Genomic DNA, 110,295 nt, shown 5'->3' with positions numbered 1-110,295 from the left:
CAGCGTCCCCTCTGTCCGGCAGGACAGAGGGGGCGCCTCGCGCAGACGTTTCACCGGATAGCGCTATGCGCGCCGTTACCAGTCCATCACCACCTTGCCGGAACTGCCGCTGCGCATCGCATCGAAGCCGGCCTGGAAATCGTCGATGCCGATGCGGTGCGTGATGAGCGCCGAGACGTCGAGCGGGCCCTGCACCAGGGCGATCATCTTGTACCAGGTCTCGAACATCTCGCGGCCGTAGATGCCCTTCAAGTGCAGCATCTTGAAGATGACCTTGTTCCAGTCGATCTCGAAACCAGTCGGGGCGATGCCGAGGATGGCGATCTTGCCGCCATTGTTCATGGTGTCGATCATGTCGCGGAAGGCGGGCGCGGCGCCCGACATCTCCAACCCGACATCGAAACCTTCCGTCATGCCGAGTGCCGGCATGACGTCGCGCAGCTTCTCCTGCGAAGCGTCGACGACATGCTGGACGCCGAGTTTTTTGGCCAGCGCCAGGCGCACCGGGTTGATGTCAGTGATGACAACCTTGCGTGCGCCGACGCACTGCGCCACCAGCGCGCCCATGATGCCGATCGGTCCGGCGCCGGTGACCAGCACATCCTCGCCGACCAGATCGAAGGACAACGCCGTGTGGACCGCATTGCCCAGGGGATCGAAGATCGCGGCAATCTCGTCCGGCACGTCGTCGGGGATCGGCACCACATTGTGCTGGGGAATGGCCAGGTACTCGCCGAAGGCGCCGGGACGGTTGACGCCGACGCCGAGCGTGTTACGGCACAGATGCCCCCTGCCCGCGCGGCAGTTGCGGCAATGGCCGCAGACGATGTGTCCCTCGCCCGACACCCGCTGGCCGACCTTGTATTCGGTGACCGCGGCACCAAAGTCGGCGACCGTGCCGACGAATTCGTGGCCGGTAACCATCGGCACAGGAACCGTCTTTTGCGCCCACTGGTCCCAGTTGTAGATGTGGACGTCGGTGCCGCAGATTGCGGTCTTCTTGATCTTGATCAGCACATCGTTCGGGCCGATCTCCGGCACCGGAACCTCTTCCATCCAGATGCCCGGTTCGGCCTTGGCCTTCACCAGTGCCTTCATCATGTTCGACATTCTCTTGTCCCTTGAATCTCTTGATCCGGAATCGCTTTTCGCTACCGGCCCTTCAGGAAATCACGCCCAATTCCCTGCCGACCGCTCCGAACGCTTCCACGGCCCGGTCGATGTCGGCGCTGGAGTGCGCCGCCGACATCTGGGTGCGGATGCGGGCCTGGCCCTTCGGCACCACAGGGAATGAGAATCCAATGACGTAGATACCACGCTTCAGCATGCGCGCCGCCATCTCCTGCGCCAACGTGGCATCGCCCAGCATCACCGGGATAATCGGATGGTCGGCCCCGGCCAGCGTGAAGCCAAGCTTGCCCATCTGGGACCTGAACCGCGCCGCATTGGCATATAGGCGCTCGCGCAATCCGTCGCCATTGCGGATCAGCTCGAACACCTTGATCGAGGCGCCGGCGATCGCCGGCATCAGCGTGTTGGAGAAGAGATAAGGCCGCGAGCGCTGGCGCAGCCAGTCGACCACCTGCTTCTTGCCCGAGGTGTAGCCGCCCGAAGCGCCGCCGAGCGCCTTGCCGAGCGTGCCGGTGATGATGTCAACCCTGCCCTCGACACCGCAATGCTCGGCCGAACCGCGCCCATTTTCGCCGACGAAGCCGACCGCATGGCTGTCATCCACCATGACCATGGCGTCGTATTTCTCGGCCAGATCGCAGACGCCTGAGAGATTGGCGATGATGCCGTCCATGGAAAACACACCGTCGGTGGCGATCAGCCGGAAGCGGCAATCCTTGGCTTCCTTCAATCGCGCCTCGAGATCGGCCATGTCGTTGTTGGCGTAGCGGAAGCGTTTGGCCTTCGACAGCCGGACGCCGTCGATGATCGAGGCGTGGTTCAGCGCATCCGAGATGATTGCGTCTTCCTCGCCAAGCAGCGTCTCGAACAGGCCGCCATTGGCGTCGAAGCAGGAGCCGTAGAGGATGGTGTCTTCCAAACCGAGGAAAGAGGAGATCGTCGTCTCGAGTTGCTTGTGTTCTTCCTGCGTCCCGCAGATGAAGCGTACCGAGGCCATGCCGTAGCCGTAGCGGTCGAGCGCCTGCGTGGCCGCGGCGCGCAGCTCCGCGCTGTCGGCAAGGCCGAGATAGTTGTTGGCGCAGAAGTTCAGCACTTTCTCGCCGCCGACCTCTATCTCAGCCGACTGCATCGAGGAAATCACCCGCTCGGACTTGTAGAGCCCGGCGGATCTCAACCCTGCAAGCTCGCTGTCGATATGGGAGAGAAATGCTGCGGTCATGATCGGGCCCCGTTTGACGTCGGCAGACTGTCGTCCCGCCCGCATAAAAAATCCATCGCAAAAGCGACCGGATCAGGTGGCCGGGCAGCATCAGCTGGGACGTTCCGACATTGCCCAGGTGACCACCCGGAAACGCATGGGCCGACGAATGCTCAAATGCGGGCCGGCCGCGAAAGAACCCGATAACCATTTCGTGATCTTTCCGCCTCTCGTCCGCGCCGGCCGGCCGTCGATTTCCAGTCCTGTTAACATTTGCAGTTCAATGGTGCTCGAATAAATCCGTTGGCGAGAGGACCGCCCCCGAACATGTCTCAGCAGCCGGTGCAAACCGTTTCAGGCAAGCTCATACTGCTGATCAAGGCTGGCTACTGGCTGGCGCTGCTGATCATTGCCGCCATGGTCGCGGCCTCCTTCGTCCTGCTGCAGCAGACGATGGCCACGCAGCAGCACAACAACACCTTGCTCGACATCGTCGGTACGCAGAAGACGCTGTCGCAGCGCATCGTCTTCCTGGCCAACGCAACGGGCGCCGCCTCGCGCGACAAGCAGCCGGCGCTGGTCAGCGCGCTGAAGCAGGCCACGGCGGAGTTCGAGACGAACTACGATCTGCTGCTCAAGCAGACGGGCGCGGATCCGCAATCGCCGGCCAAGCTCGATGCGAAGTCGATCCAGAGCGTGCTTTTCGCCAAGCCCTTTCATCTGGACTATTTCTCGGTTGGCCTGATCGCCAATGGCGACCGGCTGGTCTCCGCACTGGAATCGCAGCTCAATCTTGGCGACAATGGCGGCTACAAGGGCGGCGCCGAACGCGTCAATCTCGATGCCTCGGTCGCCAATGCCACGCTGTCGGGCTATGCCGCGCTCGGCCAGCGCATCAGCGCCGATGCCGACGAGCGCTCCGAAAAGCTGCTCTCCCTCCACCGCACGCTGTTCTACGCCACACTCGGCGTCATCCTGCTGGTGGCGCTGTTCATCTTCAGGCCGATGTCCAACGCGATCCTGCGCAAGACGCGTGAGTTGGTCGACGCGCGCAATTCGATGGCCTTCATCGCGGTGCATGACGGCCTGACCGGCCTGCACAACCGCACCTTCCTCACCGACCATTTCGAGACGCTGATCAAGGGCGCGCATCGCCGGCGCGAGCGCCTGGCCGTAGTCCAGCTCGACCTCGATCGCTTCAAGCAGATCAACGATACGCTGGGCCACGCCGCCGGCGACTATGTCCTGGTCGTGACGGCACAGCGCATGCGCGATTCCTGCCGCGCGTCGGATCTGTGCGCGCGGCTCGGCGGCGACGAATTCGTGATGATCCTCAACGGAGCCGGCAGCACCGAGGACATCAACATGCTCGCACGGCGCATCCTGGTGCATATCAATGAGCCGATCGTGTTCCAGGGCACCACCATTCTCCCGGGCGCCAGCGGCGGCATCGCGGTCTATCCGATCGATGCCGACAACGCGCAGGACCTGCTCGTCCATGCCGATCTGGCGCTCTACTCCGCCAAGAAAATGGGGGGCGGCAACTTCTCGTTCTTCTCGGAGGAACTGCGCCGCGAACTCGACTACCGCAAGCAGCTCGAACATGACATCAAGGTCGCCATTTCCGAAAAGGCGTTCCAGGTCTATTTCCAGCCGCAGGTCTCGCTGACCGACGGCACCATTAGTGGCATCGAAGCGCTCGTGCGCTGGAATCATCCCGAGCGCGGCATGATCTCGCCGGGCGAATTCATCCCGGTGGCCGAGAAATGCGGCTTCATGCCGGAGATCGGCCGCATCGTGATCAGCAAGGCGATCAACGAGGCCGCCGAGTGGAACCGTGCCGGGATTGCCTTCGGCCGGCTTGCGGTCAATGTCTCGGGTACCGAGTTGCGCGAGCATGATTTCGATGCGTTTTTGTTCGATACGCTGGAGAAAGCCGGACTGCCGCCGCAGAAACTGTCGCTGGAAATCGTCGAATCCGTCATTCTGGACGACGAGAAGACTGGCATCGCGGCGAAGCTGCGTCATATCAGGGCGGCCGGCGTGCATCTGGAACTCGATGATTTCGGCACCGGCTATGCTTCGCTCAGCCACGTCAATCCCAACGAGATCGACAGGCTCAAGATCGACCGTCGCTTCGTGCAAAACATCCACGAGAATGGCGACAACTCCAAGATCGTGCGCGCCATCACTGAACTTGCGCGGGGGCTGGGCATCTCCATCGTCGCCGAGGGTGCCGAAACCGAGGCCGAGCTCGATTCGCTGATGGCGATCGGCTGCGACCAGGTGCAGGGCTATTCCATCGCCTTCCCGATGCCGCATGACAAGGCGCTGGAATGGCTGACCGCCCGCATGCCGAAGAAAGCCAGGCTGACGGTATTGCAGGGAAGCCTGGCGTAACCCGGCCAGCCTTGACAAGCAGCCGCGGAAATGGCGGCCTGTCCTGACCGCGAGGGGATAGCGGCTCCATGACATTCTTTCGGCTTGCCCTGGCAGCCATGTTGATGTCGGCGTTGCCTGCCCATGGCGCGGATCGCACCATCTATCTCACCTTCGACGACGGTCCGCTGAACGGTACAAGCAACATCCTCGACGTCTTGGAGGCAGCGCGGTTCCGGCAACGCTGTTCATGGTCGGTATGCATGCCGAGGCCAGTGCGTCCAACAGGCCGGCATTCCTAGCTCTCTACGTTTTTTCGCAACGCCGCAAGCACCTGCGCAAATTCCGCCAGACGCTCGTCTGGCAGCCCTTTGCGAAGCCGCTTGTCGAAGACGAGTGCCGCTTGCCGCAACGTCTCGAACAGCGCTTCTCCCCTCTCCGTCAATTCGACCAGGTGAACCCGGCGATTGACGGGATCGCGCCGCCGTGTCAGCAGGCCCTGCGCTTCCATCGCGTTGAGATGATGGGTCAGCGTCGCGCCCTGGATGCCGATCATGCCGGCGAGTTCGCGCTGATTGGCAAGCTCGCTCGACTTGACAGACAGCAGCGTGAGCCAGACCGGCAATGTGCCGCCTGCTTCAACCAAGGCAGCGTCGAAGGCTTGTGCGACAAGCTTGGCGGTTCGGCCGAGATTCATGCCGACCGGCGGGCGGTCAAATGGTGTCATGATCTGACAGTAGAGCAAGCAGTGGGAATGTGAAACTTGGCTTCGTGATTGACATCTAACCGTTAGATATCTAATTTTGCCTTATTGATGGCATCGCAGCATGGTTGCGGTGCGTAGGCGGTGGGCGAATGAGAGGAATGCGGTCATGCAGTATGTTTATATCGCCGTCATCGGCCTGCACGTCATGGCCGGCGTCTTCTGGGCCGGCACGACCATCGCGGTTGGCCGCGATCCGGACATCCGGGCAGAGCGGTTCTTCCGGCCGCAAATGGGCGCGGCCGGTTTGGCTTTCCTGACCGGTTTGCTGCTCTGGTATTTCTTTCATGAGGGTGCTTTTGGCTCGATGGAAAAGGTACTGGCGCTCGGCATTTTGACGGCGCTGATCGCCGCCGGCGTGCAAGGCGCGCTTGTGGGCTCCGCCAGCAGGCAGCTTGCCGGCGCCGATGCCGCGACCCAAACGGCGCTGCGCGCGAAAATGACCAGGGGCGAACGCATCGCCGGCGGGCTGCTGGTCATCACCGTGCTTTGCATGGCGACCGCCAAGATGTTTTAGAATCGCACGGCCGGTGAAAGCCGATCATGCGCGGCGCGCAACGGACCAGAGCGGCAGGTGGCTCTCCTTGCAAAGGCCGTTGCGCGCCACCTGATCGTGATCAAATCCTGATCCCGAACCTGATCCCATCATAGATGGCGGCGTGGATGTTGCGCGAGGCAACCGCGTCGCCGATGCGCAAGAGCACGAAGCCGCCATCCGCGTTGCGCTTGGGAAAAATGTCGCCGCCGTTGACCAGCCGCTCATAGTCGACCGCACCACCGTTCTTCGACAGCGGTTTCAGCGAAAGGTACAGATCGTCGAGCGGCGCCGTGCCGTGCTCGACCACCACCTGGTCGACCCTGCGCTCTCCGCGCCAGCCATCGGCGAAATCCGAAGCGAGTTCCGCGATCAGTTGATTGCCTTCGCGCCGCACCGAGCGCAGGCGGGTATTGATGGTGACGGTGACGCCCTTTTCCTGGAAGGCCCTGACATAGGGTACGTGGTTCATGCCGCCCATTTCGGGGGCGAAGAAGCGTTCCGGCGAAACCAGTTCCAGCTTCGAGCCGCTGTTGGCAATCAGTTCGGCCGCGCCCATGCCCTGATGGCCGCCATTGTCGTCGTAGAGCAGCACATTTTCGGCCGGCTTGACGCTGCCGGCCATGATGTCCCAGCTCGAGGTGACGAGATTGTCGCCGGAGGCCAGCGGCGGGTTCTGCGGCAGGCCCCCGGTGGCGATCACCACGACGTCGGGCGCCAGCGCCAGAACATCGTCCTGTTCCGCCCAGGTGTCATAGCGGATCTCGACGCCGAGCCGGTCGAGTTCGGCCAGCCGCCAGTCGATGATGCCGATCAATTCCTTGCGGCGCGGGTTCTGGGTCGCCAGACGCACCTGGCCGCCAGCTTGTGATGATGCCTCGAGGATCGTGACTTGATGACCGCGCTCGGCTGCGACGCGCGCCGCCTCCAGCCCACCAGCGCCGGCGCCGACGACCACCACTTTCCGCTTGGGCCCTTCCGTCTTGACAATGACGTGCGGGATATCCGCCTCGCGGCCGGTCGCCGCATTGTGAACGCATAGCGCCTCGCCGCCTTCATAGATGCGGTCGAGACAATAGGTAGCGCCGACACAGGGACGTATCTCGTGCTCGCGGCCCTCCATCACCTTCTTGATGATGTGCGGATCCGCGATATGGGCGCGTGTCATGCCGACCATGTCGAGCTTGCCGGTGGCGATCGCATGGCGCGCGGTGGCGACATCGGAAATGCGCGCCGCGTGGAAGGTCGGGAATTTCGTCGCCGCCCTCACCTCGCCGGCAAAATCGAGATGCGGCGAAGACCGCATGCCGGTCACCGGAATGACCTTGGTGAGCGCCGCGTCGGTCTCGATCGAGCCCCGGATGATGTTGAGGAAATCGAGCTTGCCGGAGCCGGCCAACCGCCTGGCGATCTCGACGCCCTCCTCCTTCGACAGGCCTTTGTCGAAATCCTCGTCGGCGACCATGCGGATGCCGACGACGAATTTCTCGCCGACCGCCGCGCGCACCGCATCGAGCACCATGTTGGTGAAGCGCAGGCGGTTGTCGAGCGAACCGCCATACTCGTCATCGCGATGATTGGTGGCGGGCGACCAGAAGCCGTCCATCAGATGGCCGTAGGATTCGAACTCGATGCCGTCGAGCCCGGCCGCCTGACAGCGCTGGGCGGCCGACGCATAGTCGGCGACGATGCGCTCGATATCCCACTCCTCGATGGTCTTGGGGAAAGCGCGATGCGCCGGCTCGCGCACCGGCGAAGCCGAGAGCACCGGCAGCCAGTCGGCCTTGTTCCAACCCGTGCGGCGGCCAAGATGGGTGATCTGGATCATCACCTTGCAGTCATGCTCGTGGCAGGCATCGGTGAGTTCGGCCAGCCACGGCACGATGCGGTCGTCATAGACGTGCAGATTGCCGAAGGCAGCCGGGCTGTCCCGCGAAACGATCGCCGAGCCGGCGGTCATGGTCAGCGCCATGCCGCCCTTGGCCTTTTCGGCATGGTAGAGCCGGTAGCGCTCCTTCGGCATGCCGTCCTCCGAGTAAGCCGGCTCGTGGCTGGTCGACATCACCCGGTTCTTCAGCGTCAAATGCTTGAGCTGGTAGGGTTGGAGAAGCGGGTCGTTGCTGGTCATCGTCTTCCTGCCGTTTTAATTTGTGCTAATGAGCGGCAAATCCAAGGGAAACCGCATATGATCGATACCAAAAATCTCACCCAGCTCGGCACGCACGTCGAGACGCCACAGAGCCCCGAAGCCGCGGTCCTGGAAACCGTGCCGTTTTCGCGCGGCGACGGGCCGCCGGCGATCGTGCGCTTTACCTGCCCGGAATTCACCTCGCTCTGCCCGGTGACCGGACAGCCGGATTTCGCCCACATCGTCATCGACTACGCACCCGATGCCGCCCTGGTGGAATCGAAGTCGCTCAAGCTGTTCATGACCTCGTTTCGCAACCATGGCGCCTTCCATGAAGACTGCACGGTGATGATCGGACGCCGCATCGTGGCCGCGACCAAGCCGCTCTGGTTGCGCATAGGCGGCTATTGGTATCCGCGCGGCGGCATTCCGATCGATGTGTTCTGGCAGACCGGCGCTCCGCCCGAAGGCGCCTGGCTGCCGGATACCGGCGTCGCCCCCTATCGCGGGCGCGGCTAGTTCGGCCATCATTCGCACTGGTACTGGCTGAGCGCCCATTCGCCGGTCACCGACAAAAGGTCCGCTATCTTCCATTCGCCATCGACCTTCTTGAACTTCCATTCGAGGCGGTGCGGGTTACCGGCGACGACGAAGGCGACGATCACCTTGGCCTGGTCGCCATTGATCGCTTCGAGCGTCTTCAGGCTCTTGTCGATCTCGGCCTTGTCGTAGTCCGCATTGTCGAGCGCCATGTTGGGGTCCAGGCACTCGCCCTGCCCGGATTTGCGCAAGGCATCGCTCTTGTCGAGCACGGCTTTCGCCGGATCGATGAAATGGCCGCGCTGAGCAGGATCGACCTCCAGGCCGACCTGATCGTAGAACGGCCGCACCACCGCTGTCGGCGACCCCGGCTGGATTGGAGCGGCAGGCTCGCTTGGCGGCGATGCGACGGGTGGGGTCGGCGGCTCCGCGGCGCCGCCAGGCGGGGTTGCCGGCGGCGTCACGCTGTCATCGGGCGCGGTCCCGGCCGGAGCTTTTGCCGGCGGCGCGCCCAACAGCCCCTGAGCGGCCGCGCCGTTCAAGTCCGCCGCCAGCAGGCACACGGCCGAGAACAAAAGAAGCGTGCGACCGGCCATCGCATCACTCCGGATCTTGGCCCGCCATGCATTCGAGCTGGCTCAGCGTCCAGTCGCTGGTCTTCGATGCAATGTCCGATATCTTCCACTTGCCGTCGACCTTCTTCAGCGACCAGTGCATTTCGCGCTGCGAATCGTCTCCTTCCGGAAAAAGACTGAAACTCGCCACCACCTGCGCCGTATCGCCCTCCACCGTCTCGGACAGCTTCAGTGTCTTGGAAAGGGCCTTCTGGTCGAAATCCTGCGCGTCGAGGCCGGGGTCGAAGTCGATACAGGCGACCTGGTCCGGATTCTTCTTGGTGGCCTGGTCGTTGAGGTCGAACAGTTTCGTCACCGGCTCGGTGAAGCGATCGCGGTATTGCGCGTCGGCCTCGAACTTGACCTGCGGGACATAGAAGAACTTCACGGCGTCGGACGCCGGGCCGGCCAATGCCGCGGCTGGTGCGGCAATCGACAGGATGGCAGCGAGCAGCAGTTTCATGGATTTCCCCGAATGCATGGATTTCCCCGAATGTTTGACTGCGGAAGGCAATCAATACCACGCATCGTGCATATCGGCTTTTTTTCGGCTCATGAAGCCTCCGGGCGGCGCGTCTGCTTGCATAGATCAAATCCAACGATCCTTAGTCTCCGAAAGTGGCGATCGGCGCGTTGAGTTGGGAGCGCTCAGGCTTGACACCGAGCCCTGGGATCTGCGGGACGCGTATATGCCCGTTCTCGATCACGATCGGGTTTGCGGGATCAGTATGCCCTTCGATGTACTCCTGCGCGATCCAGGCTCCCTCAAAACGTCTCGGCTCGACGGTAGCGGCGAGGTGGACGCATGCCGCGGCGATGACGTCTCCGCCCCAGGCATCGTCGCAGCTGTGCGGAAGAGATCGTATCGCACACAGGTCGCGGACCGTGGCCATCTTGGTCAGACCACCAAGACGGGTGACCTTCAATCCGAATCCGTCGGCGATACCTGACGAAACTGCCCGAAGCACGGCATTCAAATCCTCGGTACTCTCATCGAGATAGATCGGATGCGTAACGCGCCCTTTGAGACCAGCGACTTCCTCCATGGTGTTGCAAGGCTGTTCGAACACGAACGGGATTGCCTGGCAAAGCCGATCGATGTGCAGCGCCGCGGCAGCGGTCAGGCCGCGATTGGCGTCGACGGCTATGCGGGCCCTGAAGCCAACCGCCTCCCATACTTTGTGCACAGTGGCGACGTCTTGTTCGAGATCCCGCCCGCCGATCTTGATCTGAAGCCGTGGATATCCGGCATTGACCTTGTCGGCGGCAATACGCGCGGTCTCGTCCGGAGCACCGACGGTCGTCGAGTAGTATGACGGCACGCGATCGGTGAGCGCACCACCGAGAAGTGTTGAAACAGGGACGCCCAGCCACTGGCCGGCGAGGTCGAGGAGAGCTATGTCCAAGGCCGCCTTGGCATAGTTGTGACCGTTCAGCCGTTCGTCCATTCGTTTGGCGAGGCGGCGCATGGACGCTGTGTTCTCGCCGATAAGTCCCGGCGCTATTTCAGCAATTGCCGCTCTCGCGCCGAGAGCATGCTGGGGTTGATAAACAGGGCCGATCGGGCAAGTCTCACCCCAGCCTGACAGTCCATCCTCGGTGGTGACTTCAACCAGCGTGCTGTCCAAATTCTGCACGGTGTCGCTGGCCATCCGGTAGGCACCGCCTTTAACAGGCAGAAGCATCTGATAGACTTTGATTGACCTGATACGCATTCAGACATTAGCCTCGTTCATGCCTTGCCTGGTCTGGCGCCTTTCGCCATGGTCAAAGACCAAGCGCCACCTTGCGCCCGTCATGAATGGCAAATGCCGCCTGTCTGGAGGCGGTACAATCGCCGATGGAGGTATGCGCAATTCCACGCCTTTCGAGCTCGATGGACAGGCTGTCCTGCGCCATGCCGGTGGTGGCGAAGACCAAAGCGTCGGCCTCGACCTGCTGCTCGGTCCCGTCGAGCAGCGAAGCGATCCTGGCCACCCTGCCGTCCCAATGAACGACGGCGCTCTCGGTCACAAACCGCACCTTCAGCTTGACGAGTGCCCGTCGCAGCGGCGCATCGACGGCCATTCGCTGAAGCTCTTTGCCGACCAGGGCGTCCGGTGTCACAAGCGTTACATTGTGACCATCCTCGGCGAGTTTCCAGGCGGTGCCGCAGCCCTTCCAATTGCCGCCATCGTCCAGCAAGAGAACATTTTTTCCCGGCCTCGCCTCGCGCGCCATCACCGCTTCGGCCGAGAGCACCGGACCGCCGCCCGGAACGCTCTCCCAATGCGGCAAGGCCCGCTGGAAAGCGCCGTCCGGCGGCATCGAGCCGGTCGCGACGATGACGTGATCGGCGCCTTCGCGCTCGACATCGTCGGCTTCGACATACTGCCCGTAGCGGATGTCGACCTGGAGCTGGCCGAGCTGGCGCTCATACCAGTCGATCAGGTCCAGAATCTGGGCACGGCGCGGCTGCAGTCCGGCAAGACGGAACTGCCCCCCAAGGCGGTCGGATGCCTCGGCCAGCGTGACGCGATGGCCGCGCTCGGCCGCGGCGCGCGCCGCTTCGAGACCGGCCGGGCCGCCACCGACGACCAGTACGCGCTTCGGCTGGCCGGCCGGAGCAAAGCGGTCGCCGCCCCACTCCCATTCCCGCCCCGCGGAAGGATTGATGACGCAGCTGATCCAGTAGTCACGGCTGCGCCGGCCCCAGCACATCTGGTTGCAGGACAGGCAGCCGCGAATGTCCTGCGGCCGGCCGGCGGCAGCCTTTGCAGCCAGATGCGGATCGGCGATCTGCCCACGCACGATGGAAACGAGATCGGCACGGCCTTCGCTCAGCACGCTCTCGGCGTTCTCGGGCGTGCGGATATGGCTCTCGGCGGTGATCAACGCGTGACGCACGGTGGATTTGAGCACGGACGCCAGGTCGGCACCGAGCTTCTCCGGGTAAACAAAGGTCGGCATGATCTTGTAGAAATCGAAGTAGGAACCCGTTCCGCAAGTGACATAGTCCATCAAGGCATCGCGGTCGTGGAGGTCGATGATCTCGGCCAGCGCTTCGCGCTTCAGCGCCACTTCGACTTCGGGCTCATCATTGATCGCGAGACCGATGATAAAATCATCGCCGCATTCCCGGCGAATCCTGGTCATCACCTCACGGCTCATGCGGGTGCGGTTTTCGAGGCTGCCGCCCCATCGGTCGTCCCGGCGGTTCGACCAAGGTGTCCAGAACTGGTCCAGCATCGAATGGTACGCCGCCCAGACCTCGACGCCGTCGAAGCCGGCCTGGTGGCAACGGCGCGCGGCCTGGACGAAGCCGTCGATCGTTTCTTCGATCTCGGCTTCGGACATCCGATGCGAGCCGTCGGAATCGTGGTAGCTCGGCAGGCCGGAAGGCGACCAACCGGGGTGAAACGAGTTGTCCGCGTCCGCGTGCTGACCGACATGGTAGAGCTGCTGGATGGCGACGGCGCCGTTGCCGCGGATCGCCTCCGTCACCTTGCGGAAATACGGGATGACGCGGTCATCGGACGGGCTGAAATTGCCACGGGTAAGCACGGCGGCCTGATGCACGGGCATCGGCTCGACCACGATCATGCCGGCCCCGCCGATGGCGCGTTCGGCGTAGTAGCCGACATGGCGTTCGGTCGGCAGCCCGTTCTCGGCCATGTTCGCCGTATGGGCTCCAAACACGATCCTGTTGCGCAATGTTTTGCCACGCAAGGTGGCCGGCTCGAACAAACGTTTGAAGACCCGGCCGGACATGCAAATTCTTCCCCATCGGCGGCATTGCGCCGGCGCAAGGGAGCGCCGGCGCTGTGTGGCAGAACTTCTGGCGTCAGGCGTCCAGCCAGACGTTCTGGAGGTCCATCTCGAAGGTCTGGTGGACGCCGTAGTTCTTCACCTTCTTGTTCGTGTGGCTGTAGAGCTTCTGCCAGAACGGCTGGATGATGACGCCGGAGTCCTGCAGGATCTGCTCGACATCCTTCATCACCTCCTTGCGCTTGGCGACGTCGATCAGCGAGAGCGCCTGCTTGAGCTTGGCGTCGAAATCGGGATTGGAATAGGCCGATTCGTTCCACGCCTCGCCGGTGCGATAACCCAGCGCCAGCACCTGGACACCGAGCGGGCGCATGTACCAGATGGTCATCGAATAGGGATATTTCGTCCAGTCGTTCCAGAAGGTCGAGCCCGGCAGCACCGTGCGCTTGACCTTGATGCCGGCGTCACGCAGCTGGCCGGCGATCGCGTCGCCGGTGTTCTTCTGCCAGTCGTCCTCGATGGTGATCAGCTCGTGCTCGAAGTCGGCCTGCCCGGCGTCCGCCATCAGCTTCTTGGCGCCGGCGGCGTCGCGCTCCTTCTTGGGCAGGGCATAGTATTCGGGATGGATCGGGCTGACATGGTGGTTCTCGCCGACCGTGCCGCGGCCGTTGTAGCCGAGCTGCAGCACCGCGTTGTTGTCGACCGCCATCTGCAGCGCATTGCGAACGCGCTGATCGTCGTATGGCTTGTGCGTGATGTTGGTGCGGGCAACCAGCGTGGTGGCGGTCGCGACCTCCGACTTCTGCAGCCCCATCTTGTCGAGAATGTCGATGAAGTCGGCGGGCGACTCGAAGTTGAGGTCGATTTCACCGGAATCGAACGCGTTCACCGTGGCGTTGAAATCGGTGCCGTAGTCGATGAACTCGATGCCGTCGAGTGGCGCCTCGCCGCCCCACCATTTGCCGTTCTCGCGGCGCTTGACCACCGCCTTCTGGCCGACGTCGTAAGAGACCAGCTCAAACGCTCCCGTGCCGATCGGCTTCTTGATTGGGTCGGCGCCATCGGCGTCGAAATTGCGGTGCACGATGAGCGCCGGATAATCGGTGAAATTGGGAATGAGCGAAATATCGGGCTCGCTGAGCTTCAGCTTGACCGTGTTGTCGTCGACCTTGGTGATGGCGCCGTCCCTGGCCTTGCCGGTCTTGGCATCGATCAGCGCACCGACGCGGGCCGCCATCGAGTTGCCGGCGACGCCCTTCTCGCACCAGCGCGTCACATTGTGCACCACGTCATCGGCGCTGAAGGCATCACCATTGTTCCAGGTGACGCCCTTGCGCACATGCAGCGTGTATTCGGTGGCGTCGTCGTTGATGTCCCAGCTTTCGAGCAGCACCGGCTCGAAGGTGAATTGCCTGGTGTAGCGCACCAGCGGCTCCAGCCAGCAACGTGAGATATTGGCCAGTTCCACCCAATCGTAAGTGCGCGGATCCTTCTGCGCTTTCACCGCCATCGAGACGTGCAGCGTCCCGCCCTTCTTCGGTTCCTCGGCCACAGCTTGCGTCGGCGCGGCGAGGCCGATCATGCCATAGGCAAATGCCGTCGACGCACCAAGCGCGCTAGCCAGCGCCAGGAACTCGCGCCGGTCCATGCGACCCGCCTTCGCTTCCGCCGCCATCGCTTCGATAGCGGGCGGCACACGATCGCCGTTGCTTCTGAAAATCGTCATGTCATTCTCCCCTTGTTGTTCCCGTGAGGTCTTTGCCTGCTTTTTCAACTAACGCTGTCAGGCAGTTTTTCCTCGCGCCGCGCGATCAAATCCTTGAGACCGTCGGCAATGCCCTCGTCGAGTTTCGGCTCCTCATAGTCGGCAAGCATGTTGCGCGCCTTCTCGCGGCCGCGCGTGTCGTGGTCCTTCGCCCCTTCCGCCTTCCATTGTTCGTAGGAGTTGAAGTCCATGATGCTCGGCATGAAGAAAGCCTTCTCGAAATGCTCGAGCGTGTGCTGGGTGCCGAGGAAATGGCCCTGCGGCCCGACCTCGCGGATCGCTGCCATCGCTTCCTTGAAATCGTCGAAAGGCAGGCCGCCGGCATATTTGTACCAGCCGACAAGCTGTTCGCAGTCGGTGGCGAATTTCGAGTAACCGCAAGTGAGACCCGCTTCCAGCCATCCGGCCGAATGCCAGATGTAGTTGGCGCCGGCGAGGATGGCTGCATGCATCAGCATGTTCGCCTCATAGCCAGCCTGGGCATCGTTGAGCTTCGAGCCGACATGAAAGCCCGATGTGCGCCACGGCAGTTTGTATTTCCGCGCCAGCGCACCCATCAGATACATCATCTGGGCGGCCTCCGGCGTGCCGCCCATGGGAGCGCCGGTCTTCATGTCGACCGTGACCATGAACTGGCCGTAGATCTGGGGCGAACCGGGACGGATGAGCTGGGTCAGGGCCACGCCCGCGAGCGCCTCGGCATTGACCTGCGCCACCGCGCCGACGGCCGACGCCGCGGTCGAGGCGCCGCAGAGCGCGAACGGAGCCAGGATCAGCGGCTGATTGTGGCTTGCATAGACCCGCATCGCATCGATCATGGTGGCGTCCCAGACCAGCGGCGAATTGCAGTTGGTGATCGCCACCAGCACCGGGTTTTCGCGGACGAACTCCTCGCCGAAGACGATTGCAGCCATCGCCATCGTGTCCTCGGCGCGCTCCTTGGACGTCACGATGCCCATGAACGGCTTGTCGGAATGTTTCAGCGCCGAATGGATTATGTGCAGATGCCGCTTCGGCACGGCGATTTCCATCGGCTCGCAGATGACCGAACTCGAGGAATGCAGCGCCGGCGCCATGTAAGCGAGCTTGTGGAAATTGTTGAGGTCGGCAAGCGTGCCGTAGCGCCTGTTGTTGTCGAGGTCGCGTATGTAGGGCGCGCCATACATCGGCACGAAGATCGAGTTCTTGCCGCCAACGCGGACCGTGCGCTCGGGATTGCGCGCATGGAGCGTGAATTCGGATGGGATTTTCGAGACGAGCTCCATCAGCAGCGCGCGGTCGATACGCACGCGCGTTTCCCTGACATCGGCCCCAGCCGCCTTCCAGAGCTCGATGGCTCCGTCGTCGCGGAATTCGCAGCCCACTTCTTCGAGTATCTTGAGCGACTCCTCGTGGATCAGTTCCACCGCCTCATCGGGAACGATCTCATAGACCGGGATCTGGCGCACCAGGGTCGGGAACGAGGCAATCGGCGCGCTCCTCATCGCCTTGCGCCCGAGACGGCCACCACCACGGCGATGGGTTTGCTCGGTCAATTCAGTGGCCGGTGCGTTCATGGAGCCTCCATCCCTTCGATCCCGGTCAACTTAGCGAGGTGAAATTCGACTGTGACGCTGGAAAATCCTGATCTCTTGTATAAGCTGAGCTTATGCGAAGCCTTCGCCACCTCCTGCCCTCCGCCGGCAGCCTGATCGTCTTCGAGGCGGCCGGCCGGTTGTCGAGTTTCACTGCCGCCGGGCGCGAGCTCGGCATGACGCAGGCCGCAGTTTCCTATGCCGTGCGTGGGTTGGAGGAACAGCTTGGCGCCACGCTGTTCCAGCGCCGCCACCGCCAGGTCAGCCTGACCGAGGCCGGCGAGCGCTTCCATGCCGACGTCTCGCTCGGTCTTTCCCACATCCGCAAGTCGGCGGAGGACCTGCGTCTGCAGGCGACTGGTGGCCATGTGACGCTCGCCGCCTCGACGGCCTTCGGCTCGTTCTGGATGATGCCGCGCCTGCAGCGGTTCCGCGACGAACTGCCGGGCATCGATCTGCGCATCCAGACCGGCGACCGAGATCTCGACATCATCGCCGAAGGCATTCCGCTTGCCGTGCGCGGAGGCGTGCCACGCGACTGGCCGGACTACCACTCGCTAGCGCTCTCCGACGAAGAGATCTTTCCGGTCGCGGGTCCCAGTTATCTGACGAAATTCGGCCGGCCCGAGACCGTCGAGCAACTGGCGACACACCGCCTCATTCATCTGGAAGAGCCCTATCGCGAGGCCCCGAACTGGGACGAATGGTTCCAATCGGCCGGAGCCAGTCTCCGTAATGCGGAGCGTGGCTTGCGCATCAATGACTATGCGATTGTGATCCAGGCGGTCATGGAGGGGCAAGGCATCGCGCTCGGCTGGCGCCACCTTGTCGAGCGGCTGCTGTCGACCGGGCTGCTGGTGCCGGTGACGGACCACATCATGAAGACGGGCACCGCGTTCTACGTCATCTGGCCGAAGAACCGCGAGCTCAGCGACAATGCGCGCAAGGTCAGGGATTGGCTGCTGGCGCAGGCGTAAAGTGGCCTCGCGCGCGCCCACCGAATCCGTGTAAGATCAGAGCATGCCCATCCGCCAGCTTTCCGAAACGATGATCAACCAGATCGCCGCCGGCGAAGTCATCGAGCGTCCGGCGAGCGTGGTCAAGGAACTGGTCGAGAATGCGCTCGATGCCGGGGCCAGCAAGGTAGAAGTCGTCACATCGGGCGGCGGGCTGAACCTGATCCGCGTCACCGATGACGGCTTCGGCATTCCTGAACGGGAACTGGCGCTGGCCATCGCACGCCACTGCACCTCCAAGCTCACCGAGGATATCAACGACATTCGTTCGCTCGGCTTTCGCGGTGAAGCGCTGCCATCGATCGGCTCGGTGTCAAGGCTGTCGATCCGCTCGCGCACGGCCTCTAGCGACAGCGCCGCAGAGATCGGCATCGAGGGCGGCCGCGTCCTGCCAATCAAGCCGGCGGCGGCCAATCGCGGCACCACGGTCGAGGTGCGCGACCTGTTCTTCGCCACGCCGGCACGGCTGAAATTCATGAAGGGCGAACGCGCCGAAAGCTCGGCCATCAGCGACATCGTCAAGCGCATCGCCATCGCCTTCCCCACGGTGCGTTTCACGCTGGCCGGTTCCGACCGCACGACTCTGGAACTGCCGGCTACCGATGACAGCGCGGACGGCAGCCTGCGCCGGGTCGCGCAGGTGATGGGCGCCGACTTTCCCGACAATTCCATTGCCATCGACGCGATGCGCGAAGGCGTGCACCTGACCGGCCATGTGTCGATCCCCTCCTTCACCCGCGCCAACGCATTGCAGCAATATGCCTATGTCAACGGCCGCCCGGTGCGCGACAAGCTGATCGCCGGAGCGATCCGCGGCGCCTTCGCCGACGTCCTGCCGCGCGACCGCCACGCGGTGACGGTACTGTTTCTTTCGCTCGATCCGGCCATCGTCGACGTCAACGTCCATCCGGCCAAAGCCGATGTCCGCTTCCGCGATCCGGGCCTCGTGCGCGGGCTGATCGTCGGCGCGATCCGGCAGGCATTGGCCGATGCCGGCATCCGCTCGGCCACCACCGGCGCCGCCGGCATGATGGCAGCGTTCCGGCCGGGCAGCCCGTCCTATGCGCATCCCGGCCCGGCCAATGGCCATCGCAGCTACGACGCGGCCTATCGCGCTTCAGGCGCCGCCGGCTTCGATCCCGCGCGCTCGCCGCAGCGGCCGCTCGACATGCAATTCGAAAGCCCGGGCTTTGAACGCACCGGCGCAAGACAGGGCGGATTTGGCGAAAATGAGCAAGCCGCGTTCGATGCCGGCCCGCTTGCCAGCGCCGATGCGCGCGCCGGGCAGAGCGAGGCGGCGGAGACGCTGCTCGGCGCGGTGCTGGGGGCCGCGCGCGCGCAGGTGCATGAGAACTATATCGTCGCCCAGACCAGGGATTCGCTCATCATCGTGGACCAGCACGCGGCCCATGAGCGGCTGGTTTACGAGGCGCTGAAGAACGCGCTGCACGCGCGGCCGGTGCCGTCACAGATGCTGCTTCTGCCCGAGATTATCGACCTGCCGGAGGAGGACGCCGAGCGGCTGGCCGTGCATTCCGAAACGCTCGCCCGCTTCGGCCTCGGCATCGAGCGTTTCGGACCGGGTGCGGTCGCCGTGCGCGAGACGCCGTCGATGCTCGGCGAGACCAACGTCCAGCAATTGGTCCGCGACCTTGCCGACGAGATTGCCGACAACGATACGGTCGAGACGCTCAAGGAACGGCTGGACAAGATCGCCGCCACCATGGCCTGCCATGGCTCGGTGCGCTCCGGGCGGCTGCTCAAGGCCGAGGAGATGAACGCCCTGCTGCGCCAGATGGAGGCGACGCCGGGTTCCGGCACCTGCAACCATGGCCGCCCGACCTATATCGAGCTGAAGCTGGCCGACATCGAGCGGCTGTTCGGACGGCGGTGAAACGGCTGCCCGGCGGCCAGCCCTCACTTCCTCCGCTGATATTTCCTTGTCCGTGAATTGAAGACGTAATCGACCGCGGTTCCGGCGCCACCGCCTCGAAAATTCACGGAAATGACGTCCTTGCCTCGCTCCACCCATTTCTCGACGTTCATATAGATGGTCGTCATCAGCATGCCGGCACTGCACGCATCATCATCGGCGAAGGTAATTTCCTGGACAACCTTGCGGCTGCTCTTTTTGATGATACGCATTTTTTCCATGCAAAGGCCGGCGCTGGTATTCGTGTAAATTCCCGAAAACCTGTCGGTGGCTGTCTGCGCCCAGAAGGAAATCTCGACGGTGCCGTCGATCTTCGCCTCGCCGGTGTCATCCAGGCTCGCTATTTTCTTGAGGGTGACGGGATATCTATCCGTGCCCCTGCTCCAGCTTCCGGTCACAGCGTTTCCATTGAGGTCGAGGGAGAATGGGCAGCTTGTGGTATCCACAGCGGGTCTCGGCCCCTGCACAATTATCCGATAGAATTCCTTGTCGTCTGAAATCTCGCAAAGCACGAACTTGGTGCCGGTGACCGTGCCATACAGCGCAATCGGGCTCTGCTTCGCGTCGTAGAAGTAGCTTCCATCGACCTTTGGCGCGCTGCCTAAGCTATCATATGTCTGTATGGAGAAATGGATGGGAGACGGCCCGAGGAAACCCTCGTAGTTTTCCACGTGGTACCAACCCGCGACGGCTTTCGCGTTAAGCAGCAACAAGCAAACGACCGTTGAGATAAAACGTCTTCCCATCCCGACCTCGCAGCGCCCGCGACGACCATCCGCCAAGACCGAGTGACAGTTGCCTTGCCTTGCGGCAGCCGTCAACTGGCGATGAAATCGGTGGTTCCCGACACGAGTCAGGGAAAGATCGCAAGCTTTTGAATCAGCGTTTCAAATTCACCACGATGACACCGCCGAGCGCCAGCGCGCCGCCGAGGATGCCGAGCAGCGTCGGCACCTCGCCCAGCCAGAAGAAGCCGATCAGGGCCGACATCGGCGAGACCAGATAGAGGAAGTTCGAGGCACGCGCCGCCGGCAGGCGCGACAGCGCGGTTGCCCACGCCGCATAGGCAACCAGGCTCGGCACGATGCCGAGATAGATGACGGCGCCGACGCCGGCAGTGTTGGCGACAGCGGCCTGCTGCAGAGCGGTGGGCAGGAAGGGCGCCAGGCAGAGCGCGCCGAGCACCATGTTGGACGCCGCGATCGTCAGCGGATGATGACGGGCAAACAGCGGCTTCTGGACGATGGTGTTGACGGCCGAGCAGAGGGCCGAGCCAAGTACCAGCAGCGCGCCGGCATTGAAATGAAGGCCATGCCCGTCGGCGACGGCGATGATGCCGATGCCGGCGAAGGAGATGACCGTGCCGATCCAGGCCAGGCCGGAGAAGCGCTCGCCGAGCAGCGCCATTGCCATGATGGCGGTAAAGATGGGACTGACATTGATGATGAAGCCCGCCGCTCCGGCCGAGACCGTCAGTTCGCCAAAATTGAGCATCGCCGTGTAGAGCGCGACGAAAATGGCGCCGCCAAAGGCGAAGCGCCAGAGATCGCCGATCCCGGGCAGAGCCGGACGCTTGACGGCAAGGAAGATCGCCGCCGGCACGGCGGCGATGGCAAAGCGCAGGGCGCCAAGCTCCAGCGGCTGAAAGGCGGCGAGCCCGGCCCGGATCGCCGGGAAGGCGGAGGCCCAGCCGATCACCGTCAGCGCCACGGCAATGGCTGCCGTGGTGTCCATCCGCTGTGTCGAATTCAACGTGCCTGTCGTCGTGCTCATCCCAGTGCCTCGGATTCTTCAGGTCTCGGGAGCAGGAAACGCCTTTCCAGGTCAATTGACAAACGACCGAATCGAGGGTCACCTGTGAGCATGGATCACAGCTCGAACAGTATGCTGCCCTTGGAGACGTTGCGCGCTTTCGACGCGGCGGCGCGCACGGGGAGCTTCTCGGCCGCCGCCGAAAAACTCAACCTCACACATGGCGCGGTCAGCCGGCAGGTCGCCAAACTCGAGGACTGGCTTGGCCTGAAGGTTTTCGAGCGCGGCGCGCGCGGCGTGACGCTGACCAACGAAGGCAATCGCCTGCATCTCAGGACCACCGAAGCCTTCGCGCTGATCTCGGTCAATTCCGACCGGTGGGTGGAGCCGCGCGGCACCGCGGTGGTGCGCCTGGCCTCCATTCCTTCGGTGAGCGGCCTGTGGCTGATGCCGCGCATGGCGGCGCTGGAGAACGATCCCACCCGCCTGCGCATCGTGCTCGATGTCGACAACCGCCAGGCCGATCTCGCCGACGAAGGCATCGATCTGTCGGTGCGCTGCGGTCGCGGCCGCATCCCGGGCCGTGTCTCGGTGCAACTGTTCGAAGAATATCTCTTCCCGATCGCCTCGCCGGGCCTCGCACGGGAGATCGGCAGCGGCGATCCAGCCCGGCTGCTCAAATTCCCGCTGATCAACGATTCCGACGCTTCGGGCTGGCGCGCCTGGTTGGCCGCGCAGGACATGGACTACCGGCCGCGCCCGCAAGACCGTCGTTTCGAGGATTACAATCTGGTGCTCGATGCAGCGGCTCATGGCCTCGGCATCGCGCTGGCGCGGCCGCCGCTCACCGAGCACCAGATACAGTCCGGCCGCCTCGTCGCCGTTGACGATCGCACCGTGCTCAATCCCGTTTCCTACTGGCTGGATCGTCCGGTGGGCCGGCCGCGCGCGGCCGCCGCGGATCTCGCCAGGCGCATTGCCGAACAGGCCGGGCTTGCTTCGGCAAGGCTGGAAGCTTTCCTGCAGGATGACGATTAGGCGCTGACGCATCTCGGAGAATGCGTGACGGCCTCTATCGGAAATCGCGTGACTCGCTTAACGGAACAGCAAAAGCACGATCGTGGTGGTTGCGGCCGAGACGATGGCCGTCACGATCGATATCGTCCACAGCGACGACGGAACTGGCTCGGATCGGGGAGCATGGCCCGCTGGACGGATGGAGGCGCCGCGCGGTTGCGGCGCGTTGGCATTGGCCGCGACCAGCACCGCGGCCGAAGCGACGGCCGGCGAGAATGTGGATAGGGCCGGCGGCGCCGCGAGTTTGGGGGGGCTGTCGTTGGCCGTTATCCGCGGCGGAGCGAAGCCGCGCGAAGCCTGATCGGTGTCCGTCCCTGCCCCACCCGTCGAGGCCCGTGCCAATGCATGGTGGGTGGCGGCGTCAGGTTCCATGACGGCCCGGTAGGCATCCTCGATCTCGGGGGAGGACAGGCGTTGCGAGGTTTGACCGGCCGGCCGCGGTAGCGAGCCTTGCAGCGCCTGGGCAGCGAACTGCGCCGATTGCACCATCGCGGGCGCCGCCGGCTGGACGAGCGCCTTGACCAGAGCCGCGGTCGCGGGATCGGCCCTGGGCGAAGGCACCGGCCCGGGAATGAGCGCTTCTTTCAGCAAAGACGTCATACTGGCATTGGCGATGTCCATGGCGCTTCCTGACAACCATTGTGCCATACCGCAATATTATATGAGCATTGCGCCAAGCTTGACCTTGCCCACGATTTATGGCGATTGAATCCCGATGAACTCAAGTACCGCTGCATGATGAACCGTTTCGAAGGCCCGGGCGGCAAGGAAGCCCGCATCCGCTATCTCGATGGCGATTTCCAGGTCACCAGCCCGGGCTCGTTCGTGCGCTGCGCGGTGACGGGCGAAAACATCCCGTTGGACGAGCTGAAATACTGGAGCGTCGCCAGGCAGGAGCCTTACGTGAACGCCATCGCATCGCTGCGCCGCGAAATCGAGGTGCATCCGGAGTTGCGCAAACGGAGTTAGAGCGGCCCAGCGTTTGATAGAATCTGACCCGCTCTCCTTCATTGTTTTACGCAATTCCGGACTGAAGACCGCCACGCACTTTTTCCTGAAGTAGCTTCATCTCCTCAACTTGCGCTGCCGCCAGGCATCCAGCGTTTCCTCGATGATGCGTTCGGGCACGTGATCAAGCTCGAACACCGTGTCGATTTCCAGCACGTCGAGACGGTCGAGAAAGTCCTGCGGGGCGCCGTGACGCAGCCGGGCGGCGTCCTTGGCGGTGGTGATCAGGCCAAGGCCTTCGGCGCGTGCCGTCGCGGCCAGTTCGGCAAGCTCGTCCTCGGCGTAGAAGTGATGGTCCGGAAAGGGCCTGGACAGGACCACTTCGCCGCCGGCGTCACGCACCGTGTCGAAGAACTTTTCGGGATGACCGATGCCGGCAAAGGCCAGGAACCGCTTTCCGGCAAGCCCGGCCGTGCTGCTCGGCTCCGTGTGGGCCTCGAAGATCGGCCGGCCGGCACGCGCGGCTCGGCGGACCACGGCATCGGCGGCCGTGCCCTCGCCCATCTTCAGCAGCCCGCTGGTGAAGACCAGCTGGTCGACGATCTTGGCCCTGAGTGGACCGCCCGGGATGACGCGGCCATTGCCGATCCCGTAGCGGGCATCGACCACGACCAGCGCATAATCGATGTGGATGCGCGCGCTCTGGAAGCCGTCGTCCATGATCAGGAAATCGCAACCGTGTTTTTCCAGCAGCAGCCGGGCACCGGCGGCACGGTTCGGCGTCACCGCCACCGGGGCATGTTCGGCCAGCAGCAGCGGTTCGTCGCCGACATGCCTGGCGCTGTCGTGGCTGACATCGACGACATGCGGCTCGGCGAAGGAACCGCCGTGGCCGCGCGACAGGAACCCGGGCTTCAGATGCATGCGCTTGGCCTGTTGGGCGAGCGCGATCGCCACCGGCGTCTTGCCGGTGCCGCCGACGGTGAAATTGCCGATACACAGAACCGGCGCCTGGATCTTCTCGCGCCGGGCCCGCCGCATGCCGCGACCGGCAACCAGCGCGTAGACAGCCGACAGCGGCGACAGCGCCAGGACCTTCCAGTCCGGCTCTTCCCACCAGAATGGCGGTGCTTCGGAGGCCATTCTAACGCCCGTTGGCGCCCTTCAGGCGCGCCTTGACCACCAGCGGCTGGATATAGGGTTCGAGCGATTTGAGCGTGCGTGCCAGTGCGCCGCGCATCTCTTCGACAGTCGCGATCCCCGCCGCCATCATCTCGTGGCGCGCCACTTCGTTGGTCAGGAGGAAATTGACGGCGCCGGCCAGCATGTCGCGGTCGCGCACCAGCTTGGCGCCGCCGCTGTCGAGCAGGCGCTGATAGGCCTCGCGAAAATTCTGCACGTTGCGCCCGGCGAGAACGGCGGTGTCGAGCATGGCCGGCTCAAGCGGATTCTGGCCGCCTTCGGAGGTCAGCGAGCGGCCGACGAAAGCGATTTCGGTCAACCGGAGATACAAGCCCATTTCGCCGATCGTATCGCCAAGCAAGATATCGGTATCGGCCCCGATACGGTCGCCCTTGCTGCGCCGCGCGACTTTAAGGCCCATGCCGGAAATCTGCGCGGCAAGGGCTTCGGCCCGATCGGGATGGCGCGGAACGACGATCGTCAAAAGGCCCCGGTGACGCCTGTGCAGCGTCGCGTGAACTTCCGCGGCGACCACTTCCTCGCCATCATGGGTCGAGATCGCCGCCCAGGTCGGGCGATCGCCGATCTGCCGCTGCAATGTGCCAAGCGCTCGCAAGTCGACCGGCGGCGGGTTGGTGTCGACCTTGAGATTGCCCGACACCGTGACCGGCCGGGCGCCGAGCGCCCGAAAACGCTCGCCGTCGACGTCGGACTGGGCAACCACGTGGGCCAGATTCTCGAACAGCGCCTCGGCGATGTTGGCCCGCTTCTTCCAAGACGTGAAGGAGCGATCGGAGAGCCGGCCATTGACCAGCACCTGCGGCACGTGGCGGGCACCAAGTTCGAGGATGGTCATCGGCCATATCTCGGATTCGGCGATGATCGCCAGATCGGGTTTCCAGTGATCGAGGAAGCGGCTGACCGCCGGCTTCAGATCGAGTGGCACATATTGGTGAATGATGCGGTCGCCGAGCCGCTCGTCGACGACCTGGGCCGAGGTGACCGTACCGGTCGTCAGCACGATGTTGACGCCATAATCGAGGATGCTTTCGACAAGCGGCACGACGGCCAAGGTCTCGCCGACGCTCGCGGCATGGATCCAGATCACCGGGCCCTCGGGGCGCGGCCGTCCGGCGACGCCGTAGCGCTCGCGGCGGCGATTGCGGTCTTCCTTGCCGCGCGAGGTGCGCCAGGCGACATAAGGCCCGACCAGCGGGTAGGCGGCCGCGCCGGCAAAACGGTATGCCGACAACATGGTGCGGGCCCAGCGGCCGCTCACCGCGGGCCATCCACGAGGCGGTAGGCCTCGGCGGTCGCGGCATTGAGGGCGGTGGTGATTTCCTGGCGCTTGCGTTCCATTTCGGCGTCATCGGCATCCGCCGCCACGAAGATCGGCGTGCCGATGGTCACGGCGGAGCGGCCGAAGGGCAGGTTGATGGTGGTCTTGTCCCAGCTCTTTTCCAGCACCTTGCGGCGGCTGGTGGCGATGGCGACGGGCAGCAGCGGCCGGCCGGAGAGGCGAGCCAGGAGAACGATACCGAGCCCTGCATCGCGCGGGGTACCGTGGGGAATGTCTGCGATCATGGCGACGTTCTTGCCTGATGTGAGCGACTTTTTGAGGGCGATGAGCGCCTTGGCCCCGCCCTTGTCGAGATGCCTGGCATTGTCGCGCCCGCCCGAACCGCGCACCGCCTCGATGCCGAATTTCTCCAGCATCAGGGCGTTGAGCTCGGCATCGGCGCTACGCGACACCATGGCAACCAGCGGCTTGCGCTTGGGGTAATAGGCCGGCGTCAAAAGATGCTGGCCATGCCACAGAGCAATGATCCCCGGCTCGAACTCGGCATAGGCGCCGCCCGAAAAGCGCGCCGATCCGGCGACCAGGGGGCTGGTCGCGCGAACCAGCCGCACGAACTGCGCGAGCAGGCTGGCAATGGCGTTCTTGACGAATCGCGACTGCGCGAGCGGTTCGCGAATCCTGCGCCAGAAGGCCTTGGTCGTACGGCTGCGGCCCCTGCCCGTGGGCGCGGCCTCGCCGGCTGGCTCTTTCGCCAGATCATGCTCCATCGGAGTCAACCGGTGGCCTTGCTATCGGGATCCAGCAGACGGTGCAGATGAACGACGAAATAACGCATATGAGCATTGTCCACGCTGGCCTGCGCCTTGGCTTTCCACGCCGTGTGCGCGGATTGATAATCCGGATAGACGCCGACGATGTCGAGCGCATCGAGATCGCGGAACTCGGTGCCGCCAAGCTTCTTCAGTTCGCCGCCGAATACCAGATGCAAAAGCTGTTTCTTTCCGTCTTCCGCGGCCATGTCGGTCCTTCACATATCGTGAGTTTGTGACAGGTCTAGACCAAAGCCGCCGACTTTGGAACCTTCGAAAAACGCTTTCAGCCATCCAGCCCGGCTATGACGTCGACCAGCACGGCCAGCAGTTCGCCGCTGCCGGCCGCGAGCGCACCGTGGCGGGTCACCTCGCCGGCATAGGACGGCGCGTGGCCATGCGGGTCGAGCAGTTGGCCACCTGCCTCGCGCAGGATGAGGTCTGCGGCGGCGATGTCCCAGTCATGCGCGTTCGGCTTGACGAAGGTGCCGTCGAGCGTGCCACTGGCGATCATCGCCAGGCGGTAGGCAAGCGAAGGGCTGTAGGGCGCCCGTTGCAGCCGCTCCTGCCAGCCGGCCGGCATCAGGTCGATCAACTGCTTCAGGCCGGAAATCTCGGGCTTGTCGCCTGGCTTGCGCACCGCAATGCGCTTGCCGTTGCGGAATGCGCCCTGGCCTGGCAGCGCGGAATAGGTCTCGTCCATCGCCGGGCATTCGAGCACGCCGGCGAGCGTGCGGCCATTCTCGACGACGGCGACGCTGACGCACCAGGCGCGCTGGCCTTCAAGGAAGCCGCGCGTACCGTCGATCGGGTCGACAACGAAGGTGCGGCGCGCCGAAAGCCGCGCCGGGTCGTCGGCCGTCTCTTCCGACAGCCAGCCATAATCCGGCCGTGCCGCAAGCAACGTCTGGCGCAGATACGCATCGGCGGCATGATCGGCTTCGCTGACCGGCGAGGTGCCGCCCTTCATCCAGACCTGCGGATTATTGCCGAAGTAGCGCATGGCGATGAGACCCGCCTCGCGGGCGGCGTCGCGCAGCAGCGGCAGGTCCAGATCGGCACCGGCGGTGGTCAGCTCATGCTCCGGCAAGGGTCATGCCTTCGATCAGGAGCGTCGGGGCGGCGGTGCCGAAATTGCGATCAAGGTCATTCGCGGGCATCATGTTGAGGAACATCGTCTTCAGGTTCGAGGCGATGGTGACTTCGGCGACCGGATAGGCAAGCGCCCCATTTTCGATCCAGAAGCCCGAAGCGCCGCGGCTGTATTCGCCGGTGAGCATGTCTACACCCTGGCCAAACACTTCGGTGACGTAGAAGCCGCTCTTGAGCGAGCCGATCAGGTCTTCCGGCGACCTTTCGCCTGGCTCGATGGCAAGATTGGTGGAAGACGGTGAGACGGAGGAGCCGCCGCGCGTGCCGCGCCCGTTGGTGACGAGGCCGAGCTCCCGGGCCGCCGATGTCGATAGGAACCAGTGATTGAGGACGCCTTTTTCGATCATCAGGAGCTTCTCGCCCTCGACGCCTTCGCCATCGAATGGGCGCGAGGCCTGGCCACGGCGCCGCAGCGGCTCGTCGGTGACGGTGATGGCGGACGCGGCCACCTGCTTGCCCATCATGTCGCGCAGGAACGAGGTTTTTCGCGCGACGGAAGCGCCGTTGATGGCCCCGGCGATATGGCCGGCAATGCCGCGCGCGACGCGCGGGTCGAACACCACGTCGACCGATCCGGTCGCCGCCTTGCGCGCGCCAAGGCGACGCACGGCCCGTTCGCCGGCCCGGCGGCCGATATCCTCGGCCGCGTCGAGATCGGCAAAATGCTGGCGCGAGGAGAATTCGTAGTCGCGTTCCATGCCGGTGCCCTCGCCGGCGATCACGCTGGCCGAGCGCGAAAAGCGCGAGGCGACATACTGGCCGAGAAAACCGTGCGAGGTGGCCAGAACCAGCCCGCCCAGCCCGGCGCTGGCATTGCTGCCGGCCGAATTGGTTACGCCGTTGACGGCGAGAGCCGCCGCCTCGGCCGCAAGGGCCGCCTCCTTCAACTGGTCCGCCGACACTTCGGTTGCATCGAACAGGTCCAGATCGCGCGTCTGTCTGGCGAGCAGCGCGGGGTCGGCAAGACCCTGGTAGGGATCCTCGGGGGACACTTTGGCCATGGCGACGGCGCGCTCGGCAAGGGCCTTCGGATCGGACACTGCGGTGGCCGATACACTGGCCACACGCTGGCCGACGAACACCCGCAGCGAAACGTCGTCGCCCTCGGACGCCTCTGTGTTTTCGACCTTGCCAAGCCGCACCGAAACACCGGTCGAGCGGCCACGCACCGCGACGGCGTCCGCGGCATCGGCGCCAGCGCGTTTGGCGGCCTCGACCAGGGCCGCGACACGGTCCGTCAATTTCGCGGCGTCGAGCTTGTCGGTCATGCACTTGATCCTGTTTTCTTCAGCCTGTCCGGAAGGCAGGTGCTGCCGCACCATCTATTGTTCCACTGCCGCTTGTGCAATGGCCGAAGGGCAATCAGGATGTTGCGACCAAATCGCCATCGAAGCGCCCGCAAAGAGCGGACGTCGCGGTTTTTGCCTATCTGGAGCCTTCGCCATGACGCCTTTCCATCTTGCCTTTCCAGTCCGTGATCTCGATGAAACCCGAACTTTCTATGGCGAGATACTGGGCTGTGCGATCGGCCGCTCGTCGGCGACCTGGGTCGATTTCGACCTCTACGGCCACCAGATGTCGGCGCATTTGCGGCCGCAGGCCGCGCAAGCTGCAAGCGACGGCAAGGTCGACGGCATTTTGGTGCCGATCCCGCATTTCGGCGCTGTGCTCTTGATGGACGACTGGCAGCGTCTGGCGACACGGCTGGAAGCGCGCGACGACATAGACTGGCTGGAGCGGCCGATGGTCCGCTTCAAGGGCGAGCCCGGCGAACAAGCGACATTGTTTATCCGGGATCCCTCGGGCAATGCCTTGGAATTCAAGGGCTTTCGCTCGCTGGAGCAGGTATTCGCGCATTGAGATCAAAGGGGCGGCAGCCCGTCTTCAAGATGCCGCGACCGGAGTCCAGATCACGTCCTCGATCTTCTGCGCGCCGGTCGCCAGCATCACCAGCCGATCGAAGCCGAGCGCGATGCCGCTGGCCTGCGGCATGATGGCCAACGCGGCGAGGAAGTCCTCGTCCAGCGGGTAGCGCTCACCATAAACGCGCTCTTTCTCGTCCATCTCGATGACGAAGCGCCGGCGTTGCTCGGCCGCGTCGGTCAGTTCGCCAAAGCCGTTGGCGAGCTCGACGCCGCAGCAATAGAGCTCGAAGCGTTCGGCGACGCGCGGATCCCTCGGGCTCGGCCGCGCCAGTGCCGCCTCGGCGACCGGGTACTCGCAAAGAATGGTCGCGCGGCCGAGGCCGAGATTGGGTTCGATCTTTTCCACCATCACGCGGCTGAACAAATCGGCCCAGCTGTCGTCAGGCGCGGTGCGCAGACCGGCCTGGATCAGAGCGGCATGCAGCGCGTCCCGGTCCGTGCCGCCGTCGGGCGCGACCGTGGCCAGCAGATCGATCCCGGCGTGGCGGCTGAAGGCGTCCGCCACGGTCAGTCGCTGCGGCTCGGAAAACGGATCGCAGTCGCGGCGCCTGAAAGAGAAGTGCGTGGCCCCTGCCCGTGTCGCGGCCAGCGCCAGCAGATCGCCGCAATCGCGCATCAGGCTTTCATAGGTCTCGCCCACCCGATACCATTCGAGCATGGTGAATTCGGGATGGTGCAAGGGGCCGCGCTCACGGTTGCGGTAGACGGCCCCCAGGCTGAAAATGCGCTGCTCCCCCGCCGCAAGCAGTTTCTTGCAGGCGAATTCCGGCGAGGTGTGGAGATAAAGCGGCGAGCGGACGCCATCCGGCCCGACCGCTTCGGTGGCGAAGGCCGCCAGATGCGCCTCGTTGCCGGGCGAGACCTGCAGCGCCGCCGTCTCCACCTCGATGAAGTCGTTGCGGGCGAACCAGTCGCGCAAGGCAGCCGTCATCCCGTTGCGCAGCATCAGGCGCGGACGGCGGTCGGCATGGACATGCGGCGTCCACCAGGGCGACGCGGCGGTCATCAGCGCGCTTCGGTTCGCCGAGGGGGCTGGCGGTTCGCGCCAAGATGCGCTAGGCCCCCATCCAGCGCCGCGCAAGCCGGCAAACGCCAGTCAACTCTCGCAGGATTTAAAACCGTGGTGAAAGTCATCGCCAGTTCGCTCCGCAAAGGCAATGTCGTCGACAAGGACGGCAAGCTTTATGTGATCCTCTTCGCCGAAAACATCCACCCCGGCAAGGGCACGCCCGTGACGCAGCTCGATATGCGCCGCATCGGCGACGGGGTGAAGGTGTCGGAGCGCTACCGCACCACCGAACAGGTGGAGCGCGCCTATGTCGAGGAGCGCGAGCACACCTTCCTTTACGCCGATGGCGAAGGCTATCACTTCATGAACCCGGAAACCTACGACCAGGTGGCGGTGTCTGAAGCCGTGGTCGGCGACGCGGCGCCCTATCTGAAGGAGGGCATGCCGGTGCAGGTGTCACAGTTCAACGGCATCGCGATCGCCCTGGTGCTGCCGCAGCGCGCCACCTTCGAAGTGGTCGAGACCGAGCCGACGACCAAGGGCCAGACGGCATCGTCTTCCTACAAGCCGGCCGTGCTTTCCAATGGCGTGCGCACCACCGTGCCGCCGCACATCGCGCCTGGCACCCGCGTCGTGGTGATGACGGCGGACGGGTCCTATGTGGAGCGGGCGAAGGACTGAGCGAGGCGGAGGCATTGTTGCCGCCTCGGCATGATGCCCCGCCGACACGGCACAAAGTAGCCTCGCAGTCTCGCTGACCGCGATCACGACCTGGCTGGTGTTCTTGTCCTTTTTGCCTCGACGTTGGCGGAACGCCGTTCAATTGCGACCTCCACCTCCCGCTTCAGCCGATCCTTGATTTCAACCGTCTCGCTCATCAGGGCCTCGATCTTCAGGAAATCGAGGACGCGGTATTTCGACACCGCCGGGCGGACCAGTATGTCGGGCTGGCACTGTTTCAGCTTGTTGGCGATGATCGACTGCATCATCAATTGCGTGGCGCCGAACATCAGGTCGACGGAGGTCGGCTGCTTGCGGTCGGCCTCTTCCGGCGCGCCAACCACGTCGACGCCGATGATGATATCGGCATCCTTCTCGATCAGGTCGAAGGGCACGGGGTTGTAGATGCCGCCGTCGATCAGCAGCCTGCCGTCGCGCGTCACCGGACGGAAGACGGCAGGAATGGCGGCAGAGGCCGCAAGGGCGGAATGCAGGTCGCCATCGTCGAACACGGCGAGCTTGTGGCCGAAATAGTCGGTTGCTGTCACCTTCAGCGGGATTTTCAATCCGGCGAAGGATTCGGGAATAGCCTCGGGCAGAAACGCCTTCAGGATGCGCTCGACATTGAACTGGCTGACGCGGATGCCATTTTGCATGGCCTCCGCGATCGTGCCCGGCCGCGCCCGCCACATGCGGCTCGCCACCTCGGCACGGCGGCCGAGGATCGAGCGGGCATAGTCGTGGATATCCTTGCCGGTCATGCCCGAGGCCATGCCGGCGCCCATGATGGCGCCGATCGACGAGCCGGCTATCGCCACCGGCTTGATGCCGAGCTCGTCCAGCGCCTCGATGACATGGATATGCGCCAGACCGCGCGCGCCGCCACCGCCGAACGCTATGCCGAAAGTGGGGCTCATCCCTTGCCGGCTCCCGCCAGCGGCGGCCCGACCACCATGATGGTCGGCTCGGTCGTCAGCAGCTTCTTCGCCGCCGCCTTGACCTGATCGATCGTCACCGCGTTGATATAGCCGGCCCGGCGCTGCATGTAGTCGATGCCGAGATCGTCAATCTGCAGCTCGACAAGCGTGGCGGCGATAGAACTCGACGAATCCAGATTGCTGATCGCATAGGCGCCGATCAGATATTTCTTGGTCGCCGCCAGTTCGGCTTCGGTCGGGCCATCCTCGGCCAGGCGCTTGGCGACGTCGCGCACGATAGCGAGCGTCTCGGCCGCGCGACCGGAGCGCGTCCCAGTGGTGACGATCAGCGCATTGGCATGGTCCTGGTTGACCAGAGAGGAATTGACGCTGTAGGCGAGCCCGCGCTTTTCGCGCACCTCCTGGAACAGGCGCGAGGTGAAAGTTCCACCGCCGAGGATCTCATTCATCAGCACCGCCGGGAAGAAATCCGTCGCCTTGCGCTTCACGCCCGGCCAGGCGAGCTGCAGCGATGTCTGCGGCAGGTCGTAATTGACCTCGATATGCTGCGCCAGCTTGGGCTCGATATCGGCTACAGGAGCGAGCGCCTGGTCCCGCGGCAAGTCGCCGAACACCATGTCGAGCTTCTTCTTCAGGGTCTCGGGGTCGATGGCCCCAACCACGGCGACATGCAAGCCGCCGCGCGCGAACACCGCCTTGTGCAGGGCCTCGAGATCGGCCTGCGTGACGGCGGCGATGCTCTGCCTGGTGCCCTGGTCGGAACGCGAATAAGGGTGGTCGCCATAGACGGCGCGCGCCCACCGGTTCTGCGCCACCGTGTCGGGATCGTTCTCGTTGGCGATGATGCCGGACAGGACCTGCGCGCGGATGCGGTCGATCGGCGCCTGGTCGAAGCGCGGCTCATTGACCGCCAGACGCAACAGGTCGAAGGCTTCGTCGCGCTGTTCGGCCAGCATGCGCATGGAACCGTAGATGCCATCGCGGGTCTCGTCGAAGCTCATTTCGGCCCCGGCATCATCGAGCTTGATCTGGAAGGCTTCCGAGTCGAGCGGGCCGGCACCCTCGTCGAACAGGCCGGTCATCAGGTTGGCGAGACCTTCCTTCCCCACCGGATCCTGCGTCGAGCCGCCGCCGAAGACGAAGCGGACGGCGACCACCGGCACGGAATAGTCCTCGACCAGCCAAGCCGTGACGCCTTTCGAGGAGGTAACGGACTGGATCTCCATGGCGCGGGCGGCAAGCGCCGGCAGAACCAGGAAGAGCACGGAGAGGAAGAAGGTTGCGAGGGCGTGGAGGGCCTTCCCTTCTCGCGCGAGGGGAGAAGGGGGAGCCTGGCGGGGAGACGTCAACGCGCCGCTAAACTGGTTCGTCATCATCAATTCCCCGCCTGTTGCTGCGGCAAGAGATAGCCGGTCGTCGAGCGGCCCAATACCAGATAGCGCGCGGCAACGGCCTTGACCTCGTCGGTGGTGACCTTGCGGATGCGGTCCGGCCATTGCTGCACGTCCTGGACGTTGCCGCCGGTGGCAAGCGTCGAGCCATAGATGTTGGCCATGGAATCCTGCTTGTCGCGAGCAAAGATCATCGACCTGACATAGCGGTCCTTGGCTTTTTCGAGCTCGTCCGGGGTGACGCCGTCGCTGGCGATGCGCGCCACTTCCGCATCGACCGCGGCTTCGACGTCGGCCAGTTTGGCGTCACCGCGCGGCGCGCCGTAGACGGTGAAATTGGTGTCGTCGAGCATGGTGCCCTGGAAGTACGCACCGGCGCCGGAAGCAATGCCCTGCTTGACGACAAGGGCCTGGTAAAGCCGGCTGCGGTTGCCGCCGCCGAGGATCTCGGCCAGCAGATCGAGCGCTTCGGCCTCGCCGGGCTTCGCAGTTTGATAGGAGGGCACGACCCATTGTGTCGAGAAACTCGGCACGCTGACGCGAGCGTCGGAGAGCGTGACCGTGCGCCTGGTGTTCTGCTCCGGCTCGACCGGACGGACGCGCGGCGGCAGGTCCGGCCCGCGGGCCACCTTGCCATAGGTCTTTTCGGCCAGCGCCTTCACCGTGTCCGGTTCGACATCGCCGGTCACGATCAGCACGACGTTGTTGGGCCGGTAGTATTTGTTGTAGAACGCCACCGCGTCGGTGCGGTTCAGCTGCTCCATCTCCTGCATCCAGCCGATGACCGGGATGCGATAGGGCTGGTTCTGCCATAGCGTGGCATCGACCTCTTCGTCGAGCACGGCCTGCGGATTGTTGTCGATGCGCGAGCGGCGCTCCTCCAGGATGACATCGCGCTCGGTCTTGATGACGTCATCGGTGAGGATGAGGTTGCGCATGCGGTCGGCTTCGAAGCTCATCATCAGCTCGAGCGCCGACGGTGCCACCGTCTCGTGGAAAGCGGTGTAGTCGTAGGAGGTGAAGGCGTTGTTGGAGCCGCCAATGTCGGAGACGGCGCGGTCGAACTCGCCGGCCGCGTGGTGGGCCGTGGCCTTGAACATCAGATGCTCGAAGAAATGGGCGATGCCGGATTTGCCCGGCGGCTCGTCGGCGCTGCCGATCTTGTACCAGACCATGTGGGTGACGATCGGCGCGCGGTGATCGGGAATGACGACCACTTCCATGCCGTTGTCGAGCAGGAAGTCCGTGACCTTGAACTCGGCCGGCACTGTGCTTGGCAATACGGGGCCGTCCGCCAGGACGGGGGCGGTCATGAACAATGCCAGCGACGTCGCCAGCAGCGTGGCCCGAAGCCATTCAGTCCTTGATGTCATCGATGGCTCCGGTTTCATGCAGCGACGATAGGCAAGGCGCTGGCGACAAGCAAAGTGAATTGTTGGTCATGTTGCCGGCAAAGGCGGCGGCAAAGAGGCCACGGCTGAAAGCAGGCCTCTCAGGCAGCTTCGATGAAGCGGATCACGGTCTCGCCATAGTTGCGCTCATCAAGCACGGAAAAGCCCGGGCCTGGCTCGAAGGGAACCACCGCCGTCTCCTCGACCACACAGAGTGCGCCTGGCCGCAGCCAGCCGCCGGCCTGGGCCGACCGCAGGGCTAGCTCGCCAAGGCCCTTGCCATAGGGCGGATCGGCAAAGACCAGGCCGAACGGCGCCAGCGTGCCCGCCTCGCCAAGGCCGGTTGCGTCGCGGCGGAAGATCTTGGTGCGTCCGGTCAGGCCGAAGGCTTCGACATTGTCGCGGATCAGACCACGGCCCTCGGCCGATTCCTCGATGAAGACGCCATAGGATGCCCCGCGCGACAGGGCTTCCAGGCCAAGCGCGCCGGTGCCAGCGAACAGGTCGAGCACGCGCGCGCCGTCCAGTTGCCCGGCAAAGCGATGCGCCAGAACGTTGAAGACGGCCTCGCGGGTGCGATCGGTCGTCGGGCGGATGGCGCTGCTGCGGGGCGTCGCCAGCGGACGCCCGCGAAACTCACCGCCGACGATTCTCATCTTGTCCGGGGGCCCTTGGGGCCGCCGCGCGGCCGCTCGCCGCCACCGGCGCCTCCTGGACGCTCGCCACGCGGCTTGCCGAACGGTTTCGCGCCACCTGGCTTGCCGGCGGGCTTGCCATAAGACGGCTTGAACGAGGCCTTGCGTGCCTTGTTCTCGGCCGCCTTGGCCGCATCGGCCTCCGCCCTGCCCTTGCCGATCGGCCGGGCTCCCGGCGCCATCCAGACATTGGCCTTGCGCTGGCCGGGCGGCTCGATCGGCCGTTGCTCGCGCTCGGGTTTCTTGCCGCCGCCGCGAGGCTTGTCACCGAATCCACCGCGCGGCTTGTCGCCAAAACTTCCACGCGGCTTATCGCCAAAGCCACCGCGCTCCGGTCGCGGACCGCGATCGCCGAAGCTCTTTTCTGGTCTCTCACCCCTGTCGGGGCTCGTCGACAGTTTGCCGAGCGCCTCGTCGCGGCTGCCTTCCCGGCGTTTGCGGTTCTTGATCAGCCCGCCCTCGCCGATCGGCCGGCGCTCGCCATCTCGCGTAAACTTCGGCCGTTCGGGCTCGACCTCACGCACTTCGGTGCGCCGCACCGGCTGGTTGGAAAACGGTTTTGTTATCTCGGCCTCGAAATTGGCGCCGGATTCCTCGACCAGGCGCTCGCCGAGCTGGTCGCGCAGCACCCGGCCCTTGATCTCCAGAACATGGCCCTCGGCGAGGTCCTCGAGCTGGAACGGACCGTAGGAGATGCGGATCAGCCGCGTGACGTCGAGGCCGAGCGCGCCGAGGATGTTCTTGACCTCACGGTTCTTGCCCTCGCGCAGACCGATCGTCAGCCAGGCGTTGGAGCCCTGCTCGCGATCCAAGCTGGCTTCGATGGCGCCGTAGAAGACGCCGTCGACGGCAATGCCCTCGCGCAGGCCGGCGAGCGCGCTTTCCTCGACCTTGCCATGAACGCGCACGCGGTAGCGGCGCAACCAGCCAGTGGCCGGCAGTTCGAGTACGCGCGACAGGCCGCCATCATTGGTCAGCAGCAGCAGGCCTTCGGTGTTGATATCGAGGCGGCCGATGGTCATCAGCCGCGGCAGTTCGGCCGGCAGCACGTCGAAGACGGTCTTGCGGCCTTCCGGATCGCGGTTGGTGGTGACGACGCCGGCCGGCTTGTGGAACAGGAACAGGCGCGTGCGTTCGATCGGCGGGATTTCCATGCCATCGAGATGGATGATGTCATTGGGCATGACGTTGAACGCCGGCGAAGCCAGCACCTTGCCATTGACCTTGACGCGGCCGGCGGCGATCAACTCCTCGGCGTCGCGGCGCGAGGCGAGCCCGGCGCGTGCCAGCCGCTTGGCGATGCGCTCGCCGGCTTCTTCCGTTGCTTCGGCAGGCCGCGAGCGCGGCTTGAAGCCGCCGCCAGACGCGCCTTGCGGCCGATCACCGAAATCACGCTTGGGTCTGTCGCCGCCAAAGTCACGCTTTGGACGGTCAGCGAAATCCCGCTTCGGACGATCTCCGAAATCACGCTTGGGACGGTCGAAGCGCTTTTCACCGCTCTCCGCCGATGCAGAAACCGGACGGTCGCCACGCGGCGCGTAGGGCTTGCGTGGTCCCTCGCGCTTCTCATAGGGCTTGCGTTCGCCTTCGGCTGCCATCGGGCGGTCGCCGCGCGGCGCGTAGGGCTTGCGTGGTCCCTCACGCTTTTCATAAGGCTTGCGCTCGCCTTCGGCCGCCATCGGGCGGTCGCCACGCGGCGCATAGGGCTTGCGCGGGCCTTCGCGCTTTTCATAAGGCTTGCCTTCGGGGCGCGGTCCCTTGCTGAATGGCCTGTCGCCGCCCTTGAAGTCCCGCTTCGGCCGGTCGCCGTCGGCGGCCATCGGCCGATCGCCACGTGGCGCATAAGGTTTTTTCGCAGCAAAGGACGGCTTCCCGCCCTTGCCGGCATCGCGGCCACGTGCACCTGCCGATTTCGGGCCACTCCTGCCCGGGCCGGCTTTGCGCGGAGATTTCTTGTCGTTGTCGTCCATGTGGCCTTTGTCCGTTTGCGCTGCTACAGCGTGGCGCATCCGTTCGGCGCGCAACGAACGCTGTAGCACTTTTGATTTGGCGCATGATCATTTCCGAAAATCGAGTCCGATTTTTCGGGTTGATGCGCTCCATAACAGGATCACCGCCGGGTGGCGAGGATATAATGGGAAGACAAACCCCTTGAAGAGGCCGGATTTCATGGCCCTGGCGCTAAAAGAGGCCGAAGCGGCAGCCTTGCGTGGCGAAGTGCCGGTCGGCGCGGTCATCGCCAATGGCGGCGCGGTTATTGCCAGTGCAGGCAACCGCACGCGCGAGCTTGCGGACCCGACGGCCCATGCCGAGATGCTGGTGATCCGTGAAGCCTGCGGCAAACTCTCGAGCGAGCGGCTCACCGGCCACGATCTCTATGTCACGCTGGAGCCCTGCGCCATGTGCGCCGGGGCAATCTCCTTCGCCAGGCTGCGCCGTCTCTATTTTGGCGCGGCCGACGAAAAGGGCGGCGCCGTCGTCAACGGCGTGCGCTTCTTCGCCTCTCCGACCTGCCACCACACGCCCGACATCTATCCGGGCATGGCCGAGACCGAAGCAGGCCTGCTGCTGAAGGATTTTTTCAGGGGACGTCGAGACTGAGCCAAGGCCGCCGCAAGACCTGCGCGACTTGTTCTTACTGCAACCAGTCGAACCAGCCGCCCTTCTTGCCCTCGGCCTTTGCCTTGAGAGCGCGTTCTTTCTTGTACTCGTCTTCGCCGAGTTCGTTCTGCGGCGCGGCATCGGAGGCGACACGGTAGGCCAATGGCGGCTCGCTGAGGTATTTACGCGTGTTCGGATCGCCCTGCTTGCTCTCGGCAAGGCGGCGCTGGATCTCGGCGGCGCGGCCCTTGTCGGAATCGGCGGGTTTCCACGCCGGCGGGTGGCTGGATCCTGATTCCTCCATCGCCCTTTTCACCGAAGCCGGATCCGTCTGCACGTCATCGACGATCTCCGACTGGTAGGCCGGATCATTCTGGTGTGCGGTGGCGTCGGCGCGCAGGCGCGCGCGGCGCTGCTCGGGCGATTCGGGCCAACCGGCGTTTGCCGTCTGAATGCTTTCCTGCGGGGCAGGCAGCGCTTCCTTCTGGCCAGGTGCCGGCTTCACCAGGGTGGGACGTGGCTTGTAGTCGATCGGGTCCTTGCGCTTCGGCGCGAAGGAAACGGCGCCTGTAAGATCGCCGGCCAGTTGCTCGGCGGCGGTCTTGTCGGTGCCGTAGGTCGGAGAGCCCATGCAGCCGGACAAAGCGAGGCCCGATGCGACAAGCGGCGCCAGCAGCGCAAGGCGCGCGTTATATCTTTCGGTCATGCCAAAAAGTCCCACTCTAGACAACCTCTCGATCGCACCGGCCTTGTGTCCGGTCCCCATCGTGCAAGCACTTGCGACGGAAATCCGGCGACAATTTGTCTTCCGGAGTTTCGCGTGTTTACCTCAACCACTCGTTAAGGGCAACGCACGGGCGGGTTTGCACCCGCGCGGCGTGGCATTTGTGCACTTCTTTGGGCGACAGGCACTAGAGCCTTCCCAACGCTCTCAGTTCGTGCAGCACCGCGGCATCCCGTGCCGAAACATCCGGGAACTCGGGATCCTGCCCGACATCGGCGGTGTAGCGCCAGGAACGCGCGCATTTGACCAGGCCGCGATCCTGCGCTTTCTCGACGACCACGGCAACGCCCTTGACATCGTCGAGGGCGAAGGCGGTTTGCGGCGCCTCGCCATGGGCAATGACGAGATCGCTGGTGATGGCCATTTCAGCCATGTCGACGTCCGATATCGCCGCCTCGAGCGCCGCATCGTTGATCGTGACCACGGGGACAGCCTCCAGCGAGGAGCCGATCACCTTCTGGGCACGCGCAATCTCGAGCGCGCCGGTGACGACGCGGCGCACCTGCCTAACCTTGCGCCATTTCTCCGCCAGCGCCTCGTTCCTCCAACCCGCCGGGATTTGCGGGAACTGGTCGAGATGCACCGACATCGCATCGGGATGACGCTCGAGCCACGCCTCCTCCATGGTGAAGGGCAGCATCGGCGCCAGCCATTTCACCAGGCAATCGAAGAGATGGCGCACCACCTGGACCGAGGCCTTGCGCTTCACGCTCGACGGGCCGTCGCAGTAGAGCGCGTCCTTGCGGATATCGAAATAGAAGGCCGACAGCTCGACCACCATGAAATCGAGCAGTGCGCGCGTGATGCGCTTGAACTCGAAGGCGTCGTAGCCCTGGCGTACCACCTCGTCGAGTTCGGCCAGCCGGTGCAGCATCAGCCGCTCAAGCTCCGGCATCGTCTCCAGGGGAACGACCTCACCATCGTCATGGGCGAGCGTGCCCAGCATCCAGCGTATGGTGTTGCGCAGCTTGCGATAGGCGTCGATGTTGGTCTGCAGCACGTTCTTGCCGAGGCGCTGGTCTTCCCAATAGTCGGTCGTCACCACCCAGAGCCGCAGGATATCGGCGCCGGACTGCTTGATCACATCCTGCGGCACGACCGTGTTGCCGAGCGATTTCGACATCTTGCGCCCATCCTCGTCCATGGTGAAGCCATGGGTGACGACGGTGTCGTAAGGCGCCCTGCCCCTGGTGCCGCAACTTTCGAGCAGCGAGGAGTGGAACCAGCCGCGATGCTGGTCGGAGCCTTCGAGATAGACGTCGGCCGGCCACTTCAGGTCGGGCCGGTCTTCCAAGGTGAAGACATGTGTCGAGCCCGAATCGAACCAGACGTCGAGAATGTCCATCACCTGCTTCCATTTGGAGGCATCGTGATTGCCGAGGAAGCGCTCCTTGGCGCCGGGCGCGAACCAGGCGTCGGCGCCTTCCGCCTCGAAGGCGTCCATGATGCGGCGGTTGACGGCCTCATCCTTCAGCACATTGCCATCCTCGTCGGCGAAGACGGCGATCGGCACGCCCCAGGCGCGCTGGCGCGACAGCACCCAGTCCGGGCGCTCCTCGATCATGGCGCGAATGCGGTTCTGGCCGGCGGCCGGGACAAAGCGCGTCTCGTCGATGGCCTTCAGCGCGCGGCCCCGCAGCGTGGTGCCGTCGCCGAGGTCCTTGTCCATGTAGACGAACCATTGCGGCGTGTTGCGGAAGATGACCGGCTTCTTCGAACGCCATGAATGCGGGTAGCTGTGTTTCAGCCGGCCGCGCGCGAACAGCGCATTGCGCTTGATCAGCTCATCGATGACCGCCTGGTTGGCGTTGCCCTTCTTGCCATTGTCGTCGATCACGCGCGCGGCTCCGCCTTCGCGGTCAGGGCCGAGGCCCGGCGCGTCCTTGGTGAAGAAGCCGGCATCGTCGACGGTGAACGGGATTTCGGTGTCGATGCCACGTTGGCGCAGCGCGGGCGCGGCGTCCATCCAGGCATCAAAGTCCTCCCGGCCATGGCCGGGAGCGGTGTGCACGAAGCCGGTGCCGGCATCGTCGGTGACATGGTCGCCGGCAATCATCGCAACCGGGAATTCATAGCCGCCACCGAGGCCCTTGAAGGGATGCGAAAGCACAAGATTTCCAAGCTGTTCGGCGCTGATGCCGTGAAGACGCTTCAAGGTGACCTTGGCCTTGGCCTGGCTTTCCTCTGCCAGCGCATCGGCAAAGATCAGCTTCTCGCCTGGCTGCGGGCCAAACGCATTCTCGGCCGCCGTCACCTCGTAGAGGCCGTAGGCGACACGCGGCGAATAGCTGACGGCGCGATTGCCCGGGATGGTCCACGGCGTCGTCGTCCAGATGACGACATGAGCATCCAGCAGGTCAAGCGACCGACCGCTCAGGTCCGGATCGAGCTCCGCCGGCTGCCCGTCCACCACACTGGCGACGACGAGATTGGCCACCGGAAACTTCGCCCAGATCGTGTCTGACTCGTAGTCCTGGTACTCGATCTCGGCCTCGGCGAGCGCAGTCCGCTCGACGACGCTCCACATCACCGGCTTGGAACCACGGTAGAGCTGGCCGGACATGGCGAACTTCAACAATTCACCGGCGATGCGCGACTCGGCGTGGAAGGCCATGGTCGTATAAGGGTTCTTGAAGTCGCCGATGACACCGAGACGCTGGAACTCTCCACCCTGCACCGAGATCCAGTGCGCGGCGAATTCACGGCATTCCTGGCGGAATTCGTTGACCGGCACCTCGTCCTTGTTCTTGCCCTTGGCGCGGTATTGTTCCTCGATCTTCCATTCGATCGGCAGGCCGTGACAGTCCCAGCCGGGCACATAGTTCGAGTCGTAGCCGCGCATCTGGAATGAGCGGGTGATGACGTCCTTGAGGATCTTGTTCAGCGCGTGGCCGATATGGATGTTGCCGTTGGCGTAGGGCGGACCGTCATGCAGCACGTATTTTGTGCGCCCCGCCGCGCTCTCGCGCAGCTTGCGGTAGAGGTCCATGTCCTGCCAGCGCTTGACCAGCACCGGCTCCTTCTCGGGCAGGCCGGCGCGCATCGGAAACTCCGTCTGCGGCAGATAAAGGGTCTTCGAATAGTCGATCGTCGATTGGGTTTCGTCGGTCATTGGTCTGCCATGTGCATGCCGGGCCACGTGGCTTGCGGCGTGAAACTCTATTTTACACGCATGCCGTTCCCAAAAACGGGGCCCACTCGGGGCGACATGCTTTGATGATCTGGAAAAGCGCGAGAGGCCGCGCGCAATATTCCCGGCGGCTCCTACAGCCTTCAGGCTGCTGGGAACACCGGGCTGGTAATTCGAATCGTCGGCGCGTGAAGGCGCAAAAAGCTCGTCATTGCTGGGCTTTTAGCGGAGAAGAGCGCAGGAATAAAGCGTCTCGTTCGATTCGCTTACATCTTGAAGTCGAAGCGGTAGGTGGTCGACACGCCGACCATGAACTGGTTGCGGTCGCCACGCTCCCTGACCAGGCTGGAATCGGCGGCCGGACCCTCCAGGCGCGAATATTCGCCAAACAGGCTGGCAGTCATCGGATCGGTCACCTTCCAGGTCACCGCGCTACCGAGGCCGACGGATTTCAGGCCGCCGCCGGGATTGTACTGGCTCAGGCCCGAGGCCACGGCTTCCTGCGCGTTGACACCGTAATAGGCATCGAAATAGTTCGCCGAGGCGAACGACACGCGCGGGCCACCCGAGATCCTGACGGTTGGCGTCAGGTCGTAGAAAGCATCAGCGGCGATGTCGGCGACAAAGCCGTTATGGGCTCGGATGCCATGCCGCAATTCCGCGCGCGCGCGCATCCAGTCCGTCGGATAGAATTCGAAGAAGCCGCCGACCTCGCCGCCCCAGCGGACCGGGTCGAGCCCCCTGAGCTCGTCGGCATCGCCGTCGTCGCGCGAGAACAGGAACTTGCCGGTCAGGCCTGCACGGACGCCGCCGTCGTCGACAAGCGCCAGCGAAATATTGTCGTTGCGTGAGGTGAAGCGAGCCGCAGGGCCGGCCTTGCCCAGCGAAATGATGGGCTGGGCGCTCAGCATGTATTTCTTGCCGCCTTCGAAATTGGGCGCCACCAGGCCGGTCGCGCCGACCGTCAGATACCAGTCGCCGGACAGCCAGCCGAAAGCGCCATCACCGGCTTCGGCCGCGCCTGACATGGCGAGCACGACAGTAGCCACGGCTACAGAAATCTTCCCGACCTGACTCATGGTCACTCCACTAACACGATACAACTGCCCTGCGGCGACAGCTTTGACGAGGCTTTGGTAAAATTTGATTTAAGGGCGAGACATCCAGCGCGCATTGCCTGCACCATCGCGCCCGCCATCGGCTGGACGCGGGTCGGCGCCGAGGGTAACCTCCCTGCATGCTGGCGGTCCTCTATGGAGGTGGCGACATGACCTTGCACGGCGATACTCTGAAGAACGCGATCGGCCAGACGCGTGACAAATGGGGATGGTTCGTCGGTCTGGGCGTGGTGCTGCTGATCCTCGGCGGTGTAGCCTTCGGCAATCTGTTCATCGCCACGGTGGCTTCCGTCTACGTTGTCGGATGGCTGATGCTGGTGGCCGGCATCATCGAGATCATGCATGCTTTCGGGGTCAAGACCTGGGGCCGCTTCTTCTACTGGCTGCTCAGCGGACTGCTTTATGCGGTCGCAGGGTTCTTCGCTTTCGACAATCCGCTGCTCGCCTCGGCGGTGCTGACCTTCCTGCTGGCCATCGCGCTCGTAGCTTCCGGCGCGCTGCGGGCCTGGGTCGGCTACAGCCACCGTCCGGAGCGCGGCTGGGGCTGGATTGTCGCGGCGGGCGTCATCAGCGTGCTCGCGGGCCTGATCATCGCCATGGGCTGGCCGGTCAACAGCCTGTGGGTGCTCGGACTGTTCCTGGCGATCGACCTGATCTTCCAGGGCTGGACCTTCATCGCCGTCGGTCTTGCGTTGAAGAAATAGGAACTCGTTTCCCCTTTCGGGATCATGCTTCAGAACGCCACCGCGGCGTCCAGGCCGGAGAGTGGCTTGACGCCGCCAAGCAGCGCGCGGGCCTCGACTTCATCGCGCTTCATCTGCACGACCAGTGCGTCGAGCCCGTCGAACTTGATCTCGCTGCGCAGGAAGCCGAAGAACGACACCTCGCAAGTCTCGCCATAGAGATCGCCGGAAAAGTCGAAGACGAAGGTTTCCAGGAGCGGCGCGCCATTGTCGTCGACCGTCGGGCGGCGGCCAAAGCTGGCGACGCCGTCGTGCAGCGTACCGTCCGCGCGACGGAAGCGGACGGCGTAGATCCCTTCCTTGAGCGTGGCTTCCGCCGGAAGCCTCATATTGGCTGTGGGAAAGCCGAGCGTTCGCCCGAGCTGCTGGCCGCCGACAACCTCGCTTTCCACCGTAAAGCGATAGCCAAGCAGACCGGCGGCCTCGGCCACCTCGCCCTTGCAAAGCAAGGCACGGATGCGGCTCGACGAAACCACCTCGGCGCCTTCGTCGCGAAAGGCGTCGACGAGGGTAACACCGAAGCCGTGGCGCTCGCCGGCAGCCATCAGATAAGCCGGCCCGCCCTGGCGGTCCTTGCCGAAATGGAAATCGAAACCGGTCACGGCATGGGTAATGCCCAGCGCCCTCTCCAGCACATCGGTGACGAAGGCTTCCGCCGACAGCGAGGCGAAGTCGCGCGTGAAGGGCTGCTCGACGAGCGCGGCAAAGCCCAGCAGCGACAGGAGGTGCGCCTTCATCGGCGGCGGCGTCAGCACGAAAAGCGGCAGATCAGGCCTGAAAACCGTTCGCGGGTGCGGTTCAAAGGTCAGCACCAGGGCCGGTACGCCACGCCGCACGGCCTCCGCCAATGCCCGTTCGAGCACGGATTGATGGCCGCGGTGGACGCCATCGAAATTGCCGATCGCGACCACGCCCCCTCGCAGATCGGCGGGCAGCGGCGCGGTTGTCGTAAGATGCTGGAACGCGACCATTGCCACCTACTGCAGTCTTGCGATCACGGCCACCGGACGATAGCCGTGCCGCTCCAGGAAGAGCCCGAGCTTTGCCGGATCCGGCCGGAATGGATCGCCATAGTCGCGGGCATGAATGCCGCCAGAGACATAGAGGACGTCGAAACCATTGTCGGCAGCGCCCTTGACGTCGGTCATCATGCCGTCGCCGATTGCCAGTATTCGCGAACGCTCAACCGACCGGCCGAGGATCTCGGCCACCTCCTTCATCGCGACCTCGTAAATCGGCGCGTAGGGTTTTCCGGCGATCAGCGTGCGACCGCCGAGCTGCGCGTAGTCGCGCGCGAGCGCGCCGGCGCACCAGATGATCCGTTCGCCTCGTTCCACTATGATATCGGGATTGGCGCAGATGAACGGCAGGTTCCTGGCGCGCAACCGGCGCAGCAGTTCCGTATAGTCGTCGGGTTTTTCGACCTCGTCGTCGAACAGCCCGGTGCACACGACGCCAGTGGCCTCGAACTCCTCGACGAGTTCTACATCGAGGCCGTCATAAAGGGTCAGATCGCGGTCGGCGCCGATGTGGAAGACCTTGCGCGGGCCCTCCGCGATCAGATCACGGGTCACGTCGCCCGAGGTCACCACACGGTCATAGGCTGATGGCGGGACGCCGATCACGCTCATCTGCGCCACGACATCGGCGCGGCGGCGCGGCGAATTGGTGATCAGAACGACAGGAGTGCCGTCCGCCCTTGCCGCTGCCAGCGCAGCCGCGGCAGCCGGAAAATGCCATTCGCCATTGTGCACCACCCCCCAGACATCGCAAAGAATTGCCGAATAGGCTTTCGAGACGTCTTCGAGCGAGCCGACGATTTCAGGCGAATCCGCCATGCCGTTTCCTTCAGTATGATCGTTGCGGTTACAGCGGCCGACGGTTCCCCGCGGCCGGTTCGAATTATCCGAACCGGCCCATGCTGTCACCAGCTTTCGCCTTGACCGGCGCGAATTGCGGCGCAAGCCGCGGCCTTGATTGGTTAGCGGTTGGTGAAGCGCCGACCAAGCAATAGAGCGGTTTCCCAAACCCGTCCTTCAGCGTTTTGTGGAAAGCTGGCGCCGGCCGAGAATCCGTCGGCGGGGGCTGCTGCAAGCATGTTTGAAATCTGGCGTCAGTTCCGCCGCGACAGGCGCGGCAACTATGCTCTCATGACGGCTGTGGCGATGGTGCCGCTGATGGGCGGCCTGGCGATCGCCGTCGATTTCACGGAAATGAACCGTGAAAAGCAGATGGTGATGAACGCGCTCGACGCCGCCAACTTCGCCACGGCCCGCCGGCTGACGGAAGGCGCCACCGACGATCAGCTGAGAGCCTACGCGTTCGACTTTTTCAACGCCAATTTGAACAGCATCGATCCCGCCAAGGCGACGCTCAATCTCACATTGCCCAGCAGCACCGCTGGCGGCGGAACAATGAAGATTTGCAGCACCTTGACCTACGATCCTTATTTCCTGCCGACGGCGAAGATACTGCTCGGCGGCACCGGCGAAACCGATATCGGTTTCACTGCATGCTCGGAAGTACGGCTGAAAAATACGCTGGAGGTTGCCCTGGTGCTCGACAATTCCGGATCGATGGTCACGCCCGGCACCGGCTCAGGACAAAAGCGCATCGATCTGCTCAAAACAGCGGCCAAGCAACTGGTCGACACGCTTGCCCAGCAGGCCGCGATGATCAAGCAGGTCGACAGGCCGGTGCAATTCGGCCTCGTGCCCTTTGCCGCCTCCGTCAATGTCGGCCCCGGCAACGGCAACGCCTCGTGGATGGACACCGAGGGTCTGTCGCCGGTATCGAACGAGAATTTCGACTGGTCGACGCTGAACGGCGCCAACAAATACGCCCAGCAGACCAACGGCATCTGGTACAAGCGCGGCACCGGCTGGGGAACCGAGGAAGGCCAGATGCTGACCCGGTTTTCGCTTTATCGCGACATGAAGGTCGTCACCAACCACGAGCGTATCGTCAATAGCAAGCGCGTGGTCTGCGACGCATACAATTCGAACAACACCTGCAAAAGCAGCCACAACGAATATGACTATGTCGATTCCTACGGTCCGTTCGCCAGTTGGCAAGGCTGCGTCGAGGCACGGCCCTACCCTTACAATATCAACGACGCCACGCCGTCCGGTGGCTCGGCCAACACCGGCATCGGCGTCGGCGATCCGGCAACGATGTTCGTGCCGATGTTCGCGCCCGACGAACCCGGCAATCACTGGAAACTCACCCAGGACCCCGACGAGGCCGCACCGGTAACTTATGGTGCCATCAACAGCTGGTGGAACGACGATCCATCAAGCAGCAGCGGCCAATCGCGGCTGCGCAACATGGCCAAATATTTCCAGCCGCGGCCGATCGATGCGCCGGCACTGCCTGCCGGCAACGGGCCGAATTACAGCTGCACCACCAACCCGATCACGCCGCTGACCGATGTCAGCGTCGCCGACGGGCTCACCTCGATCAAGGCGGCGATCGACCTGATGCAGCCGAATGGCGGCACCAATGTTCCCGAGGGCATGGCCTGGGGCTGGCGGGTGGTCTCGAGCGGAGAGCCGTTCACGCAAGGGCGCCCGGAAGCCGAAAGAGGCAACGACAAGGTGGTGATCGTGCTGACCGACGGCGCCAACACCTATTATACGCCATCCTCGCTGGGCTATTCCGACCCCGCCAATTCGAAATCGACCTACGCCTCCTTCGGCTACCTCAACCCCGGCTACAACGGCACCTCGGTCGGACGCCTGTTCATGGGCACATCGAGCGCCATCGGGCAGTTCGACTATTCGAACGGCAACTACACCAACGCCCTCAACGAGCAGATGGCCACGCTCTGCAACAACGCCAAGGCAGCCAACATCATGGTGATGACGGTGGCGCTCGACCTATCGACGACCAAGGCCAGCGACAAGCTGGCGATCGATGCGCTGAAATCCTGCTCGTCGAATTCACGCTTCCGCAAGGATGCGACGGATCCGAGCAAACCGGCGAAGCTGTTCTGGAATGCGACCGGCGCCAGCCTGGCAAACGATTTCAAGGAAATCGGCAACGAGCTGTCGAACCTGCGCGTCGTCGGCTAACCCGAGTTCGTTCCCTGGCGCAACGCCCGGCGCCGTCAAGCCCTTGCGGGCGCCTGCGGTGACAGGCACAGATTGGCCGCTCGCATGGTCTCTCATCCATCGCGGCAGGCTGGGGAACGAACAATGCCCGATACCGCCAACCATCTCGCCTTCGCGCTGGTCTGCCTCGGCATGGTGCTGACGCCGGGTCCGAACATGATCTATCTGATCTCGCGCTCACTGTCGCAAGGGCCGAAGGCCGGATTGATCTCGCTTGGCGGCGTTGCGGTCGGATTCCTGTTCTACGTGCTGTCGGCCGCGTTCGGCATCACGGCGCTGCTGATCGCGGTGCCCTATGCCTATGACGTGCTGCGCTTTGCCGGCGTACTCTACCTCTTGTGGCTGGCCTGGCAGGCCGTGAAACCGGGCGGACGCTCGCCATTCCAGGTGCGCGACCTGCCGAAGGACCGGCCGCGCAAGCTGTTCGCCATGGGATTGATGACCAATCTGCTCAATCCCAAGGTGGCCGTTCTCTATCTGTCGCTGCTGCCGCAGTTCATCAGCCCCGGCAAGGGCCATGTCCTGTCGCAGCTTCTGGTGCTGGGCGCGACGCAGATATCGATCAGCCTCAGCGTCAACGCCGTCATCGCGCTGACGGCCGGCTCGATCGCCACCTTCCTCGCCGGACGCCCGCTGTGGCTGGTCATCCAGCGCTGGATGATGGGAACCGTGCTGACGGCGCTGGCGCTGAAGATGGCGACCGACGCGCAGCGCTGAAGCGTCACATCGGCCGGCGCGGCGGCCGGATCTGGGCCGGCTCGACCACCTTGCGGTAGAGATGCCAGGTCGCGTGGCCGAGGATCGGCATGACGACGGCGAGACCGGCAAACAGCGGGATCGAGCCGATCACCAGCAGCACCGCGACGATGAGGCCCCATAGCGCCATCTGCAGCGGATTTGCCATGACCGCGCGCGCCGAGGTCTCTATCGCCGAAACGGCGCCGACATCCCGATCGAGCAGAAGCGGAAAAGCAACGACAGTGGTCGCCAGCACGACCACCGCGAAAACCAGGCCGGCCGCGTTGCCGAGAAGGATCAGCCTCCAGCCCTTGCTGGTCGTCAGCACATCGCGCAGGAAGGCCCCGACCGAAGCCGGCGGCTCGCCGCCGAAAAGGCTGGTGTAGATCGACTGCGCCGTGAACAGCCACAACAGGAACAGCGCGAACAGCATGATTCCGATAACCGCTATCGAGGGCAGCGCCGATGAATGGCGAACATCGAGCGCATGCCGCCAGTTGGTGTTCATGCCGAGCTCGCGCCGGCGGCTGATCTCATAGAGTCCGATCGCGGCGAACGGCCCGACCAGGGCAAAGCCCGACATCAAGGGATAGACGAGCTGGATGGCGTTGGAGCCGGACGTCCACTGCGTCAGGATCAGGCCGGCGACCGGATAGATCAGGCACAGGAACACGTAATGCGAGGGCTTGGCCCAGAAGTCATCGGCGCCAAGTCTGAGCGCGTCCCAGAGGTCCGCCGTGGAAATGCGGCGGACCGCTGGTTGCACATGCATCCCGTACGCGTCCGCCATGACATGAAAGCCGGCCATAACCTTCCTCCGTTTTTCTCGGGGGGCGGTCACCGCCTAGGGTGGCTGCCCGTAGCTGCCACTTCAAGAACGCTGACATAATAGCCGATCTTCCCGGGATTGTCGCCGCGTCTCATAAGGTTTGCTGAGCGGTCATCGTCTGGCGAACCACTGAGTTCATTTTAGAATCCATGCATTTTAGCTATTGCTTAAATTACTCGTAGAGACCCAGAGCGTATCACCTGAGCTTTACAAACGTTGGCGAGGGGCGATGTTCACATTGAAGGGCTTCTGGTCTTGCGAACGCGGCAATTTCGCCATGGCGACCGCCGTAGCCTTGCTGCCGATAATGGCTGTCGTCGCCGGCACCCTCGACCTGACGGGCACGAGCGATGACGCCGCGCAACTGCAGAACTCGCTGGACGCGGCTGGCCTTGCCGTCGGCACCAAATACCTGCCCAGCATGAGCGCGAACGATGTCCAGGGGCTTGGGCTGACATTCTTCGCAGCCAATTTGAGCATTGCCGACCAGCAGGAATATTCAGACAGCGTTTCCGCCTTTTCGGCCACCGCCAGCGGCGATCCGAGCGCCTATTACATCTCGCTGTCGTCCGGCATCAACCGTCCGAGCTTCATCAACGGCGCTGCCCCCTGGCCAGCTCACCGGTCGGCGACGGTCAAGATGCACCCGGGCGCCCAGGCCTGCGTGCTGGCGCTCGATCCGCATGCGTCGGCGGCGGTGAGCCTACAAGGCTCGACCGATGTCGCCATGAGCAACTGCGTGATCGCGGCAAACTCGGACGCGTCCGATGCCGTCAGCAGGGGCGGTTCCGCGCAGGTCTCGGCGGGCTGCGTATCGGCCGTCGGTGGCACTTCCGGGCTTTCTCCGCCCGCTGCCAATCTCACCTGCGGCACGCCGCTCGAACATCAATATGCGTCCTTCGATCCCCTGGCCGACATCGTCCCTCCCCCCTACACACTTTGCCTGCCGGTGCCGAACGGCAAAACCTACACGCTGTCGCCCGGCACCTATTGCGACAAGACATTGTCAGGAAACATCACGTTCAACCCGGGCGTCTACATCTTGCGCGGCGTCACCCTGAAGCCGGGCGGGAATGGCAGCCTGAGCGGCCAGGGCGTAACCATATTCCTCACGGAAGGGGCACAGATCATCATAAATGCCAATGAAAAGGTGAACCTTTCCCCGCCCACCAGCGGACCTTACGCCGGCATCACCATCTTCCAGAGCCGCGGGAACGTTTCGGCCTTGACCCTGAATGGCGGCGCAAATTCCGTGATTAGCGGATTCGTCTATGCGCCTGACGCGGCCGTTTCGTTTGCCGGCAATTCGGACATGAGTGGTCAGGGGGACTGCCTGAGGCTTGTTGGCTTGACCGTGCAGATGACAGGCAACTCTTCCATCAAGACCGACTGCACGGCGGTGTTCGGAAATCGAGAGATGTACTCCAGCCGCCTCATCACGCTTGTGAACTAGGGGCCGCTTCGATCGAGATTTTTCACCGCCTGCCCGGCAAAAGCCATGATCGGGACCGAGTCAGGCACGCATGACCACTTCGAAAATCGATTGCGATCAGATCGCGAACTTGAACAGGCGCACCTGGCTCAAGGCGGCTGGCTTGGCGGCCTTGCTTGGGCTTGCCGCCTGCAGCACCGTCTCGCTGCCGACAGGGCAAGGCGCCGGGGTTTCCTCCTCGGCAACCGGCACGCTGGCAAGCCTGCGCGCCACGGCCGGGCGCGGCCCGCTGACCCCGGACGCGCAGTTGGAGCAAGCAGCATTGCAGCAGGCCGGCTACATGGCGCAGCGTGAAAACATGAGCCACACCACCGGCTGGGGCAAGGATTTCGCTTCGCGCATGAGGGACAATGGCGTGCACGGTGCCGCGGCCGAGAACATCGCGGCCGGCCGTTTCGACCAACAGAAGCTGTTCGATATCTGGATGCATTCGCAGGGACACCGGCGCAACATACTCGATCCGGACTTCAACCGCTTCGGACTTGCCTATGTCCGTGACGGCCGCGACCCCAACCTGCGCTACTGGTCGCTGGTGCTCGGCAGGTAGCAAAGACATCGCCGGCAGCGGACATCCGCTGACGAGCAGCCGCTACATCAGTCCATATGAGCGGCGGGCGCACCGCCGCCGGCCGGCGCCGTTTTCGGCTTGCGCAGCAGGAAGACGAACGGGATAGCGGCCAGCGTCATGATCATCAGGATTTTGAAGTCGTTGACGTAGGAGATCATCATCGCCTGCAGATTGACCATGCGGTCGACCTGCGACAGTGCCGTCGGATCGCCGCCGGCGGCTGCCGGCGAGACCGCCCAGAGATTGGGATTGAACGGGTTGATGAAGGTTGAAAGCTCGGCGTGGTTGATCTGCGTGTTGCGCACCAGCAGCACGGTCACGACCGACACGCCGATCGACGAGCCAAGATTTCGCACCAGGCTGAACAGCGAGGTTGCATCGGTGCGGTAGCGGGCGTCGAGCGTGGCGAAGGCAACCGTCGACAGCGGCACGAACACCATGCCCATGCCGAGGCCCTGGATCACGCCGGAGCTGAGGATCAGCCAGTTGTCCATCTGCGGGGTGAAGCTTGCCATGGTGTAGAGCGACTGCGCGGTCAGGAGGAAACCGATGACGACGAGAATCCTGGCATCGACCTTGCCCATGATGCGCCCGACGACGAGCATCGAAATCATGGTGCCGACACCGCGCGGCCCGATGACGATGCCGATGGTGACCGTTGGATAGCCGAAGATGGTCGACAGCATCGGCGGCAGCAGCGACATCGAGGCCAGGATCAGCACGCCCATGACGAAGATGAACGCCAGCCCGGTGACGAAATTGCGATCGAGGAAAATCTTCGGATCGATAAACGGATGTTCCGATGTCATCGTATGGATGATGAACACCCAGAAGCCGGTGAGCGAAAGACCAAGCTCGATCCAGATCTCGACCGAGGAAAACCAGTCGACCTCGCCACCGCGATCGAGCATCAGCTGCAGGGCGCCGACGCCGAGCGATATCATGGCAAAGCCGAAGAAATCGAAGCTGCGCACCCGCCGGGCGACCGCCGGCAAATAGGCCGCCATGCCAAGAAAGGCGACGATGCCGACCGGCAGGTTGATGAAGAACACCCAGCGCCAGTTGAAATTCTCGGTCAGCCAGCCGCCGAGCGTGGGGCCGAGGATCGGTCCCAGCATGATGCCGGCGCCCCATATGGCCATCGCCTGACCATGGCGCTCCTTGGGGTTGATGTCGAGCAGGAAGGTCTGCGACAGCGGCACGATCGCGGCGCCGAACACACCTTGCATCAGCCGGAAAAGCACGATGGTTTCCAGGCTCCACGCCAGGCCGCACAACATCGAGAAGATGGTGAAGCCGACCACCGCCGTCAGGAACAGCTCCTTGCGGCCGAAACGGTCGGCGAGCCAGCCGGTGACAGGCGTCATGATGGCGGCGGCGACGATGTAGGAGGTCAGCACCCAGTTGATGTTGTCGGGCGAGGCGCCGAGATCGCCGGTCATGGTCGGCAGCGCGACGTTGGCGATGGTGGTGTCGAGCGCCTGCATGACCGTCGCCAGCATGAGCGCGACCGTGATCAGGCCACGATGCGGCACTTCTTTGAATGGTTCGGACGTGCTCATGGCGCAGAACTTCCAGAAGGTAACAGAAACGTGTACAACGGGTTTCCGGGCGGCAAAGCCTTCCGTTGAGAGACCTTCGTCGCGGTGGGACGCGATTATCGATGTGGGGGTTACATCGACTGAAAGTCTCTGATGAGCGGATGCCTGCCGCCCGGAAACCTGAGGACCGACAGGTCCGTGTCGAAGATTTCAGATTTTGGACGGCTGCCACGCGGCTCGGCCCAAACGCTGATCCTTCCCACCCCTCCCGTCAGACCAATCCTTCAACTCGCTTTCACCCGCTTGGTCTCCGCGGGCTTCTGCCGAGACTACTTCGCGGGCTCGCCGGCCGTAGCGTGACCGAAGATCGACGGCCAGCCACGCGCGACGCCCGTATCGACCGTAACAGAGGCGCTCATGCCGGTGCGCAGCGCCATCTTGGCGTCGGGGTCGGTCAGTTCCAGGCGCACCGGGATGCGTTGGGTGACCTTGACCCAGTTGCCGGTGGCGTTCTGGGCGGGCAGCAGCGAGAAGTCCGCGCCGGTGCCGGCACCGATAGCCCTGACCGTCGCCTCGAAGGTCCTGCCCGGATAGGTATCGACCACGATCTCCGCCTTCTGGCCCGGCTTCATGTTGGTCAGTTGGGTTTCCTTGAAATTGGCGTCGACCCAGGTGTCGCCGGTCTCGACCAGCGCAAACAACGGTGTGCCGGAGCCGACATACTGGCCAACCTTGAAGGACGCGGCTTGATAGACGACACCATCGGCAGGCGCCTTCACGGTGGTCTGCTCCAGATCATAGGCAGCCTTGTCGCGCGCCGCGAGCGCCGACATCACCGTCGGATGCTTGTCGGTTTCGATGTCGGGGTTGCCGCCGAGTGCCGCCTTGGCGCTGATGATGCCTTGCTCGGCAACAGCCAGTTGCTGCCTGGCTTTGTCGAGATCGTTCTTGGCCTGATCCAGCGACGACTTGGCGTTGATGCCCTTCTGGGCAAGATCGGCGGCGCGATCGAATTGCGACTGCGCATAGTCGACCTCGCTGGCAGCGGACTTCTGCTGCGACAGCGCCTGGCTATAGGCCGCGCGCAACTGCTCGACATTGAGGCGCGCGGTAGCAACCGCGGCGTCCGCCTGGGCGAGCGCGATCCGGTAGGGCTCGGGGTCGATGGCGAACAGGAGATCGCCCTGCTTGACCGTCTGGTTGTCCGTTATGGCGACCTGGACGATACGACCGGCCGTATCAGAGGCGATCGACACCTTGGCCTGCTGCAGATTGGCATTTTCCGTTTCCTGGTAGCGCCCGCCGGTCACCCAGACATAGCCGCCGCCGATGATCAATGCCGCCGGCAAGGCGAACATCAAGAAGAAGCGGCCGAAGCGGCGCTTCTTCTTCGGCGCCGGCGCGGGTTGCACGGGAGGAGCGACCGCGACCGGGGCTGATGCCGGCTGGACCGGCGCTTCCATCTCCACCTTGGGAGCGTTTTCTTCTACCTTGGCTACCGCGTTCATGCTGCCGCACCTTCCGCACTCTTGATCTTTTCAAGCGACGAAGCTTCGCTGTCCGTCAGATTTTGCACGATTACATCCAGCGCCCGGATCAGGATGCGCCGGTCTTCCGGCGAAACGCCGCTGAGCGATTCCTCATAGACCTCGCCAGCAAGGCTCTTGACGTCCGCATAGGCCGCATTCGCCTTCTCGGTCGGGAAGATCATGCGCACGCGCCGGTCGGTCGCGTCGGAGCGGCGTTCGATCCAGCCGCCCTCCTCCATCCGATCGACCAGGCGTGAAACGCTGATCGGCTCGATTTCGAGCAGTTCGGCGAGCCGCGCCTGTGCAACGCCCGCCTCCTTGGCAACGCGGACCAGAAGCCGCCATTGCGCCGAAGACAGGCCGAGCCCGCTGGCGCGCGCCTCGAAGCGCTTGCGCATCAGGCGTTGCACGTCGTGGATCAAAAATCCCAATCTATCGATGCCATCTGAAACCATGAGCGATACATATAATAAGCGTGCTTACTATTCAAGATGCCACTTCGCTATGAAAGCCGGCAAATGCGGATGGCGGAAACAGGCGTGTGGTCAATCGCTGTCGCGCGCGACCAGTTCCAGCGGCCAGACCTCCCTGATGGTCTGCGGCCCCGTGGGCCCGGCGAAAGCCGGCAGCGAGGCGAGCAGGATTTCGCCGAGCCGCCGTCCCATCGGCTCCAATGCCGGGCGGAAAGCGGTCAGCGCCGGGGAGAAATAGCGGCAGAGCGGCGTATCGACGATGACCATCACCGCGATGCCCTGACCGGGCATGATCCCCATCTCGGCAAGCGCCTTGCAGCCGCCGAGCGCCATCGCGTCATTGTTGAAGATGATCGCTGTCGGCGGATCCTTCGAGCGCATGACTTGCGGCGTCACCGCGTAGCCGCCGGCTTCGTTGATGAAGCCGTCGGCGATCAGTTCGGGATCGATGTGGATGCCGTGCCGCCGCAGCGCCTTGCGATAGCCGTCAAGAAACAGATAGCCGAAGTTGAGGTCGAGTGACGGCCGGATGGCGGCGATGCGGCGGTGGCCGCGTGCAACCAGGCGGTCGACTGCGTCGGCGCCCGCCTTCTCGAAATCGAGGTCGAGCGAGGGATAGGTCTCGTCACCGGACTGGCTTCGGCCGAGCGTCGCAAAGGGAAAGCCGGCCCTGCTGAGATAGTCGATGCGATCGTCCTCACGCCGGGTCCAGGCCAGCAACACGGCATCGGCGCGGCGTGTCTCGACGACCCGTCGCAGGCGCTCCTGCTGATAGTCGGCGGGCGCGCCCATGACGATGATCAGGTCGAGCCCGTGCTCGGCCAGTGCCGCTTGCAGCCCGCTCAGGAACGGAATGAAAAACGGCTCGCCATATTGCTGATCACCCGGGTGGGGCTGCAGCATGAACGCGACGGCATGCGTGGTGCCCCGGCGCAGGTTCCTGCCCGACTGGTTGGGTGAATAGTTGAGTAGGCGCGCCGCATCGAGCACGCGCTGCCGCGTCTCGGCATTGACATCGGCGCGCCCATTGAGCGCCCGCGACACCGTGCCGATCGAAATATTCAAATGACGCGCAAGATCGTGAATGCTGGATGCCAAGACCAATCCCCTTCCGTTCCCGCTAACATTAGCGGACCTTGCGGCCAAGGCCACTCAGACGAACGACCACAAATCCGGTTGACATTCTACGCCTTCGGGTGTGTCATCGTAAACGTTTACGGAAGAACCGTGAATGCCAACCGGGAGGGGTTGGCGGAGGAGCGCCGGATGCTGCATGTCGTCCTGGTCGGGTGCGGAGCCATGAGCAAAACATGGCTCGAGGCCGCCCGTCAGTCCCCTGAAATCAGGATTGCCGGTCTCGTCGACCTCGACGCCGACAGGGCACGCGAGCGAGCCCGCGAATACGACGTTGCCGGGGCCGCGATCGGCACCGATCTCGACGTCATTCTGGATCAGACCAAAGCCGATGCGGTATTCGATGTGGTCGTTCCGGCCGCCCGCCGCGAGGTGGCCAATTCGGCCTTTGCCCATCACTGTCACCTGCTGACGGAAAAGCCCCTCGCCGACAGTCCGGCCAACGCCCGCGCCATCGTCGACGCCGCGCGGCGCGCCGGCCGCGTCCACGCCGTCGTTCAGAACCGCCGCTATGTCGCCAATGTCCGGCGCATCCGCCGCTTTCTGGATTCAGGCGCCATCGGCGCGCCGACCAGCATCCACGCGGATTTTTTCGTGGCGCCGCACTTTGGCGGTTTTCGCGAAGAGATGCGCCACGTGCTGTTGCTCGACATGGCGATCCACACCTTCGATGCCGCTCGCTACATGGTCAACGGCGAACCTGCCGATGTCTATTGCCAGGAATGGGAGCCGGCCAATTCCTGGTATCGGCAAGGGTCGTCGGCAAGCGCCACTTTCGGGCTCGGCCGAAACAGGATGTTCACCTATCGTGGCAGCTGGTGCGCCGACGGCTTTCGCACCAGTTGGGAGGGCAGCTGGCGTATCGTCGGTGAGCGCGGCAGCCTGATCTGGGACGGCCATGACGAGGTGAAGGCGGAAGTCGTGCTACCGGAGCGCGAAGGCCTGATCGACAAGGTCGGGCCGGTGACAGTGCCTCCCCTCGATCCGTCCGACCGTATCGGCGGGCATCTCGGCGTCATTGCCGACTTCGTGCAAGCCGTGGAAACCGGCACCGAGCCGGAGACACGGGGCTCGGACAACATCAAGAGCCTGGCCATGGTCTTCGCGGCGATCCAGAGCGCCGAGACCGGTCGTCGCGTGAACATCGCATCACAGGAAGGATGACCATGCCGAACCCGCTTCTCGACATCAGGATCGGCACCATGGTGCGGGCCAATCTCGAAGACCCGGCCGCCTATATCAGGCAAATCCTGCCGCTCGGCTTCGAGAGCATCCAGCCCTTTTTCTGGCAGACGCTCGGCGGCAAGGATCTGCCGCGGCTCGCCGGAGAGATTGAAGAGGCGATCGGCGATGCCGACGTCACCGTCAGTTCGATCGGCGTGTTCGGCAATCCGCTCGAGAGCGGCGACACCGACCGCGGCGTGCTCGATGCCTGGAAAACGGTCATCGACAACGCCCATCTGTTCGGCACCACGTTGGTCAGCGGTTTTACCGGCCGCATCCGCGGAAAACCGCTGACCGACAGCCTGCCGCGCTATCGGGAGGTCTGGGGCGAACTGGCCAGACGCGCCGCCGACAAGGGCGTGCGCATCGCCTTCGAGAATTGCGCCATGGACGGCAATTGGGCCGGCGGGGACTGGAACATCGCCCACAACCCGGATGCCTGGGAGCTGATGTTCAACGAATTGCCCAACGATAATCTCGGTCTCGAATGGGAGCCCTGCCACCAGCTCGTCTACCTGATCGATCCGATGCCGCAGATCCGCAAATGGGCGCATCGCATCTTTCATGTCCACGGCAAGGACGCCACGGTGCGCTGGGACGTCATCCGCGAGAACGGCGTGTTCGGCCGCCTGCCCTTCGTGCAGATGCGCACGCCCGGCTTCGGCGACAGCGACTGGACCCGGGTGATCAGTGAACTGAGGCTGGCCGGGTACAAGGGCGCCATCGACATCGAAGGCTGGCACGACCCGGTCTATCGCGGCGACCTCGAGATCACGGGGCAGGCACGCGCCCTGGAGTATCTCAAGCTATGCCGGGGAGGTGCGAGCTACCTGCCAAATCCGGCGTGAGGATCGGTCGGCGGGAGGAGCCGGCCGCAAGTGGCATTGCCAAAGCAATCGTTCAAAGGCCCCTCGGCTGACGAGGAAAACAATGGGAGGAACGTGCATGAGCATAGCGATCAGGACGACACTTCTGCGCACGGCCGTCGTGGCGGCGGCCACGGCGCTTACCGCCGCAATCTTCACCTTGCCGGCGCAGGCGCTCGACGCCCAATGGTGCAAGGACGTCCACATCCGCTTCTTCGTCGGCGGCGCCGAGGGCGACGCCTTCGGCACCATCGTCTACAATGGCGCCAAGCAGGCGGCGGCAGATCTCGGACCCAAGGTCGACTACATCTTCTCCCAGTGGGACGCGGAGAAGATGGTGCAGCAATTGCGCGAAGCGGTCGCGGTCAAGCCCCAGGGCATCGCCATGATGGGCCATCCGGGCGACGCCGCGATCATGCCGCTCGCCGACGAGGCCCATAAGGAGGGCATCAAGATGATGTACCAGAACGTCCCGGTGCCGAAGGTGACGGCGGCGTTCGGTGGCGGCTATATCGGCGCGCAGCAGGAACAGCAGGGCCGCGCACTTGGCGCCGAAGCGTTCAAGCTCGGTAAGCTGAAGGCCGGCGACAAGGCGATCATGATCGGCCCGTTCGAGAACGAGAGCCGCGGCGCACGCGAGCGCGGCACGGTGGCGGCCCTGAAGGAGGCTGGCGTCGAAGTCATCCAGCTGTCGTCGCCGCCGAGCGGCGAATGGGCTTCCGACCCCAATCTGGCGATACCGGTGCTTACGGCAGCGCTGCTCAACAATCCTGATGTCAAGGCCGTCGGCTATCCCGGCGGACAGATGCTCGGCAATGTCGCCACCTACATGCAGGCAGCTGGCAGAAAGCCTGGCGACATCTTCAACTTCGGCTTCGACACCAGCCCGCAGATCGTCGAGGGCTTCAAGGGGGGCTGGGTGCAACTGACGGCCGACCAGCAGCCATTCCTGCAGGGCTATCTGCCGATCCTCAGCCTGTGCCAGCAGGTGGTGCTGGGTCTGGCGCCGATGAACGTCGACACCGGCGCCGGTTTCGTCACGCCCGAAAATTACGAGATCGTCGCAGAACTCGCCAAGCAGGCGCTGCGCTGACCTCCCAAGCCGCCGGCCGGGATCAGGCCCCGGCCGGCGGGGCCGCTGGCGAGAAAGCTGGCGCCAGACAATCAAGCGAGGATGCTATGGCCGAACGTCTCATAGAACTGCGCGATATCGCTAAGTCCTACGGCCATGTCTACGCACTTGGCGGGGTCAATCTCAGCGTCGATCGCGGCGAGGTGGTCGGCCTCATCGGCGACAACGGCGCCGGCAAGTCGACGCTGATCAAGATCCTCTCCGGTGTGGTCAAGCCGACCAGCGGCGAGATCCTCATCCGCGGCAAGCCGGTGACCGGATGGAATGCGGCACGTTCGCGCGAGGCCGGCATCGAAACGGTGTTCCAGGACCGGGCACTGGCCGTGCAGCAGACGATCGTCCGCAACATCTTCATGGGCCGCGAACTCACCGGCCCTTTCGGCTGGCTGAAGGTCGGCAAGGAAATCGAGGAAGCGAGCCGGCTGATGCGCGAGATCGGCTTCACCTCGAAAGTGTTCACGCCGCATTCGATCGTCGGCCAGCTTTCGGGCGGTGAACGCCAGGGCGTGGCGATCGCGCGCGCCATCTACAAGCAGGCGGAACTGATCGTCCTCGACGAGCCGACGACGGCGCTGTCTCTGACCGAGACCGCCAAGGTCTTCCATTTCGTGCGCCAGGTGCGGGCGAGCGGCCGCTCGATCCTGTTCATCGGCCATAACATCCATCATGTCTTCGACATCGCCGATCGCTTCGTGGTGCTGGATCGCGGCAAGGTCGCGCTCACCGCCGACCGCAGCGAGGTCAAGTCGGCCGAAGACCTCATCAACTTCATGGAAGACGTCGCGCATCCGGACGGGTTGGCCGGGCTGCACGACACTGGCGACGCGGAGCAGAGAGCACGATGAGCAAGACCATGGAGCCCGATCTGCACGAGCCGTCGGCCGGCATTTCCCGCCAAGGCAGTTCCCAGAACGAGTGGAAGCACCCGTCCGATCACTGGATGCGCGGCTTCATCCTTGACAACCGCGCTTCGCTTGGGACGCTCGGCGTGTTCGTCGTCATGATGGCGGTCTTCATGATCGCCAACCCGACGGTCTTCACAACCTGGTATCTCTACAGCGCCGTGCTCACTACGCTTCCCGTGGCGTTGTTCGTGGTCGTGCCGTTGGTCTTCGTCGTCACCTGCGGCGAGATCGACCTGTCGTTTCCCGCGACGATGGGTTTTGCCTCCTGGGTCTTCGCGCTGGTGGTGCAGGCGGGCTACGACCCGTTCCTCGGCATTGCGGCGGCGCTGGTCACCGGCACGCTGCTCGGCTTCCTCGTCGGGTCGCTGGTGGTCTATGGCGGGCTGTCGTCGCTGATCGCCACGCTCGGCATGAATTTCCTGCTGCGCGGCCTGATCCAGATCATCAATGAGGGCAGATCGACTTCGCTGACCAGCCTTGCCGACAGCTGGGCCTACAGGATCTTCTCCAGCCAGGTCTTGGGCGTTCCGGTGCAGATCTTCTGGGCCATCGCCTTCGTCGTCCTTTCGGCGATGCTCTACAACCGCCACCGCTTCGGCGCGCAGGTGAAGGTGGTCGGTGACAATCCCGACAGTGCCCAGCAGATGGGCATCGATGTCAAGCGCGTGCGGGTGAAAGTGTTCGTCTTCGTCGGCATCGGGGCCGCGATCGCCGGCACGTTCTCGGTAATGATCAACTTCACCTGGTGGCCAACCGCCGGCGACGGTTATCTCTTGCCGGTGCTGGCCTCGGTGTTCGTCGGCGGCACGCCGACCTGGGGTGGCATCGGCACCGTGGCCGGCGGCGCGATCGGCGCCGTCACGGTGTCGTTTATCCAAACTGGCGTCGTGGCGGCTGGGCTCAGCGGCTTCTACGTCCAGTTCTTCAACGGGCTGATCATCATCCTTTCGCTGCTTGGCCACAAATGGAATCAGGCGCGCTACCGCTGAACCAGTCGGCCGTTCAACGGCGATTTGCCGGTCATCCGAGCCAACGATAGACGACGGGCCGCGCGGACGACACCGCGCGGGCCCGATCGCCTATTTGCGCGATGCGCAATTTCGATCAAGCTGGCCGGGCAACGAGGCGCCAGAGTGAGGACGCCACATGCGAGGAACACATGAACCCGACCGAGAAGGCGCTATGGTTTGTCGAAAGCCACCTGCCGGAAGCTGTTACGCTCGACGACGTGGCCCAAAGCAGCGGCGTATCGCGCTTTCATGTGACGCGCGCCTTCGGCGCCGCCACCGGCCGCTCCGTCATGGGTTACATGCGCTCGCGCCGGCTGACCGAGGCGGCGCGCAGGCTGGCCGGCGGGGCGCCCGACATCCTGTGCGTCGCGCTCGACGCCGGCTACAACTCGCATGAGGCATTCACCCGGGCCTTTCGCGACCAGTTCGGCACCACGCCGGAACTGGTGCGCGCGCAAGGTTCGACTGAGACCCTCGACCTCGTGGAGCCCATCCTGATGGACAATTCGCTTTTGACCACACTTGAACCACCGCGCTTCGAGACCAGTCGGCCATTCCTCATCGCCGGACTGGGCGAGCGCTACAGTTGTGAGTCCAGCGCCGGCATTCCAATGCAATGGCAGCGCTTCGCTCCCCATATCGGCCACATCCCCGGGCAAGTGGCCGGCGTTTTCTACGGCGTCTGCCTCAATGGTGACGATGCCGGCAATTTCGATTATGTCGTCGGCGTCGAGGTGCGCGACTTCGCCGATCTGCCGAAGGAGTTCCAACGGGTGCGGGTGCCGGCGCAGAGATACGCCGTTTTCACGCATCGCGAACACATCTCGACCATCCGGCGAACGATCAATACGATCTGGAACAGCTGGCTGCCGGCATCCGGCCATGAGGTTGCCGATGCGCCGGAATTCGAGCGCTACGGGCCTGAATTCGATGCCCACACCGGCAATGGCGGGCTGGAGATCTGGGTGCCCGTCAAGGCATGACGCGCTGCTACAGCTCCAGTTCCCAGTTCTGGCCGACCAGATCCTTGCCGAAGGAATGGTGAGGCTCTTCCTCGATCAGCCTGAAACCGGCCGCCTGGTAGATGTGCCGGGCGGCGGTCAGAATATCGTTGGTCCATAGGGTCAGCGTCCTGTACCCCCTGGCGCGGGCAAAGCCGATGCATTCCTCGACCAGGCGCTTGCCGATGCCGAGCCCCCGTGCCGAAGGTTCGACATAGAGCAGCCTGAGCTTGGCCACCTGATCCGACTTGCGCACGACGAAGACCGAGCCGACGACCTCGCCTTCGCGCTCGGCGATCCAGCCGCGCTCCCATTTCGGATCGTAGGATTTTACGAACGCCGCGAGGATTTCGGCGACCAGCGCCTCATAGGTTTCGTCCCAGCCATAATCCTGCGCGTAGAGCATGCCTTGCCGGCGGATGATCCAGCCAATGTCGCCGACCTGCGGCGGCCGCAGCAGATAAGGGATTTTGGGCTCTGCACCGGCGTCCAGCAGACGCTGCACGGTCCGCATGGACTTGACCAGCCGGTCCTGCTCCGACGCAGGCAGACGATCGAGCAGCGCCGCGACCTGATCGTGCGAACCCTGGTTCAGCGGCGCGAAGGCGTTCCTGCCCGCCGGCGTCAGCGCGATCGACGATTGCCGAGCGTCCGAAGCCAGCGTGGCCCTGGAGATGAGGTGAAGGCGCTCGAACTTCTTCAGCAAACGGCTGACATAGCCGGCGTCGAGACCGAGATCGCGCCCGAGATCGGTCGCGGTCAGTCCGTCACGATGCGCCAGTTCGTAGAGCACGCGTGCCTCGGTCAGCGAGAAGGCGCTCTTCAGCAGCCCTTCATCGAGCAGTCCGATCTGGCGGGTGTAGAAGCGGTTGAACGCCCGCACCGCATCGATCAGGCCCTTGTTGGGCGCAGCCTTGTCTGGCTGATGGTGGATTGTCATTCGAGTCATCTCCTGCTGGCAGGATCGATCATTTACTTGACGGAGTCAACCATTAGGGAAGGCGCCCGAGATGCTTACATCATCGGCAACACCGGCCAGCGGTCGACGATCCTGCCACCGGAAAGCACCGCGATCGATCCGAACTGCTGCAGCACGGCCTCGCTCTGCGTCGGCCGCAGGAACGCATAGTCGCCGGGCCTGACGACGGCCTGGGCGAGCAGACCCATGAATTGCTGGTTGGAAGACAGGCCAAGCAGGCCGTTTGTCGTCATGCCTTCGGGAAACACCGGTTCGGCCATCCACTTGCCGCCATAGAGATAGCAGCCCTTGCGCGGAAACCGGCCCAGCGCCTGCAGCAGGCGCGAGACCGCCGGCGGGCCAGGCAGCATCGGCTCGACCACTTTCAGGATTGGCGTCGCGATGAAGGCCGCCGGCTGGAAGCCCTCAAGGCCGGGCGTGTCGAAATCGACGGGCAGCACGAAGGCCGAGCCCATCGACACTTCATTGGCGATGCCGCCATGATGAAGCAGCGCGGTCTTGCTGCCGCCAATGTTCAGGACATGGCGCTGGTCGGCGCCGAGGCGCGCGACGAAAGCGGCGGCCTGTTCGGAGGCTTGCGCCAACGCCTTGGCCGGTCCACCGAACAGGCCGGGTATGTGCGGCGCATGCGCCTCATAGGCCATGACGCCTTCGCAGCGCAGCCCTTTGTGGGTAGGCAGCGCATTCAGCGCCCGCGACAGGGCCGCCGGTTCGGCAAAGCCGCCGCGATGCAGTCCGACATCGATTTCGAAAGCGATGCGCAATTCGGCGCCGAGTTCGTCGGCGAGCGCGCCATATTCCGCCAGTCTCTCCTGTGTATCGATCAGCCAGCAGACCCGCGACCAAGCCACGTCGCCTCTGCAAAGCACCGCCCTGGCCGCGCCAACCGGCATCGGTTTGCCGTACAGCAGATCCGCATCCGGGAACGCCTTCAGCACCGCCTCGGTGATCGGCGGATGGAAGGTCATGAGGCGGTGGGTTCCAAGCGCCTTGCCGATATGGGAGAGCAGCGGGAGGCAAGCGAGCGACTTGTCGACCAAACGGACGGCAAGACTGGGGTCAAGCCGCTTCTTCACCAGGGCAATGTTGCCATCCAGCCGATCGAGGTCGAGCAGCAGGCAGGGTTGGAAAATGTCCGCCTCTCTCAGCGCATCCGAAAGCGTGGCGAAATACGCCTTCATGGCTGGATGCCGAAAGAACTGGGTTCGATGCCGAACAGGTCGGCCATATAGGGCGAGACGAAGCGGTTTTGCGGATCGATGTCGCGGCGCACCGCCATCGCATCGTCCCAGCGCGGATAGAGCTTTTTCAGGTCGGCCGCTTTCAGGCTGTGCATCTTGCCCCAGTGCGGCCTGCCGCCATATCTGCGGAAGATCGGCTCGGCCGCGCGCATGAACGGCAACGGATCGTTCGCCGCGTCATGGTGGATGGCGATGGAACAGGTGAGCCTTTTGTGGAAAGGGGAGAGCCAGAATTCATCCGATGCCACCGACCGCACTTCCATCGGGAAATAGACTTCCGGAAAATGCTTCTCGGTCAGTTCGATGATCTCGGCCAGCGCCTTCGGCCCCTCCTCGAACGGAAGGTGATATTCCATTTCGTTGAACCTGGTCTGCCGGTCGCTGGCATAGACGTTGAGCCAGTCCTGCACGTAATCCTCGGCCGGCACCTTGGCGACCGCGCCCAGGATCAGCCTGCGGCGCAGCGACGGCAGCCAGGCAAGCCCGGTGCGCAGGCGGCGCAGCGTGCGCAGGGAGCCCTCGTCATCGTCGGTCGGGCGCGGAGTGGTCGCCTCGGTGCTGAAGTCGCTGGCGATGAACTGCGCGTAGCCTGAAAATGGGATGTAGTAGAATTCGGCCGACCGGTGCTCGCTCATCATCGTTTCGAAATCGCGCAGCATGTCGGCTATCGGCAGCACCCATTTGCGGCGCCGCAGCCGGTAGGTCGCGATGTTGTTCAACGTCACTTCGCTGAGCACACCGAAGGCGCCAAGCGCAACGCCGATCGCATGGATCGTTTCCTGATCCCCTTCCCGCTTGAAGTCGCGGACCTTGCCAAGCCCGTCGACGATCTGCACCGTTTCCAGCTGTGTGTGATACGCGCCCAGCGTCGGCCCCGAGCCATGGGTGGCCGTGCCCAGGGCGCCGCCTATCGCTTGGCGGTCGATGTCGCCCATATTGGGCAGGCCCTGGCCGATGCCTTGCAGCATGTGCATGAGCGGACCAAGCCGCGTCCCTGCCCGCACACGCGCCTGATGTCTTTTCGCGTCATGCGCAACCAGCCCTTCCAGCTTCTCCAGCGACAGGATGGTGCCTTGGGACTTCACCAATGGCGTGAAGGAGTGACCGGCGCCGACGACGCGGACCGGGCCGGGTGCGGTGCGAATGATATCGCCGAGTTCGCCGGCATCTGCCGGACTGGCAAGCAGCCGCGGCTCGGCGGTGACAAAGCCGGACCAGTTGCTCCAGCTGTTCGACATGGGGCTCACGCAATCGCGCGGCGACGCCGCGCCGCCAGGACAAACAGGCCGAGCAACGCCACGCTGGCGACAGCACTTGCGGCGGCGAACTCGGGAACCGGGCGAAACTCCTTGCCGTCGATGAGCAGCGACGCCGCGACCGGTCCGATCGCCAGGCCGAAAAGCTGGGCGGCCGGCACCAGCAGCACGGCGGTGCGGGTCTCGTCGGCGGTGATCGCCAGCCGGATCTGGTAGGGCACGATGAACAGCAGGATAAAACCCATGATCAGGGCGACGACCCAGAACATCGTGAGGCCGGGCCCGCTGGCAAGCACGAGCGAGGCGACAAGCGCGACGAGGCCGATCGCCGTGATGGCAAGCCGATAGTCGATGCGCGCCTCGAACACGGTCGCCGTCATCGCGCCCAGCACCTGCGCCGCGAGGCTGGCCGAGACGATCAGCCCGACGGTGCGGCCATCGATGCCGAATTGGGCGCCAAGCGGCTCCAGAAAGGCCCATACGGCGCCGAAGAACATGAAGTAGCAGAAGACCGATAACAGCGCGGTGATCGAGGAAGCCGTCAGCACATTGGCGAGGTTTTCGTCCTTCGGCAGATCGGCATAATCGGCGGGGACAGCAAAGGCGACCACCAGCGACGCGACGCAGACGACGGCAAGAACGAGGAAGCCGCCCGCCGACCCGGCGGCTGGAATGACATAGAGCGCCAGCACCAGGGCAAGAGCGCATTGCGCCAGGGTCTGCATGGTGACGAAATAGCCGCCGATGCGTTCGGCGCGCCGCGAACGGGCAATCAGTTCGGTGGCGACCGCGACAAGGCCGCCTTCGGCAAGGCCGGCCAGCGCGCGGGCCGCCATCAGCGTGTTGGCGCCGGCGGCATAGGCGGTCCACACATTGGCCAGCGCCAAGAGCAGCAGGAGGACGGCACTTTTCCAGCGCATGTTGTGGGCGGAAAGCAGCATCGCGACGATCGCCGAACCAATCGCGATGGCGATCATCTCGGCGGTGGCGACCAACGCCAGTTCGTCGCCGCTGACATGGCCCTCGGTATAGAGGGCGCCGAGCAGGACGGGCTGCAGACCGAGAATGAGCAGGCCGACCGACCCGATCCACAGGGCCGAGGCGAGCTGCCCGCCGCTGGGATTGCCGACCAGCCAGTCGCCTTCGCCCTGAAGATCAGCGCTTGTCGAAGCCATAGGCGCCTCCCAACGTCCTTGCCGCACGGCAAAAAAGCTGACACTCTGTCAGTATTTCAGAAACTGATACTTGATCATATTTCTTGTCAACCGGAATTTGGGAACTCGTGCGAAAGATCGGTGCATGACGCAAGCAAGTCGAACGATCACCGAGCCCAGGCGCAGGCCCAAGCAGGAGCGCAGCCGCGAGCGCATCGACGCCATCCTGTCGACCACCATGCGGCTGATCGGCGAGAAGGGCATCGATGCCGTCACCATGAAGGAGGTCGGCATGCTGGCGGGCGGGCCGATCGCCACCGTCTACCACTACTTCCCCAACAAGTCGGCGATCCTGGCGATGCTCTATGAGCGATTCTCGGAGGTCAGCCGGTCGCGATTGACGGCGATCGTCGCCGATGTCCGCGAAGCCAAGGACGTCATCGCCGCGTCCGATCGGCTGCTTGACGACTACCTCAGCCGGGTCGCCGGCGATCCGGCCATCCAGGATCTGCAGAACGCCATCCAGGCCGACAAGGCGCTGAAGAATCTCGACATCGCCGAAACCCGGCATCAAGCCAAGATGTTCTGCGACCACGTCATCGCCTTGCTCGAGCCGGAAAAGCACGAGCAGTTCGAACGCATGGTTCTGCTGATCTTCCAGCTCGCCGGCGGCGTTGTGCGCCTGGCGCTTGCGCAAGGCGAAGTGGAAAGCCGCCGGACCATCGAGGATTACCGATCGATCATCCACACCCAGTTGCGGCTGTTTCTTTAGCGACCGGCAACCGGGGGCCTATCTCGCCCGGCGGATGAGGCCTTCGAAACCATCGGCCAGGTCGGAAGCGCCGGCCGCGAACATCTTCACCAGGTTCTGCGGGCGGCCGGGCGTCTTGTTGGCATCGAGGAGAACAGCCCTGCCCTCATGCATGACGAAATCGAATTTCCCATAGTCGAAGCCGAGTTCACGCCGCCGTTCGCGCAGTTCGTCGGGAACAGCGGCGGGCTCGCGCCGGATCGTTTCCGATGCCTTGACCAGGCTGTTTGGCGAGACGTAGCGGGTGCAGCGCTCGCGCTCTCCGCAAAACACCCAGAAGCGCACCGCAAAGCCGTCAGGTTCTTTTTCCGGGATGAACTTTTCCACGACCAGATCATCGCGATCGAGGACGCCATCGGGAACGTCGTCCCGGGATTGGTAGACCTCGTAGGACGGCATGGCTGGCACGTGCGCAAAGGGTGCCGGTTGGCCGGCACGCCTCGACCGCCGATTGAGCCGTGTCTCCGGAATGCCCTGGTTGTTGAGATTGCTTTTGATGATGACCGGGCCCAGCCAGCCGTCGCCCTCGGCCAGAAGCGCTCCGCTTACCCGCCGTTTCGATATGTCGGCGGCCCCGACATTGAGGCATAAGGGAAAACTCCGCGCATATTCGAGATAATCTGCCGGTGTCGTTGTCGCATCGACGTGCAGAACCGCGACATCGGCGCTGGATTGTCCGGAGAGGCCAGGCTGAATCCGGACCGAATGGCCCCGCCTCTTCAGGTCCTCGAGAATATCGAAAAGCATGTAACGGCTATTCCGGCGCAGCAGAAGGCCGCGGCGACCCAGGAACCGGTCATGCTCATGCGTTATGACAATGATGCGCGCCACCAGCTAACCCCTTGGCTTCCATCCCCACTTCCATTAAGCGGCTCTAATCAATCAATGCCAGACTTTCCTGGGCTCCAACGGGTCTGCATGACGAATCATTGGGACAGTTATCATCGGCACTGGAAGCTCCTGGACGCCCCGCTCCGGCCGACGCCGGAAACCGTCGGCATATTCGAGCGCGAACTCGATCTCGGAAATGCCGATGTCCTTCTGCTTGGGGTGACACCTGAACTGGCGGTTCTAGGCAGATCGATGTTGGCGATCGATCAATCGGCTGCCATGATTTCCGGCGTATGGGCCGGCGACAACACCTCGCGAAGGGCGATGGCCGGCAACTGGCTTGACCTCCCGGTCGAGCGGGAATGTTTCGACGCGGTCATCGGCGACGGCTGCCTGTCGGCGGTCGATACCAAGGCCGCGCGCGGTTCGCTGTTCGGTGAAATCGCAAGGGTGCTAAAGCCTGGCCGGCGTGCGGCGATCCGCGTGTTTGCTCGGCCGGAAACCGCGGATGACCTGCGCGGCATCGAAGCTCTGGTCCTGGCCGGCGGAATCGAGAATTTCCACGCGCTCAAATGGCGGATAGCCATGGCGTGCACGACCGGCGACTGCGACAGCAGCGTCGATGTGCAAGCAATCCGTGCGGCATTCGACAAGCTGTTTCCGAATCGGGAGGCCCTTGCCGCATGCACCGGATGGAGTATGGCATCCATCAACACGATCGACGTCTATGCGGGCTCCGAAACGAAGTACAGCTTCGCGACGCTGGCCATGCTGGAGGATGAGGCGCGCGGTTGGTTCGACCAGGTGCGCGTCGTGCCAAGCGGCAGTTATCCCCTGGCGGAACGTTGTCCGCTCCTGGTGCTCGGTTCGGCCAAGCTTCGATAAGTCATCGCCATCCTACCAAGAGGCGCTCCGCGCGCCTTGACTCTGGCAGGTCGGCGGCCTATTTCAGCGCCACGTTAGCACTCGCCTTTGGTGAGTGCTAACTATGTGTCCGGCGCCGCCGGACGAGGAACTGTTTCTCACCGTTCTCATCGAGGAAGAAAAAATGGCAAAGTCGAAGTTCCGCCCGCTTCATGACCGCGTGGTCGTTCGCCGGGTCGAATCCGAATCCAAGACCGCTGGCGGGATCATCATCCCGGATACGGCGAAGGAAAAGCCGCAGGAAGGCGAGATCATCGCCGTCGGCTCCGGCGCTCGTGACGAAGCTGGCAAGCTGGTCCCGCTGGACGTCAAGGCCGGCGACCGCATCCTGTTCGGCAAGTGGTCGGGCACCGAAGTCAAGCTCAATGGCGAAGACCTTCTGATCATGAAGGAATCCGACATCATGGGCATCATCGGCTGATTATCGGCCTCACCCTCAACTTGAATTTTTCGGGCTCTATCCGAGCCCCTGCCAGGAGCTAAAACATGGCTGCCAAAGACGTAAAATTCTCTCGCGATGCCCGTGAGCGCATGCTGCGCGGCGTCAACATCCTCGCCGACGCGGTGAAGGTCACGCTCGGTCCCAAGGGCCGCAACGTCGTCATCGACAAGTCGTTCGGCGCCCCGCGCATCACCAAGGACGGCGTCACCGTCGCCAAGGAAATCGAGCTTGAAGATAAGTTCGAGAACATGGGCGCGCAGATGGTCCGCGAAGTTGCTTCGAAGACCAACGACATCGCCGGCGACGGCACCACGACCGCGACCGTTTTGGCGCAGTCGATCGTCCAGGAAGGCCACAAGTCGGTTGCGGCCGGCATGAACCCGATGGACCTGAAGCGCGGCATCGATCTGGCCGTCACCGAAGTGGTCGCTGCTCTCGGCAAGGCCGCCAAGAAGATCAAGACCTCCGAGGAAGTTGCCCAGGTCGGCACGATCTCGGCCAATGGCGACGAGTCGGTCGGCAAGATGATCGCGGAAGCGATGCAGAAGGTCGGCAACGAAGGCGTCATCACGGTTGAGGAAGCCAAGACCGCCGAGACCGAACTCGAAGTCGTCGAAGGCATGCAGTTCGACCGCGGCTATCTCTCGCCCTATTTCGTGACCAACGCCGACAAGATGGTTGCCGAGCTGGAGGACGTCTACATCCTCCTGCACGAGAAGAAGCTCTCCAACCTGCAGGCGATGCTGCCGGTCCTCGAAGCCGTCGTGCAGACCTCGAAGCCGTTGCTCATCATCTCGGAAGACGTCGAAGGCGAGGCGCTCGCCACGCTGGTCGTCAACAAGCTGCGTGGTGGCCTGAAGATCGCCGCCGTCAAGGCGCCGGGCTTCGGTGATCGCCGCAAGGCCATGCTGGAAGACATCGCCATCCTGACCGGTGGCCAGGTCATTTCGGAAGACCTCGGCATCAAGCTCGAGAATGTCGGCCTCAACATGCTCGGCCGCGCCAAGAAGGTGTCGATCTCCAAGGAGAACACCACCATCGTCGACGGCGCCGGCAAGAAAGCCGAGATCCAGGGCCGCGTCGCCCAGATCAAGCAGCAGATCGAGGAGACCACCTCGGACTACGACAAGGAGAAGCTGCAGGAACGTCTGGCGAAGCTCGCCGGCGGCGTTGCGGTGATCCGCGTCGGCGGTGCGACGGAAGTCGAAGTCAAGGAAAAGAAGGACCGCGTCGATGACGCCCTCAACGCGACCCGCGCGGCCGTGGAAGAAGGCATCGTTGCTGGCGGTGGCGTTGCCCTGCTGCGCGCTTCGGCCAACATCAAGGTGACCGGCGTCAACGCCGACCAGGCCGCCGGCATCAACATCGTTCGTCGTGCGCTGCAGGCTCCGGCCCGCCAGATCGCGGCCAACGCTGGTGCGGAAGCCTCGATCGTTGCCGGCAAGATCCTTGAGAACAAGGGCGCGACCTTCGGCTACAACGCCCAGACCGGCGAATATGGCGACATGATCGTCATGGGTATCGTCGATCCGGTCAAGGTCGTGCGCACGGCCCTCCAGGACGCGGCCTCGGTCGCCGGCCTGCTCGTCACCACCGAAGCCATGATCGCCGAAGCTCCGAAGAAGGATCCGGCTGGCGGCGGCATGCCTGGCGGCATGGGCGGCGGCGGCATGGGCGGCATGGGCGGCATGGACTTCTAATCCACGCTTCCATCTGCATTCAGCTACCGAAGGGCGGCCCTCGAGGTCGCCCTTTTCTTTTCGTCTTGAGGCTGGTGCTCCACCACAGTCAGTTGGGACTAGCGGTCAGACAGCGGCGTCTCCGCCCGCTGTGCCACCTTGCCGGCGAGCACGGCCTGCTCGATAAGGATGGCCACCTCATCGGCCACTGCGTTGAGCGATGAACGGTCGCGGGTGGCGCGGGCAATCACCATCAAGCCCTCCAGCGAAGACTCGGCCAGCAGCGCCAGCGCCTGCGCGCGACGCTCGGGCACTCCTGCCCTGACGAAAGCCTCACGCAGCAAGCCGATCCACTGTTCGAAGGCCGAGCGGCACAGTTCGACAAGGTCGGGCACATCGCCTGGCGAGTCCAGCACGACCGGCGCGACCGGGCAGCCGAGTGAGAACTCATTGTCTTCCAGCATGCGTCCCACCGACTGATAGATGTGATGGACGGCGACGGCAGGGTCGCGTTCGGCGGCCAAAGCCGCGCCCAGACGCTCGGTTACCTCGGCGACGCTGGCGCGCGTCACCTCGACCACCAGTTGGTCCTTGCCGCCTGGGAAGTGGAAATAGAGCGAGCCGCGGGGTGCGCCGCTGGCGCTCAAAATGTCGTTGAGCGACGTGCCGTGATAGCCGCGCCGCCGCAATAGCAGTGCCGTCGCCTCGATCATCCGCGTGCGTGTGTCCGTCGCCATGTCAACCTCTGTCAGGAGCGCGCACTATAAGTGCTTGCCCGAAATATGACAACCGGTCTACATAATATGTAAATCGGTCTACATATTTCGGAGGCAGAGATGGATGAGTATCGGCGGAAAGGGCAAGACGGCGGCCTGGCTCGTGATGCATGAGGAAGCGGTCGCGGAGCCTTCATTTCATCAAGCAGAGGAGAGACAGCAATGACAATTCGCGAAGCATCGGCCGAATGGCACGGCCCGCTCAAGGAAGGTTCCGGACGGCTCAGGCTGGGCAGCGGCGTGTTCGAGGGCGCCTACTCGTTCCCGTCCCGCTTCGAAAACGGCCCCGGCACCAATCCGGAGGAACTGATCGCGGCCGCCCATGCCGGCTGCTTCTCGATGGCGCTCACCGCCGTCCTCGGCAGTGAAGGTCATGTCGCAAGCGACATCCACACGACCGCCAAGGTGCATCTGGGCGCCACCGCGGCCGGGCCGACGATTACCCGCATTGAATTGGAGACGGAGGCGAACGTCCCGAGGCTCCCCGCCGCCGACTTCGAGCGGCTGGCGCAGTCGGCCAAGGCGGGATGCCTCGTCTCGCGGGCGCTGGCCGGCGTCGCCACGATCACGCTGAAAGCGAACCTCATAAGTCACTGAACGGAAGAAGAAATCGCATGACCCAGGAATTAATCATCGACATCAACACGGCCAACCGCTCCGGCGAAACAGCTGAAATCATGCGGCGCTACAACGATGTGTTCCAGCGTCACGATCCCTCGGCTCTCGACGATCTGGTGGCGCAGGACTGCGTGATCGAGAACACCACGCCGGCGCCGGACGGCGCGCGCCGCGCCGGCAAGGCGACCTGCGTTGAGCTGTGGTCGGCGATCGCCACCGCACCCGGGACGCGCTTCGACCTCGAAGAGACTTTCGTGGCCGGCGACCGCGCCACGATCCGCTGGCGCTACTGGATGGCCGACGGCAATTCGCTGCGCCGCGTCAACCTGATGCGCGTCGCGGACGGGCGGATCGTCGAGGCGATGGGTTATGTCAAGCGCTAGACTAAGCGCCTCGATCACCTATCCGCCAGCGCCAGCTTGGCGCCGAGCATGACGAAGGCGCCGGCAAAAGTCCGGCGCATCCAGGTCAACACCATTGGCCGCGACACGACATGGCTGCGGATCGACGCCGCGAAGATGCCGTAGCCGACAAAAACCACGAAGGTCAAAAGCATGAAGACCGAGCTGAGCTCCAGCATCTTCGACAGTGCGTTGGTTTCCGTGGTGCTGACGAATTGCGGCAGGAAGGCGAAGAAGAAGATCGACAGTTTCGGATTGAGCACGTTGACGAGGATGCCGGTGGCGATCACCTTGCCGGCCGAGCGAGGCGCGACATTGTCGTCGACGCTCAGGCCGCCTTTTTCCTTCAGCGTGTTCCAGGCCATGTAGAGCAGATAGGCGACGCCGAGATATTTCAGCGTCTCGAAGGCGACAGCACTGGTGTGCAGCAGGGCCGCCAGGCCGGTGATGGCAGCCGCCATATGCGGGATGATGCCGAGCGTGCAGCCGAAGGCGGCAATGATCGAGGCCCGCGCACCACGCGAAAGCCCGGCGCTCAGCGTATAGAGTACGCCGGTGCCCGGCGAAGCCACGACGATCAGCGACGTCAACAGAAATTCGATGCTCACGATGATTTCCTCCGGCGCCCTACCCTGACGCAGCCTAGCCAGCAAGCGGGGTGCGCACAAGCGACAGTCATTACAGCATGTCGCGGCGATAGGATTCGCCGACCCGCTGTAAGCTTCTGATTTTATGCTTGTCGTTGTCCCGGAACCGAGGACACTTCCGGGCGACATGCATTCGCCGCCAGCAAAGCCGCCGCTAAGAGGTGGAAAATCCGAGCGCCCGGCGCGCCATCAGGCACTCGTCGTCGCCAGGCATGCAGGCGCGGCAGACATCCGGGCGCAGGTCATAGATGGTGCAGGCGGTCGACTTGCCGACCTCGCCAGACAGGGCCGAACAGCGCACGCCGTCACAGCGCATGCCCGACAGGTCTGCCGCCACGTATTTTTCCGGGATGCGGTCGAGCTGCGCATCGTCCTCTGTCGAAAAGCGCGGCCACTCGGCTGAATAGGAACAGCACGCGCCGCAGCTCTGGCAATCGAACATAGGAGCGATGCCTGGTTGTGCCGACGGCAGGCTGGTCGTGGCTGCCTGGGCAAACGGCCCCGGCGCGGCGAGATTGCGATCGGCGTCCCGCGGCAAGGCGCTACTTCTTCTTGCCGGTCTTGCCCTTCGGTGCGTCCGCTGGCGACTTGAACAGATCGGTCGCTGCCTGGTCGGCGGCGGCGGCCTTCGGCGCGGCAACCGGCTTGGCCGGCTTTGCGGCGGGAGCCGGCGCTGCCGGCTGATCCTTGGCGGAGAATTTTATGGCCATTTCAATCCTCGTCGGCGAAACGCGATGATGGTGCGCGCGGATTGCGCAAGCGGCCGATCAACGCGGAAACCGCCGTGATGTTCATTTCCTCGGGCGACCAGTTCCTGGCTTCCGCGATGTGGTGCGCGGCCAGCTCACGATGCGTGCTGCCGCTATAGGCGGCATCCTGATAGGTGACACGCTCATGGGTCTTGGCGTCTTCGCGGACATACTCGATGAGGTAGTTCGGGCACTCGGCCCGGCCGCGCACGCCGACGCGCACCTGGGCATCGCCATGGGCGCGCTTGCAGCGTTCGAGCTTTTCCAGCACGCGCCGGACATATTCGACCGGCCTGTCCAGGGTCTCGACCATGTCGGCGATGGTCGCATCGGCCGCGATTGGCGTTTGCGGTACGCGCTTGGTGGCCATCAGCGTTTTCCGGCTCGTTTCGGCAGCGCCGCGAGTGCCGCGGCGGCCGCCATCTCGTCGGCCTCTTTCTCCAGCCGCAGCTCGCGCAGGCGCGCGGTCTTGGCTTCCCGCGCTTCGCTGACGGCATCGCGCTCGGAAATGATGCGGTTAAGCGACATCGACTGGGTTTGCGTCTTGCTGAACAGCGACACGGCCGGATCGACGGCTGTCTTCGAATGGGCGGTCAAAATCTTTCTCCTGTCAGGAGCCTGGTGCCGATAGGACGAGACCGGTCTTCGGTCGGGACCATGCACAAAGCGATGCGGCAGCGGATTCAAGATGCTGGAGCGTCCCTTAGCACGTTCAGCCCAATGCGCAGCGCATTTTCGGCGGCAACAAGCGTAAAATGAAAAAGGCCAGGCACCGCCTGACCTTCCCTGGGAGCGCCGCGCATCCAACTGGATGCACAAGGCAGCTCCTGATGGGCAGCAGAAGCCGTGGAAACTCAAGTTCCCGTAGCCATGCGCCCCAATTCGCCGTTCACCAGTGCCAGTACATCCGTGGTCACCGGGACGGCTGAATTCTTTCTTCAGGCCGCCTTCAACTGGTCGGCGGACATCTTGCCCGACTTGTTGTCGCGGACCATCTCGTAGCCGAGCTTCTGGCCCTCGACGATGTCGCGCATACCGGCGCGTTCCACGGCCGAGATGTGGACAAAAACGTCGGCGGAGCCGTCGTCAGGCTGAATAAAACCAAAACCCTTGGTGGCGTTGAACCACTTGACTGTGCCGGTGCTCATGACGAACCCTTTCCATGGCAAATATTCGTTCGCCGTCATGCGGATGCACAACGCCGTTTGTCTCGATTTTTGATGTGGGAAGTTCGTCAAAGGCGCGCCCGGAAGCGCGGATAACAAAAGTCAGTCAAACAAATATCGACGACTTTCTTCTACGCGTGTTTCAGACGCCTGTCAAATGTTGCGCCATCGATCCGAGAATTCGACGCCTGAAAGGACGTCATCTGGCCAACGTCCATGCTGAACAAGCGCCCGCACCTGAGCGTTGCCGGCGGCCGCTCAGCGTTCCTGGTCGGTCGGTCTGATGACGATCTCGTTGACGCTGACGCGCGCCGGCTGGCCGACGGCATAGAGGATGGCGGCGGCGACATCCTCGGCGGTCAGCGCTTCCATCGTGGCGAGGCGCTGGTCCAGCCCCGCCTTCGAGGCAGCGTTGGTGATATGGTCGCCAAGCTCTGTGCGCACCAGGCCCGGCTCGATCACGGTGACGCGAACCTTGTCGGCATAGACTTCGCGCCGCAGTGATTCCGAAAAACCGACGACACCAAATTTCGTCGCCGCGTAACCGCTGGCGCCGGGATTGGCGACGCGGCCGGCGACCGACGAGACATTGACGATATGGCCCTTGGCAGCCTTGAGATGCGGCAGCGCCGCCTTGGTGACGCCCATCAGCGCCAGCAGGTTGAGTTCCACCATATGGCGCCAGTCATCGAGCGTTGCCTCCGCTGCCGGCGAGAGCAGCATCACGCCGGCATTGTTGACAAGAATGTCTAGCCGACCCCATTCGGCCACCACCTTCCCGACCATGGCCGCGACATCGTCATTGCTGGTGACGTCGGCCTCGATGCGCAAAGCCGTTCCGCCGATTTTTTCGATGCGGGCGGCCAGAGCTTCGAGCCTATCGACCCGACGGGCGGCGACCGCCACCCTTGCCCCGGCAGCAGCCAGTGCCGCAGCCGTCGCCTCGCCAATGCCCGAGGAAGCGCCGGTGACGAGAGCAACCTTGCCGGCAAGCATGGAAGAAACGGTCATTGCAACATCTCCAAAGGGCGCCGCGCCAATGCTCCTAGATAGGCCGTCCCGGTCAACGGGGAAGACCGCTTCGCAGACGGGTCCTATTCATCCGGCCCCGGCTCCGGCCACGGCTCCTTCGCCGCTTCCGCATACCATTGGCGCATCGCCGGCAGCGCGAGGATGGCGTCGACATAGGCCCTGGTATCGGGCGCCAGATCCCCACCATAGGTATCGAAGCGGGTGACGACAGGCGCATACATGGCATCGGCCGCGGTGAAATGGCCGAACAGAAACGGGCCGCCCTTGCCGTGTTTCTCGCGACACTCGCGCCACAGCGCCTCGATGCGGGCGCGTTGCGCCTCGCCCTCGGCGTCGAGTGGCTTGTGGCCCTTTGGCCGCCGCAAATTCATCGGCCAGCCATAGCGGACTTCGCGAAAACCGGAATGCATCTCGGTCGCCGCCGAACGCGCCAGCGCCCGGGCGCCGATATCGGCCGGCCAGAGCTTTTTCTCCGGAAAGAGATCGGCGAGGTATTCAAGGATGGCAAGGGTTTCCCAGACCATTCCGCCAGTGTGGTTCAAGGGCTTGTGAACCAAGACAGGGACTTGACCTGTCGGCGACACGTTCGCCAGGTTGGCGGCGGTTTCGGGGGTGCGCAGCCGCACCAAGACCTCTTCGAACGGTATCTCCAGGTGCCGCATCGCCACCCAGGGCCTGAGCGACCAGGACGAGAAGCACTTGTTGCCGATATAGAGCGTGAATTCCGACATTTGTCCCCCTTGGCGGTTTGCTCCTTGCGGAGTGCGCTGGCCGGCACCCTAGCCTGCCGGCGCGGCGCCCGAAAGACACCCTGTTTCGCCGACATAAGCGGCGGCTGGCGGAACCGAAACCGTGCCGGCTCGTTTGCCAAGGCGAACCAAACCCGGGAGATGCGAAAATGGTGAACAAGGATCAGGTCGCCGGTGCGGCCAAGCAGGTAAAAGGCTCGGTCAAGCAAGCCGCCGGCAAAGTGACCGGCGATAGGCAGACGCAGGCAGAAGGCATGGCCGACAAGGCCACCGGCAAGGTGCAGAAGGCCTATGGCGACGCGAAGGACAAGGTCAAGAAATCGCTTGACCGCTGAGGAAAGGGCCGCGTCGAGCGGCCCTTTTCACGTCAGCCACAAAGTGGGCCCAGCGATCCACCTGCCTCAAATGCCGCCATGCCGGCGCAGCACCCTGCGACGTCGCCGCGCCACCGGCTCGCCCTGCGATGATGCCGCTTGCGAGGCGCTCCGCTCCAGCGCCGCTAGGCAATCGCGCAACGGGCCGGCGTCCTGCGCCGTCTTGGCCATCGACATGGCGCCGGAGTAGGCGGCGACCGCAAACACCGCAAAATGCTCGGGATCCGTGCCTTGCTCCCTGCCCTCCCGCTGGTCGGCCCTGATCTTGTCGGCGATCGCTTGGCGCCATGCCGAAAAGACGCCGGCAAGGGCATTCCGAAATTCGGGATCGGCGAGCGACAGTTCATGGGCCAGATTGTTGAGGGGGCAGCCGCGCACGAAACCTTGCCGTTCCAGTTCCGCCGCCACGGCGTCGAACACTTGACGCACGCCCTCGCGGGCCGAAGCAGCCTGCCGCACCGGCGCGATCCACGTCTCCTCGACCGCCGCCGCCACGCGCTCGTCGATGACCGCCAGCGCCAGCGCCTTCTTGGTCGGGAAATGATGATGCAACGCGCCACCGCTGACGCCTGCCGCCGCCATCAGGTCGCCGAGGCTGGAAGCATGGTAGCCGCGTGCCTGAAACGCTGCCTCGGCGACATCGAGCACTTTGCGGCGCATGCCTTCGGGGTCGTTGATGCGTTTGCCTCGGACTCGCCCTGGCCGGGTGTTGAGCTCTGCTGACATTGTAAAAGGATAGCATGTTGACAAAACAGGGCAACCGGTCTGTTTATAAACAGGACGATCAACCTGTTTTGGAGAACCCGCGGATGAGCCCGATCCCGAATGCCACGCCTAAGCCGGCGGTACTGGCCTCGCCGATCGTCGAATTGCGGCAGTACACGTTGAAGCCCGGCCGGCGCGAAACGTTGATCGATATCTTCGACACGCAGTTCATCGAAAGCCAGGAAGACGCGGGGATGACTATCATCGGCCAGTTCCGCGACCTGGACCGCCCCGATATGTTCGTCTGGATGCGCGGTTTCGAAAGCATGGATGCGCGCAAGCATGCTCTGAGCGCGTTTTATGACGGCCCCGTATGGGCGGCGCACCGCGACGCGGCCAACGCGACGATGATCGATTCCGACGACGTGCTGCTGCTGCGGCCGGCGTGGCCGGATGCCGGCTTCGATCTGTCGGGATTGCGCCGGCCAATGGCCGACATGGTCAAAAGCACAAGCGAACGGAGCGGGTTGCCCGGCCTGGTTGAGATTTCGATTCATCATTTACGGCCGGGCATCGGCGCCGACTTCGCCGGGCGCTTCCGGGCGGAGATGGTTGCGCGGCTTGCCCAGACCGGCGCGCGTCTGCTTGGCGCCTTCCTGACGGAGCCGGCCGCAAACACCTTCCCGCGGCTACCCGTGCGCGCCGGCGAAAACGTCTTTATCACCGTTGCCGGCTTCCCCGACGGCGATGCCCACGCCAGCCATCGCCTCGCCACTTCGCCGGCGTGGCAGGCACTTGGCCAGAACATGCAGGGCATTAGCACTAAGCCGGCCGAAACGTTGCGGCTGGTGCCCACGGCCCGATCGCTGTTGCGGTGATCAGCGGCCGGACAGCAGTCCCGCCATCGCCGAGGCGACAAAGGCCGGGTCCTCCCAATGGGGATTGTGACCGCAATTTTGCGCCCAGACGAGACGGGATCCGGTCAGCGCGTCGGCCAAGGCCTGCTGGTGCGGCTCGTCGAATAGCGGATCGCAGGCGCCGGCGATGATCAGTGCCTTGGCCCGCACGGCCCGTGCCTCGGCGGTCAGGTCGGTGATGCGGACTTCCTCCAGAATGGCACGCCAGCGGGCCGCAGGCATGGCGGAAGCTTCCGTCGCCAGGCCCGCGAGGAACGTCCGCGGCACCGAGGTTTGGCACGCATGCCACCAGGCAAAGAACGGGTCGGCCGGCGATATCGGATCGTGCAAGGCCAGGATGCCGACCGGCAACGCATGGTCCGGCGTGAAGCCGGGCTTCAGCGTGCTGGCCAGCACGACCAGGCCTCCGATCAAGTCCGGCTGCCGGGCGGCCAATGCAATTGCCACCATGCCGCCCAGCGAATGACCGACGACGATAGGCCGGTCCAGCCGCAGATGCCGGATCAACCCGGCAATATCCTCGGCGAAATCAGCGACGCGGTAGCCGCCGCCCGCCTGCGAGGCACCATGGCCGCGCAGATCGGGCATGATCAGCCGGCGGCCAGCCAGATGCGGCGCCAGCAGCGAAAAGCTGAGGCTGGTGTCGGTGAAACCATGGATCAGCAACAGCGGCGGCCCGGCGCCGGCGATCTCGACATAGGCGATGTCGAGATCGCCGATATTGACCCATTGCTTGCGACCAGCCCAGGCGTTCTGTTCCACACAGGCGATGGGCAAGGCGTCTGGCGGTCTCACAGGCCGAGCTTCTCCTTGACGGCGGCAAGACCAGGCTTGCCATCGAAAGTCGTGACACCGGCGAGCCAGGCATCGAGACGGTTCTTGTTCAGCGTGATCGCCTTCAGCGCCCCGTCCTCCGGCTTCATGCCGTCATTGATGAGGTAGCCCATGCCGACATTCTCGAAGTCGATGTCGAAGACCAGGTTCCTGAGGAACTGCGCCACGTTAGGACATTCCTGCAGGTAGCCCTTGCGGACCTGCGTCGTCACCGTCGCGGCGCCGAAATTCGGGCCAAAGAACTTGTCGCCGCCGGTCAGATACTTGAAGTCGTACATGGTATTCATCGGATGCGGCGCCCAGCCCTGGAAGACGATGAACTGCTTCTCCTTGATCTCGTAACCGACCTCCGACAGCATGCCGGCTTCGCTGGACTCGACCACGTGCCAGCCATCGAGGCCGAAGGCCGGATCGGCGATGGCGTCCATCATCAGCTGGTTGGAGCCGGGCTCGATGCCATACATCTTCTTGCCGAACTTGTCGGCGAACTTGTGCAGGTCGGAGACGTCCTTGACCCCTGCCTCCCAGACATAGGTCGGTACGGCGAACGTGTATTTGGCGCCGACGAGATTGACACGCACATTCTCGATCGAGCCGTCCTTCTTGTAGGGTTCGTAATAGGTGACCATCGCCGGGTCCCAGTAACCCAGGAACAGGTCGAGATCCCGGTTCTTCATGCCTTCGTAGATGACGTTGATGCCCAGCACCTCGCTCTGTGGCTGATAGCCGAGCGCTTGCAGGAGCACATTGCCCACACCCGTGGTGAAAGCGAGATCGTTCCAGCCAGGCTCGGCCATGCGGACCACACGGCATTGCTCGGCGTCGGCCGCCCGGGCAGCCTGCGAGGCCAAGGCCAGCGCGGCCAGACAGCTTGCAAGGATACGCACCATTTCCGTTCTCCTCATCGTATTGACCCACCGGTCTTTTTATTGTCCCATTGGTCAATGATTGATCTCGCGGGGCGAAAATGTCAAGGTGGATTCGTGAGGCATGGAACAATCCCGTGAAACTGAAACGCCTTGGCGACATACGCCGAAAGGAATTGCGCCAGGCGGCCTTCGCGGTTCTGGAGCGCGAAGGCATTGCGGGGGCGACGCTGGAAAAAGTCGCCGCCCATGCAGGCGCCTCCAAAGGCATCGTGCTGCACTATTTCCGCAATAAGCAGGAATTGTTCGAGCACGCGATGCGCGAGGCCAACGCAGTCCTATGCAACGCGGTGGTCGCAAGGCTTCGCCGGGCGCGGACTTCGATGGAACGCCTGGACGCGGTGATCGAGGGCAATTTCGAGGAGCATCTCTTCCTGCCGCCTCTATGCCATGCCTGGCTTTCGCTCTGCGCCGAGGTGCCGCGCGATGAAAAGCTGGCGCGCATCCAGAAGGTGATCCATGGGCGCATGCGCTCGAATCTGTTGTCCGGCCTGCGCGGCCTCGCCTCACCCAACGAGGCCGACGACATCGCGCTTGGCGTCACGGCCTTGATCGACGGACTCTGGCTTCGGCTCGGCCTGCAGCCGGGCAGCGTCTCGCGCGAACAGGCGATCCGGCAGGTCAAGGGCTATGTCGCCGCGCGGCTGGCTACTCAGGAGCGCTCCACCGCCAGCGCGTGAAACCGACCCGCACGTCATCCGGTTTTCGCGCTGCGACGGGTCTCAGGCCAGCCGTCGGGCGCTCGCGCCGGACGCCGGCCGAAGTTCATACCCTGGGATAGCCTGATGACTTGACCCCGTCACGGACATGCGGTGCGATCCCTCTGTTTGATGGCAAACGCATGGTGATGTGCGTGATGAGGCTTCAGGGCAAGCGGACGTTGATCACCGGCGGATCGGACGGCATCGGCCTGGCGATCGCCGAGGCATTCCTGAACGAGGGTGCCGATGTCCTGATCGTCGGCCGCGACGCGGGCAAACTCGACACCGCTCGCCAGAAGCTGACGGCCCTCGGCTCGACAGGCATGGTGGCGACATTGTCGGCCGACCTCGCCACCAGCCCCGGCCTCGCAGCGGTCGTCGAGCAGGCGAAAGAATCCGGCCGGCCACTCGACGTTCTCGTCAACAATGCCGGTGTCGCCTATCTCGTGCCGTTCGAGAGTGTCAGCGAGGCACAGTTCCAGCAATCTTTCGCGCTCAATGTGACGGCGGCGTTCTTCCTCACCCAGGGGCTGCTGCCGCATCTCGGTGCAGGTGCATCCGTCATCAACATCTCCTCCTATTTCGCCAACAAGATGATCCCGAAGCGGCCATCAAGCCTCTACTCCCTGTCCAAAGGCGCGTTGAACTCGCTGACCAAATCGCTGGCCTTCGAACTCGGTCCGCGCGGCATCCGCGTCAACGCAATCGCACCCGGCACGGTCGACACCGCCATGCGGCGCAAGACCGTGGACAACCTGCCTGTCGAGGCACAGGCGGAACTGACAGCCTATGTCGAACGCAGCTACCCATTGGGCCGCATCGGTCGACCCGCAGACATCGCCGGCATGGCGATCTATCTCGCCAGCGACGAGGCTGGCTGGACCAGTGGCGGCATCTTTGCCGTCGACGGCGGCTACACGGCGGGGTGAACTGCCTGGCCGCTATGGCGCGGCAACTTCACCAACGGCGCTTTCCACAAATCCAAGAGCGCCCACAACGTCCAGGATCTGAAGGCGAATCCAGCGATGAGGGGGCTCGTCGTCTCGGCGTGCGTGCCAGTACATCCTGATTTCAGGAACGGCAATGGGAAGTGGCGGCTCGAAGATGGCGAGAGGCAGGGTCTTGGCTGCCCAAACCGCGAACTGCCTGGGAACCGCGGAAAGGTAGTTTCCGTTTGCGACGGCCAACGCGACAGCCTGAAAGTGAGGCAGTGCCAGGCTTACACGGCGGCTTCGCCCGATTTTGCGGAGCGCCTCGTCGGTGGAGCCCGACATCGAGCCGTCGATAGAGCGAAGAACGTGCGGCAGTTCGCAAAAAAGCTCAAGCGGAATAGGCTCGCCCCCTGCGATCCCCGCCAGTCTGATCGCAGCATTGTTTTGCGCCGCAATGATTGCGAATGGCGAATGGAACAGCGGTACGCTGGAGACCCAGTCCAAGACCTCCAGCGGACGTTCGAGAGCCACATCGATTTCATCGTCCTGGAGCAGACGCGAAACATCGCCTCGCGCGCTATCGAGAAACCGTAACGACGCATGCGGCGCGATAGCCGCGACGCGCACCGCCAGTGTCGGCATCAGTAGCATGGAAAAGAAGTCCGCCCCCATGAGCGTGAAGGTTCGCTCAAGTTCCGCCGGATTGAACGAATGCGCCGAATGAAAGGCGCGTTCGATCTCGCGCAGTGCGGCGCGCACCGGCTCCGTCAGGCTTTCGGCGCGCGGGGTCGGCACCATGTCGTTGCCGCGCCGCACGAACAACTGGTCGTTGAGGACATGACGCAGGCGATTGAGCGCGGCGCTCACGGCGGGCTGGCTCAGCCCGATCTGCTCGCCGGCGCGCGTCACGCTTCGTTCGCGCAAAAGCGCATCGAGCACCCTGACCAGATTGAGGTCGAGCGCATTTAAATTCATGGTATCAATCCGCCCCATATGATCATTGGATTTCCATCGGCGGCATGCACCTGATCAGATCCTTCCGACCGCGACCCGTCCGAGGGCAACAAAGGAGGAAGAACCATGACAATGACCGTCGGGACCATTACAGGCAAGGAACTCTTCTGGTTCAACAACACACTGGTTGCAATTCGGATATCGTCGGCGGAGGGCGAGGACGGCATCTGTGTCGTCGAGCACAGCATGCCCCATGGCGATTCTCCGCCGCTGCATGTGCATCGGCACGAAGACGAGGTGTTTCATATCCTAGAAGGACAGCTGCGCGTTCGGATCGACGGACAGGAGCGGGTCGCTGGCACCGGCGAGACCCTCATTGCGCCGAAAGGCCTGCCGCACACATACAGGGTCGAATCTCCAGAAGGTGCGCGCGCTCTGACCGTCACGCGCGGCCGCGGGTTCGAGACGATGCTGCGTCAGGCGAGCCGCCCCGCCGGACAGCCGGAATTGCCGCCGCTGTCCGAGCCGACGCCCGAGATGATCGAGGCTCTGGTGCGGATCTGCGCGGAAAATGGCATCGATATTGTCGGTTCGCCCTTGAGTTGAGAACGCGAAGCCGCCGATCTCTCCTCCAAGGGTTCCAGTGGGAGAGATCGGAAGCATCTTCAACCGATTTGCATCCGCTGCCGCGTTATTCTCCGCTTGAAGCCATTTGTGCAACGCGATACGCCGTTGCCCAAATCGACAGACCGGAGCCTTGCCGTGAGCACGCCAAAGACGAGAACCGAAACCGACACGTTCGGCCCCATCGAGGTCGCCGCCGACCGTTATTGGGGCGCCCAGGCGCAGCGTTCCCTCGGCAATTTCAAGATCGGTTGGGAGAAGCAGCCGGCTTCAATCGTGCGCGCGCTGGGCATCGTCAAGCGGGCGGCGGCGGAAGCCAACATGGAACTCAAGCGGCTCGATCCGGCCATCGGCAAGGCGATCATCGAGGCCTCGCAAGAGGTCATCGACGGCAAGCTCAACGACCACTTTCCGCTGGTGGTCTGGCAGACCGGCTCGGGCACGCAGTCCAACATGAACGCCAACGAGGTGATCTCGAACCGCGCGATCGAGATGCTGGGCGGCGTCATGGGCTCGAAGAAGCCGGTGCACCCCAACGACCACGTCAATATGAGCCAGTCCTCGAACGACACCTATCCGACGGCCATGCACATCGCCTGCGCCGAGCGGATCGAGCATGACCTGATCCCCGCGCTGCACCACCTGCACAAGGCGCTCGCCGCCAAGAGCCGGGACTTCAACCATATCATCAAGATCGGCCGTACCCACACGCAGGACGCCACGCCGCTGACGCTGGGCCAGGAATTCTCCGGCTATGCCGCGCAGGTCGCCTCCTCGATCAAGCGCATCGAGCAGACGCTGCCCGGCCTGCAGGAACTGGCGCAGGGCGGCACCGCCGTCGGCACCGGCCTCAATGCGCCGGTCGGTTTCGCCGAGCGGGTGGCCGATCGCATCGCCGCCATTACCGGCATTGCCTTCGTCACCGCGCCGAACAAGTTCGAGGCGCTCGCCGCACATGATTCCATGGTGTTCTCGCACGGTGCCATCAATGCCGCGGCCGCGGCACTGTTCAAGATCGCCAACGACATCCGTTTCCTTGGCTCCGGCCCGCGCTCGGGCCTCGGCGAATTGTCGCTGCCGGAAAACGAACCCGGCTCCTCGATCATGCCGGGCAAGGTCAACCCTACCCAGTGCGAGGCGATGACGCAGGTCTGCGTGCAGGTGTTCGGCAACAATGCGGCGCTGACCTTCGCCGGCAGCCAGGGCCATTTCGAGCTCAACGTCTACAATCCGCTGATGGCGTACAATTTCCTGCAGTCGGTGCAGTTGCTCGCCGACGCTTCGGTCTCCTTCACCGACAATTGCGTCGTCGGCATCGAGGCGCGAGAGGACAACATCAAGGCGGCACTCGACCGTTCGCTGATGCTGGTGACCGCGCTTGCGCCCACCATCGGCTACGACAACGCCGCCAAGATCGCCAAGACCGCGCACAAGAAAGGCACGACGTTGCGCGAGGAAGCGTTGGCAACCGGACTGGTCAGCGAGGCCGACTATGACCGCCTGGTGCGGCCGCAGGACATGACACATCCGGGGTGAAGGCATTTTTCGGCGGGAGAATATCCTCACGCCAGCGCGTCGACCGACATGAATTTCCGCTTTTCACCGGTTCACAGAAACGTATTCCTGTGAACAATGTGTCGCCGGATAGGCGGCTTTGGTGAACAGTTGGCATGCTCTATCTGACGGGGCATCAACCCCATTCGGAGAGCCACCATGTCCACAAACACTTCCTTCGCCGGCAGCGGCACCGCGTCCAACAGCTCTGTCACCATCCTCATCGGCCGCATCCTGCTCGCGGTCATTTTCCTGCTTTCTGGATTCGGCAAGCTCACAGCCATTTCCGGCACCGCCGCCTATTTCGGCGGCCTCGGCCTGCCGGCGCCGACGGCGACGGCCGTCATCGTCGGACTGATCGAGCTGCTTGGCGGCCTTGCCGTCCTCGTCGGTTTCCAGACCAGGATCGCCGCCTGGGTGCTCGCGATCTTTACGATCGCGACCGGGCTGGTCGCCCACACCGGCTGGGCCGACCAGATGCAGATGATCCAGTTCCTCAAGAACGTCGCCATCACCGGCGGTTTCCTGCTGCTGGCCTCCTCGGGTGCCGGCGCCTATTCGATCGACGCCAAGCGCGGCTGAGGTTTTTTCCTCCCAAGGACCTGAAACGAGCGGCGCGGAATTTTCCGCGCCGCTTTTTCGTTGTGTGCTTACAGGCCTGTAGCACGTCGCGGCGAATAGGATTCGCCCGACCTGCTGTAAGCTTCTGGTTTTATGCATGTCGTTGTCCCGGACCAAGGACACTCCCGGGCGACATGCATTAGACTGCAATGGTCGCCGGCGACCGTGCCGGCAAGGGAGGGAGCCATGGGTCGCAGTGCATTGCTTCTGGTTTCGCGGCTGCTGTTTGCCGTGCTGTTCGTGCCGTCCGGCTTCCAGGCGCTCGCCAACATCGCCGGCACCACCAGCTATTTCGCCGGCCTCGGCCTGCCGCTGCCGGCGCTCGCCGCCTGGGGCACCGGCCTTTTCGAGCTGATCGCGGGACTGCTGATCCTCGTTGGTTTGCAGACGCGGATCGTGGCACTGCTGCTGGCCGGCTTCTGCATCGCGGCCGGCTATATCGGCCACTATGGCCAAGGCGCCGAGGATGCGGCGCTCGCCTTCCTGCACCAGCAGATGCTGATGAAGGATATCGCGATATCGGGTGGTTTCCTGGCGCTTGCCATGGCCGGCGCCGGCGCCTGGTCGGCCGATGGGCGCGGCTTCGGCATAGGCGCCGACGCGACTTGACTACTTCGCCGACACGCTCTGCCCGCCCTCGACCGCCAGCACCAGGCGACGGTTGGTGATGCGCGCCAGTTGCGCCAGCCGGCCGGCCGGGCGCTCGCCGTATAGGTCGGAGAGCGAGGCCGGCAGCACCAGCGCCAGCGCGCCGTTGGGGCGGCTTTCCCATTTCAGCCTCGGCATGATGCCGGGCATCGCGGCCGTCAGCAGATACACCACGCGCATCATCGCTGCCAGTACGCGGGCGCGCTCCAGCAGGCGCGGCGGCGCCAACGCCCTGATTTCGGGCGCCACCAATTCATTGAAGACGCCATCGTGACGGTAGGCGTTGGTCAGCGCCAGGTAGGCGCGGCCGGGATGATCGACACCGATGAACGATGCATGCGCAATGATGTTGAGCGACTGCTTGCCGCGATATTCCGGATGAGCGCGCCAGCCGATATCGGCGAGCAGGCAGGCGGCATGGCGATAGCGCGCTTCGTCTTCCGTCTCGTCGATGCCGAACGCCTTGAAGGCCTTGCCGGTCCATTCGACCAGGTCATGCGCGTGATGGACCGAACGCGAGCGCAAAAGCGCGAGTTCCTCGGCGGCCGAGATCAGCGGATCGGCCTTCTGCTCGGCCGCGTCGAGCAGCGAATAGAGGAAACCCTCACGCACGCCTTGCGCCGAAACGACGATCCTGGACGGCTGCATCGCCGTCATGATCTCCTGCAGCACGAGAGCGCCATAGGGCAGCAGCGAGCGGCGGTTCTTGGAGACGCCCTCGATACCCCTCACCTTTTCGACTTCGCCCCTGGCCACCTGCTTGAGGAAATTCTGAGCGCTTTCGGCCGATATTTCGTAGTGGTGCATGACGCCGAGCGGGTAGTTGTTCATCTCCATATGCAGCCTGGCGAGGTTTCGCCAGGTGCCGCCAACAGCGTAGAAAGTCCTGCCTTGTCCGCCCTTCAAGAGCTTGGCCCGGGCCAGTTCCTGGCGCGCGATCTTCTGCGCCTGGACGAGCGAGTTCTTCGCCATGTCCTGCAGGCGCAGGCCGCCGAGCGGCAGCGTGATGCCGTCGCCGATCGCCTCGCCATCAATGTCTATAAGCTCCAGGCTGCCGCCGCCAAGGTCGCCGGCAATCCCGTTGGCCGGGTGGAAGCCGGAGATGACGCCGAGCGCTGAATAATGCGCTTCCTGGCGGCCGGAGAGCACACGGATTTCGGTCTTGAGCACATCCTCGGCACGATGGATGAAATCGGGACCGTTGATCGCCTCGCGGGCGGCGGCGGTTGCCAGCACGTACATGTGTTCGGCGCCTGCCTGGTCGGAGAGCGCTCGGAAACGGCGAAACTCCTCCATCGAGCGCGCCACCCCCTCGGGGTCCAGCTTCCCCGTCGACACGATGCCGCGGCCGAGGCCGGCCAGCATCTTTTCGTTGAACAGCATGGTCGGCGAGCGCGCCAGCCCCTCATAGACGACAAGACGGATCGAATTGGAGCCGATGTCGATGATGGACAGCGGTCGGCGGTCCTGCAGCCGGCCCTGGGAATTGGACAGCATCAGGTGGCAGCGTTCTTCTTGCGGCGCTTGAACTGGGCGATTCGCTTGGGCGCATGCGATTTCAGCGCGTCACCCCGTCCCGACAGGCTCGGATTGGTCATGAAATATTCCTGCGCGTTGAACGGTTCCTCGCCCTCCTCCAGCACCACGCGCCGGGAGGTCCCATCAGCCAATACGTCGAAACTTTGCTGATTGTCCATGATGTTGCCCAGCATGATCTGGCCCAGAATCTGTTCATGCACAGTTGGATTGGTGATCGGCACCATGGTCTCGACGCGGCGGTCGAGATTGCGCGGCATGAGGTCGGCCGAGGAGATGTAGACAATCGCCTCGTCCGAGGGAAGGCCATGACCGTTGCCGAAGCAATAGATTCGGCTGTGCTCGAGGAAACGGCCGACGATCGACTTGACCCTGATGTTTTCCGACAGGCCCGGCACCTGCGGCCGCAGGCAGCAGATGCCGCGCACGACCAGATCGATTTCCACACCGGCACGGCTGGCGTCGTAGAGCGCATCGATGATGATGGGATCGACGAGCGCGTTCATCTTCATCCAGATACGCGCCGGCCGTCCCTCCAACGCATGGGTGACCTCGTCCGAAATGTGCTGGAGGATGCGGTTCCTCAGCGTGAACGGCGAGATCGCCAGCCGCATCTCCGCGGTCGGCTCGGCATAGCCGGTGATGAAATTGAACAATTGGGCGACGTCGCGGGCGATCGTCGGATCGGTGGTGAAGAAGGACAGGTCGGTGTAGATGCGCGCGGTGACCGGGTGGTAGTTGCCGGTGCCGAGATGGACGTAATTGCGCAGCTTGCCGTCCTCGCGCCGCACCACCAGCGACATCTTGGCGTGGGTCTTGAGTTCCAGGAACCCGAACACGACCTGCACGCCGGCGCGTTCGAGATCGCGCGCCCAGCGGATATTGGCCTCCTCGTCGAAACGCGCCTTGAGCTCGACCAGTGCCGTCACCGACTTGCCGGCTTCGGCCGCATCGACCAGAGCACGCACGATCGGGCTGTCGTTGGAGGTGCGATAAAGCGTCTGCTTGATCGCCACCACTTCGGGGTCGGCCATCGCCTGGCGCAGGAACTGCACCACCACGTCGAACGACTCATAGGGGTGATGGACGACGATGTCCTTCTCGCGAATGGCGGCGAAACAGTCGCCGCCATGCTCGCGGATACGCTCGGGAAAGCGTGGGTTGTAGGGGATGAATTTCAGGTCGTCGCGGGGAACGGAGACGATCTCGGAGATCTGGCTGAGTGCCAGCGGCCCGGTGAGCACGCTGATGCGGCTCGACGAGACGCCAAGCTCGCCGGCGACGAAATCGCGCAATTCCCCAGGCATCAGCTTGTCGAATTCGATGCGGATGACGGAGCCGCGGCGGCGGCGCTTCAGCGCCGTTTCGAACAGGCGCACGAGATCTTCCGATTCCTCTTCGACCTCGATGTCGCTGTCACGAATGATGCGGAACGTGCCGGAGCCCTTGACCTCGTAGCCGGGGAAGAGCTTGCCGATGTAGAGGCCGACCGCCTCCTCCAGCGGAATGAAGCGGACATGGTGCTTACGGTCCGGCAGGCGGATGAAGCGCTTCAGCGCCACTGGCAGGCGCAAGAGCGCGCTCATCTCCTCGCCATTCTTGCGATGGCGAAGTTGCAGCGCCATCGAGAAGCCGAGATTGGGAATGAACGGGAACGGATGCGCCGGGTCGATCGACAGCGGGGTGAGTACGGGAAACACCTGCTCCTGGAAATGGTCTTCCAGCCAGACCTTCTCGTCCTTTGTCAGCGCGTCACGGGTGATGCTTTCGATGCCTTCCTTGTTGAGCAGCACCGTGAGTGCCGACAGGCTCTTCTGCTGGTCCTCCTGCAGCCGCTCGACCTCACGCAGCAATTGTTCGAGCTGCTGTTCGGGAGTGCGTCCGTCCGGGCTCTTCAGCACGATCCCCTCGCGCACCTGGCCGGCAAGGCCGGCGACGCGCACCATGAAGAACTCGTCGAGATTGGCGGCCGAGATCGACAGGAAGCGGACGCGCTCCAGCAGCGGGTGATGGGTGTTCAGCGATTCCTCGAGAACGCGGCGATTGAACTGCAGCCAGGAGAATTCGCGGTTGACGAAGCGGTCCGGATTGCCTTCCGGGCTCGCTGCCGCGACATTGTTGAATTCGCTCTGTACCGGCTTCAGTTCGTTCATGATTCCTGCTCTTCCGCGCGCCTCAGCCGGTTAACCGGCTTAACTTATCCTGTGGCAGGCTTTTGCGACAGTTCTCTGACAGGCTTTTGCGACAGTTTGATTTCATCGAACTTGCAAACAGACTTGATATGATCCAGATGCAGAGAGACTGCGTTAAGGAGACGACGATGGCAGGCGGTTCCATTCCCCATTTCCAGAACGATGCGGGCCATCCGGCGATCGACATCGGAGTCAAGGAATTCATGTGCACGGGCGCCAACCCGCCTTTCGACCATCCGCATGTTTTTCTCGACATGGGCGACGACAATGAGAAAGTCTGCCCCTACTGCTCGACCCTCTATCGCTATTCGCCGAAGCTGAAGGCGACCGAAACGCTGCCGGCGGGCTGCCTCTACATCGACCAGGCCGCCTGACCTTCCGATCATGAGCGAGACGCGGTCCCGGCAGGTCATGATCGCCGGGGCTGGCATCGCCGGGCTGACAGCGGCGATTGCCTTTGCCGAACGCGGCTATTCCGTGAGGGTGTTCGAACAGGCGCAGCGTCTCGAAGCGGCGGGCGCAGGCATCCAGTTCTCTCCTAACGCGACGCGCATACTTCGCCAGCTTGGCGTGCTCGACATGCTTCTTGCCAATGCCGTCCAGCCGGAAGCCGTGGTGCTGAAGGACGCCGCGAGCCTGCGCCAACTGGCACGCGTGCCGCTTGGCACAGCCGGCGAGGAACGCTGGGGCGCACCCTATCTCGTGGCGCACCGGGCGGATCTGCAAGACGCCCTGATGGCGCGCGTTGCGCAACTGCCCGACATCCATCTCACCACCGGCGCGCAGATCAGCAGCGTGGCCTCCGGTTCATTCGTTATCACCACGACAGACGGGGTCGGCCGCAAGGTCATCGATACCCAAGGATCTCTGCTGGTCGGCGCCGATGGCGTCTGGTCAGCGGTGCGGAGGTTTGCGGGTCCAGGCAGCGGAGCCGGCTTGGCGAACAGCCATTTCTCCGGCGAACTGGCCTGGCGGGCGACGGTGAGCGCAGACAACGAGGCGGGGCGAGCCTTCGCCGCGATCGGCGCCACCGACTGCGTCACCACCTTCCTGCACCCCGGATTCCACATGGTCGCCTACCCCGTCAGCAGGGGTAGCGCCTTCAACCTTGCCGCCTTCACCCGGGGCGAGCGCATCGCCGACGGGTGGTCACGCCACGCCGATCCCGCCATCCTTTCAGGCGCCATGCGCCGCTCCGCGCCGGCGCTGGCGCGGTTGGTGGAACTCGCTGGCCCGTGGACCGCCTTCCCCATCCACACGGTCGAGCAGCGACGCTGGACCATGCCCGAAGGCATCGCGCTGATCGGCGACGCCGCGCATGCCATGACGCCGTTCGCGGCTCAGGGCGCGGCCATGGCGATCGAGGACGCGGCGACGCTTGCCGATTTGATCGCCGACTTCTCCGGCGACCTGACGCAAAGCCTTGTCATCTGGGAGAACCTGCGGCGGTCGCGCATCGCCAAGGTCATCCGTCGCGGCGCGCTCAACCGGCTTGCCTGGCATGCCGGAGGCCCGGTGGCGTTGGCCCGCAATCTGTTTCTGGCGGCGCGACCGGGAGAGAAGCTCGCAGCCGATCTGGACTGGCTTTACGGGTGGGAGCAGCAGCGGATCATCCGTCGCTGAAAGGAGCCCGCGGCAAAGCTAATTATACAGCCGCATCGACAGTCCAAGCGAAACCGGCAGCGGGTTCCACCAGCCGGTGCGCAGGCCGGCGGTGCGCAGTGCCGCCGCCGTCCAGGTGTTGCAACCGATCAGCGCGTTGAAACGGCCATTGGCCTCATAAAAGCGATCGAAATTGGAGTAGGCGGCATTGTCGATGACGATCGGACCGTTCGGCCCCTCTTGAAAGCTCGCTTCGATGAAATCGAGCAATGCGGCAAAACGGTCTTCGCCCACGTCGAAGCCCGCGACATCGGGGTGCGGCTCGGGAATGTTGCCAGCGACGGCGACATGCATCACCGACGCATCGAGCGTCAAAGCCTTGATTGCGGGCAGCGCCTTCAATTGCGACCATGTCGGCGTTTCCAGGTAGAAGGCGCGCCCACCCCAGCCGAAGACGAGGTAGCGCACTTCGGGCGCGTCCGATGGCAGGCCGGCATCGGCAAGGAAACGAAAGCGCCGGCGCACCTCGTCGTCCACGGGAATGGCGATGTCGGTGTGGATCGGATTTTTCAGCACCAATATGTGCCGGATGCCCTCGCCCGCTGCGGCTGCCGGCCAGAGCGGCCGCGGCACCAGCGTGCCGAGCGACACGGCGAGCACCAGTGCTGCAACCAGAATGGCCAGGAAACGCAGGAGTTTTCTCATCGGTGCGGCTTCGCGATTCCGTCGCGGCTCAATGAAGAAGATCATTTATCGGATCGGCCAGACACTAAAAAGCCCGGCCGTGGCGCGACCGGGCTTTCTCGACTTGGCGTCAGTCCGCTCAGTGCAGGATCTGCGACAGGAACAGCTTCGTGCGTTCGTGGCGGGGATGGTCGAAGAACTCGGCCGGCGTGTTCTGCTCGACGATCTGGCCCTGATCCATGAAGATCACCCGGTTGGCGACTTTCCGTGCAAAGCCCATCTCGTGGGTGACGCACAGCATGGTCATGCCTTCCTCGGCCAGCCCCACCATGGTTTCCAGCACTTCCTTGATCATTTCCGGATCGAGCGCTGAGGTCGGCTCGTCGAACAGCATGATGCGCGGGTTCATGCACAGCGAGCGGGCGATCGCCACGCGCTGCTGCTGGCCGCCGGAAAGCTGGCCCGGATATTTGTTGGCCTGCTCGGGGATCTTCACGCGCTTGAGGAAATGCATGGCGATTTCCTCGGCCTGCTTCTTCGGCGTCTTGCGCACCCAGATCGGCGCCAGCGTGCAATTCTCGAGGATGGTCAGATGCGGGAACAGGTTGAAGTGCTGGAACACCATGCCGACCTCGCGGCGCACCTCGTCGATCTTTTTTAGATCGTTGGTGAGTTCCTTGCCGTCGACGATGATCTTGCCCTTCTGGTGCTCTTCCAGCCGGTTGATGCAGCGGATCATGGTCGACTTGCCCGACCCGGACGGTCCGCAAATGACGATGCGCTCGCCGCGCATCACCTTCAGATTGATGTCCTTCAGCACATGGAACTCGCCGTACCATTTATGCATGGCGATGATGTCGATGGCGACATCGGTGGTCGAGATATGCATCTTGGCGGCGTTGACCTTGATCTCTTCCGCGCTGACGGCATTTTCGGTGGCCATGGCTGGGATCCCCTTGTTCTTTTGTTTAGCGTTTGTAGCCGGTGTCGAGCCGGCGTTCCGTGTACATTGAATAGCGCGACATGCCGAAGCAGAACAGCCAGAAGACGAAGGCGGCGAACACAAGACCGGATTTCGCGGTCTGCGCCGTGGCCCAGTTGGCGTCGGAGAAGTTCTGCTTGACGATGCCGAGCAGGTCGAACATCGAGATGATGAGGACCAGGCTGGTGTCCTTGAACATGCCGATGAAGGTGTTGACGATACCGGGTATGACCAGCTTCAGCGCCTGCGGCAACACGATCAAGCTCATCTTCTGCCAATAGCCGAGGCCGAGCGAATCGGCGCCTTCATACTGGCCCTTGGGGATCGCCTGCAGGCCGCCGCGCACCACTTCGGCCATATAAGCCGCCGCAAACAGCGACACGCCGATCAGCGCCCTCAGATACTTGTCGAAAGTGACGCCGGCCGGCAGGAACAGCGGCAGCATGACGCTGACGAAAAACAGGACGGTGATCAGCGGTATGCCGCGCACGGCTTCGATGAAGATAATGCACAGCATCTTGATGATCGGCATCTTCGAGCGCCGCCCGAGCGCCAGCACGGTGCCCAGCGGCAGCGATACGGCGATGCCGACGAAGGACAGACTCAGCGTGATCAGCAGCCCGCCCCAGCGCGAGGTTTCGACATGCGGCAGGCCGAATACGCCGCCGACCAGCAGGAAGAAGGAAACGATCGGCAGCACCAGGAAAAGCAGGATCGCGTTCAACCCCTTTCGCGGCACACGCGGCATCAGCATCGGCACCAGCAGCGCCACGAACAGGATGGCGACCAGGATCGGCCGCCAGCGCTCCTCGACCGGATAGGTGCCGAACATGAACTGGCCGAACTTGGCATTGACGAAAGCCCAGCAGGCACCGCTCCAGCCATCGGGCTGAATGCCGCCTTGCGCGACGGTGGCGCAGACCGTGCGGTCCGGTCCCGTCCACTGTGCGTTGATGAACGCCCAGTTGATGACCTGCGGCAGAACCCAGGCGACGATGGCGATGCCGAGGATGGTGAGGATGGTGTCGCCGACCGAGCCGACCAGGTTCTTGCGCACCCAGGCGACGGGGCCGCTGACGCTCGCCGGCGCGGGCTGCGCCAGCGCCATTTCGGCGCGCACCCAGGACAGATCGTGTTCCTGCATGGTCCTACCTCTCCACCAGCGCCATCCTGGCGTTGACCACGTTCATGACGGCCGAGGTCACCAGGCTGAGTATGAGATAGGCGATCATCATGATCAGCACGCCCTCGACCGCTTGTCCGGTCTGGTTCAGAACCGTGCCGGCCGTTGCCGTCAAATCGGGATAACCGATGGCGATCGCCAGCGAGGAGTTCTTGGTCAGGTTGAGATACTGGCTGGTCAGCGGCGGGATGACGATGCGCATGGCCTGCGGCACCACGACCAGCCGCAGGATCGAACTGGATCGCAGCCCAAGTGCGGCCGCCGCCTCGGTCTGGCCCTTGCTGACGCCCCTGATGCCGGCGCGCACGATTTCGGCGATGAAGGCCGCCGTGTAGCAGGACAGCGCCAGATAGAGCGAAAGGAACTCCGGTTTGACCTGGAAGCCGCCGGTCAGGTTGAAGGTCGATTGTTTGGGCAAGTCAAAGCTCAGGGGAAAGCCGCTCAGCACGTAAGCCAGCAGCGGCAGGCCGATGATCAGCGCGGCGGAGGTCCAGAACACCGGAAATTGCTGGCCCGTCGCCATCTGCCGCTGACGCGCCCTGCGGGCAACGAACCATGACATTGCGATGCCCACGACAAGGGCGACCAGGATCAGCCAGGAGCCGTCGCCCCAGACCGGGCGCGGAAAATAGAAGCCGCGCTGGTTGAGGAACGAGCCGAAGGGCAGATGATAGGAATCGCGCGGCGCCGGCAGCACGGCGAGCACGCCGGAATACCAGAAGAAGATGACCAGCAGCGGTGGGATGTTGCGGAAGATCTCGACATAGACCGTGCAGATCTTCTGGATCAGCCAGTTCTGCGACAGGCGGCCGATGCCGATGACGAAGCCGATGATGGTGGCGGTGATGATGCCGGCGACGGCAACGATGATGGTGTTGATCAGGCCGACGACGATGGCGCGGCCATAGGTCGAGTCCGACGTATAGGCGATCGGCGTGTCCGAGATATCGAAGCCGGCGCGCCCCTTGAGGAAGCCGAAGCCGGAGGCGATGTGCAGGCGCTGCAGATTGTCGATGACGTTCTGCACGATCCACCAGACGGACCCGAACAGAACGATGACCACCAGCGTCTGAAAGAAGAGACTGCGAATTCTCGGGTCATTGACGAAGGAGCCGCGGCTCGGCTCCTCGCGTAGGATTTCCTGCGATGCCATGTCACGTCCCCTGTGAAAGAGAAACCGGAAGGCAGGAGCCTGCCTTCCGGATCACATTTCGATCAGCGGATCGGCGGCGCGTATTGCAGGCCGCCCTTGGTCCATAGCGCATTGATGCCACGCGCAATCTTGAGCGGGCTGCCGGAGCCGACATTGCGGTCGAACATTTCGCCGTAGTTGCCGGTGGCCTTGACGATGTTGACGACCCAGTCGTTGGAGACGCCGAGGTCGGTGCCGATCTTGGTGTCTGCTTCCTGGCCGAGCACACGCTTGATCTCCGGGCTGGCGGAGTTTTTCATCTCGTCGACATTGGCCTTGGTGATGCCGAGCTCCTCGGCGTCGAGCAGAGCGAAATAGGTCCACTTGACGATGTGGTACCACTGGTCGTCGCCCTGGCGAACGGCAGGTCCGAGCGGCTCTTTCGAGATGATCTCGGGCAGCACGACGTGATCGGCCGGCGAGCCGAGCGTCAAGCGAATGCCGTAAAGGCCCGACTGGTCGGTTGTGTAGACGTCGCAACGGCCGGCATCATAAGCGGCATTGACCTCTTCGAGCTTCTCGAAGACGACGGGATTGTACTCCATCTTGTTCGCCTTGAAGTAGTCGGCGAGGTTGAGCTCGGTCGTCGTGCCGCTCTGCACGCAGACGGCGGCGCCCGAAAGCTGCAGCGCCGAATTGACGCCCGGCAGCTTCTTGGCGTTGATCATGAAGCCCTGGCCGTCATAGTAGGTCGTGCCGATGAAATTCAGGCCGAGCGCGGTATCGCGGTTGATCGTCCAGGTGGTGTTGCGCGAGAGGATGTCGACCTCGCCGGACTGCAGCGCGGTGAAGCGTTCCTTGGCGCTGAGCGGCGTGAACTTGACCTTGGTGCCATCACCGAAAACGGCGGCGGCAACCGCGCGACAGAAATCAGCGTCGATGCCTTGCCAGTCGCCCTTGTCGTCCGGCGCGGAGAAGCCGGCCAGACCGGTCGAGACGCCGCACTGGATGAAGCCCTTCGCCTTGACGGTGTCGAGCGTGCCGGCCGACGCGGCCGACGCCATCAGTCCGAGCGTGGCGGCGCCAAGAATGCCGATAGCAATGTGTTTCATAACCCACAGACCCTTTTCTGTTTTTTCAGGCAAACCCTGATTTTTTTCCCTTGTGAACGCAGCTCCCATCCCGGCCCATTCCCGAAACCCCGCATCGCAAACCGACGCGCCGCCTCCCATTCACGAACAGCATCGAAGGCGATAATTCCCGTGAGGTCAAGGAAAATGACCGAATCCGACCGGGTTTGAAAATCGATTGCCTGAAATGCCTGAATTGCAGACAAACGTGCACGCGATCTCGTCAGAAGCGCGACCTGAATCGGCAAAGCTCATTTGACGCAGATGTGAGCCGGCGCTGTAAAATCCGTTCCGGGCAATAGCTCGGCGTTACTGCCCCCGGGCACGAAATGCATTGACGTTACGGAATACCTTCGGCCGACGATTACCCATGATTGGCGGTCGATATTGCTTGTGGACAAAATCGGCGCGCGGTCTCAAAGCGCGGAAAGGCCCAGCCAGAGGCCGACCGCGACCATCAATGCACCGGAGATGCGCGGGATCAATTGCCCGGCCGGGACCACCTTCTCCAGGAGAACAAGGATGGCGATGCCGGCGATCCACAGCACGTTCATGACACCACCGACGAACAGCAGGGCCATCAGTGCCCAGCAGCAGCCGAGACAATAGGCGCCGTGATCCATGCCAAGCCGAAGCGCGCCGAGCGCGGTGGTGCGGAACCCGCCATGGCTGGCCAGGAACGCGATCGGCGCCTGGCATTGGCGCAGGCAGACGCCCTTGATCGGTGTCCATTGGTAGAGGCCGGCGGCGATCAGAATGACACCGCCGAGGACCGCGCTGTGCGCCGCTATCGCGGGATCAAGCAAGGCGAAACGAGTGAGCAGCCATTGCGCACCCGTCGCCACGATGCTGAAGACGACCCAGACGACGAGATAGCCGGTAAAAAACCATGCCGTCGAAGCGATAGGCCGGCTGTCCGCCAGCGCCTTGCGGCCGACGCCGGCATAGAGCAGCAACATCGGCGCGACCGACGGCGTCATCATGCCGACCATCATCACGGCCCACATCGTGAAGGTGAAGACGAAATCGGCCGATGCCCAGGCCCGGAAACCCGGCACCACGGCGGCGCCCATATCCATGCCGCCCATATTCATGCTCGCCATGTCCATCCCGGCCACGTCGCCTGCCTCGCCGCCCGACACCGGGCTACCCATGTCGGCGGCCAGCCAAAGAACATAGGCCCAGGCGAACACGGCAATGACGGCAAGCGCGGCCGTCACGACCGCGCGGTCGCGCCGCAGCACCGCCTCGAGAGCCGTGTCGCCCATTGGATCAGATCAATGCACGATGCCGCTCTGCGTGAGATGCAGGTTGGCGAAATGGCTATGCGTGTCCGCCACCTCGAACTTGATCGGGCTCGTCGTCTTGGTCCAGCCGCGCCCGACCTCGGCGATGGCGTATTCGAAGCCGTGCGGCAGGTCGATGCGCGCCCGGTGCTCGGCGCCGGTGACCGGGTTCTTGATCGGCTCACCACGGCCGTCGGTTACGCCCTTGACGTGCAGCCGGCCGGTTCGCCCATCGACGTCGACCTCGAAATCGATCGCGGCGAAAATCGGATCGTGGAACTTCTCCAAGGTGGTCGAAAAGACCTGGAATATTGTCGCGCCTGGTTCGGTGTCCTGACCGCCCAGTATGCGGAGCAGGGCTTCGCGCTGGGCTTCGCTGGCTCTCTCGTCGATAACCACCGCGGCCTCGCCCCTGCCCTGGTGTATCGCGCCGGGCCAGCTGAAGATGCCGACGAAGCGCAGCCCGTCGAGCTTGGTGTCGCCGTGGTGCCCGGTCTCAATCTCCATGCCGGCGACGGCTTGGCAGAATCCGTATGTCGGCATGGCATTGAACTGGCACGGGCAGCCATAGGCGCAATTGCAGTTGATGAATTCGCGCGCCTTCATCGTCCATTTGACGTCAGGCATGACATTCCTCCCCTTTCCGCTCGCTGAGCGGGATACCCGGATGGGGATCAGGAGATAACCGGCAAGAACCATCCGGCAGCATCTGATTGAAGCATCCGGCGATTAACATTAGAAATTTATCATATACCTTTCACAGCCGGCTACAATAGGTTCACCAGCTGACGACCAAGCTTCCGACAGGGCACCGCCGCGCGTGGTTGGTCCGATTCCGGATCAGATCGCGGGCTGTCTTCCGGACCAGGAATTGGCGTATTCAAAGTCCATTCCTGGCGAACGGTGGGCTGTTGCACGGTCCACGACGCCGCATTATGGCTAGCGCCTTGTTAAACAAGGCGACCAAGAATGGCGAAAGACGGCAGCGAGCAGGGTTCCGGCACGATGGGCATCAACACGCGGCTCGCCCATTCGGGCAACAACCCGCATGACTATTTCGGCTTCGTCAACCCGCCGGTCGTGCATGCCTCGACCGTGCTGTTCCCAAATGCCGCCGCGATGGCCGCACGCAGCCAGAAGTACACTTACGGCACGCGCGGCACACCGACGACGGACGCTCTTGCGCATGCCATTGACGCGCTGGAAGGCTCGGCCGGCACGATCGCGGTGCCGTCGGGCCTGGCGGCGGTGACCGTGCCGCTGCTCGCCTTCGTATCGGCGGGCGACCATCTGCTGATCGTCGATTCCGTCTATCATCCCACGAGAAACTTCGCCGACACGATGCTGAAGCGGCTCGGCGTCGAGGTCGAATATTATGCTCCCAATATCGGCGCGGGCATCGCGGCGTTGATCAAGCCGAACACCAGAGTGGTGTTCACCGAATCGCCGGCCTCCAACACGTTCGAGGTGCAGGACATCCCGGCGATCGCCAAGGCGGCGCACGCGGCCGGCGCCATCGTGATGATGGACAACACATGGGCGACGCCGCTCTATTTCCGGCCACTCGACCATGGCGTCGACATCTCGATCCATGCGGCGACGAAATATCCGGCGGGCCATTCCGACGTGCTGCTCGGCACTGTCTCAGCCAATGAGGCCTGCTGGACGCAACTCTACGAGAGCTTTTGCACGCTTGGCTGCTGTGCTGGACCCGACGACGTCTACCAGGTGCTGCGCGGCCTGCGCACGATGGGTGTGCGGCTGGACCGTCACCAGCGCAGCGCACTTGCCATCGCCTCGTGGCTCGAAGGCGAAAAAGGCGTGGCGCGCGTGCTCCACCCTGCCCTTCCCAGCCATCCGGACCACGACCTCTGGAAGCGCGACTTCCGCGGTTCGAGCGGCATCTTTTCGATCGTGCTGGCCGGTGGTGGCCAGCAGGAGCAGCACGCTTTCCTCGACGCACTGCGGATCTTCGGTCTCGGCTACTCCTGGGGAGGCTATGAGAGCCTCGCGGTGCCGGTCTGGCTTGGCGACCGCGTCGTTGCGAAAGGCACTTATGAAGGTCCGCTGATACGACTGCAGATCGGCCTCGAGGATGTCGACGACTTGAAAACCGACATCCGGGGCGGGCTTGCGGCAGCGGCGCGCGCAGGCTGACCTCAAACAGAGTCAGCAAAGGGCCGCAAGCCCTTGACGCTGATGACAAAGCGCGAGGCGCTGCCAGCACTCCGGCGAAGATCGGTGCGCAATATTATTCTCCTACGTCATGACTTTACGGATTTGTTTGACTTTCAAATCGGCGAATTCGGCTGCATTGCGTGCCGCACGCATCCTCGACAGATTCAGTCCTCGCAAAGTTTTCCAATGGCCTTTCGTCTTTTTGTCCCCATCCTCGCCGGCGCCACGCTGCGCGAACGCATCCTGGCGTGTATCGGCGCCACGATCGGCATCGCGCTGACGGGCGTGATCAGCGGGCTGGCGATGGGCGGCGGCCCGCATGTGGCCCTGCTGGTCGCGCCGATGGGCGCATCCGCCGTGCTTCTGTTCGCCGTACCGGCCAGCCCGTTGGCGCAACCCTGGTCGATCATCGGCGGAAATTCCATATCGGCGCTGGTCGGCGTGACCGTGGCGCATTTCATCCATGATCCGGTGATGGCCTCAGGGCTCGCGGTGGCGCTCGCCATCGCCGCGATGTCGTTCACGCGCTGTCTTCATCCGCCAGGCGGCGCCGCCGCGCTGACGGCGGTGCTCGGCGGCCCGGCCGTCATCAGCGCGGGCTTCCTGTTCCCGTTCGTGCCGGTGGCCTTGAATTCGACCATACTGGTGGCGCTGGGCTTCCTTTTCCACAAGCTGGCGCGGCGCAACTACCCGCATGTCGCGGCACCAACCGCCAACAGCCACGGCACCGCCGATCCGCCGGCTCAGCAGCGCGTCGGCTTCCGGCCCGAGGATATCGACGCGGCGCTGACCACACTGGACGAGACCTTCGACATCGACCGCGCCGACCTCGAACGGTTGCTGAGACAAGTCGAACTGCAGGCCATGGTGCGCTCGCACCGCACGCTGCTGTGCGAGGACATCATGTCGCGCGACGTGGTTTCCGTGTTCGAGCAAGCCACCGCCGACGAGGCGCGCCAGCAGCTGCTCGATCACAATATCCGCACCTTGCCGGTGGTCGACGCGGATGCCCGGCTGGTTGGCGCCGTCGGCCTGCGCGAGCTGACGAAAGCCACCGACTCGGTGAAGAGCGTCATGGCAAAAGCCGGCACCGCCTCGCCCGCGACGCCGGCGATGAGCCTGCTTCCGGCGCTGACCGACGGCCGCAGCCATGCCGTGGTCATCGTCGATGGCGAGCGGCGCATTCTCGGCCTGATCACGCAGACCGACCTCTTGGCGGCCGCCGCACGCGTGCAGAGGGCAGACAAGGGATTGGCGGCAGCCTAGAATACCGGTCCCGGATCCCTCTGGTCCGGGAACCTTTTGCCGGCAGGCGCATCCAATGTGCAGCATTTGCACGAGGAGATCCGGTCGCGATGAGCAAGCAGCCAATGCCCGCCACGGTGCCCGCGGTTGCCGAAAGCCCTTCCGGCGACATGCAGCTCGTCCACCGCGCGCTGACCCGCGACCCGGATGCTTTTCGCGCCATCATAAAGGTACACAACCAGCGGCTCTACCGCATCGCGCGCGGCATTCTGCGCAACGACGCCGAAGCCGAGGACGTCGTCCAGGAGGCCTATGTCAGCGCCTTCGCCAGCCTGGCGGCGTTTCGCGGTCAATCCACGCTCGCCACCTGGCTGTCGCGCATCGTCATCAACGAAGCGCTCGGCCGCCTGCGCAAGAGACGTCGCACGGTGGAAATGCCTGCCGATCCGGAAGCGCGGATAATCAGGTTTCCCCTCAAATCCAACGACGATCCGGAGCGGACGATGGCGCAGCGGCAGATTCTCGCACTTGTCGAACGGGCGACCGACAGCCTGCCCGACATCTACCGCATGGTCTTCGTCGCCCGCGTCATCGAGGGCCTGAGCATGGAGGAAACCGCCGATTTGCTTGGCGTGCGGCCAGAGACCGTCAAGACGAGGCTGCACCGGGCGCGCGCCCTGTTGCGCAAGGCGCTGGACGATGAAATCGGCCCTGTGCTGCTCGATGCCTTCCCCTTCGCGGGTCGGCGCTGCGAGCGACTGACCCAGGCGGTAATGGGACGGCTGGGTTTCGAATGATGCCGTCCTGATTTTCCGGGAACGTTTCTCCCCGCCCCGCATCCAATGAGCGTCAACTGCAAATTCGAGCCCGGCGCCTCCGCGCGGCCGGGCCAAGGAGGATGCCATGTTCACCCGATATACCGTCGCCCTTGCCGCCCTGCTTCTCGTCGGCGCTGCCCCGGTCTCGCAAGCCGCCGACAAGCCGACCGACCCGCAGATCGCCCATATCGCCTATACAGCAGGCGTCCTCGACATCGAGGCGGCCAAGCAGGCGATCAAGAAGTCAAAGAGCAAGGAGGTCGTCGATTTCGCCAAGGACATGGAGCGCGACCACGAAGCGGTGAACAAGCAGGCGCTCGATCTCGTCAAGAAGCTCAAGGTGAAGCCCGAGGACAACGCTACCAGCCAGGCGCTGACGAAGGCGGCGAAGGAGGAACGTGCCAAGCTCGCCAAGCTGAAAGGGGCGGCCTTCGACAAGGCTTATATCGAAAACGAGGTCGCCTATCACAAGCAGGTCAATGGCGCGCTCGAAACCCTGCTCATACCGTCGGCCAGCAATGCCGAGTTGAAGAGCCTGCTCGAGACCGGCCTCAAGATCTTCCAGGGCCATGAGCAGCATGCCGAACACGTCGCCGGCATGCTGAAATGAAAACGAGCGCCTTGGGTCTTCTGGCGCGGCTGGTCGTGCTGGCTTTGGCATCCACAGCGCCGGCAGCGGCGGCAACCATCCAGGTCACCGTCGACAAGCTCGTCTTTTCGCCGGCCAGCGTCGATGCCAAGGTCGGCGACACGATCGAGTGGGTGAACAAGGACGTGATCGCCCACACGGCCACCGTGAAGGGCGGCTGGGAGGTGATAATCCCGCCGAAGAAGTCGGCAAGCATGACGCTGAAGACGGCGCAAACGGTCGACTATTTCTGCCGCTTCCATCCCAATATGAAGGGACGCTTGCTGGTGGCGCCGTGATCCAGGGCCGAGGAGGCCCGCCTTGCCTCCTCGGGCCGCGCGACATGCGTCCAGGACCCGTCGTGTCCAGGCCTGTGCCTGCTGATCCAGGCATCTAGCGCCTCGTGCAAATCGGCTGTCGGGGTCATACGGGCGAACTGCTCGGCCTCGACCAGCAAGCCTTCGGCGATGCTCAGATTGAGCCCTCGCGTTACCGCCGTGAGGATGCCCGCGGCTGCCAGTCCGGAGTGCCGAAGGATACGCCTGGCCAGATTGAACGCAGCCGGCATCAGATCGTCATGCGGAACCACCTGATTGACGAGGCCAAGGTCAAGAGCCCGCTGTGGCGGGAACCAGTCGCCGGTCAAAAGCAGTTCGAGCGCGCGCTTGCGCCCGGCGAGCCTGGGCAGGCGCTGCGTTCCGCCGAAAGTCGGCGGCATTGCCAGAGTGATCTCCGGCTTGGCGAACAGCGCGCGGTCGCTGGCAATTGCAAGCGGCACGGCTTCCGTGATTTCGCAGCCGCCGCCGAAGGCGAGGCCGTTGACGGCTGCGATGACAGGCTTGCGAAAGGCTTCCAGCCTTGCCGTCAGCCGCTGTCCCCGCATGACGAAGTCTCGCAGCGCCGTCTCGGCGCCCAGCGCCACGCTGGCCGAGAACTCCTCTATGTCGGCGCCCGCCGAGAAGGCCCGCTCGCCGGCGCCCGTCAGAATGACCGCGCGGATGCGGTCGTCGACTTCAATGTCATCGAGTGTCGCGAGCAGGCGATCGATCAGCGCATAGTTCAACGCGTTCAGCTTTTCCGGGCGGTTGAGGGAAAGGACGGCAACGCCTTCCCTGTTTTCGTTCAGGACAAGATCGGTCATCTGGCTTCCTCCAGCATGGTGACGAGATGGAAGGTTACGCCATTCGCGCCTTGTGTATATTCACTAGTCGGTATACTTAGACCCATGCCCGAAGCACAAAGTCCTACCCGCAAGCGCATTGTCGACGCAGCAACCAGATTGTTTTACGCGGAGGGGATCGGCCGTGTCAGCGTCGATGCCGTCGCCGAGGAAGCAGGTCTCACGAAGCGGACGCTCTATTACCACTTCAAGAGCAAGGACGACCTCATCGCAGCCTATCTCGACGGCCGCGATCAGCCCAATCTGAAACGGATGGCCGGCTGGTTCGAGGCTGAACAAGGTGGTGTGGACAGCAAGGTCGAAGCCATCTTCGCCAACCTGGCCCGGGCCACGCGCCATCCGAAATGGAAGGGATGCGGCTTCCTGCGCACCGCCGCGGAGCTTGCCTCGATGCCAGGGCACCCGGCGGTCAAGGTCGGGGCGCGGCACAAAAGCAATTTCGAGACATGGCTGGCGGCAGAATTGTCCGGCCACCATGTCGAGGGGCCGCGGGCGCTGGCGCGCGAGATCGTGCTGCTGATCGACGGCTGCTTTTCGATCATGCTCATCCATCGCAACCCCGACTACGTCGAAGCAGCCGGACGAGCCGCGGCCACGCTTGTCAGGGCGCGAATGTTGGGCAGCCAGGCCTAGGGGCTACCCCCCGAACGCCAGCCATCCCGTACCGGCCAAGAGCGTAATCAACGTCAGCGGCAGGCCGACCTTGAAGAAGGCGCCGAAAGACAACGGCGTGCCTGCGGCCTTGGACTGCTCGGCGACGATCAGATTGGCGACCGAGCCGAGCAACGTGAAGTTACCGGCGAGCGTCGAGCTCATGGCCACGACCAGCCAGGCGCGCTCGGGGTTTTCCAGGCCGGGTATGAAAGGCCTGAGCGCCAGCACGGCCGGAACATTGCTCATGACGTTGGACAACACCGCGGTGAAACCCGACAGCCTCCAGGCATTGTCGAGCCCGATGTTCTTAGCCGAGGCGATCATGTCAGGTGTCAGCAGCGTCTTTTCCGCGCCGGCAACCACCACGAACAGGCCCGCGAACATGAACAGCAGCGGTCCGTCGATCTCGCGGTAGATGCGCGATGGCTTGATGGCGCGGGTCAGCAGCAGGATGGCGCCGCCGATGAGCGCCGCCTTGGCTACGGGAACACCGGCGAAGAAGGCGATCGCCAGCCCGACGCAGACGACCACCGCCTTCAGCACCTGGCCGCGATGCATGCGGCCGCGCGAGATGTGTGGCGTCAGTTCGCCGTTGCGGGTGAATTCGGCGCGGTAGACGATGCGCACGATGACGATGACCGCGACAAGGCCTAACAAGGCGACCGGCGCGAGCGCCGCCGAAAAGGCCGGATAGGAAATGCCCGACAGCGCGCCGATGACCATGTTCTGCGGATTGCCAGTGATGGTGGCGACGCTGCCGCAGTTCGAAGCGGTGGCGGTGGCGATCAGATAGGGGATCGGGTTGCGGTTGATGACGCGGGTAACGTGGACGACGATCGGCGCCATGACCAGGCAGATGGCATCGTTGACCAGGAAGGCCGACAGCACGCCGGTGAGGAGCGTCACCATCACCAGCAGCATGAACGGTGCATGCGCGTGCTCGATGGCGATGGCGCCAAGACCGCGAAAGGCACCCGACACCTTCAGATGCGCCACGACGATCATCATGCCGAGCAGAAGCGTGATGGTGTCGAAATTTATGGCCCGGTAGGCATCCTCCATGCTGAGCGCGCCGATGGCGATCATGGCCGCGCCGCCGAGCAGCGCGATACCTGCCCGGTCGAGCCGCAAGCCAGGTATCCGGCCGATTGCGACGCCGGCATAAGTCAAGATCAGGATCAGCAGTGCCGCGGCGCCCGTCAATGTCATCGGTAGAAGCCCTGCTCGATCTGTCTGCGCGCCGATGCCGGCCGCCCCGCGATTCACGTGATGCCAGCTTTAGCGCGATGTCGGGATCGATGCCAAACGGGGCACGTGGATTGCTGGCCGAGAGTGTCTGGAAAGCCGGACGGCGTGGCGCCGCTAACGCCGATAGAAGTCCAGCCGCTGTTGAACCGCCTGCGGCGAAAACAGCTGCTCGACAGTTCGCCGCGCCTTCTGACCGACGGCCACCCGCAGTGCCGGGTCGGCTTTAAGTTCGGCCAGGATCCGTGCTGCCTGTTGCGTCGTTTCGAACAGGAAACCGTTTTCGCCATGCCTGATATGATCGGCGTAGCCGCCATGCGAATGGCAAACGACCGGCAGGCCGCAGGCCATCGCCTCGAACACCACACGGCCGAACGTCTCCACATGTGAGCCGGTGCGATAATAGAAGACGTCGAGCGTCGGCAGAAACTGTTCGGCGGCAAATTCACCCTGCGGCAGGAGCTCGAGTTGCGAATGCGGCGCAAGCCTGTCCTTGAGCGGCATGCCGCCCTGAATCCGCACCGCGTCGCCGTCGGCCAGCAATGCCTCATACAGCGCCACATCGTCGGCATGATGCTTGTCCGCCGTATCGCGGCTCAGTCGCCCCACCGTGAACGGACCGTTTGGCCTTACCTGCCGTGGCGAGAAGCGCTCGATGTCGATGGGTGACGGATGCACGACGCCCTCGACCCGCAGCATGCGCTTTTGAAAGTCGGAGATCAGCACCAGTTCGGCACCGGGCCAACCCAGCAGGCGCGGCCTGTGCGTCGTCAGGGCGATGATCTTGGGATGAAAGGTGTTGAAGACATAGATCAGCCGGCGCGGTCGCGGGATCAGATAAGGCCACATCTTGTTGCGCCAATGCGCACCGAGAAAGACATAGGTGCCGCCAGCCGGCACATTGCGTGTTGCCGGCGAGACGCGGCGTATCGGAAATTCCTGCATCAGGTCTTCGGATACGCGCGACGAGGTCGCCCAGAGGCGCACCTGCGAGTCGGCACTCAACAGCCGATACAACTCCAGGGTTTCGCGCTCACTGCCGCCAAACGGATTCTGAAAGCCGTTGAATAAGTGGATCATGATCGCGGTGCTTACCGGGCCCGGGGCGTTTGGCCATTCAATTCCCTGCATCCCCGGGCCGTGCCGTACCCGCGAACCGCACGATCGAGGGACTCAAGAAGCAGGAGTGGTTCTGGCGATGCTCCATACATCACTTGCGCGGAGGAAGCACACAGACAGGTATGCGTCAAGGAAGCGGTCGTGCCAGCCGGCTGCGAGGCTGCCCTCAGTGGACGGTGGCGGCGCTGAGCGGAGACACTAGAGCGGCTTCCGCCGGATCGAAGCTGACCTGATCGCGTCCATTCGACTTGGCGGCATAAAGCCGTCTGTCGGCGGCGGAGAATATTGCCTCGTAGGTGGTCGGCCCGCTGAAGCTGGTGCCGCCGATGCTGACGGAAAGCGGACAGGACCGCCCATCGGGCGAAAAGTCCATTTCGCGTATCCGTCGGCGGATGCCTTCGGCAACCAGCCAGGATTGCGAGGGGTCGACGCCGGGAAGGAACACGCCGAACTCCTCGCCGCCGATCCGGCCGACGATATCGGTGCCGCGCAGCTGGCCCTTGATCGCCTGCGCGATCAGTTTAAGCGCCTGGTCGCCGCAATCATGGCCGAGGCGGTCGTTGATCGACTTGAAGTGGTCGGCATCGATGATCAGCAGCGCGCCGGTACGGGTCTCTTCCTGCTTGCGGGTCTGTTCGAGATAGGCCTCGACCAGCATCGAGAAGGCGCCGCGGTTCAGCACCGCCGTCAGGCTGTCCGTCGCGGCAATGACGCTGAGGTCGCGCTGGGCTATCGCCAGCTGGCGGATCTTCCACGTCAGGAAAAACAGAAACGAGCCGCCGAGCACCAAGGGCAGCAGAAGGTCGGTCAGCTTAGCGCGCCAGACAGACTCGGGCGAAAGATACGGGAAATTGAACGAATCGACGAAAAACGCCACGGCAATGAAGAATGCCGTGCCGGCGGCGGTGACGGCCATCACCCTGCCCCAGCTGGTGGGCGACAGGTCCAGCTTCATCCCTTTTCACTCCGTTAGCCGTCCCTACTATGACGTGCCAACGCAAACAAAATGATAAGACTTTCCTTTCAATTCGAGATCAGGTGACGACGAGACGAGATCAGGGGCCGGGCGCTGGAGCACGATCGCCCAACAGGCGGCCGTGCCCCAATGGAGGACGCGATTTGCTCACCGGATTTCGGACAAGGGAAATTCCGAAGTCAGCGGCTGGGCGCCGGCCCAACCGCTTCGGCGACGAAGGATGCCGCGATCAGGTCGTCGGCATCCAGTTGCAAGGAACCGTCGCCAGATCCCATGATGGCGGCCACCTTGTGAAAGGTTTTCATTTCATGGCCGGAAATTTCGGCGTCTTGCATTCGAGCCCTGAGATCGGCGATACGCCGCCCCAAGGCAGGGGACGTTCCAATTTCACGTTTCGACATAGCCTTGTTTCTCCTCCCCCAACCCGCGCTTGTTTTGCCCACCCGTTCGCTTGCCCGCATAGTGCCTTTATGAGGCTCCACGAATACAAGGCCCCGAACGCGTAGTCTTGGCCAAGGTTCCAACAGGGCCAGATCACGAAATAATTCCAGAGCCCTGCGCGGGCCGAACTCTGTTCCGGCTTCCGGTAAGCGGCGTGGCAGCACTGGCAGGCAGGGGTAGGATCGCGCGACCGCGTGAGGGCATGCAACATAAGCCATTGATGCCCTTCCCGAGAGATGGGTGACAGTTCATTCCGGATAGATGGGTTACACTTTCGGCCCTTTGCAAGGAGAGCAA

111 protein-coding genes are annotated in these 110,295 nt (G+C 63.7%); 44 read left to right on the top strand and 67 right to left on the bottom strand.

Annotated elements, in window-relative coordinates; genetic code table 11:
* Positions 1-75: 75 nt before the first annotated feature.
* Positions 76-1,110: an L-threonine 3-dehydrogenase gene (tdh, locus tag FJW04_RS26605; RefSeq protein WP_015318326.1), complete on the bottom strand. Its 1,035-nt coding sequence runs from the start codon at positions 1,108-1,110 to the stop codon at positions 76-78.
* 52 nt (positions 1,111-1,162) lie between these two features.
* Entirely contained in the window at positions 1,163-2,350 is a 1,188-nt protein-coding gene (locus tag FJW04_RS26600; protein WP_140717673.1) for a glycine C-acetyltransferase, read from the bottom strand.
* A gap of 306 nt (positions 2,351-2,656) precedes the next feature.
* Between FJW04_RS26600 and FJW04_RS26595 the strand changes: the two genes are divergently transcribed.
* Both FJW04_RS26595 and FJW04_RS30685 read left to right on the top strand, forming a co-directional pair.
* Positions 2,657-4,729, top strand: coding sequence for an EAL domain-containing protein (locus tag FJW04_RS26595; protein WP_015318328.1), 2,073 nt, complete (start codon positions 2,657-2,659; stop codon positions 4,727-4,729).
* 68 nt (positions 4,730-4,797) lie between these two features.
* The gene (locus tag FJW04_RS30685) at positions 4,798-5,010 is read left to right on the top strand and encodes a polysaccharide deacetylase family protein (RefSeq protein WP_348642001.1); all 213 of its coding nucleotides are present in this window, start codon (positions 4,798-4,800) and stop codon (positions 5,008-5,010) included.
* Here FJW04_RS30685 and FJW04_RS26585 read toward each other — a convergent pair.
* Positions 5,007-5,435 (bottom strand): MarR family winged helix-turn-helix transcriptional regulator, encoded by a 429-nt coding sequence (locus FJW04_RS26585; protein ID WP_140661896.1) that lies wholly within the window; start codon positions 5,433-5,435, stop codon positions 5,007-5,009. The two genes, FJW04_RS30685 and FJW04_RS26585, sit on opposite strands and share 4 nt — an antisense overlap.
* 145 nt (positions 5,436-5,580) lie before the next feature.
* On the opposite strand from FJW04_RS26585, the gene FJW04_RS26580 reads away from it, so the two are divergent.
* Positions 5,581-5,988 carry a hypothetical protein gene (locus FJW04_RS26580; protein ID WP_140617114.1) on the top strand — a complete coding sequence of 136 codons (408 nt, stop codon included), beginning with the start codon at positions 5,581-5,583 and terminating at the stop codon, positions 5,986-5,988.
* Between the two features lie 100 nt (positions 5,989-6,088).
* On the opposite strand, the gene FJW04_RS26575 is transcribed toward FJW04_RS26580, so the two are convergent.
* Entirely contained in the window at positions 6,089-8,134 is a 2,046-nt protein-coding gene (locus FJW04_RS26575) for an NADH:flavin oxidoreductase (protein WP_140717671.1), read from the bottom strand.
* Positions 8,135-8,191: 57 nt separating this feature from the next.
* On the opposite strand from FJW04_RS26575, the gene queF reads away from it, so the two are divergent.
* Positions 8,192-8,653, top strand: a complete 462-nt coding sequence (queF, locus tag FJW04_RS26570) for a preQ(1) synthase (RefSeq protein ID WP_140717669.1) — start codon at positions 8,192-8,194, stop codon at positions 8,651-8,653.
* 8 nt (positions 8,654-8,661) lie between these two features.
* Here the strand turns inward: queF and FJW04_RS26565 are convergent, their stop codons facing one another.
* The 6 genes from FJW04_RS26565 to FJW04_RS26540 all read right to left on the bottom strand — a co-directional run bounded on the left by FJW04_RS26565 (position 8,662) and on the right by FJW04_RS26540 (position 16,356).
* On the bottom strand, positions 8,662-9,270 hold the full coding sequence (locus FJW04_RS26565) for a hypothetical protein (protein ID WP_140617116.1): 609 nt from the start codon (positions 9,268-9,270) through the stop codon (positions 8,662-8,664).
* A 4-nt stretch (positions 9,271-9,274) separates the two neighbouring features.
* Positions 9,275-9,751, bottom strand: coding sequence for a DUF3828 domain-containing protein (locus FJW04_RS26560; protein WP_015318334.1), 477 nt, complete (start codon positions 9,749-9,751; stop codon positions 9,275-9,277).
* Positions 9,752-9,893: 142 nt separating this feature from the next.
* Positions 9,894-11,003, bottom strand: coding sequence for a mandelate racemase/muconate lactonizing enzyme family protein (locus FJW04_RS26555; RefSeq protein ID WP_140717667.1), 1,110 nt, complete (start codon positions 11,001-11,003; stop codon positions 9,894-9,896).
* A 52-nt stretch (positions 11,004-11,055) separates the two neighbouring features.
* Positions 11,056-13,038, bottom strand: a complete 1,983-nt coding sequence (locus FJW04_RS26550) for an FAD-dependent oxidoreductase (RefSeq protein WP_140717665.1) — start codon at positions 13,036-13,038, stop codon at positions 11,056-11,058.
* 73 nt (positions 13,039-13,111) lie between these two features.
* A complete protein-coding gene (locus FJW04_RS26545) occupies positions 13,112-14,761 on the bottom strand; it encodes an ABC transporter substrate-binding protein (protein ID WP_140617119.1) in 1,650 nt (549 codons plus the stop codon).
* 44 nt (positions 14,762-14,805) lie between these two features.
* Complete coding sequence (locus FJW04_RS26540; RefSeq protein ID WP_140617120.1) at positions 14,806-16,356, bottom strand: trimethylamine methyltransferase family protein; 1,551 nt, start codon at positions 16,354-16,356, stop codon at positions 14,806-14,808.
* A 92-nt stretch (positions 16,357-16,448) separates the two neighbouring features.
* On the opposite strand from FJW04_RS26540, the gene FJW04_RS26535 reads away from it, so the two are divergent.
* Positions 16,449-17,351, top strand: a complete 903-nt coding sequence (locus FJW04_RS26535) for a LysR substrate-binding domain-containing protein (RefSeq protein WP_015318339.1) — start codon at positions 16,449-16,451, stop codon at positions 17,349-17,351.
* A 43-nt stretch (positions 17,352-17,394) separates the two neighbouring features.
* Positions 17,395-19,284, top strand: a complete 1,890-nt coding sequence (mutL, locus tag FJW04_RS26530) for a DNA mismatch repair endonuclease MutL (protein WP_140717663.1) — start codon at positions 17,395-17,397, stop codon at positions 19,282-19,284.
* Positions 19,285-19,307: 23 nt separating this feature from the next.
* Here mutL and FJW04_RS26525 read toward each other — a convergent pair whose 3' ends face one another.
* Both FJW04_RS26525 and FJW04_RS26520 read right to left on the bottom strand, forming a co-directional pair.
* Positions 19,308-20,069: a hypothetical protein gene (locus FJW04_RS26525; protein ID WP_140717661.1), complete on the bottom strand. Its 762-nt coding sequence runs from the start codon at positions 20,067-20,069 to the stop codon at positions 19,308-19,310.
* A 133-nt stretch (positions 20,070-20,202) separates the two neighbouring features.
* Positions 20,203-21,096, bottom strand: a complete 894-nt coding sequence (locus FJW04_RS26520; protein WP_140717659.1) for a DMT family transporter — start codon at positions 21,094-21,096, stop codon at positions 20,203-20,205.
* Positions 21,097-21,186: 90 nt separating this feature from the next.
* Here FJW04_RS26520 and FJW04_RS26515 point away from each other — a divergent pair, with 90 nt between their 5' ends.
* Entirely contained in the window at positions 21,187-22,113 is a 927-nt protein-coding gene (locus FJW04_RS26515; RefSeq protein ID WP_140717657.1) for a LysR substrate-binding domain-containing protein, read from the top strand.
* 57 nt (positions 22,114-22,170) lie between these two features.
* On the opposite strand, the gene FJW04_RS26510 is transcribed toward FJW04_RS26515, so the two are convergent.
* A complete protein-coding gene (locus tag FJW04_RS26510) occupies positions 22,171-22,773 on the bottom strand; it encodes a hypothetical protein (RefSeq protein ID WP_015318344.1) in 603 nt (200 codons plus the stop codon).
* Between the two features lie 114 nt (positions 22,774-22,887).
* Here FJW04_RS26510 and FJW04_RS26505 point away from each other — a divergent pair, with 114 nt between their 5' ends.
* Positions 22,888-23,121, top strand: a complete 234-nt coding sequence (locus FJW04_RS26505) for a DUF2093 domain-containing protein (RefSeq protein WP_140617125.1) — start codon at positions 22,888-22,890, stop codon at positions 23,119-23,121.
* A gap of 96 nt (positions 23,122-23,217) precedes the next feature.
* Here FJW04_RS26505 and lpxK read toward each other — a convergent pair whose 3' ends face one another.
* The 6 genes from lpxK to FJW04_RS26475 form a co-directional block, all read right to left on the bottom strand.
* Positions 23,218-24,243: a tetraacyldisaccharide 4'-kinase gene (gene lpxK / locus FJW04_RS26500; RefSeq protein ID WP_140717655.1), complete on the bottom strand. Its 1,026-nt coding sequence runs from the start codon at positions 24,241-24,243 to the stop codon at positions 23,218-23,220.
* Between the two features lies 1 nt (position 24,244).
* Positions 24,245-25,561: a lipid IV(A) 3-deoxy-D-manno-octulosonic acid transferase gene (gene waaA / locus FJW04_RS26495; RefSeq protein WP_140717653.1), complete on the bottom strand. Its 1,317-nt coding sequence runs from the start codon at positions 25,559-25,561 to the stop codon at positions 24,245-24,247.
* Positions 25,558-26,349, bottom strand: coding sequence for a lysophospholipid acyltransferase family protein (locus FJW04_RS26490; RefSeq protein WP_015318347.1), 792 nt, complete (start codon positions 26,347-26,349; stop codon positions 25,558-25,560). Before FJW04_RS26490 ends, waaA begins: the two co-directional genes overlap by 4 nt.
* Positions 26,350-26,354: 5 nt before the next feature.
* Complete coding sequence (locus FJW04_RS26485; protein ID WP_140661886.1) at positions 26,355-26,600, bottom strand: DUF4170 domain-containing protein; 246 nt, start codon at positions 26,598-26,600, stop codon at positions 26,355-26,357.
* Positions 26,601-26,677: 77 nt separating this feature from the next.
* Complete coding sequence (locus tag FJW04_RS26480) at positions 26,678-27,481, bottom strand: 3'(2'),5'-bisphosphate nucleotidase CysQ (RefSeq protein WP_015318349.1); 804 nt, start codon at positions 27,479-27,481, stop codon at positions 26,678-26,680.
* Positions 27,468-28,811, bottom strand: a complete 1,344-nt coding sequence (locus FJW04_RS26475; RefSeq protein ID WP_140661884.1) for a TldD/PmbA family protein — start codon at positions 28,809-28,811, stop codon at positions 27,468-27,470. Before FJW04_RS26475 ends, FJW04_RS26480 begins: the two co-directional genes overlap by 14 nt.
* A gap of 175 nt (positions 28,812-28,986) precedes the next feature.
* On the opposite strand from FJW04_RS26475, the gene FJW04_RS26470 reads away from it, so the two are divergent.
* Positions 28,987-29,403 (top strand): VOC family protein, encoded by a 417-nt coding sequence (locus FJW04_RS26470; RefSeq protein ID WP_140717651.1) that lies wholly within the window; start codon positions 28,987-28,989, stop codon positions 29,401-29,403.
* A 24-nt stretch (positions 29,404-29,427) separates the two neighbouring features.
* Here the strand turns inward: FJW04_RS26470 and epmA are convergent, their stop codons facing one another.
* Positions 29,428-30,474, bottom strand: coding sequence for an EF-P lysine aminoacylase EpmA (gene epmA, locus FJW04_RS26465; RefSeq protein WP_140717649.1), 1,047 nt, complete (start codon positions 30,472-30,474; stop codon positions 29,428-29,430).
* 114 nt (positions 30,475-30,588) lie between these two features.
* On the opposite strand from epmA, the gene efp reads away from it, so the two are divergent.
* Entirely contained in the window at positions 30,589-31,158 is a 570-nt protein-coding gene (efp, locus tag FJW04_RS26460) for an elongation factor P (RefSeq protein WP_015318353.1), read from the top strand.
* 83 nt (positions 31,159-31,241) lie between these two features.
* Here the strand turns inward: efp and FJW04_RS26455 are convergent, their stop codons facing one another.
* The 5 genes from FJW04_RS26455 to FJW04_RS26435 form a co-directional block, all read right to left on the bottom strand.
* On the bottom strand, positions 31,242-32,114 hold the full coding sequence (locus tag FJW04_RS26455; protein ID WP_140717647.1) for a patatin-like phospholipase family protein: 873 nt from the start codon (positions 32,112-32,114) through the stop codon (positions 31,242-31,244).
* Positions 32,111-33,508 carry a pitrilysin family protein gene (locus FJW04_RS26450; protein ID WP_181173062.1) on the bottom strand — a complete coding sequence of 466 codons (1,398 nt, stop codon included), beginning with the start codon at positions 33,506-33,508 and terminating at the stop codon, positions 32,111-32,113. The genes FJW04_RS26455 and FJW04_RS26450 overlap by 4 nt, the downstream gene beginning before the upstream one ends.
* Positions 33,509-33,510: 2 nt before the next feature.
* Positions 33,511-34,899: a pitrilysin family protein gene (locus tag FJW04_RS26445; protein ID WP_140717643.1), complete on the bottom strand. Its 1,389-nt coding sequence runs from the start codon at positions 34,897-34,899 to the stop codon at positions 33,511-33,513.
* A gap of 119 nt (positions 34,900-35,018) precedes the next feature.
* Positions 35,019-35,573 carry a 16S rRNA (guanine(966)-N(2))-methyltransferase RsmD gene (rsmD, locus tag FJW04_RS26440; RefSeq protein WP_015318357.1) on the bottom strand — a complete coding sequence of 185 codons (555 nt, stop codon included), beginning with the start codon at positions 35,571-35,573 and terminating at the stop codon, positions 35,019-35,021.
* Positions 35,570-37,582, bottom strand: a complete 2,013-nt coding sequence (locus FJW04_RS26435; RefSeq protein WP_140717641.1) for a pseudouridine synthase — start codon at positions 37,580-37,582, stop codon at positions 35,570-35,572. The genes rsmD and FJW04_RS26435 overlap by 4 nt, the downstream gene beginning before the upstream one ends.
* 181 nt (positions 37,583-37,763) lie before the next feature.
* Between FJW04_RS26435 and FJW04_RS26430 the strand changes: the two genes are divergently transcribed.
* Complete coding sequence (locus FJW04_RS26430; protein ID WP_041163474.1) at positions 37,764-38,213, top strand: nucleoside deaminase; 450 nt, start codon at positions 37,764-37,766, stop codon at positions 38,211-38,213.
* Positions 38,214-38,247: 34 nt separating this feature from the next.
* Here FJW04_RS26430 and FJW04_RS26425 read toward each other — a convergent pair whose 3' ends face one another.
* From FJW04_RS26425 to FJW04_RS26415, 3 genes are all read right to left on the bottom strand, one after another.
* Positions 38,248-38,919: a hypothetical protein gene (locus tag FJW04_RS26425; protein ID WP_015318360.1), complete on the bottom strand. Its 672-nt coding sequence runs from the start codon at positions 38,917-38,919 to the stop codon at positions 38,248-38,250.
* Positions 38,920-39,124: 205 nt separating this feature from the next.
* Positions 39,125-42,109, bottom strand: coding sequence for an isoleucine--tRNA ligase (ileS, locus tag FJW04_RS26420; protein ID WP_140717639.1), 2,985 nt, complete (start codon positions 42,107-42,109; stop codon positions 39,125-39,127).
* 284 nt (positions 42,110-42,393) lie between these two features.
* On the bottom strand, positions 42,394-43,206 hold the full coding sequence (locus FJW04_RS26415) for a MipA/OmpV family protein (protein WP_140717637.1): 813 nt from the start codon (positions 43,204-43,206) through the stop codon (positions 42,394-42,396).
* A 188-nt stretch (positions 43,207-43,394) separates the two neighbouring features.
* Between FJW04_RS26415 and FJW04_RS26410 the strand changes: the two genes are divergently transcribed.
* On the top strand, positions 43,395-43,949 hold the full coding sequence (locus FJW04_RS26410) for an HdeD family acid-resistance protein (RefSeq protein WP_140717635.1): 555 nt from the start codon (positions 43,395-43,397) through the stop codon (positions 43,947-43,949).
* A 29-nt stretch (positions 43,950-43,978) separates the two neighbouring features.
* Here FJW04_RS26410 and FJW04_RS26405 read toward each other — a convergent pair whose 3' ends face one another.
* Together FJW04_RS26405 and FJW04_RS26400 are read right to left on the bottom strand one after the other, a co-directional pair.
* Positions 43,979-44,959, bottom strand: coding sequence for a bifunctional riboflavin kinase/FAD synthetase (locus FJW04_RS26405; protein ID WP_015318364.1), 981 nt, complete (start codon positions 44,957-44,959; stop codon positions 43,979-43,981).
* 6 nt (positions 44,960-44,965) lie between these two features.
* The gene (locus FJW04_RS26400) at positions 44,966-45,826 is read right to left on the bottom strand and encodes a TIGR01459 family HAD-type hydrolase (RefSeq protein ID WP_140717633.1); all 861 of its coding nucleotides are present in this window, start codon (positions 45,824-45,826) and stop codon (positions 44,966-44,968) included.
* 258 nt (positions 45,827-46,084) lie between these two features.
* Here FJW04_RS26400 and FJW04_RS26395 point away from each other — a divergent pair, with 258 nt between their 5' ends.
* Both FJW04_RS26395 and FJW04_RS26390 read left to right on the top strand, forming a co-directional pair.
* The gene (locus FJW04_RS26395) at positions 46,085-48,061 is read left to right on the top strand and encodes a TadE/TadG family type IV pilus assembly protein (protein WP_181173061.1); all 1,977 of its coding nucleotides are present in this window, start codon (positions 46,085-46,087) and stop codon (positions 48,059-48,061) included.
* A 123-nt stretch (positions 48,062-48,184) separates the two neighbouring features.
* Positions 48,185-48,817 (top strand): LysE family translocator, encoded by a 633-nt coding sequence (locus FJW04_RS26390; RefSeq protein ID WP_015318367.1) that lies wholly within the window; start codon positions 48,185-48,187, stop codon positions 48,815-48,817.
* Positions 48,818-48,821: 4 nt separating this feature from the next.
* Here FJW04_RS26390 and FJW04_RS26385 read toward each other — a convergent pair whose 3' ends face one another.
* Positions 48,822-49,646: a DUF2189 domain-containing protein gene (locus FJW04_RS26385; RefSeq protein WP_140617139.1), complete on the bottom strand. Its 825-nt coding sequence runs from the start codon at positions 49,644-49,646 to the stop codon at positions 48,822-48,824.
* Between the two features lie 250 nt (positions 49,647-49,896).
* Between FJW04_RS26385 and FJW04_RS26380 the strand changes: the two genes are divergently transcribed.
* Positions 49,897-51,120 (top strand): pilus assembly protein TadG-related protein, encoded by a 1,224-nt coding sequence (locus FJW04_RS26380; RefSeq protein WP_140617257.1) that lies wholly within the window; start codon positions 49,897-49,899, stop codon positions 51,118-51,120.
* A 70-nt stretch (positions 51,121-51,190) separates the two neighbouring features.
* On the top strand, positions 51,191-51,706 hold the full coding sequence (locus FJW04_RS26375; protein WP_140717631.1) for a CAP domain-containing protein: 516 nt from the start codon (positions 51,191-51,193) through the stop codon (positions 51,704-51,706).
* A 47-nt stretch (positions 51,707-51,753) separates the two neighbouring features.
* Here the strand turns inward: FJW04_RS26375 and FJW04_RS26370 are convergent, their stop codons facing one another.
* The 4 genes from FJW04_RS26370 to FJW04_RS26355 form a co-directional block, all read right to left on the bottom strand.
* Positions 51,754-53,289, bottom strand: coding sequence for a DHA2 family efflux MFS transporter permease subunit (locus FJW04_RS26370; protein WP_140717629.1), 1,536 nt, complete (start codon positions 53,287-53,289; stop codon positions 51,754-51,756).
* 308 nt (positions 53,290-53,597) lie between these two features.
* The gene (locus tag FJW04_RS26365) at positions 53,598-54,776 is read right to left on the bottom strand and encodes an HlyD family secretion protein (protein ID WP_015318372.1); all 1,179 of its coding nucleotides are present in this window, start codon (positions 54,774-54,776) and stop codon (positions 53,598-53,600) included.
* The gene (locus FJW04_RS26360) at positions 54,773-55,252 is read right to left on the bottom strand and encodes a MarR family transcriptional regulator (RefSeq protein WP_015318373.1); all 480 of its coding nucleotides are present in this window, start codon (positions 55,250-55,252) and stop codon (positions 54,773-54,775) included. The genes FJW04_RS26365 and FJW04_RS26360 overlap by 4 nt, the downstream gene beginning before the upstream one ends.
* Before the next feature lie 90 nt (positions 55,253-55,342).
* Positions 55,343-56,368, bottom strand: a complete 1,026-nt coding sequence (locus FJW04_RS26355) for a LacI family DNA-binding transcriptional regulator (protein WP_140661873.1) — start codon at positions 56,366-56,368, stop codon at positions 55,343-55,345.
* 168 nt (positions 56,369-56,536) lie between these two features.
* Between FJW04_RS26355 and FJW04_RS26350 the strand changes: the two genes are divergently transcribed.
* From FJW04_RS26350 to FJW04_RS26325, 6 genes are all read left to right on the top strand, one after another.
* Entirely contained in the window at positions 56,537-57,568 is a 1,032-nt protein-coding gene (locus tag FJW04_RS26350) for a Gfo/Idh/MocA family oxidoreductase (RefSeq protein WP_140617143.1), read from the top strand.
* Between the two features lie 2 nt (positions 57,569-57,570).
* Complete coding sequence (locus FJW04_RS26345) at positions 57,571-58,476, top strand: sugar phosphate isomerase/epimerase (protein ID WP_210241324.1); 906 nt, start codon at positions 57,571-57,573, stop codon at positions 58,474-58,476.
* Positions 58,477-58,573: 97 nt separating this feature from the next.
* Complete coding sequence (locus FJW04_RS26340) at positions 58,574-59,587, top strand: substrate-binding domain-containing protein (RefSeq protein ID WP_140717625.1); 1,014 nt, start codon at positions 58,574-58,576, stop codon at positions 59,585-59,587.
* Between the two features lie 86 nt (positions 59,588-59,673).
* Positions 59,674-60,471, top strand: a complete 798-nt coding sequence (locus FJW04_RS26335; protein WP_140617145.1) for an ATP-binding cassette domain-containing protein — start codon at positions 59,674-59,676, stop codon at positions 60,469-60,471.
* Positions 60,468-61,520: an ABC transporter permease gene (locus FJW04_RS26330; RefSeq protein WP_015318379.1), complete on the top strand. Its 1,053-nt coding sequence runs from the start codon at positions 60,468-60,470 to the stop codon at positions 61,518-61,520. Before FJW04_RS26335 ends, FJW04_RS26330 begins: the two co-directional genes overlap by 4 nt.
* Positions 61,521-61,690: 170 nt before the next feature.
* Positions 61,691-62,524: an AraC family transcriptional regulator gene (locus FJW04_RS26325; protein WP_140661868.1), complete on the top strand. Its 834-nt coding sequence runs from the start codon at positions 61,691-61,693 to the stop codon at positions 62,522-62,524.
* Positions 62,525-62,531: 7 nt separating this feature from the next.
* Here FJW04_RS26325 and FJW04_RS26320 read toward each other — a convergent pair whose 3' ends face one another.
* The 4 genes from FJW04_RS26320 to FJW04_RS26305 all read right to left on the bottom strand — a co-directional run bounded on the left by FJW04_RS26320 (position 62,532) and on the right by FJW04_RS26305 (position 67,193).
* A complete protein-coding gene (locus FJW04_RS26320; protein WP_140717623.1) occupies positions 62,532-63,482 on the bottom strand; it encodes a helix-turn-helix domain-containing GNAT family N-acetyltransferase in 951 nt (316 codons plus the stop codon).
* Between the two features lie 74 nt (positions 63,483-63,556).
* Positions 63,557-64,702, bottom strand: a complete 1,146-nt coding sequence (locus FJW04_RS26315) for an alanine racemase (RefSeq protein WP_140717621.1) — start codon at positions 64,700-64,702, stop codon at positions 63,557-63,559.
* Positions 64,699-66,000: a D-arabinono-1,4-lactone oxidase gene (locus tag FJW04_RS26310; protein ID WP_140717619.1), complete on the bottom strand. Its 1,302-nt coding sequence runs from the start codon at positions 65,998-66,000 to the stop codon at positions 64,699-64,701. The genes FJW04_RS26315 and FJW04_RS26310 overlap by 4 nt, the downstream gene beginning before the upstream one ends.
* Positions 66,001-66,005: 5 nt before the next feature.
* Positions 66,006-67,193 (bottom strand): MFS transporter, encoded by a 1,188-nt coding sequence (locus FJW04_RS26305; RefSeq protein WP_140717617.1) that lies wholly within the window; start codon positions 67,191-67,193, stop codon positions 66,006-66,008.
* Between the two features lie 124 nt (positions 67,194-67,317).
* Between FJW04_RS26305 and FJW04_RS26300 the strand changes: the two genes are divergently transcribed.
* Positions 67,318-67,944: a TetR family transcriptional regulator gene (locus FJW04_RS26300; protein WP_140717615.1), complete on the top strand. Its 627-nt coding sequence runs from the start codon at positions 67,318-67,320 to the stop codon at positions 67,942-67,944.
* An 18-nt stretch (positions 67,945-67,962) separates the two neighbouring features.
* Here the strand turns inward: FJW04_RS26300 and FJW04_RS26295 are convergent, their stop codons facing one another.
* Complete coding sequence (locus FJW04_RS26295) at positions 67,963-68,730, bottom strand: hypothetical protein (RefSeq protein WP_224530089.1); 768 nt, start codon at positions 68,728-68,730, stop codon at positions 67,963-67,965.
* Positions 68,731-68,781: 51 nt separating this feature from the next.
* On the opposite strand from FJW04_RS26295, the gene FJW04_RS26290 reads away from it, so the two are divergent.
* The 3 genes from FJW04_RS26290 (at position 68,782) to groL (ending at position 71,880) form a co-directional block, all read left to right on the top strand.
* Positions 68,782-69,699, top strand: coding sequence for a class I SAM-dependent methyltransferase (locus tag FJW04_RS26290; RefSeq protein WP_246674024.1), 918 nt, complete (start codon positions 68,782-68,784; stop codon positions 69,697-69,699).
* Positions 69,700-69,862: 163 nt separating this feature from the next.
* Positions 69,863-70,159 (top strand): co-chaperone GroES, encoded by a 297-nt coding sequence (gene groES / locus FJW04_RS26285; RefSeq protein WP_006203049.1) that lies wholly within the window; start codon positions 69,863-69,865, stop codon positions 70,157-70,159.
* Between the two features lie 65 nt (positions 70,160-70,224).
* Positions 70,225-71,880, top strand: coding sequence for a chaperonin GroEL (groL, locus tag FJW04_RS26280; protein ID WP_140717611.1), 1,656 nt, complete (start codon positions 70,225-70,227; stop codon positions 71,878-71,880).
* 98 nt (positions 71,881-71,978) lie between these two features.
* Here the strand turns inward: groL and FJW04_RS26275 are convergent, their stop codons facing one another.
* Positions 71,979-72,596: a TetR/AcrR family transcriptional regulator gene (locus FJW04_RS26275; RefSeq protein ID WP_140717609.1), complete on the bottom strand. Its 618-nt coding sequence runs from the start codon at positions 72,594-72,596 to the stop codon at positions 71,979-71,981.
* Between the two features lie 201 nt (positions 72,597-72,797).
* Here FJW04_RS26275 and FJW04_RS26270 point away from each other — a divergent pair, with 201 nt between their 5' ends.
* Both FJW04_RS26270 and FJW04_RS26265 read left to right on the top strand, forming a co-directional pair.
* A complete protein-coding gene (locus FJW04_RS26270; protein ID WP_140717607.1) occupies positions 72,798-73,232 on the top strand; it encodes an OsmC family protein in 435 nt (144 codons plus the stop codon).
* A gap of 17 nt (positions 73,233-73,249) precedes the next feature.
* Positions 73,250-73,636: a nuclear transport factor 2 family protein gene (locus FJW04_RS26265; RefSeq protein ID WP_140717605.1), complete on the top strand. Its 387-nt coding sequence runs from the start codon at positions 73,250-73,252 to the stop codon at positions 73,634-73,636.
* Between the two features lie 14 nt (positions 73,637-73,650).
* Here FJW04_RS26265 and FJW04_RS26260 read toward each other — a convergent pair whose 3' ends face one another.
* The 8 genes from FJW04_RS26260 to FJW04_RS26225 all read right to left on the bottom strand — a co-directional run bounded on the left by FJW04_RS26260 (position 73,651) and on the right by FJW04_RS26225 (position 77,979).
* A complete protein-coding gene (locus tag FJW04_RS26260) occupies positions 73,651-74,262 on the bottom strand; it encodes a LysE family translocator (protein WP_140717603.1) in 612 nt (203 codons plus the stop codon).
* A gap of 193 nt (positions 74,263-74,455) precedes the next feature.
* A complete protein-coding gene (locus FJW04_RS26255) occupies positions 74,456-74,743 on the bottom strand; it encodes a YkgJ family cysteine cluster protein (RefSeq protein ID WP_015318393.1) in 288 nt (95 codons plus the stop codon).
* 100 nt (positions 74,744-74,843) lie between these two features.
* Positions 74,844-75,011, bottom strand: coding sequence for a hypothetical protein (locus FJW04_RS26250; RefSeq protein WP_015318394.1), 168 nt, complete (start codon positions 75,009-75,011; stop codon positions 74,844-74,846).
* Between the two features lies 1 nt (position 75,012).
* A complete protein-coding gene (locus FJW04_RS26245; RefSeq protein WP_015318395.1) occupies positions 75,013-75,420 on the bottom strand; it encodes a hypothetical protein in 408 nt (135 codons plus the stop codon).
* Entirely contained in the window at positions 75,420-75,647 is a 228-nt protein-coding gene (locus FJW04_RS26240) for a hypothetical protein (RefSeq protein ID WP_015318396.1), read from the bottom strand. The genes FJW04_RS26245 and FJW04_RS26240 overlap by 1 nt, the downstream gene beginning before the upstream one ends.
* Before the next feature lie 341 nt (positions 75,648-75,988).
* Positions 75,989-76,198, bottom strand: coding sequence for a cold-shock protein (locus FJW04_RS26235; protein ID WP_010915421.1), 210 nt, complete (start codon positions 76,196-76,198; stop codon positions 75,989-75,991).
* Positions 76,199-76,474: 276 nt separating this feature from the next.
* The gene (locus FJW04_RS26230; protein ID WP_140617158.1) at positions 76,475-77,227 is read right to left on the bottom strand and encodes an SDR family NAD(P)-dependent oxidoreductase; all 753 of its coding nucleotides are present in this window, start codon (positions 77,225-77,227) and stop codon (positions 76,475-76,477) included.
* 83 nt (positions 77,228-77,310) lie between these two features.
* Positions 77,311-77,979: a glutathione S-transferase family protein gene (locus tag FJW04_RS26225; RefSeq protein ID WP_140717601.1), complete on the bottom strand. Its 669-nt coding sequence runs from the start codon at positions 77,977-77,979 to the stop codon at positions 77,311-77,313.
* Positions 77,980-78,146: 167 nt separating this feature from the next.
* Here FJW04_RS26225 and FJW04_RS26220 point away from each other — a divergent pair, with 167 nt between their 5' ends.
* Positions 78,147-78,332: a CsbD family protein gene (locus FJW04_RS26220; RefSeq protein WP_015318399.1), complete on the top strand. Its 186-nt coding sequence runs from the start codon at positions 78,147-78,149 to the stop codon at positions 78,330-78,332.
* A gap of 66 nt (positions 78,333-78,398) precedes the next feature.
* On the opposite strand, the gene FJW04_RS26215 is transcribed toward FJW04_RS26220, so the two are convergent.
* A complete protein-coding gene (locus tag FJW04_RS26215; protein WP_181173060.1) occupies positions 78,399-79,031 on the bottom strand; it encodes a TetR/AcrR family transcriptional regulator in 633 nt (210 codons plus the stop codon).
* An 83-nt stretch (positions 79,032-79,114) separates the two neighbouring features.
* On the opposite strand from FJW04_RS26215, the gene FJW04_RS26210 reads away from it, so the two are divergent.
* A complete protein-coding gene (locus FJW04_RS26210) occupies positions 79,115-79,954 on the top strand; it encodes an NIPSNAP family protein (RefSeq protein ID WP_348642000.1) in 840 nt (279 codons plus the stop codon).
* Here the strand turns inward: FJW04_RS26210 and FJW04_RS26205 are convergent, their stop codons facing one another.
* Both FJW04_RS26205 and choX read right to left on the bottom strand, forming a co-directional pair.
* Positions 79,955-80,788: an alpha/beta hydrolase gene (locus FJW04_RS26205; RefSeq protein WP_246674022.1), complete on the bottom strand. Its 834-nt coding sequence runs from the start codon at positions 80,786-80,788 to the stop codon at positions 79,955-79,957. It lies immediately after the preceding gene.
* Positions 80,785-81,717 carry a choline ABC transporter substrate-binding protein gene (gene choX, locus FJW04_RS26200; RefSeq protein WP_140717597.1) on the bottom strand — a complete coding sequence of 311 codons (933 nt, stop codon included), beginning with the start codon at positions 81,715-81,717 and terminating at the stop codon, positions 80,785-80,787. The genes FJW04_RS26205 and choX overlap by 4 nt, the downstream gene beginning before the upstream one ends.
* A gap of 77 nt (positions 81,718-81,794) precedes the next feature.
* On the opposite strand from choX, the gene betI reads away from it, so the two are divergent.
* Both betI and FJW04_RS26190 read left to right on the top strand, forming a co-directional pair.
* Positions 81,795-82,433 (top strand): transcriptional regulator BetI, encoded by a 639-nt coding sequence (gene betI, locus FJW04_RS26195; protein WP_140717595.1) that lies wholly within the window; start codon positions 81,795-81,797, stop codon positions 82,431-82,433.
* A gap of 176 nt (positions 82,434-82,609) precedes the next feature.
* Complete coding sequence (locus FJW04_RS26190) at positions 82,610-83,383, top strand: SDR family oxidoreductase (protein ID WP_140717721.1); 774 nt, start codon at positions 82,610-82,612, stop codon at positions 83,381-83,383.
* A 12-nt stretch (positions 83,384-83,395) separates the two neighbouring features.
* On the opposite strand, the gene FJW04_RS26185 is transcribed toward FJW04_RS26190, so the two are convergent.
* Positions 83,396-84,361, bottom strand: a complete 966-nt coding sequence (locus tag FJW04_RS26185; RefSeq protein WP_140717593.1) for a LysR family transcriptional regulator — start codon at positions 84,359-84,361, stop codon at positions 83,396-83,398.
* A gap of 105 nt (positions 84,362-84,466) precedes the next feature.
* On the opposite strand from FJW04_RS26185, the gene FJW04_RS26180 reads away from it, so the two are divergent.
* From FJW04_RS26180 to FJW04_RS26165, 4 genes are all read left to right on the top strand, one after another.
* Positions 84,467-84,946, top strand: coding sequence for a cupin domain-containing protein (locus FJW04_RS26180; RefSeq protein WP_140717591.1), 480 nt, complete (start codon positions 84,467-84,469; stop codon positions 84,944-84,946).
* Positions 84,947-85,102: 156 nt separating this feature from the next.
* The gene (gene fumC / locus FJW04_RS26175; RefSeq protein ID WP_140617163.1) at positions 85,103-86,500 is read left to right on the top strand and encodes a class II fumarate hydratase; all 1,398 of its coding nucleotides are present in this window, start codon (positions 85,103-85,105) and stop codon (positions 86,498-86,500) included.
* 177 nt (positions 86,501-86,677) lie between these two features.
* The gene (locus FJW04_RS26170) at positions 86,678-87,100 is read left to right on the top strand and encodes a DoxX family protein (RefSeq protein WP_140617164.1); all 423 of its coding nucleotides are present in this window, start codon (positions 86,678-86,680) and stop codon (positions 87,098-87,100) included.
* 225 nt (positions 87,101-87,325) lie between these two features.
* Positions 87,326-87,748 (top strand): DoxX family protein, encoded by a 423-nt coding sequence (locus FJW04_RS26165; protein WP_140717589.1) that lies wholly within the window; start codon positions 87,326-87,328, stop codon positions 87,746-87,748.
* On the opposite strand, the gene ppx is transcribed toward FJW04_RS26165, so the two are convergent.
* Both ppx and FJW04_RS26155 read right to left on the bottom strand, forming a co-directional pair.
* The gene (gene ppx, locus FJW04_RS26160; protein ID WP_015318407.1) at positions 87,749-89,284 is read right to left on the bottom strand and encodes an exopolyphosphatase; all 1,536 of its coding nucleotides are present in this window, start codon (positions 89,282-89,284) and stop codon (positions 87,749-87,751) included.
* On the bottom strand, positions 89,284-91,476 hold the full coding sequence (locus FJW04_RS26155; RefSeq protein ID WP_015318408.1) for an RNA degradosome polyphosphate kinase: 2,193 nt from the start codon (positions 91,474-91,476) through the stop codon (positions 89,284-89,286). The genes ppx and FJW04_RS26155 overlap by 1 nt, the downstream gene beginning before the upstream one ends.
* Before the next feature lie 167 nt (positions 91,477-91,643).
* On the opposite strand from FJW04_RS26155, the gene FJW04_RS26150 reads away from it, so the two are divergent.
* Both FJW04_RS26150 and FJW04_RS26145 read left to right on the top strand, forming a co-directional pair.
* On the top strand, positions 91,644-91,889 hold the full coding sequence (locus FJW04_RS26150; RefSeq protein ID WP_015318409.1) for a zinc-finger domain-containing protein: 246 nt from the start codon (positions 91,644-91,646) through the stop codon (positions 91,887-91,889).
* A gap of 10 nt (positions 91,890-91,899) precedes the next feature.
* The gene (locus FJW04_RS26145) at positions 91,900-93,138 is read left to right on the top strand and encodes an FAD-dependent monooxygenase (RefSeq protein ID WP_140717587.1); all 1,239 of its coding nucleotides are present in this window, start codon (positions 91,900-91,902) and stop codon (positions 93,136-93,138) included.
* Between the two features lie 18 nt (positions 93,139-93,156).
* On the opposite strand, the gene FJW04_RS26140 is transcribed toward FJW04_RS26145, so the two are convergent.
* The 7 genes from FJW04_RS26140 to FJW04_RS26110 all read right to left on the bottom strand — a co-directional run bounded on the left by FJW04_RS26140 (position 93,157) and on the right by FJW04_RS26110 (position 100,141).
* Positions 93,157-93,822: a TIGR02117 family protein gene (locus FJW04_RS26140; RefSeq protein WP_140717585.1), complete on the bottom strand. Its 666-nt coding sequence runs from the start codon at positions 93,820-93,822 to the stop codon at positions 93,157-93,159.
* Between the two features lie 118 nt (positions 93,823-93,940).
* Positions 93,941-94,744 (bottom strand): amino acid ABC transporter ATP-binding protein, encoded by an 804-nt coding sequence (locus FJW04_RS26135; protein ID WP_010915400.1) that lies wholly within the window; start codon positions 94,742-94,744, stop codon positions 93,941-93,943.
* 25 nt (positions 94,745-94,769) lie between these two features.
* Entirely contained in the window at positions 94,770-95,927 is a 1,158-nt protein-coding gene (locus FJW04_RS26130; RefSeq protein WP_140717583.1) for an amino acid ABC transporter permease, read from the bottom strand.
* Positions 95,928-95,931: 4 nt separating this feature from the next.
* Complete coding sequence (locus tag FJW04_RS26125; protein ID WP_140717581.1) at positions 95,932-97,119, bottom strand: amino acid ABC transporter permease; 1,188 nt, start codon at positions 97,117-97,119, stop codon at positions 95,932-95,934.
* Positions 97,120-97,181: 62 nt separating this feature from the next.
* The gene (locus FJW04_RS26120; RefSeq protein WP_015318414.1) at positions 97,182-98,210 is read right to left on the bottom strand and encodes an amino acid ABC transporter substrate-binding protein; all 1,029 of its coding nucleotides are present in this window, start codon (positions 98,208-98,210) and stop codon (positions 97,182-97,184) included.
* Between the two features lie 434 nt (positions 98,211-98,644).
* Positions 98,645-99,496 carry a DUF2182 domain-containing protein gene (locus FJW04_RS26115; RefSeq protein ID WP_140717579.1) on the bottom strand — a complete coding sequence of 284 codons (852 nt, stop codon included), beginning with the start codon at positions 99,494-99,496 and terminating at the stop codon, positions 98,645-98,647.
* A 9-nt stretch (positions 99,497-99,505) separates the two neighbouring features.
* Entirely contained in the window at positions 99,506-100,141 is a 636-nt protein-coding gene (locus FJW04_RS26110; protein WP_023773469.1) for a DUF1326 domain-containing protein, read from the bottom strand.
* 342 nt (positions 100,142-100,483) lie between these two features.
* Here FJW04_RS26110 and FJW04_RS26105 point away from each other — a divergent pair, with 342 nt between their 5' ends.
* The 5 genes from FJW04_RS26105 (at position 100,484) to FJW04_RS26085 (ending at position 104,682) form a co-directional block, all read left to right on the top strand.
* The gene (locus tag FJW04_RS26105) at positions 100,484-101,671 is read left to right on the top strand and encodes a cystathionine beta-lyase (protein WP_140717577.1); all 1,188 of its coding nucleotides are present in this window, start codon (positions 100,484-100,486) and stop codon (positions 101,669-101,671) included.
* Positions 101,672-101,878: 207 nt separating this feature from the next.
* Positions 101,879-102,958 (top strand): HPP family protein, encoded by a 1,080-nt coding sequence (locus FJW04_RS26100; protein WP_140717575.1) that lies wholly within the window; start codon positions 101,879-101,881, stop codon positions 102,956-102,958.
* Positions 102,959-103,047: 89 nt separating this feature from the next.
* The gene (locus tag FJW04_RS26095) at positions 103,048-103,734 is read left to right on the top strand and encodes an RNA polymerase sigma factor (protein ID WP_181173059.1); all 687 of its coding nucleotides are present in this window, start codon (positions 103,048-103,050) and stop codon (positions 103,732-103,734) included.
* 106 nt (positions 103,735-103,840) lie between these two features.
* Positions 103,841-104,365 (top strand): DUF4142 domain-containing protein, encoded by a 525-nt coding sequence (locus tag FJW04_RS26090; protein ID WP_015318420.1) that lies wholly within the window; start codon positions 103,841-103,843, stop codon positions 104,363-104,365.
* Positions 104,362-104,682, top strand: coding sequence for a cupredoxin family copper-binding protein (locus FJW04_RS26085; protein ID WP_181173058.1), 321 nt, complete (start codon positions 104,362-104,364; stop codon positions 104,680-104,682). The genes FJW04_RS26090 and FJW04_RS26085 overlap by 4 nt, the downstream gene beginning before the upstream one ends.
* Here the strand turns inward: FJW04_RS26085 and FJW04_RS26080 are convergent.
* Positions 104,628-105,524: a crotonase/enoyl-CoA hydratase family protein gene (locus FJW04_RS26080; protein WP_140717573.1), complete on the bottom strand. Its 897-nt coding sequence runs from the start codon at positions 105,522-105,524 to the stop codon at positions 104,628-104,630. The genes FJW04_RS26085 and FJW04_RS26080 overlap by 55 nt on opposite strands.
* Before the next feature lie 84 nt (positions 105,525-105,608).
* Here FJW04_RS26080 and FJW04_RS26075 point away from each other — a divergent pair, with 84 nt between their 5' ends.
* Positions 105,609-106,196: a TetR/AcrR family transcriptional regulator gene (locus tag FJW04_RS26075; RefSeq protein ID WP_181173057.1), complete on the top strand. Its 588-nt coding sequence runs from the start codon at positions 105,609-105,611 to the stop codon at positions 106,194-106,196.
* 3 nt (positions 106,197-106,199) lie between these two features.
* Here FJW04_RS26075 and FJW04_RS26070 read toward each other — a convergent pair whose 3' ends face one another.
* From FJW04_RS26070 to FJW04_RS26055, 4 genes are all read right to left on the bottom strand, one after another.
* A complete protein-coding gene (locus tag FJW04_RS26070) occupies positions 106,200-107,426 on the bottom strand; it encodes an anion transporter (protein WP_140717569.1) in 1,227 nt (408 codons plus the stop codon).
* Between the two features lie 153 nt (positions 107,427-107,579).
* A complete protein-coding gene (locus FJW04_RS26065; protein ID WP_246674020.1) occupies positions 107,580-108,467 on the bottom strand; it encodes a glycosyltransferase in 888 nt (295 codons plus the stop codon).
* A 280-nt stretch (positions 108,468-108,747) separates the two neighbouring features.
* The gene (locus tag FJW04_RS26060; protein ID WP_015318426.1) at positions 108,748-109,536 is read right to left on the bottom strand and encodes a GGDEF domain-containing protein; all 789 of its coding nucleotides are present in this window, start codon (positions 109,534-109,536) and stop codon (positions 108,748-108,750) included.
* A 200-nt stretch (positions 109,537-109,736) separates the two neighbouring features.
* On the bottom strand, positions 109,737-109,958 hold the full coding sequence (locus FJW04_RS26055) for a hypothetical protein (protein ID WP_015318427.1): 222 nt from the start codon (positions 109,956-109,958) through the stop codon (positions 109,737-109,739).
* Between the last annotated feature and the right edge of the window lie 337 nt (positions 109,959-110,295).

Source organism: Mesorhizobium sp. B2-7-3, assembly GCF_006440715.1.
Classification (GTDB): domain Bacteria; phylum Pseudomonadota; class Alphaproteobacteria; order Rhizobiales; family Rhizobiaceae; genus Mesorhizobium; species Mesorhizobium australicum.
Note: the sequence above shows the minus strand (reverse complement) of the source record. Positions and strands in the feature narration are given on the sequence as shown.

Excerpts from the sequence above, each read along its gene's own strand:
- tdh (WP_015318326.1), bottom strand. The coding sequence starts at position 1,110 with ATGTCGAACATGATGAAGGCACTGGTGAAGGCCAAGGCCGAACCGGGC.
- FJW04_RS26600 (WP_140717673.1), bottom strand. The coding sequence starts at position 2,350 with ATGACCGCAGCATTTCTCTCCCATATCGACAGCGAGCTTGCAGGGTTG.
- FJW04_RS26595 (WP_015318328.1), top strand. The coding sequence starts at position 2,657 with ATGTCTCAGCAGCCGGTGCAAACCGTTTCAGGCAAGCTCATACTGCTG.
- FJW04_RS30685 (WP_348642001.1), top strand. The coding sequence starts at position 4,798 with ATGACATTCTTTCGGCTTGCCCTGGCAGCCATGTTGATGTCGGCGTTG.
- FJW04_RS26585 (WP_140661896.1), bottom strand. The coding sequence starts at position 5,435 with ATGACACCATTTGACCGCCCGCCGGTCGGCATGAATCTCGGCCGAACC.
- FJW04_RS26580 (WP_140617114.1), top strand. The coding sequence starts at position 5,581 with ATGCAGTATGTTTATATCGCCGTCATCGGCCTGCACGTCATGGCCGGC.
- FJW04_RS26575 (WP_140717671.1), bottom strand. The coding sequence starts at position 8,134 with ATGACCAGCAACGACCCGCTTCTCCAACCCTACCAGCTCAAGCATTTG.
- queF (WP_140717669.1), top strand. The coding sequence starts at position 8,192 with ATGATCGATACCAAAAATCTCACCCAGCTCGGCACGCACGTCGAGACG.
- FJW04_RS26565 (WP_140617116.1), bottom strand. The coding sequence starts at position 9,270 with ATGGCCGGTCGCACGCTTCTTTTGTTCTCGGCCGTGTGCCTGCTGGCG.
- FJW04_RS26560 (WP_015318334.1), bottom strand. The coding sequence starts at position 9,751 with ATGAAACTGCTGCTCGCTGCCATCCTGTCGATTGCCGCACCAGCCGCG.
- FJW04_RS26555 (WP_140717667.1), bottom strand. The coding sequence starts at position 11,003 with ATGCGTATCAGGTCAATCAAAGTCTATCAGATGCTTCTGCCTGTTAAA.
- FJW04_RS26550 (WP_140717665.1), bottom strand. The coding sequence starts at position 13,038 with ATGTCCGGCCGGGTCTTCAAACGTTTGTTCGAGCCGGCCACCTTGCGT.
- FJW04_RS26545 (WP_140617119.1), bottom strand. The coding sequence starts at position 14,761 with ATGACGATTTTCAGAAGCAACGGCGATCGTGTGCCGCCCGCTATCGAA.
- FJW04_RS26540 (WP_140617120.1), bottom strand. The coding sequence starts at position 16,356 with ATGAACGCACCGGCCACTGAATTGACCGAGCAAACCCATCGCCGTGGT.
- FJW04_RS26535 (WP_015318339.1), top strand. The coding sequence starts at position 16,449 with ATGCGAAGCCTTCGCCACCTCCTGCCCTCCGCCGGCAGCCTGATCGTC.
- mutL (WP_140717663.1), top strand. The coding sequence starts at position 17,395 with ATGCCCATCCGCCAGCTTTCCGAAACGATGATCAACCAGATCGCCGCC.
- FJW04_RS26525 (WP_140717661.1), bottom strand. The coding sequence starts at position 20,069 with ATGGGAAGACGTTTTATCTCAACGGTCGTTTGCTTGTTGCTGCTTAAC.
- FJW04_RS26520 (WP_140717659.1), bottom strand. The coding sequence starts at position 21,096 with ATGAGCACGACGACAGGCACGTTGAATTCGACACAGCGGATGGACACC.
- FJW04_RS26515 (WP_140717657.1), top strand. The coding sequence starts at position 21,187 with ATGGATCACAGCTCGAACAGTATGCTGCCCTTGGAGACGTTGCGCGCT.
- FJW04_RS26510 (WP_015318344.1), bottom strand. The coding sequence starts at position 22,773 with ATGGACATCGCCAATGCCAGTATGACGTCTTTGCTGAAAGAAGCGCTC.
- FJW04_RS26505 (WP_140617125.1), top strand. The coding sequence starts at position 22,888 with ATGATGAACCGTTTCGAAGGCCCGGGCGGCAAGGAAGCCCGCATCCGC.
- lpxK (WP_140717655.1), bottom strand. The coding sequence starts at position 24,243 with ATGGCCTCCGAAGCACCGCCATTCTGGTGGGAAGAGCCGGACTGGAAG.
- FJW04_RS26490 (WP_015318347.1), bottom strand. The coding sequence starts at position 26,349 with ATGGAGCATGATCTGGCGAAAGAGCCAGCCGGCGAGGCCGCGCCCACG.
- FJW04_RS26485 (WP_140661886.1), bottom strand. The coding sequence starts at position 26,600 with ATGGCCGCGGAAGACGGAAAGAAACAGCTTTTGCATCTGGTATTCGGC.
- FJW04_RS26475 (WP_140661884.1), bottom strand. The coding sequence starts at position 28,811 with ATGACCGACAAGCTCGACGCCGCGAAATTGACGGACCGTGTCGCGGCC.
- FJW04_RS26470 (WP_140717651.1), top strand. The coding sequence starts at position 28,987 with ATGACGCCTTTCCATCTTGCCTTTCCAGTCCGTGATCTCGATGAAACC.
- epmA (WP_140717649.1), bottom strand. The coding sequence starts at position 30,474 with ATGACCGCCGCGTCGCCCTGGTGGACGCCGCATGTCCATGCCGACCGC.
- FJW04_RS26455 (WP_140717647.1), bottom strand. The coding sequence starts at position 32,114 with ATGAGCCCCACTTTCGGCATAGCGTTCGGCGGTGGCGGCGCGCGCGGT.
- FJW04_RS26450 (WP_181173062.1), bottom strand. The coding sequence starts at position 33,508 with ATGACGAACCAGTTTAGCGGCGCGTTGACGTCTCCCCGCCAGGCTCCC.
- FJW04_RS26445 (WP_140717643.1), bottom strand. The coding sequence starts at position 34,899 with ATGACATCAAGGACTGAATGGCTTCGGGCCACGCTGCTGGCGACGTCG.
- rsmD (WP_015318357.1), bottom strand. The coding sequence starts at position 35,573 with ATGAGAATCGTCGGCGGTGAGTTTCGCGGGCGTCCGCTGGCGACGCCC.
- FJW04_RS26435 (WP_140717641.1), bottom strand. The coding sequence starts at position 37,582 with ATGGACGACAACGACAAGAAATCTCCGCGCAAAGCCGGCCCGGGCAGG.
- FJW04_RS26425 (WP_015318360.1), bottom strand. The coding sequence starts at position 38,919 with ATGACCGAAAGATATAACGCGCGCCTTGCGCTGCTGGCGCCGCTTGTC.
- ileS (WP_140717639.1), bottom strand. The coding sequence starts at position 42,109 with ATGACCGACGAAACCCAATCGACGATCGACTATTCGAAGACCCTTTAT.
- FJW04_RS26415 (WP_140717637.1), bottom strand. The coding sequence starts at position 43,206 with ATGAGTCAGGTCGGGAAGATTTCTGTAGCCGTGGCTACTGTCGTGCTC.
- FJW04_RS26410 (WP_140717635.1), top strand. The coding sequence starts at position 43,395 with ATGACCTTGCACGGCGATACTCTGAAGAACGCGATCGGCCAGACGCGT.
- FJW04_RS26405 (WP_015318364.1), bottom strand. The coding sequence starts at position 44,959 with ATGGTCGCGTTCCAGCATCTTACGACAACCGCGCCGCTGCCCGCCGAT.
- FJW04_RS26400 (WP_140717633.1), bottom strand. The coding sequence starts at position 45,826 with ATGGCGGATTCGCCTGAAATCGTCGGCTCGCTCGAAGACGTCTCGAAA.
- FJW04_RS26395 (WP_181173061.1), top strand. The coding sequence starts at position 46,085 with ATGTTTGAAATCTGGCGTCAGTTCCGCCGCGACAGGCGCGGCAACTAT.
- FJW04_RS26390 (WP_015318367.1), top strand. The coding sequence starts at position 48,185 with ATGCCCGATACCGCCAACCATCTCGCCTTCGCGCTGGTCTGCCTCGGC.
- FJW04_RS26385 (WP_140617139.1), bottom strand. The coding sequence starts at position 49,646 with ATGGCCGGCTTTCATGTCATGGCGGACGCGTACGGGATGCATGTGCAA.
- FJW04_RS26380 (WP_140617257.1), top strand. The coding sequence starts at position 49,897 with ATGTTCACATTGAAGGGCTTCTGGTCTTGCGAACGCGGCAATTTCGCC.
- FJW04_RS26375 (WP_140717631.1), top strand. The coding sequence starts at position 51,191 with ATGACCACTTCGAAAATCGATTGCGATCAGATCGCGAACTTGAACAGG.
- FJW04_RS26370 (WP_140717629.1), bottom strand. The coding sequence starts at position 53,289 with ATGAGCACGTCCGAACCATTCAAAGAAGTGCCGCATCGTGGCCTGATC.
- FJW04_RS26365 (WP_015318372.1), bottom strand. The coding sequence starts at position 54,776 with ATGAACGCGGTAGCCAAGGTAGAAGAAAACGCTCCCAAGGTGGAGATG.
- FJW04_RS26360 (WP_015318373.1), bottom strand. The coding sequence starts at position 55,252 with ATGGTTTCAGATGGCATCGATAGATTGGGATTTTTGATCCACGACGTG.
- FJW04_RS26350 (WP_140617143.1), top strand. The coding sequence starts at position 56,537 with ATGCTGCATGTCGTCCTGGTCGGGTGCGGAGCCATGAGCAAAACATGG.
- FJW04_RS26345 (WP_210241324.1), top strand. The coding sequence starts at position 57,571 with ATGCCGAACCCGCTTCTCGACATCAGGATCGGCACCATGGTGCGGGCC.
- FJW04_RS26340 (WP_140717625.1), top strand. The coding sequence starts at position 58,574 with ATGAGCATAGCGATCAGGACGACACTTCTGCGCACGGCCGTCGTGGCG.
- FJW04_RS26335 (WP_140617145.1), top strand. The coding sequence starts at position 59,674 with ATGGCCGAACGTCTCATAGAACTGCGCGATATCGCTAAGTCCTACGGC.
- FJW04_RS26330 (WP_015318379.1), top strand. The coding sequence starts at position 60,468 with ATGAGCAAGACCATGGAGCCCGATCTGCACGAGCCGTCGGCCGGCATT.
- FJW04_RS26325 (WP_140661868.1), top strand. The coding sequence starts at position 61,691 with ATGAACCCGACCGAGAAGGCGCTATGGTTTGTCGAAAGCCACCTGCCG.
- FJW04_RS26320 (WP_140717623.1), bottom strand. The coding sequence starts at position 63,482 with ATGACAATCCACCATCAGCCAGACAAGGCTGCGCCCAACAAGGGCCTG.
- FJW04_RS26315 (WP_140717621.1), bottom strand. The coding sequence starts at position 64,702 with ATGAAGGCGTATTTCGCCACGCTTTCGGATGCGCTGAGAGAGGCGGAC.
- FJW04_RS26310 (WP_140717619.1), bottom strand. The coding sequence starts at position 66,000 with ATGTCGAACAGCTGGAGCAACTGGTCCGGCTTTGTCACCGCCGAGCCG.
- FJW04_RS26305 (WP_140717617.1), bottom strand. The coding sequence starts at position 67,193 with ATGGCTTCGACAAGCGCTGATCTTCAGGGCGAAGGCGACTGGCTGGTC.
- FJW04_RS26300 (WP_140717615.1), top strand. The coding sequence starts at position 67,318 with ATGACGCAAGCAAGTCGAACGATCACCGAGCCCAGGCGCAGGCCCAAG.
- FJW04_RS26295 (WP_224530089.1), bottom strand. The coding sequence starts at position 68,730 with ATGCTTTTCGATATTCTCGAGGACCTGAAGAGGCGGGGCCATTCGGTC.
- FJW04_RS26290 (WP_246674024.1), top strand. The coding sequence starts at position 68,782 with ATGCTCATGCGTTATGACAATGATGCGCGCCACCAGCTAACCCCTTGG.
- groES (WP_006203049.1), top strand. The coding sequence starts at position 69,863 with ATGGCAAAGTCGAAGTTCCGCCCGCTTCATGACCGCGTGGTCGTTCGC.
- groL (WP_140717611.1), top strand. The coding sequence starts at position 70,225 with ATGGCTGCCAAAGACGTAAAATTCTCTCGCGATGCCCGTGAGCGCATG.
- FJW04_RS26275 (WP_140717609.1), bottom strand. The coding sequence starts at position 72,596 with ATGGCGACGGACACACGCACGCGGATGATCGAGGCGACGGCACTGCTA.
- FJW04_RS26270 (WP_140717607.1), top strand. The coding sequence starts at position 72,798 with ATGACAATTCGCGAAGCATCGGCCGAATGGCACGGCCCGCTCAAGGAA.
- FJW04_RS26265 (WP_140717605.1), top strand. The coding sequence starts at position 73,250 with ATGACCCAGGAATTAATCATCGACATCAACACGGCCAACCGCTCCGGC.
- FJW04_RS26255 (WP_015318393.1), bottom strand. The coding sequence starts at position 74,743 with ATGTTCGATTGCCAGAGCTGCGGCGCGTGCTGTTCCTATTCAGCCGAG.
- FJW04_RS26250 (WP_015318394.1), bottom strand. The coding sequence starts at position 75,011 with ATGGCCATAAAATTCTCCGCCAAGGATCAGCCGGCAGCGCCGGCTCCC.
- FJW04_RS26245 (WP_015318395.1), bottom strand. The coding sequence starts at position 75,420 with ATGGCCACCAAGCGCGTACCGCAAACGCCAATCGCGGCCGATGCGACC.
- FJW04_RS26235 (WP_010915421.1), bottom strand. The coding sequence starts at position 76,198 with ATGAGCACCGGCACAGTCAAGTGGTTCAACGCCACCAAGGGTTTTGGT.
- FJW04_RS26230 (WP_140617158.1), bottom strand. The coding sequence starts at position 77,227 with ATGACCGTTTCTTCCATGCTTGCCGGCAAGGTTGCTCTCGTCACCGGC.
- FJW04_RS26225 (WP_140717601.1), bottom strand. The coding sequence starts at position 77,979 with ATGTCGGAATTCACGCTCTATATCGGCAACAAGTGCTTCTCGTCCTGG.
- FJW04_RS26220 (WP_015318399.1), top strand. The coding sequence starts at position 78,147 with ATGGTGAACAAGGATCAGGTCGCCGGTGCGGCCAAGCAGGTAAAAGGC.
- FJW04_RS26215 (WP_181173060.1), bottom strand. The coding sequence starts at position 79,031 with ATGCGCCGCAAAGTGCTCGATGTCGCCGAGGCAGCGTTTCAGGCACGC.
- choX (WP_140717597.1), bottom strand. The coding sequence starts at position 81,717 with ATGGTGCGTATCCTTGCAAGCTGTCTGGCCGCGCTGGCCTTGGCCTCG.
- betI (WP_140717595.1), top strand. The coding sequence starts at position 81,795 with ATGTCAAGGTGGATTCGTGAGGCATGGAACAATCCCGTGAAACTGAAA.
- FJW04_RS26190 (WP_140717721.1), top strand. The coding sequence starts at position 82,610 with ATGAGGCTTCAGGGCAAGCGGACGTTGATCACCGGCGGATCGGACGGC.
- FJW04_RS26185 (WP_140717593.1), bottom strand. The coding sequence starts at position 84,361 with ATGAATTTAAATGCGCTCGACCTCAATCTGGTCAGGGTGCTCGATGCG.
- FJW04_RS26180 (WP_140717591.1), top strand. The coding sequence starts at position 84,467 with ATGACAATGACCGTCGGGACCATTACAGGCAAGGAACTCTTCTGGTTC.
- FJW04_RS26170 (WP_140617164.1), top strand. The coding sequence starts at position 86,678 with ATGTCCACAAACACTTCCTTCGCCGGCAGCGGCACCGCGTCCAACAGC.
- FJW04_RS26165 (WP_140717589.1), top strand. The coding sequence starts at position 87,326 with ATGGGTCGCAGTGCATTGCTTCTGGTTTCGCGGCTGCTGTTTGCCGTG.
- ppx (WP_015318407.1), bottom strand. The coding sequence starts at position 89,284 with ATGCTGTCCAATTCCCAGGGCCGGCTGCAGGACCGCCGACCGCTGTCC.
- FJW04_RS26155 (WP_015318408.1), bottom strand. The coding sequence starts at position 91,476 with ATGAACGAACTGAAGCCGGTACAGAGCGAATTCAACAATGTCGCGGCA.
- FJW04_RS26150 (WP_015318409.1), top strand. The coding sequence starts at position 91,644 with ATGGCAGGCGGTTCCATTCCCCATTTCCAGAACGATGCGGGCCATCCG.
- FJW04_RS26145 (WP_140717587.1), top strand. The coding sequence starts at position 91,900 with ATGAGCGAGACGCGGTCCCGGCAGGTCATGATCGCCGGGGCTGGCATC.
- FJW04_RS26140 (WP_140717585.1), bottom strand. The coding sequence starts at position 93,822 with ATGAGAAAACTCCTGCGTTTCCTGGCCATTCTGGTTGCAGCACTGGTG.
- FJW04_RS26135 (WP_010915400.1), bottom strand. The coding sequence starts at position 94,744 with ATGGCCACCGAAAATGCCGTCAGCGCGGAAGAGATCAAGGTCAACGCC.
- FJW04_RS26130 (WP_140717583.1), bottom strand. The coding sequence starts at position 95,927 with ATGCAGGAACACGATCTGTCCTGGGTGCGCGCCGAAATGGCGCTGGCG.
- FJW04_RS26125 (WP_140717581.1), bottom strand. The coding sequence starts at position 97,119 with ATGGCATCGCAGGAAATCCTACGCGAGGAGCCGAGCCGCGGCTCCTTC.
- FJW04_RS26120 (WP_015318414.1), bottom strand. The coding sequence starts at position 98,210 with ATGAAACACATTGCTATCGGCATTCTTGGCGCCGCCACGCTCGGACTG.
- FJW04_RS26115 (WP_140717579.1), bottom strand. The coding sequence starts at position 99,496 with ATGGGCGACACGGCTCTCGAGGCGGTGCTGCGGCGCGACCGCGCGGTC.
- FJW04_RS26110 (WP_023773469.1), bottom strand. The coding sequence starts at position 100,141 with ATGCCTGACGTCAAATGGACGATGAAGGCGCGCGAATTCATCAACTGC.
- FJW04_RS26105 (WP_140717577.1), top strand. The coding sequence starts at position 100,484 with ATGGCGAAAGACGGCAGCGAGCAGGGTTCCGGCACGATGGGCATCAAC.
- FJW04_RS26100 (WP_140717575.1), top strand. The coding sequence starts at position 101,879 with ATGGCCTTTCGTCTTTTTGTCCCCATCCTCGCCGGCGCCACGCTGCGC.
- FJW04_RS26095 (WP_181173059.1), top strand. The coding sequence starts at position 103,048 with ATGAGCAAGCAGCCAATGCCCGCCACGGTGCCCGCGGTTGCCGAAAGC.
- FJW04_RS26090 (WP_015318420.1), top strand. The coding sequence starts at position 103,841 with ATGTTCACCCGATATACCGTCGCCCTTGCCGCCCTGCTTCTCGTCGGC.
- FJW04_RS26085 (WP_181173058.1), top strand. The coding sequence starts at position 104,362 with ATGAAAACGAGCGCCTTGGGTCTTCTGGCGCGGCTGGTCGTGCTGGCT.
- FJW04_RS26080 (WP_140717573.1), bottom strand. The coding sequence starts at position 105,524 with ATGACCGATCTTGTCCTGAACGAAAACAGGGAAGGCGTTGCCGTCCTT.
- FJW04_RS26075 (WP_181173057.1), top strand. The coding sequence starts at position 105,609 with ATGCCCGAAGCACAAAGTCCTACCCGCAAGCGCATTGTCGACGCAGCA.
- FJW04_RS26070 (WP_140717569.1), bottom strand. The coding sequence starts at position 107,426 with ATGACATTGACGGGCGCCGCGGCACTGCTGATCCTGATCTTGACTTAT.
- FJW04_RS26060 (WP_015318426.1), bottom strand. The coding sequence starts at position 109,536 with ATGAAGCTGGACCTGTCGCCCACCAGCTGGGGCAGGGTGATGGCCGTC.
- FJW04_RS26055 (WP_015318427.1), bottom strand. The coding sequence starts at position 109,958 with ATGTCGAAACGTGAAATTGGAACGTCCCCTGCCTTGGGGCGGCGTATC.